74 protein-coding genes and 1 pseudogene (1 of these 75 cut by a window edge) are annotated in these 81,365 nt (G+C 71.2%); 27 read left to right on the top strand and 48 right to left on the bottom strand.

The features are described from left to right. The 7 genes in view from HQ603_RS07495 to HQ603_RS07525 are tightly spaced (at most 15 nt apart) and all read right to left on the bottom strand, a layout consistent with a single transcriptional unit that may run on beyond the window. Positions 1-819 carry the 5' portion of an FAD-dependent oxidoreductase gene (locus HQ603_RS07495; RefSeq protein ID WP_222683902.1) on the bottom strand. It extends 567 nt beyond the left edge of the window, so the window shows 819 of its 1,386 coding nt (coding positions 1-819); its start codon is at positions 817-819; the stop codon falls past the left edge of the window. Then, on the bottom strand, positions 816-1,448 hold the full coding sequence (locus HQ603_RS07500) for a hydantoin racemase (protein WP_222683903.1): 633 nt from the start codon (positions 1,446-1,448) through the stop codon (positions 816-818). Before HQ603_RS07500 ends, HQ603_RS07495 begins: the two co-directional genes overlap by 4 nt. A gap of 15 nt (positions 1,449-1,463) precedes the next feature. Then, a complete protein-coding gene (locus HQ603_RS07505) occupies positions 1,464-2,168 on the bottom strand; it encodes an ABC transporter ATP-binding protein (protein WP_222683904.1) in 705 nt (234 codons plus the stop codon). Further along, positions 2,165-2,884: an ABC transporter ATP-binding protein gene (locus HQ603_RS07510; RefSeq protein ID WP_174552301.1), complete on the bottom strand. Its 720-nt coding sequence runs from the start codon at positions 2,882-2,884 to the stop codon at positions 2,165-2,167. Before HQ603_RS07510 ends, HQ603_RS07505 begins: the two co-directional genes overlap by 4 nt. Then, positions 2,881-3,927, bottom strand: a complete 1,047-nt coding sequence (locus HQ603_RS07515) for a branched-chain amino acid ABC transporter permease (protein ID WP_222683905.1) — start codon at positions 3,925-3,927, stop codon at positions 2,881-2,883. The genes HQ603_RS07510 and HQ603_RS07515 overlap by 4 nt, the downstream gene beginning before the upstream one ends. Then, the gene (locus HQ603_RS07520) at positions 3,924-4,913 is read right to left on the bottom strand and encodes a branched-chain amino acid ABC transporter permease (RefSeq protein WP_222683906.1); all 990 of its coding nucleotides are present in this window, start codon (positions 4,911-4,913) and stop codon (positions 3,924-3,926) included. The genes HQ603_RS07515 and HQ603_RS07520 overlap by 4 nt, the downstream gene beginning before the upstream one ends. After that, complete coding sequence (locus HQ603_RS07525; RefSeq protein ID WP_222683907.1) at positions 4,910-6,130, bottom strand: ABC transporter substrate-binding protein; 1,221 nt, start codon at positions 6,128-6,130, stop codon at positions 4,910-4,912. Before HQ603_RS07525 ends, HQ603_RS07520 begins: the two co-directional genes overlap by 4 nt. Positions 6,131-6,417: 287 nt before the next feature. Between HQ603_RS07525 and HQ603_RS07530 the strand changes: the two genes are divergently transcribed. Both HQ603_RS07530 and HQ603_RS07535 read left to right on the top strand, forming a co-directional pair. Then, positions 6,418-7,209: an IclR family transcriptional regulator gene (locus HQ603_RS07530; protein ID WP_222683908.1), complete on the top strand. Its 792-nt coding sequence runs from the start codon at positions 6,418-6,420 to the stop codon at positions 7,207-7,209. Next, a complete protein-coding gene (locus tag HQ603_RS07535) occupies positions 7,206-8,039 on the top strand; it encodes an HpcH/HpaI aldolase/citrate lyase family protein (RefSeq protein ID WP_222683909.1) in 834 nt (277 codons plus the stop codon). Before HQ603_RS07530 ends, HQ603_RS07535 begins: the two co-directional genes overlap by 4 nt. Before the next feature lie 19 nt (positions 8,040-8,058). On the opposite strand, the gene HQ603_RS07540 is transcribed toward HQ603_RS07535, so the two are convergent. Beyond that, positions 8,059-9,474 carry an MmgE/PrpD family protein gene (locus HQ603_RS07540; protein ID WP_222683910.1) on the bottom strand — a complete coding sequence of 472 codons (1,416 nt, stop codon included), beginning with the start codon at positions 9,472-9,474 and terminating at the stop codon, positions 8,059-8,061. Beyond that, positions 9,471-10,283, bottom strand: a complete 813-nt coding sequence (locus HQ603_RS07545; protein ID WP_222683911.1) for a cyclase family protein — start codon at positions 10,281-10,283, stop codon at positions 9,471-9,473. The genes HQ603_RS07540 and HQ603_RS07545 overlap by 4 nt, the downstream gene beginning before the upstream one ends. Positions 10,284-10,427: 144 nt before the next feature. Here HQ603_RS07545 and HQ603_RS07550 point away from each other — a divergent pair, with 144 nt between their 5' ends. Together HQ603_RS07550 and HQ603_RS18865 are read left to right on the top strand one after the other, a co-directional pair. Continuing rightward, positions 10,428-11,777 (top strand): MmgE/PrpD family protein, encoded by a 1,350-nt coding sequence (locus HQ603_RS07550; protein ID WP_222683912.1) that lies wholly within the window; start codon positions 10,428-10,430, stop codon positions 11,775-11,777. A gap of 178 nt (positions 11,778-11,955) precedes the next feature. Then, the gene (locus HQ603_RS18865) at positions 11,956-12,540 is read left to right on the top strand and encodes an excalibur calcium-binding domain-containing protein (RefSeq protein WP_261773504.1); all 585 of its coding nucleotides are present in this window, start codon (positions 11,956-11,958) and stop codon (positions 12,538-12,540) included. A gap of 95 nt (positions 12,541-12,635) precedes the next feature. On the opposite strand, the gene HQ603_RS07560 is transcribed toward HQ603_RS18865, so the two are convergent. Both HQ603_RS07560 and HQ603_RS07565 read right to left on the bottom strand, forming a co-directional pair. Then, a complete protein-coding gene (locus tag HQ603_RS07560) occupies positions 12,636-13,745 on the bottom strand; it encodes a hypothetical protein (protein WP_222683913.1) in 1,110 nt (369 codons plus the stop codon). Positions 13,746-13,910: 165 nt separating this feature from the next. Beyond that, positions 13,911-14,348 carry an EVE domain-containing protein gene (locus tag HQ603_RS07565; protein ID WP_222683914.1) on the bottom strand — a complete coding sequence of 146 codons (438 nt, stop codon included), beginning with the start codon at positions 14,346-14,348 and terminating at the stop codon, positions 13,911-13,913. A gap of 97 nt (positions 14,349-14,445) precedes the next feature. On the opposite strand from HQ603_RS07565, the gene HQ603_RS07570 reads away from it, so the two are divergent. Next, entirely contained in the window at positions 14,446-14,925 is a 480-nt protein-coding gene (locus HQ603_RS07570) for a hypothetical protein (RefSeq protein ID WP_222683915.1), read from the top strand. A 13-nt stretch (positions 14,926-14,938) separates the two neighbouring features. Here HQ603_RS07570 and HQ603_RS07575 read toward each other — a convergent pair whose 3' ends face one another. The 5 genes from HQ603_RS07575 to HQ603_RS07595 all read right to left on the bottom strand — a co-directional run bounded on the left by HQ603_RS07575 (position 14,939) and on the right by HQ603_RS07595 (position 17,935). Then, positions 14,939-15,178 carry a hypothetical protein gene (locus tag HQ603_RS07575; protein ID WP_222683916.1) on the bottom strand — a complete coding sequence of 80 codons (240 nt, stop codon included), beginning with the start codon at positions 15,176-15,178 and terminating at the stop codon, positions 14,939-14,941. After that, positions 15,175-16,440: a WXG100-like domain-containing protein gene (locus tag HQ603_RS07580; protein ID WP_222683917.1), complete on the bottom strand. Its 1,266-nt coding sequence runs from the start codon at positions 16,438-16,440 to the stop codon at positions 15,175-15,177. Before HQ603_RS07580 ends, HQ603_RS07575 begins: the two co-directional genes overlap by 4 nt. After that, positions 16,440-16,733, bottom strand: coding sequence for a WXG100 family type VII secretion target (locus HQ603_RS07585; RefSeq protein WP_068144191.1), 294 nt, complete (start codon positions 16,731-16,733; stop codon positions 16,440-16,442). The genes HQ603_RS07580 and HQ603_RS07585 overlap by 1 nt, the downstream gene beginning before the upstream one ends. Further along, positions 16,730-17,023, bottom strand: coding sequence for a WXG100 family type VII secretion target (locus tag HQ603_RS07590; RefSeq protein WP_222683918.1), 294 nt, complete (start codon positions 17,021-17,023; stop codon positions 16,730-16,732). The genes HQ603_RS07585 and HQ603_RS07590 overlap by 4 nt, the downstream gene beginning before the upstream one ends. Before the next feature lie 201 nt (positions 17,024-17,224). Continuing rightward, positions 17,225-17,935: a CsbD family protein gene (locus HQ603_RS07595; RefSeq protein WP_222683919.1), complete on the bottom strand. Its 711-nt coding sequence runs from the start codon at positions 17,933-17,935 to the stop codon at positions 17,225-17,227. A gap of 174 nt (positions 17,936-18,109) precedes the next feature. On the opposite strand from HQ603_RS07595, the gene HQ603_RS07600 reads away from it, so the two are divergent. After that, entirely contained in the window at positions 18,110-19,210 is a 1,101-nt protein-coding gene (locus HQ603_RS07600; protein ID WP_222683920.1) for a hypothetical protein, read from the top strand. Positions 19,211-19,344: 134 nt separating this feature from the next. Here the strand turns inward: HQ603_RS07600 and HQ603_RS07605 are convergent, their stop codons facing one another. Genes HQ603_RS07605 through HQ603_RS07625 form a run of 5 tightly spaced genes read right to left on the bottom strand, consistent with a single transcriptional unit; the run spans position 19,345 to position 24,338 of the window. Continuing rightward, positions 19,345-20,703, bottom strand: coding sequence for an ABC transporter substrate-binding protein (locus tag HQ603_RS07605; RefSeq protein WP_222683921.1), 1,359 nt, complete (start codon positions 20,701-20,703; stop codon positions 19,345-19,347). Continuing rightward, positions 20,700-21,857 carry a branched-chain amino acid ABC transporter permease gene (locus tag HQ603_RS07610; RefSeq protein ID WP_222683922.1) on the bottom strand — a complete coding sequence of 386 codons (1,158 nt, stop codon included), beginning with the start codon at positions 21,855-21,857 and terminating at the stop codon, positions 20,700-20,702. Before HQ603_RS07610 ends, HQ603_RS07605 begins: the two co-directional genes overlap by 4 nt. A gap of 1 nt (position 21,858) precedes the next feature. Beyond that, complete coding sequence (locus HQ603_RS07615) at positions 21,859-22,776, bottom strand: branched-chain amino acid ABC transporter permease (RefSeq protein WP_245810997.1); 918 nt, start codon at positions 22,774-22,776, stop codon at positions 21,859-21,861. A gap of 25 nt (positions 22,777-22,801) precedes the next feature. Next, positions 22,802-23,545, bottom strand: coding sequence for an ABC transporter ATP-binding protein (locus HQ603_RS07620; protein WP_308126404.1), 744 nt, complete (start codon positions 23,543-23,545; stop codon positions 22,802-22,804). Beyond that, entirely contained in the window at positions 23,535-24,338 is an 804-nt protein-coding gene (locus HQ603_RS07625; protein ID WP_308126405.1) for an ABC transporter ATP-binding protein, read from the bottom strand. The genes HQ603_RS07620 and HQ603_RS07625 overlap by 11 nt, the downstream gene beginning before the upstream one ends. 150 nt (positions 24,339-24,488) lie before the next feature. On the opposite strand from HQ603_RS07625, the gene HQ603_RS07630 reads away from it, so the two are divergent. From HQ603_RS07630 to HQ603_RS07645, 4 genes are all read left to right on the top strand, one after another. Then, positions 24,489-25,823, top strand: a complete 1,335-nt coding sequence (locus HQ603_RS07630) for a PucR family transcriptional regulator (RefSeq protein ID WP_261773506.1) — start codon at positions 24,489-24,491, stop codon at positions 25,821-25,823. 84 nt (positions 25,824-25,907) lie between these two features. Continuing rightward, positions 25,908-27,332: a hypothetical protein gene (locus tag HQ603_RS07635; RefSeq protein WP_222683923.1), complete on the top strand. Its 1,425-nt coding sequence runs from the start codon at positions 25,908-25,910 to the stop codon at positions 27,330-27,332. Continuing rightward, positions 27,329-28,063, top strand: a complete 735-nt coding sequence (locus HQ603_RS07640; RefSeq protein WP_222683924.1) for an ESX secretion-associated protein EspG — start codon at positions 27,329-27,331, stop codon at positions 28,061-28,063. Before HQ603_RS07635 ends, HQ603_RS07640 begins: the two co-directional genes overlap by 4 nt. Before the next feature lie 77 nt (positions 28,064-28,140). Next, positions 28,141-28,680: a hypothetical protein gene (locus HQ603_RS07645; protein ID WP_222677531.1), complete on the top strand. Its 540-nt coding sequence runs from the start codon at positions 28,141-28,143 to the stop codon at positions 28,678-28,680. 7 nt (positions 28,681-28,687) lie between these two features. Here HQ603_RS07645 and HQ603_RS07650 read toward each other — a convergent pair whose 3' ends face one another. Further along, the gene (locus tag HQ603_RS07650) at positions 28,688-29,416 is read right to left on the bottom strand and encodes a siderophore-interacting protein (protein ID WP_308126406.1); all 729 of its coding nucleotides are present in this window, start codon (positions 29,414-29,416) and stop codon (positions 28,688-28,690) included. A 16-nt stretch (positions 29,417-29,432) separates the two neighbouring features. After that, entirely contained in the window at positions 29,433-30,257 is an 825-nt protein-coding gene (locus HQ603_RS07655; protein WP_222683925.1) for an HAD family hydrolase, read from the bottom strand. A gap of 26 nt (positions 30,258-30,283) precedes the next feature. Here HQ603_RS07655 and HQ603_RS07660 point away from each other — a divergent pair, with 26 nt between their 5' ends. Next, positions 30,284-31,159, top strand: coding sequence for an aldo/keto reductase (locus tag HQ603_RS07660; RefSeq protein WP_222683926.1), 876 nt, complete (start codon positions 30,284-30,286; stop codon positions 31,157-31,159). Positions 31,160-31,206: 47 nt separating this feature from the next. Here HQ603_RS07660 and HQ603_RS07665 read toward each other — a convergent pair whose 3' ends face one another. The 6 genes from HQ603_RS07665 to HQ603_RS07690 form a co-directional block, all read right to left on the bottom strand. After that, positions 31,207-31,854, bottom strand: a complete 648-nt coding sequence (locus tag HQ603_RS07665; protein WP_222683927.1) for an SDR family oxidoreductase — start codon at positions 31,852-31,854, stop codon at positions 31,207-31,209. 143 nt (positions 31,855-31,997) lie between these two features. Continuing rightward, a complete protein-coding gene (locus HQ603_RS07670; protein WP_222683928.1) occupies positions 31,998-33,260 on the bottom strand; it encodes an ABC transporter permease in 1,263 nt (420 codons plus the stop codon). Beyond that, complete coding sequence (locus HQ603_RS07675; protein WP_308126407.1) at positions 33,257-34,477, bottom strand: ABC transporter permease; 1,221 nt, start codon at positions 34,475-34,477, stop codon at positions 33,257-33,259. Before HQ603_RS07675 ends, HQ603_RS07670 begins: the two co-directional genes overlap by 4 nt. After that, on the bottom strand, positions 34,474-36,054 hold the full coding sequence (locus HQ603_RS07680) for an ABC transporter ATP-binding protein (RefSeq protein ID WP_222683929.1): 1,581 nt from the start codon (positions 36,052-36,054) through the stop codon (positions 34,474-34,476). Before HQ603_RS07680 ends, HQ603_RS07675 begins: the two co-directional genes overlap by 4 nt. Before the next feature lie 11 nt (positions 36,055-36,065). Then, on the bottom strand, positions 36,066-37,160 hold the full coding sequence (locus tag HQ603_RS07685; protein ID WP_222683930.1) for a BMP family lipoprotein: 1,095 nt from the start codon (positions 37,158-37,160) through the stop codon (positions 36,066-36,068). Between the two features lie 170 nt (positions 37,161-37,330). Further along, the gene (locus HQ603_RS07690) at positions 37,331-37,531 is read right to left on the bottom strand and encodes a cold-shock protein (RefSeq protein WP_068150067.1); all 201 of its coding nucleotides are present in this window, start codon (positions 37,529-37,531) and stop codon (positions 37,331-37,333) included. 263 nt (positions 37,532-37,794) lie between these two features. On the opposite strand from HQ603_RS07690, the gene thiM reads away from it, so the two are divergent. Further along, a complete protein-coding gene (thiM, locus tag HQ603_RS07695; protein WP_222683931.1) occupies positions 37,795-38,631 on the top strand; it encodes a hydroxyethylthiazole kinase in 837 nt (278 codons plus the stop codon). Next, positions 38,628-39,803 carry a glutaminase A gene (glsA, locus tag HQ603_RS07700; RefSeq protein ID WP_222683932.1) on the top strand — a complete coding sequence of 392 codons (1,176 nt, stop codon included), beginning with the start codon at positions 38,628-38,630 and terminating at the stop codon, positions 39,801-39,803. The genes thiM and glsA overlap by 4 nt, the downstream gene beginning before the upstream one ends. On the opposite strand, the gene HQ603_RS07705 is transcribed toward glsA, so the two are convergent. From HQ603_RS07705 to HQ603_RS07715, 3 genes are read right to left on the bottom strand one after another with little or no spacing between them, the layout of a single operon-like run. Further along, on the bottom strand, positions 39,772-40,674 hold the full coding sequence (locus HQ603_RS07705) for a pseudouridine synthase (RefSeq protein WP_222683933.1): 903 nt from the start codon (positions 40,672-40,674) through the stop codon (positions 39,772-39,774). The two genes, glsA and HQ603_RS07705, sit on opposite strands and share 32 nt — an antisense overlap. Continuing rightward, entirely contained in the window at positions 40,659-41,507 is an 849-nt protein-coding gene (trhO, locus tag HQ603_RS07710; RefSeq protein WP_222683934.1) for an oxygen-dependent tRNA uridine(34) hydroxylase TrhO, read from the bottom strand. Before trhO ends, HQ603_RS07705 begins: the two co-directional genes overlap by 16 nt. 25 nt (positions 41,508-41,532) lie before the next feature. After that, the gene (locus HQ603_RS07715; RefSeq protein WP_222683935.1) at positions 41,533-43,167 is read right to left on the bottom strand and encodes an alkaline phosphatase D family protein; all 1,635 of its coding nucleotides are present in this window, start codon (positions 43,165-43,167) and stop codon (positions 41,533-41,535) included. A gap of 150 nt (positions 43,168-43,317) precedes the next feature. Between HQ603_RS07715 and HQ603_RS07720 the strand changes: the two genes are divergently transcribed. Together HQ603_RS07720 and HQ603_RS07725 are read left to right on the top strand one after the other, a co-directional pair. After that, entirely contained in the window at positions 43,318-43,941 is a 624-nt protein-coding gene (locus HQ603_RS07720; RefSeq protein ID WP_222683936.1) for a hypothetical protein, read from the top strand. Positions 43,942-43,981: 40 nt separating this feature from the next. After that, complete coding sequence (locus HQ603_RS07725) at positions 43,982-45,010, top strand: NADPH:quinone reductase (protein ID WP_222683937.1); 1,029 nt, start codon at positions 43,982-43,984, stop codon at positions 45,008-45,010. Between the two features lie 44 nt (positions 45,011-45,054). Here HQ603_RS07725 and HQ603_RS07730 read toward each other — a convergent pair whose 3' ends face one another. From HQ603_RS07730 to HQ603_RS07760, 7 genes are all read right to left on the bottom strand, one after another. Further along, positions 45,055-45,585: a hypothetical protein gene (locus HQ603_RS07730; protein WP_222683938.1), complete on the bottom strand. Its 531-nt coding sequence runs from the start codon at positions 45,583-45,585 to the stop codon at positions 45,055-45,057. Between the two features lie 85 nt (positions 45,586-45,670). Then, on the bottom strand, positions 45,671-46,177 hold the full coding sequence (locus HQ603_RS07735) for a mycothiol transferase (RefSeq protein WP_222683939.1): 507 nt from the start codon (positions 46,175-46,177) through the stop codon (positions 45,671-45,673). 76 nt (positions 46,178-46,253) lie between these two features. Then, entirely contained in the window at positions 46,254-47,762 is a 1,509-nt protein-coding gene (locus tag HQ603_RS07740; protein ID WP_222683940.1) for a signal peptidase I, read from the bottom strand. Beyond that, positions 47,755-48,303 (bottom strand): SipW-dependent-type signal peptide-containing protein, encoded by a 549-nt coding sequence (locus tag HQ603_RS07745; protein ID WP_222683941.1) that lies wholly within the window; start codon positions 48,301-48,303, stop codon positions 47,755-47,757. Before HQ603_RS07745 ends, HQ603_RS07740 begins: the two co-directional genes overlap by 8 nt. Beyond that, on the bottom strand, positions 48,300-48,887 hold the full coding sequence (locus HQ603_RS07750) for a signal peptidase I (RefSeq protein ID WP_222683942.1): 588 nt from the start codon (positions 48,885-48,887) through the stop codon (positions 48,300-48,302). The genes HQ603_RS07745 and HQ603_RS07750 overlap by 4 nt, the downstream gene beginning before the upstream one ends. After that, complete coding sequence (locus tag HQ603_RS07755; RefSeq protein WP_222683943.1) at positions 48,884-49,450, bottom strand: hypothetical protein; 567 nt, start codon at positions 49,448-49,450, stop codon at positions 48,884-48,886. The genes HQ603_RS07750 and HQ603_RS07755 overlap by 4 nt, the downstream gene beginning before the upstream one ends. Before the next feature lie 67 nt (positions 49,451-49,517). Continuing rightward, a complete protein-coding gene (locus HQ603_RS07760; RefSeq protein WP_222683944.1) occupies positions 49,518-50,066 on the bottom strand; it encodes an alternate-type signal peptide domain-containing protein in 549 nt (182 codons plus the stop codon). Between the two features lie 219 nt (positions 50,067-50,285). Between HQ603_RS07760 and HQ603_RS07765 the strand changes: the two genes are divergently transcribed. Both HQ603_RS07765 and HQ603_RS07770 read left to right on the top strand, forming a co-directional pair. Continuing rightward, complete coding sequence (locus HQ603_RS07765) at positions 50,286-51,110, top strand: TspO/MBR family protein (protein ID WP_261773508.1); 825 nt, start codon at positions 50,286-50,288, stop codon at positions 51,108-51,110. A gap of 41 nt (positions 51,111-51,151) precedes the next feature. Then, positions 51,152-52,708, top strand: a complete 1,557-nt coding sequence (locus tag HQ603_RS07770; RefSeq protein ID WP_222683997.1) for an aldehyde dehydrogenase (NADP(+)) — start codon at positions 51,152-51,154, stop codon at positions 52,706-52,708. Positions 52,709-52,781: 73 nt separating this feature from the next. Here HQ603_RS07770 and HQ603_RS07775 read toward each other — a convergent pair whose 3' ends face one another. Both HQ603_RS07775 and HQ603_RS07780 read right to left on the bottom strand, forming a co-directional pair. Then, positions 52,782-53,918 carry an acyl-CoA dehydrogenase family protein gene (locus HQ603_RS07775; protein WP_222683945.1) on the bottom strand — a complete coding sequence of 379 codons (1,137 nt, stop codon included), beginning with the start codon at positions 53,916-53,918 and terminating at the stop codon, positions 52,782-52,784. 22 nt (positions 53,919-53,940) lie between these two features. Continuing rightward, a complete protein-coding gene (locus HQ603_RS07780; RefSeq protein ID WP_222683946.1) occupies positions 53,941-55,116 on the bottom strand; it encodes an acyl-CoA dehydrogenase family protein in 1,176 nt (391 codons plus the stop codon). Between the two features lie 135 nt (positions 55,117-55,251). Between HQ603_RS07780 and HQ603_RS07785 the strand changes: the two genes are divergently transcribed. The 4 genes from HQ603_RS07785 to HQ603_RS07800 all read left to right on the top strand — a co-directional run bounded on the left by HQ603_RS07785 (position 55,252) and on the right by HQ603_RS07800 (position 61,969). Next, positions 55,252-55,854, top strand: a complete 603-nt coding sequence (locus HQ603_RS07785; protein ID WP_222683947.1) for a histidine phosphatase family protein — start codon at positions 55,252-55,254, stop codon at positions 55,852-55,854. Positions 55,855-55,940: 86 nt separating this feature from the next. Then, positions 55,941-57,497 (top strand): S1C family serine protease, encoded by a 1,557-nt coding sequence (locus HQ603_RS07790; RefSeq protein ID WP_222683948.1) that lies wholly within the window; start codon positions 55,941-55,943, stop codon positions 57,495-57,497. Between the two features lie 75 nt (positions 57,498-57,572). Beyond that, positions 57,573-60,473: a BTAD domain-containing putative transcriptional regulator gene (locus tag HQ603_RS07795; protein ID WP_222683949.1), complete on the top strand. Its 2,901-nt coding sequence runs from the start codon at positions 57,573-57,575 to the stop codon at positions 60,471-60,473. A gap of 218 nt (positions 60,474-60,691) precedes the next feature. Then, positions 60,692-61,969: an MFS transporter gene (locus HQ603_RS07800; RefSeq protein WP_222683998.1), complete on the top strand. Its 1,278-nt coding sequence runs from the start codon at positions 60,692-60,694 to the stop codon at positions 61,967-61,969. Between the two features lies 1 nt (position 61,970). Here HQ603_RS07800 and HQ603_RS07805 read toward each other — a convergent pair whose 3' ends face one another. Next, positions 61,971-63,737 carry a DEAD/DEAH box helicase gene (locus HQ603_RS07805; RefSeq protein WP_222683950.1) on the bottom strand — a complete coding sequence of 589 codons (1,767 nt, stop codon included), beginning with the start codon at positions 63,735-63,737 and terminating at the stop codon, positions 61,971-61,973. A gap of 158 nt (positions 63,738-63,895) precedes the next feature. On the opposite strand from HQ603_RS07805, the gene HQ603_RS07810 reads away from it, so the two are divergent. Together HQ603_RS07810 and HQ603_RS07815 are read left to right on the top strand one after the other, a co-directional pair. Beyond that, on the top strand, positions 63,896-65,683 hold the full coding sequence (locus HQ603_RS07810) for an AMP-dependent synthetase/ligase (protein ID WP_222683951.1): 1,788 nt from the start codon (positions 63,896-63,898) through the stop codon (positions 65,681-65,683). 62 nt (positions 65,684-65,745) lie between these two features. Continuing rightward, positions 65,746-67,317, top strand: coding sequence for a molybdopterin-dependent oxidoreductase (locus HQ603_RS07815; protein WP_222683952.1), 1,572 nt, complete (start codon positions 65,746-65,748; stop codon positions 67,315-67,317). An 85-nt stretch (positions 67,318-67,402) separates the two neighbouring features. On the opposite strand, the gene HQ603_RS07820 is transcribed toward HQ603_RS07815, so the two are convergent. Beyond that, on the bottom strand, positions 67,403-68,035 hold the full coding sequence (locus tag HQ603_RS07820; protein ID WP_222683953.1) for an alpha/beta hydrolase: 633 nt from the start codon (positions 68,033-68,035) through the stop codon (positions 67,403-67,405). Between the two features lie 104 nt (positions 68,036-68,139). On the opposite strand from HQ603_RS07820, the gene HQ603_RS07825 reads away from it, so the two are divergent. Together HQ603_RS07825 and HQ603_RS07830 are read left to right on the top strand one after the other, a co-directional pair. After that, positions 68,140-69,129, top strand: coding sequence for an alpha/beta hydrolase (locus HQ603_RS07825; RefSeq protein ID WP_222683954.1), 990 nt, complete (start codon positions 68,140-68,142; stop codon positions 69,127-69,129). Between the two features lie 26 nt (positions 69,130-69,155). Further along, positions 69,156-72,602 carry a TM0106 family RecB-like putative nuclease gene (locus HQ603_RS07830; protein ID WP_222683955.1) on the top strand — a complete coding sequence of 1,149 codons (3,447 nt, stop codon included), beginning with the start codon at positions 69,156-69,158 and terminating at the stop codon, positions 72,600-72,602. Here the strand turns inward: HQ603_RS07830 and HQ603_RS07835 are convergent. Both HQ603_RS07835 and HQ603_RS07840 read right to left on the bottom strand, forming a co-directional pair. Continuing rightward, entirely contained in the window at positions 72,572-73,705 is a 1,134-nt protein-coding gene (locus HQ603_RS07835) for an amino acid deaminase/aldolase (protein WP_222683999.1), read from the bottom strand. The genes HQ603_RS07830 and HQ603_RS07835 overlap by 31 nt on opposite strands. Positions 73,706-73,710: 5 nt before the next feature. Beyond that, complete coding sequence (locus tag HQ603_RS07840; RefSeq protein ID WP_222683956.1) at positions 73,711-74,334, bottom strand: TetR/AcrR family transcriptional regulator; 624 nt, start codon at positions 74,332-74,334, stop codon at positions 73,711-73,713. Positions 74,335-74,386: 52 nt separating this feature from the next. On the opposite strand from HQ603_RS07840, the gene HQ603_RS07845 reads away from it, so the two are divergent. Beyond that, complete coding sequence (locus HQ603_RS07845; protein WP_222683957.1) at positions 74,387-75,682, top strand: D-arabinono-1,4-lactone oxidase; 1,296 nt, start codon at positions 74,387-74,389, stop codon at positions 75,680-75,682. Between the two features lie 24 nt (positions 75,683-75,706). On the opposite strand, the gene HQ603_RS07850 is transcribed toward HQ603_RS07845, so the two are convergent. From HQ603_RS07850 to HQ603_RS07860, 3 genes are all read right to left on the bottom strand, one after another. Then, the gene (locus HQ603_RS07850; RefSeq protein ID WP_222683958.1) at positions 75,707-77,737 is read right to left on the bottom strand and encodes a DUF222 domain-containing protein; all 2,031 of its coding nucleotides are present in this window, start codon (positions 77,735-77,737) and stop codon (positions 75,707-75,709) included. 115 nt (positions 77,738-77,852) lie between these two features. Continuing rightward, positions 77,853-79,772, bottom strand: a complete 1,920-nt coding sequence (locus HQ603_RS07855) for an MDR family MFS transporter (RefSeq protein ID WP_371831023.1) — start codon at positions 79,770-79,772, stop codon at positions 77,853-77,855. A gap of 134 nt (positions 79,773-79,906) precedes the next feature. Beyond that, on the bottom strand, positions 79,907-80,386 hold the full coding sequence (locus HQ603_RS07860; protein WP_222683960.1) for a MarR family winged helix-turn-helix transcriptional regulator: 480 nt from the start codon (positions 80,384-80,386) through the stop codon (positions 79,907-79,909). Between the two features lie 200 nt (positions 80,387-80,586). Here HQ603_RS07860 and HQ603_RS07865 point away from each other — a divergent pair. Next, positions 80,587-81,365, top strand: a pseudogene (locus HQ603_RS07865) (hypothetical protein); the annotation flags it as partial.

The raw sequence follows: 81,365 nt of genomic DNA on the forward strand, positions 1-81,365 counted from the left end.
ACCCGTGGTGTCGAGTACGACGCCGCCGTGCATCACCGTCGCCCAGCCGACCAGCGTCGCCGCCTTCTTCGACAGGGCCGCGTGTCCCTGATAGGCGTCGAGGAACCTGGCCTCGGCACCGAGGCGCGTGCCGATGGCGAGCCCGTCACCCGTCGAGTACTCGCTGCCGTGATAGAACGCCGACGCGATCTCGGGGGCGTGCTCGGCGACGGCCGACCGGTCCGCCCCGTACCCGTTGGTGGCCAACAGGACTGCCGGCGTCGGGATCTCGTCGGTGGTGCCGTCGGGCAGCGTCACGACGACGGCACTCACGCGCCCGTCCTCGGTCCGCACGTCCGTCACCCGCGCGGGGGCGTAGACGTCGATGTTCGGGTGCTCGGCGACGGCGCGCGTCAGGTGATCGAGCAGCACGCTGCCGTGCCGGCCCTCGACGGTGTGGCAGCGCAGCGCCGAATGACCGGGGTACGCGAAATCGGTGACCAGCGACAGCGGGATGTCGAGGTGATCGGCCATCCACTCCACGAGAGGCGCACTGACGTCGGCGAGTGCCGTCGCCAGCCCGACGTCGGCGGTGCCCTTGGTCTTGCGCACGACGTCGTCGACGAACCGCGACGGGGAGTCCTCGACGCCCGCCGCACGCTGCCAGCGCGACCCCGCGCCGGGGATCATCGCCGTCGACATCGCGGTGTTGTTGCCGCGCTTGGCATGTTCGCTCGCCTCGACCACCACGACGTCGAGACCCCGCTCCGCCGCGCGGAGCGCCCCGACGAGGCCACCGCCCGCACCGGCGACCACCAGGTCCGGGCCGTGCTCGCTCACGCCGCGACCTCGAGGTCGGCCCGCAGGGCCAGCAGGCGCAGCGCGGTGGCCGTGGGATCGACCACGACGGGATCGGTGCGCCGCTCGGCGAGGTCCACCGCCGAGCAGGCGTTGATGGCGACGGAGGACGTCAGGGACGGCGCGTAGCGAGCGACGGCCGCGGTCCAGGCGTGCGAGTCCGCGATGTCGTCGAAGGACAGGTTCATGACCGTCGTCGGCTCGGCGGCGATGCCGTAGCCGGCCAGGCGGCGATCGAGTTCCGCGGCGATGGCGTCGTTGCGCGCCAACGCCCCGACGCGGTGTCCCTGCGAGGCGTAGAACGACGCCGTCAGCCGCGTCAGCCCGTACAGCGGACGCGCGAAGTCCCCGGCCTGCTCGGCGCAGGGATCGAGAACACAGTCCGGCAGGAAGCCGTCGTACCCGGCGGGGTCGGCCGCCGCGAAGGCGGCCGCGACGGCGTCCTCCGACGCCCGGACATCGCCCTCGGTGTCGAGGGCACGCGGGGCGTCGGGACCGAGGTCGTGCAGATCGACGACGAGCCCGGTGGGACTCAGGGCGTCGTACCGCGCCTGCCGACGGGCCAGTTCGGCGTCGTCGACGTGGACGGGGGTGAAAGCGAGCAAACGCACGAGGGGCTCCTGTGGTCAGATACCGAGATACGCGGACTTGACGCGATCGTCGTGGGCGAGTTCGGTTCCGGTGCCCGTGAGCACGATCGACCCGCTCTCGATGACGTACGCGCGGTCGGAGATGGCCAGGGCCTGCGCGGCGTTCTGTTCGACGATGAGAACGGTGACCCCGTCGTCGCGAATGCGCACGATGGCCTCGAGCACCTCGGCGGCGAGCTTGGGCGCGAGGCCCACCGACGGCTCGTCGAGCGTGAGCACGCGAGGCTGGGACATCATGGCCCGACCGATGGCGAGCATCTGCTGCTGGCCGCCGGACATGGTGTCCGCCCGCTGGTTCCGCCGCTCCGCGAGGATCGGGAAGAGCTCGTACACGCGCTCGAGCGACTCCTTGGTGGAACCACGCTTGCGGGTGTAGGCACCCATCTCGAGGTTCTCGGAGACGGGCAGGCTGCCGAACAGCGCACGGTCCTGGGCGACGTGCACCAGGCCCGATCGCACGATGCGATCGGCCCGCCGACCGCAGATGTCCTCGCCGTCCAGCATCACCCGACCACGATGCGGCGCCACGAGTCCCGAGAGCGCCCGCAGCGTCGTCGTCTTGCCGGCGCCGTTGGCCCCGATGAGCGAAACGATCTCGTTCTTCTCGAGGTGCATGGTGACCCCGTGCAGGATCTCGAGCCGGCGGTAACCGGCGTGCAGATCGTCGATCTCGAGCATCATGCGGTCTCCTCACCCAGGTAGGCCTCGACGACGCGCGGATCCTCGACGACGGTGCGCGGGTCACCGGAGGTGAGCACGGCACCCTCGTGCATGACGACGAGTCGTTCGGACAGCGCCATCACGGCCGCCATGATGTGCTCGACGAAGAGCACGGTCTGTCCCGCGGTGTGCAGGGAGCGGAGCAGGTCGATCATCGGAGCACGTTCGGCGGGAACGAGCCCCGCGAGAACCTCGTCGAGCAGCACGACGCGCGGCTCCATCGCGAGGGCGCGGGCGAGTTCGAGTCGCTTGAGACCGGCCGTGGACATCGTCGAGACGACCCCACCCACCTGATCGGACAGTTGCACCCGATCGAGCACCTCGAGCGCGTGCCGGCGGGCGTCCTTGCGCGACTTCCGCACGGACAGCGCGGCGATGGTGACGTTCTCGAGCACGGTCATCGACTCGAACGGCCGCATCAGCTGGAACGTGCGGACCAGGCCGGCGCGCGCGGTGCGGTCGGCCGGCCAGCCCGTGATGTCCGTGCCGTCGAAGATCACCCGTCCCGACGTGGGCGGCTGCTCGCCGGACAGCAGCGAGAACAGCGTGGTCTTGCCGGCGCCGTTGGGGCCGATGATGCCGAGGAACTCCCGATCGGCGACGTCGAGGTCGACGTCGCGGACCGCGTGCAGTCCGGAGAAGGACTTGCTGAGCCCTTCGACGCTGAGGACGCTCACTTGCGCCACCTCTCTCGCACGGTGCCGAAGATGCCCTTCGGCAGGAAGATCACGATGAGGATCAGGATCACGGAGTACACCGCGACATCGAGACCGATGGAGCCCTGCAGGAATTCGAGGAACGCCGGCGGGCGGCGGAGGATCTCGTTGATCACCTCGGACAGCGGACCGATGACGGCCGCGCCGAGCACCGGGCCCCAGATGGTGCCGATGCCACCGATGACGGCGGGCACGATGGCCTCGACCGAGACCGCCGAGCCGAAGGCCTGTTCCGGGCCGACGAAGAAGTAGTACTGCACGTAGTACACCCCGGCGACGGCGGTGAGGGCGCAGCTGGCGGCGACGGCGATGAGCCGGTACTTCATGGTGTCGATGCCCAACGACGCTGCGGCCGTAGCGTCGTCGCGAATCGCCTGGACGTACTGACCTGCCCGCGACCGGACGTAGAAGATGGTGCCGAGGACGGCCAGCGCGAGGATGACCAGCGGGATCCACAGGTAGTTGGCGCTGCCCTTCTCGAACTGCAGCATCGACCACGAATCCCGCGGCAGGATGGGCACATTGAAGCCCTCGGTCTTGTTGAAGACCTCGAGGTTCTGCACGAGCAGCAGGAACATCTGGGCGAACGCGAAGGTGGCGAGGGCGAAGTACGAGCCGGCCAGGCGGTACCGCAGACACAGGTACGCGATGGTGGTCCCGACGGCCGCGGAGACGACGGCGGCGACGATCATCGACAGCCAGGGCGAGATGCCGTGCTCGACCAGCAGATAGGCCCCCGTGTAGGCGCCGATGCCGAAGAACGCGGCGTGACCGAAGCTGAACATGCCGCCGAAGCCACTCATGATGTTCCAGCCGACGGCCATGATCGCGAAGATCAGCGTCCGGACGGCCACGGTCTGCGCCTGCTCGCCGAGCAGGAACGGCAGCATCGCGACGACCACGAAACCGATGACGAGCGTGAGCAACTGGCGGGTCAGCCAGGTGTCCTTCAGTCGCGGGTCCGCCGTGGTGGCCGACGCCGCGGTGGGTGCGGTGGTGGTCATCGACGTCCTCCGTACAGACCTTCGGGCTTGAGGAACAGCACCATCACGAACACTGCGAAGACCAGGATCAGCGATCCGGTACCCGGCAGGTAGAGCGCACCGACCGTCTGCACCAGGCCGATGACCAACCCGCCGACCATCGCGCCGACGATGCTGCCGAGACCGCCGAGCACGACGATGACGAACGCGAGGATGGTGAACTGCTCACCGACCGAGGGGGTCAGCGAGGTGAAGGGGGTCATCAGTCCGCCGGCCACGGCGACGCAGGCGGCGCCGATACCGAAGGTCAGGGCGTAGACACGGCCGATGTCGACCCCGACGAGCTTGGCGCCCTCCGAGTTCGACGCCACGGCGCGGATGGACAGTCCCAGCTTGGTGCGGTCGAGCACGGCCTTCAGGGCGACGGCCACGACGGCGGCACCGAGGAACGCGATCACACGCGGCCAGGACGCGACCGTGCCGAGGATGGAGAGCGAGCCGTCGACCGGCGCCGCAACACCTTTCGGCCGACCACCGAACACCATGAGCAGGACGTTGATGATGAGCAGGGACAACCCGAGGGTGACCAGCAGTGGCCCCTCGTGACTGCCGCCGATGGTGAGCTTGGTCAGCAACGTCGCCTGGACGATCATGCCGAACAGGAACATCACCGGGACGGCGAGGATCGTGGCCACGTAGACCGGCAGACCGGCCGTCGACAACGCGTAGACGATGTACATCGCCAGCGTCAGCATGGCGCCCTGCGCGAAGTTCACGATGCCGAGCACGCCGAAGATCAGCGTCAAGCCGACCGAGATCAGCGCGTAGACGCCGCCGAGCAGCAGGCCGGAGACGATGGCCTGGCCGACCAGGCCCTGATCCTTGCCGCCGACGAAGAACACGACGGCGAGGATCACCACGACGGCGCCGGCCACCGGAATGCCGGGGTCGAGCTTGCGGCGCGACGCCGTCGTCGCGGTATCGGTGTCCGCCGCGGCGACGGTCACTGTCCGCCGCCGGTGGGGAACTGGATCTGCTCCTGCGCGAACTCCTCCGGGAAGACCTGGGTGACCGCACCGTCGCGCACCTGCATGACGATGACGGCGGCGTTGCTGTTCTGGCCGGTCTCGTCGAACGTGATGGGGCCGGAGAACGCGAGCAGCGGCTCGTCGATCGAGACGCCGGAGATGGCCTCCCGCAATGCTTCCGGATCAGCGTCGGCGCCGTCCTCGAGGCCGGCGGCGATCACCTCGACCGCCTGGTAGGACAGCATGGCCGCGGTCTCCATCGGACGACCGAACTTCTCCTGGAAGCGCGACCGGATGTCGGTGACCCGATCGTCGGTGGCGTCGAAGTGGTAGTTGGCCGACAGCACGCCCTCACCGGCGGGACCGGCCGCGCCGGGGAACGAGCTGTCGTCGAAGGCGCCGTTGGCAATGCCGTAGAGCCCCTTGACGTTCACATTCAACTGCTGCACGGCGTTGGCGATGAGCAGGCCGTCCGGGTAGTAGCCCGTGGCGACGATGACGTCGGGGTTGGAGACGGCTGCCTCGCGCACCTGGGTGGTGGCGTCGGAGAAGTTCGTGGCCGGGTAGGTGATCTCCTGCACCGAGGAGATGCCCTGGTTCGCGGCTTCCTTCTCGAAGGCGTCGAAGACGCTGTCGCCGAACGACCCTTCGATGTGGAGGTAGGAGACGCGGTCGATGGCCTGACCGGTCTGCTCCTCGATGGCGGCCAGCGCCTTGGCGCCGTCCGTTCCCATCGACGACGCGTTGGGCTGGATGCGGAACGTGTACTGGTAACCCTGGTCGAGGATCTTGTCGTCGACGGCGACGTCGATGACCAGCGGCACGCGGGAGCGCTCGGCGACCGAGGCGACGTTCTGCGTGACGTCGGACTGGTAGGTGCCGACCAACGCGACCGCGCCGTCGTCGATCAGGCGTTGCGCTTCGCTCTGTCCCACTTCGGCTTTGCCCTGGCTGTCACCGGAGACCAGCTCGAGGGTGCGTCCGTCGAGCGAGGAGATGCCGCCCGCCGCGTTGATGTCCTCGACGGCCATCGCGGCGCCGTCGTTCATCAGTCCGCCCACGCCGGCGAGCGCGCCGGTGGTGGGGTGCACGGAGCCGATCTTGATCGGTCCCGATCCGTCCGACCCGGACGACGATCCGCACGCGGCGGTGCCGACGAGGGCGACCGCTGCCACAACGCCTACGACTTTTCTCATGATGGGATCTGCCTTCCGCGCCCGGATGGGGGCGTCGAGTCCGAGGTGACCGACAGGCCATGCGACTGGCTCTGTGTTCCGCTCAGCGCACCACGTGATGGTGACCACTGCGCTCTGCGATCGAGTATTGCACGCGCTTTGGGGCGAGAACAGGTCTTTTCATGACTTTCTTGTTACGAGTATGGTTCGCTCAGCGGAACGCAGGTCACTGGCCGTCGGCAGCGCGTGCGTCGCGCCTGCCACGGGATGCCGCGCCTGCAGCGCCCGACTGTGGAAGGTTTGAAATCATGCCCGTCTCTCCCCCGATCGCGACCACCGAGCCGTCCGCCGGTACCGAATCGGCCGATCGAGTCGCCGACGTGTTGATCGCCTTCGCGCAGTCGGACACGCCGCTCGGCGTCTCCGAACTCGCCCGTCGGCTGTCGCTGAGCAAGGCCGTCGTGCACCGCATTCTGCAGTCGCTCTCCTCTCGAGCACTCGTCCAGCCGGTCCACGGCGACACCACCTATTCCCTCGGGCCCGCCGCCATCGGCCTGGGCACCAAGGCCTGGAGCCAACTCGACGTGCGCACCGTGGCCGCGCCGGTCCTGCGCCTCCTGCGCGACCGCACGCGCGAGACCGCCACCCTGTCGGTGCTGGTCGGTCACCGACGTGTCTATCTCGACCAGTACGAGAGCCCGCAGGAGGTCAAGATGGTGGTCGAGATCGGACCGCAGTACCCGCTGCACTCGGGCGCGTCGAGTCGCGCGATCCTCGCCTTCCTGCCCGAGCACTTCGTCGTCGAGGCGACCCAGGAACTGCGGGTCGCTCGGCCCGACGCCGACCTCGACGCGTTCCTGGCCTCCCTCGACGAGATCCGCGCCCTGGGTTACGGCACCTCGATCAACGAGCGCAACACCGGCGCCGCGTCCATCGCCGCTCCGTTCTTCGACTCGGCCGGCCACGTGATCGGCTCGGTCAGCTCGTCCGGCCCGGCGTTCCGCTACTCCTCCACCGCCGACGACGATCACGCCGCCCACGCCGCGCTGGTCGTGTCGGCGGCCGAGGACCTCACGCGCGGACTGGCAGGCCCGGCGTGATCGACGCGCGCTCGTTCCTCTACGTCCCGGCGGTCAAGCCGGCCCTGTTCGACAAGGCCGCGAGCGGACCCGCCGACGCGATCATCCTCGATCTCGAGGATGCGGTTCCCCTGCAGCACAAGGACACCGCGCGCCGTGACGTGGCGGCGTGGCTCGACGGCCGCACCGACGACTCGACGGCACAAGTCTGGGTCCGCGTGAGCCCCGACTTCCTCGACGCCGACCTCGACGTCGCGGTGCATCCGTCGGTCACCGGCATCGTCGTCGCGAAGTGTTCGCAGGACACGCTGGAACGCACGGTCGACGAGATCACCGACCGCGGTACCGACACCCTCGTGGTGGGGCTCATCGAAACCGCCGCCACGCTGCGCGCACTGGACCGGGTCGCGGCGGTACCGCGGGTGGCCACCTTCGGCATCGGGGAGGTCGATCTGCTCGCCGACCTGCGCATCACGCGCAGCTCGGGGACACGGCACGTCGTCGACGCGCTACGTCTCGACGTCGTGATCGGCTGTGCGGCCGCGGGTCTCGCGGCACCCATCGCCCCCACGTCGACGAACTTCCGCGACCTCGACGAGTTCGCCCGCACCACAGCGGCGTTCGTCGAGCTCGGCTTCCGCGCGCGCACCGCGGTGCACCCCGGCCAGGTGTCGGTGATCAACGACGCGCTCACCCCGACCGACGAGCAACTCGCCGGCGCCCGGCGCCTGGTGGATCTCTTCGACCGTGCGGCGGGCGGGCCGACCGTGGACGACGACGGCCGCTTCGTCGACGAGGCCGTGGTGCGCGGGGCGAGGGAACTCCTCGCCCGCGCGCACCTGCCGGCCTGACGGGGCGCGCCTCAGCGCCTCAGCGCCCCACGATCGTCCGCAACGGCGCGAGCAGCGTCCCGGCGTCGTCCAACTCGCCGAGGGCGCGGCAGCGCTCCGCGAACTGCGTCGCCGTGTCCGCATCGAGCAGTGAGCCCACGTTCGCGGTGAACTTCGCCGTCACCTCGTCGAAGGACAGCGGACGCTCGGGGCCGCCGCGCGTGGTGAGCACCTCCTCGACGACGGTCGAGCCGTCCTGCAGCGTCGCGGTGAGAATCGCGGGGAACTGGTACGGAAAGATGCTGTCGCAGGTGCTGTTCGGGACGACGTCGACCTTCGCCATGATGGACCGACGCTCCGGGGAGGTGGCCTTCTCGTCCGAGTAGTCGTCGAACGACGCGCCGAGTCCCCCACCGCCCAGCAGACCGACGGCCACCGCGTAGGGCCCGGAGAACTGCGCCATGTAGCCCGTCTCGGGGGCGCGCTTGACCTCGATGGGCTCGCCGATCGTGCGCAGATTGGCGGCCGGGACACCGAGCTCGAGGTGCGTGATGTCGTCGGGGCCGAGTCCCCGCGCACGCAACGCGGCGGCGGCGTCGACGGCCGCGTGGGTGAAATGGTTGGCCGGGTAGGGCTTGACGAACAACGACGGCGCGGCCCAGGTCTCGCCCAGGCCCGCGGTGATCTCCTCGGCCCGCGGCGCATCGTGCAGCCACGCCTGGAAGAAACCGAACCGGCCCTCCAGCACGGTCGGCGGCCCGGTGAGGCCGTGGCGTGCGAGGCCCGCCGCGGACACCGCAGCGTGCGCGGCCCACCCACAGTGCAGCCGTTTGACGGTGCCGCCCGTGCGGTTGGCCTCGATGATGCCGGCAGCCATCGACGCGGCGATGCCCAGCGTGTCGACGATCCGGTCGGCGTCCGCTCCCGCGATCACGGCGGCGGCGACCGCGCCGCCCATGGCCCCGCAGATCGACGTCGCGTGCTGGCCGTGCTCGAAGAAGACGGAGTTACGGGTGGCCGGATCGAACCCGGCCATACCCAGCCGCACGCACACCTCGAGCCCGAGGGCGATGCCGCGCACCAGGTCTCGGCCGTTCGCGCCGTGCTGCTGCGCGGCGGCCAGCGCCGCCGGAATCACGCTCGCGCTCGGGTGGAGCACGGAGGGCAGATGGGTGTCGTCGAAATCGAGGGAGTGCGCGAGAACGCCGTTGACGAACGCCGCCAACGCCGGCGACAGGTTCTCCGGCACGCCGACGGCGGACGCCACCGGCGTCCCGCCTTCCTCCCGCGCCCAGGCGACCGCCGCCGCGCTCGTGTCGAGTTGCGTGGCGGCGACGGCGATGCCGAGGGTGTCGAGCACGCGGACTCCCACGCTGTCGACGACGTCGGTCGGCAGGTCGTCGTACGACGTGCGGTCGGCGAACCGGGCGAGGGCGTAGGCGAGCGTGTCGGTCATGCGGACACCACCGCGAGCGGACGCACGGGAGAGCCGGTGGCGCCGAAGATGTTGAGCGGCACCAGGACGAACGTGAATTCGTGGATCGCCTCGGCGGCCAACTGCTCGAGGTCGAGGGCCTCGATGATGTAGATCCCGCTCTCGACCAACAGGACGCGGTGGGCCGGGAGCAGGCCGTGCCCCTTGCCGGGCGCCAGTCGCTCGAACGCGATCGTGTCCGCGCCCGCAGCGTGAATGCGGCGCTCGGCCAACCAGGTCGCACCGGCCTCGCTCACCCCGGGCACACCCGACGGACCGCCCACGTAGGGCTGGCCCTGCTCGAACAGCTGCGACCATCCACTGCGGATCAACACGACGTCGCCCGGTTCGATGGCGACGCCCTGCCGAGCCACCGTCGCGTCCAGGTCGGCGACCGTGATCTCGTACCCGCCGTCGAGCCGCTCCACCCCGAGGGTCGCCGGAACGTCCAGCAGCACACCGCGACACACCATCGGAGCGATCGTGTGTACGCCGTGCTCGACGTACTTGCCGCCGATGCAGGAGTCGGTCGCGTCGGCGTCGCCGTGCAGCCGCCCGTCCTGGGAGACGTGCGCCAGCGCGTCGATGTGGGTGCCGACGTGCGTTCCGGTGGTGATCATGTCGTTCGCGGCGCTGCCGCCGTCGGCGCGCACCATGTCGCCGTGGCGTCGCGGCAGGGTGTGCCAGAACTGGGGATGATTCGGCGACTGCGGCATGCCAACGCGCAACTGGCGTCCGAGATCGACGTGCCGCACTCCCGCCGTGACCGCCTCGAGAAGTCTGTCCGCCATGCCCGTCTCCTGTGTGTCGTTCCGCTGAGCGAACTGCGTATGCGTTGTCCATGCGTTCGCGTCGGTGTCGCGTCGACGCTAGCAGGAATGCAGTGCGCCTGTCGGGTGGTTGACCACGGTTGATCGGCGGCGTTCACTGCATTCATGACCCACAGCGAGACGTTTCGCTCAGCGGAACGTAGTCGACAAGCCGTCGACCGATTGGTCGCGGACGCCCTGACCGCCGCCGAGGCCCGCGGGCCGTCCCGCGTCGAGACCGTGCTCGTCGACCTCTGGGGAGTCGGCCTCGCCGGCTCTCGCACGAGCGAGGTCGCCGCCCTGATGGCCTCCCGTCGTCGTGACTCGGGGCCGTGGCGCACCGTCGGGGGCGCCGCCACCGGAGATGCCGACACCGTTGCGCTGCTCGACGCCGTGGCGTCGTGCTGCTTCGAACTCGACGAGGGCAACAAGTACGCCGCCGGCCACCCCGCCGCGCACGTCGTCCCCGCCGCCGTCGCCGCCGCGCGTCTCGCCGACGGACCGGTCACGGGCGCCGCGTTCCTCACCGCCGTCGTCGCGGGCTACGAGGTGGCCACCCGGTTCGGCCACGCCCTCGCCCGCGACCCGCGCTGGCACACCCACGGCCACTGGGGCGCCACCGGTGCCGCCATGGCCGCCGCCGTGGTGTGGGGTCTGAGCGCCGAGCGCACGGCCGCCGCGGTGGACGCGTCGACCTCCCTCGTCTCGATCGCGCCGTGGGAGGTGGTGCTGCAGGGGCACTTCGGCCGAAACCTGTGGATGGGCACCGCCGTTCGCTCCGGCCTCGACGCCGCACGCCTGGCGGAGGCCGGACTGGTGGACAACGTCGGCATCGCGTCGTCCACGCTCGGCGGGGTGGTGGGGACACTGCACGCCGACCGCCTCGCCGTCGAACCGGGCGTGCTCTCCGTCGACCGGGGCTACGCCAAACGGCACGCCAGCTGTTCCTACACCCACGCCGCCGTCGACGTCGTCCAGCACCTCCGCCGCGAGCACGAGCTGTCCGCCGACGACGTCACCGCGGTCCGGGTGCGCATCCACGGACTGGCCGAGCCGCTGTTCGGGCGCACCCCGACGACCCGTCTGCAGGCCATGTTCTCGCTGCCCGTCGTCGTCGCCGCAGCGCTGGTCGCCGACGAGATCGGCGTGGACACCCTCGATCCCGACGGTGCGACGTTCGCTCGCGCGACGGCGGTGGTGGACCGGGTCGAGGTCGAGGTGGCCGACCACCTGACCGCGCTGCTCCCCGACCGCCGGGCCGTCGAGGTGGAATTGACGGTGCGGTCCGGGGAGGTGCTGGCCGCCGGCGCACCCAACCCCGTCGGCGACAGCGACCACTTCCCGCTCGACCGAGACGCCGTCGTCGCCAAGATCGCCGGGCTGGTCGGGGTCGCCGATGCGAGACGGGTCGTCGAGGTGGTGGACGGGTTGGCCGGGGCCGCGGACGTGGTGGAGGCGCTACAGGGGTTGCCGTGACGCTCCCTGCGGTGAGCAGGGTGTGCGGCTGGACGGGCTCCGTAGCGGAATCCCGTCTGCGCGCGCACCGAGACGCGCGTTCTGCTCGGGGCCGCGTGCCGCCCCGTGCGGTCCGTAACACTCGCCCCGTTCTGCGCGACGTGTGCTGTGACCTGTCACGCCCGTAGTCGGAGATTCGATGCCCAGCTCGTACCCGCCCCCGTTCCAGCCGCCCGTCGTCGCCACGACGAAGAAGAAGAAGAGCCGGAAGGGTCGGATCGGCATCGCCGCCGGCGTTCTGGTCGGCCTGTCCGCGGTCGGCATGGCCATGGGCGGTGAGACCGAGCCCGTGGCCGCGAGCACCGAGACACCCATCACGACGACGGTTGCGCCGACCACCGCCGCACCGACCACCACCCGCACCACGACCGCGCCGACCACCACTCGGGCCACCACGACCGCGCCGACCACCACCACCGTCGCGCCCACCACCGAGACCGTGACCGTCTACGCCCCGCCGCCGACTGTCCAGACGCCGTACGTGGATCCGGACGTCGACCGCGCCTACGTTCCCGCTCCGGTTCCCGCGCCGGTGCCGTTCGTGGCGCCGGCCCCTGGGCCCGCGCCCTACGTCGCGCCCGCTCAGGCTCCGGCGGAGGAGTCGGCCTACTACAAGAACTGCTCGGCGGCCCGGGCCGCGGGCGCAGCGCCCGTCCACGCCGGCGATCCCGGATACGGCTCCCACCTGGACCGCGACGGCGACGGGGTGGGCTGCGAGAGCTGACCCCCCGGCTGCGCTGCGCAGCGCACCCGGATCTGCGCAGGTTGCAACACGCGCGGATCGAGGCGCGCTGCGCGCCGGGCGAGGGGCGGGGCGGCTCAGGGGACGGACTGCAACACCGCCACGGCGGGCTTGGCCGAGCCGTCGTTCCGGTAGACCCCGAAGTAGTTCTCCTTGTCGGGGTTCACGGTGGTGAGGGGGGCGCGGTCGGTGGTCTCGTAGAAGAAGATCGGGCCGGCCCAGGTGTAGGAGAGGCGGAGGTCCACCGCCTGCCGATAGGCGGTGGCCTGGGCCTGCTCGGTGAGGCTGGGGTCGCCCGCGGTGGCGGCACCGGCCTCGGTCATGACGATGAGCTTCCCGGCGTCGCCGTTCTCGGTCATGATCGTGCGCGCGCTCTTCTGGTAGATCGTGCCGTCGGGGTTCCCGAAGTCCACGCTCATCTGCGACCAGGCGTTCCAGTCGGCGACGTCGTTCGGTAGAGCAGGTGCCGTGTAGGGGTGCCAGCCGAGGGCGTCGAACGAGCCGCCCGCCCCCAGGTCGTACATCTGATCGAGGTAGGTCAGGGGTGCGACCGCATGCCCCTCGGGCGACTGCCCGGTGGTCCCCCACGGCGACAGTCCCGCCGCGACGACGGTGATGGGGTACGGCGTCGCTGCCTTCATGGCCGGATACGCCGCACGCAGGAGGTCGACGTATCCCTGAACGTTGGGCTTGCCGGTGAGCGGATCCGCCCAGAACATCCAGAGATTGGGCTCGTTCCACACCTCGTACGCCCGCACCCCCTGCGGCGAGTAACGAGCGACGGTCGTGGCGGCGAACCGCGCGTAAGCGGCGGGATCCGTCGGCGGGGTGCTGCCGTTCGTCGTGGTGCGGGCCCAGGGCGGCGTCTTCTGGATCAACAGCAGGATGTTCAGTCCACGGGCGCGCGCCGCGGCCACGGCACCGTCGGGCCCCGCCCAGTTGTAGGTGGACGGGCCACCGTCCTGCACCCACCACCAGTCGATCTCGATCCGCACCCACGCGGCGCCGGTGCCGGCGATCCGCGCGGCCTGCGCCTGCTGCACCGTCGACGACGCCCGGAAATCGATGCCGTTGAGCCCGATGCCCTGACGCCCGACGTAGGAACTGGCGGCGGACGCCGGCGTCACGTTCAGCGACACGACGATCACCGCCACCAGGAGGAGGACGCGGACGAGGGCCGTGCGCACAGCCCTTGCCGTTCCGACCGAATCGAGATTTCCGGCTGTGCCGGCACTTCCGTACATGGTGACTCCCACCGACAAGGGGATGCGTAGCCGTCCCCGACCACACCAGGAGTCACAGCAGTAACATACGTCACATAAAACACAGGAGTACCAACCGAACGGTACTGGCTACCGGCCCATCAGCGGGACCAGCGCCGCCCACTCCCGACGCGTGAGATACGACGGGTTGGCCTGCTGCGGCGAGCGCAGCACTTCCATGCGGGCCAGGTCGGAGGTGGCGCGGCACTCCTCGGCGGTGACCGTGCGCGCCGGCACGGCAATCCGCGTCGGCACGTGCCACCGGCGATCCGCAGGGTCGGTCCGGTCGTGGGGCGAGCCGGTCACCTCCCCCACGCCGTGAACCCCACGCCCCGGTCCGCGACCACCGCCGGCGGTCACCCACAGCACGACGGCATCGCCGGGCTCCATCAGGGCCGTCCGGTAGTTCGGCGCGATGCACCACTCCCCGCCGAGATCGCCGGCGGCGATCATCGCCGCCACGTCCGTCAGACGCGGGTTGACCGTGATCACCCAGGCACCCAGGTCTGCGCGCGACACTGTCGCCACCGGCGCGTCCTCCCGTCTCGAGATGTGAGATCGACGTAACATTCCGTTCGAACTTGGGTATAAGTCAGCGTCCGAAACCCCGCACGGAAGACTCGACATGCCTTCTCACCGCCGCCCGACCAGCATCCGTCGCCGCGCGGCGTGGGCTGCCGCCGGCATCGCGGCCGTCGGAGTGTCCGCGGTGGTCGGGCCGTCCCTGCTCGACACACCCCAGTCTGCCGTGGCCTCGACGGACGTCGCCGCCGCCCCCGTCCCGGCGGGCACCCCGGCCGCCGTCACGCGGCCGGTCGTCGACATCGCGGCACCGAGCTCGGTGTCCGTCTCGGATCCGGACACCACCCTGACCCAGGTGCTGACGTCCGTCGGCTACCCCGCCGACCCCGACACCCTCGGCTTCATCGACCGAACCGCATCGGACATCTGCCGCGACCTCGCCGTGGGACGGGCCGGCGTCGACGTGCTCGCGGACGTCTCCGCTCGCACCGCCCCACGCGGATGGGACGACGCCCAGTCGGACGGCCTGGTCTACATCGGCGTCGCCGCCGAGTGCTCGGCCTACGCGCACCTGCTTCCCTGACCGCCCGGGACGGTCATTCCCCCAGCTGGGCGACGCCGTCCCATCCGGCCGGTGGTGACGTCGTCGACCGCCAGGGCGCGCCTGCGGCCACCCACCGGCGCCGCCAGTCGTCGTCGGAGACGCCGTGATCGTCGTCGGTGACACCGAATTCGAACCCGCAGGACGGGCAGATCTCGTAGGACGGGCCGGCGTCCGTCCGCGGCGGTTCGGTCAGACCCGGATACCGGCACACCGGGCAGACGTAGGTGGTCATCGGGGCACTCCTGGTTGACGGTCCCAGTACGCAGCGCCGGACCCCGGTCGGAACAGGGTCTTGACGGTGCCGTCGGGAGCATAGGCGGCGAAGGTGTTGCTCGCGGGGTCGTACATGCGCACGGTGCCGTCCGGACCGACCTTGACCAGATGCGACGGGTCGTCACGGAACCGGGCGGCGAGCTCGGCGTAGTCCTGCGCGGAGCGGGCGCCGACGTCGGCGCCGTGCCGCGCGAAGTGGTCGTCGAGCGCGCGCGACGACGACCATCCCGGCGCCGCGGGCGGCGCGTCCCGCGGAACGACGTCGTCCCAGCGCACCGGGACGCGAGTGGTCACCTCCTCCACGTCGTCGACGACGCGATCGAGGGTGGCCATCGCCGTCTCGTTGCGACGCATCCTCGCGAAGGCCCCGAGCGCGGCCACCACCGCGCGGACCCGCGACGCGGTGCGGGCGAACCGGCCGGCCGCCACCGCCGCACCCGCGGCTGCGGACAGCCCGGCCGAGACGAACGCCAACCCGATCCCGACGGCGACGGCCGCCGCCTCCTCGATCGCGAACTGCTCGATCAGGTCGCGGATCTGCGCCCGCGTGTCCGCGAGCCGGTCCGCGAAATCGCGACACAGGGCCGCGAGACCCGAGCACGCCCCGGCCGCCGCCTCGACCGCATTGAGAACACGACGCACGTCGTCCTGCATGGCGTCGATCTCGGGACTCGTCGACACGCGCAGCCCGTCGGCGACACCCAGCAGACGGCTCCGGACGTCGAGCAACTCGCGGCCGACCACGATCCAGGCCTCGGACGCCGCCCGCAACCGATCGGTGTCGCCGTTCGGACACGGCACACCCACCGCGTCGGCGATCTCGATCGCGCCCTGCAGCCCGGGTCCCGAGTCCCCCACGGCGCTCGGCAGCAGCACGTCCTCGAGCGTGGTCGGCGTCCCGGCCGACAGGTCCGGCGGCGGCCCGGACGCCGCGATCGAGTCCGCCGTCGCGTGATTGACGGCGGACTGCTCGATCAGCACACCCAGGGACGACAGCGCCGACACCACGGTGCGCAGCGCACCCGACACCGCGGCGACGTCCTCGTCGTACGCCGTGCCCCACCGCCGACCGGCCTCGTCGCTACCGGCCATTCCGCCCCAGTCCGCCGCGCGGCGCTGCTGCGCGCGCACCGCGGTCGCCACCGTGTCCGCCTCGCCGTACAGCGCGCGGGCGGCCGCGGTCAACGCGTCGGGTGCGAGATCGACGACGATCGGCGCCATCAGCGGGGCCCGAACATGCGCACGTTCGCCGCGACCGCAGCGGAATAGGCGGCATGGGCGGAGTGCGCCGCCTCGGCCATCGCGGCGAGACCATCGGCCATTTCCCGCGCCCCGGCCGCGGCCGCGTCGTGTGACCGACGGTGCGCGGCCGCTGCCTCGCCGGTCCACACCACCTCGAGGTCGGCCACGCGCGCGTCGAGGTCGGCGCGGTGCCGATCCGTCGTGACCGCCACGGCCCGCAGCCGCGTGACGACCTCCAGGAGTGGATCGAGCTCCACCCGGAACGCGGTCACGTCAGCGCCAGCCGGGTCGCGGCGACGGCGTCCTCGTGCGCGTAGCCCGCGGCGGCGGTCTCGAGCGCGCGGGCCTGCTCACCGAGCGCGGCGACGACGCGTCGACCGCCCGCGTCCACCCGGTCCCACCCTGCGGCGAACGCCGCCGCGGCGGCGCCGTGCCACCCGGCCGTCCCCGACCGGACGATCGCGGCCACGTCCGCGAGTTCCGACCCCAGCAGGTCCGCCGCGCTCGCGATCGCCCTGCTGGTGGCCCGAACGCCCTCCACCTCGACGTCGATGCGTTCCATCTCGCTCCCCCCGGTCGATGTTGCTGTCCGGTGGGTTGGACGACAACGCCGGTCGAACGGTTCCGTTCACGACGAAGCGGGGCGAGCACATCGGGTGGGATGTGCTCGCCCCGCTTCTCGTACGGTGCTCTCTCGGCGACCCGACGCGGCCCCCTCGCCCTCGCGGTTCCCGCGTCGGTCGTCGTGTCGAGAGGAGGATGGTCAGCGCTTGCGCGCCTGCTTCACCGTCTCGGCCAGATCGTGGCCGAAGCCCTGTGCGTTCTTGCGCGCCTTCTTCAGACGACGCTCGGCGACCCGGCGCGGGTCGTTGCGTCGGCGACGGACCACGACGAGCGCGACGACCGCGCCCACGACGGCGGCGATGACCGGGGCGCTGACCGCGCCGGCCTTGGCGACGTCCTTGGCATCGGCGTCGAAGTTCTTCACCGCGCCGGCGACCTCGTCGGCCGCGTGCTTGGCCTTGCCGGCCACCTGCGACGCCGCGTCCTGGGCGGTGTCGGCAGCCTTCTTGACGGCGTCGGGAGCATCGGACTGCTTGACCTTGTCAGCAGCGTCGGACACGGTCTTCTCCGCCTTGTCCGCGGCGTCCGAGGCCGTGTCCTTCGCCTTGTCCGCGGCGTCGGCAGCCTTGTCCTGCGCCGCGCTCGCGGCCTGGTCCGCCTTCTTCTCGGCCTTGTCCGCGACGTCGCCCGCCTTGTCGGCGAGGTCCTCGGCCTTGTCCTGTGCGGCGCCGGCCGCATCCTTCGCGGCGTCGCCTGCCTTCTGCGCGGCCTGCTTGCCGTCGGCCTTGCTCTGCTGCGCCGCACCCTCGGTGCGCAGGCTGTCGTCGCCGGTGGCCTCGCCGACCTTCTTCTTCGCGGCGCCCGCGGCCTCCTCGGCCTTGCTCTGTGCCTTGTCGACGAAATCAGCCATGGTTCGCTCCTTTCGGCGCCGCCCGGTCCGGGCGCGCTCGGTGTCTGAGGTCAGTCGTACGAAGAACGCGGAAGCGCACGCCGTCGTCACATGATCTACGTCACACCCGCGCCGGTGCGCAGGGGGTCTCCACCGGTCCGTCGGCGTCGCCGGCTGCCCGTAAGGTCGTCACCCATGGGTGCACAGCGACCGTTGTCCCGCGGGCAGAAGCGCGCCGCCAAGTCCGCCGCCCGCCGCCGCAAACGCGGCGGCGCGCCGACACCGTCGACCATCGACAAGGCGCTCGGGCGGTTCTCCGACTGGCTCGACCAGGCCGAGGAGCCGGACTCGGATCCGCGGGCCACCGTGCGGGTGATCGAGTCCCTGCTCCGCGAGCTGGACCGGGTGCGGCCGCAGTTCTCGGCGACGGGGTGGGTTCCGGACGACGCCCACCTGGTGCTCGACGCCGCGGAATCGGTGCTGGCGCAGGACACGGACGAGGCCGACGACGCCGCACTGCACCTGGTGTTCTCGGCGCTCACCTATCTGGCGTTCCTCGACGAGTCCGACCTCTGGAGCGGCACCGACGCCGACTTCGAGCACTGCATGGACGACCTGACGTCCTTCGTCGACTCCATGCCCGACACCCTCACCGCCGACGACGTGGAACTACCGGACGTGCCGGCCGAGGAGGAAGCGGCGGCCCTGGCGGACCTGCCGATGATCCCGCGGTGGGATGCGCTGATCGAGTGGTCGCGCAGCGGCGACGCCGTCAACGCGGCGACGGTGGGCGCGGCCCTGCGGGTGACCGTGCCGACCTCGACGTTCCAGGGACCCGCGGACGTTCCCGAGATCGCCGACCTTTGGTCCGGGGCTCTGCTCGGCGGCCTGGTCACGGCCGCGAACGGCGTGGCCGCCCCGGGACCGCAGGCCGACGCGTTCACCGCGCGCGACGTGCCGGCGTTGCGGGCCGCCGTGGCGGGGTACGTGAGCTCGACACTCTCCGCCGGGTCGGAGGTGGACGTCTCGGCGTCCGTCGCCGCGTCGTTCGTGGCCCAGACCGTGCTGGCCGCCATGACACCGGATCCGCCGGAGGGCAACCTCGACGAGGACTACGGCAGCCTCGAGGGCGAGGACCGCCGGACCGCCGAACTGGTGACCGCGCACCTGAAGTCCCTCGTCGACGACGGCCTGCTGGTCGACGGCGAGGTGGTGCTGGTGCCGCCGCAGCTGCAACACGCCGTGCGTGACGGGGTGGCGGAGGCCGACGTGTTCGGCAATCGTGACCTCGACTGAGTTCGCCCGACCCCGCCTGATCCCGCCCGACCCCGCCTGATCCCGCCTGATCCCGCCCGATCCCGGGCGGGCCGCCGAGTTCGGCGGCCCGGCGTCGAGACACCGGGCCGCCGCCACCTCAGCCCGCCACCACCTCAGCCCGCCGGCGGGGTGTCCGGAATCCCGCTCTCCGGCGGTGTCGCTCGCTCGCCGGTGTACTCCTCGACGGGGGCGTCACCGATGTCGGTCACGAGTACCGGCGTCAGGTTCTCCGGCACACCGTTCCGGATGCGGTAGACGTTGGCCCCGGAGATGCCGAGATGGCTCTCGGGCGAATAGCGGAAGGGCGCGAGCTGCGGCCCCTCGAACGCCGCGCCGTCCGATTGCAGTGCGCTGACGATCGATTCGCGGGTCGGGTTCTCCCCGGCGGCCTGCAACGCCTGCACGAACGCGTAGGCGTGACTCATGCCGTAGATGCGGTAGTTCGTCAGCGGCTCGTCCGCTCCGTTCTGCTCCCACACGCGCTGCCAGAGCTGGGTCCAGGGACTCTCCGCGTCGTCGGTGCCGTCGATGTACTGCAGCGACAGGATGTTCTCCAGCGACGACGCGCCGTCGGTCACCGCTCCCTGCGAGAAGCGGCCCAGCAGGGAGCCGACGAGATCGACGTCGGACCCGATCGAGGAGTAGAACCACTCCGGCGTGTAGTTCAGACGACGCGAGACCAGCTGGCTCAGCGCCGTGTACGACGGCACGTTGAACCCGAGCACCAGGTCCGCACCGGATGCCTGCAATTGGGCGATCTGCGGTGCGACGTCGGTGTTGCCGGACGTGTAGCGCGCGACGCCGACGATCCGGTCTCCGAGGTACTGGCGGACGGCCTCCTCGCTGTCGCGGCCCAGATCGTCGTCCTGGAGGAAGAGACCGACCTTCGCGTCGGGGCGGTTCTCGAGGACCCAGTCCCCGATGATCTTGCCCTCGACCTGGTAGTCCGGCTGCCATCCGAAGGTGTTGGGGTACTTCTCCGGATCGTTGCCCCACATGATCGCGCCCGACGAGACGAAGAGGTCCGGGACGCCCTCCTCGTTGAGGAAGTCGATCACCGCGCTGTGCGTCGCCGTGCCGAGTCCACCCACCATCGCGAACACCTCGTCCTGGAGGACGAGTTCGTTGACCACCTGCGTCGTCGTGGTCGGGTCGTAGGAATCGTCACGCACCACGTACTCGATCTGCCGACCGTTCACCCCGCCGGCGGCGTTGACGAAGTCGAAGTACGCCTTGGCGCCGGTGGGGATCTCGCTGTAGCCCGGTGCCGCCACGCCGGTCAGCGGATAGTGGGCGCCGATCTTGACCGTCGTGTCGGTGATCCCGACGGTGGACCCTTCCGACGAGGTCTCGCCCTCCTCGCGGCCGCCGGCGCCGCAGGACACGGCCATCAGTGCGGCCGCCGCGAGTGCCGTGGACCGCAGGGCCCAGCGCCGCGGACCCGTTCTCCTCGGTTGCGTCTCGTGTGTCATCGCGTCCCTTCCTTCTCGGGGTCGTTCGGGGCGTGCGGATCGGGGCCGGTCCGCGTGGCTCTGCTCAGCCGGTAGCGCAGGTAGCGCGTCCGCACGGTGCCGACCAGCCCGAGCGGAGCGAAGAGGATCACCAGGACGGTGAAGATGCCCGTGACCAGGGGCGCCAGTTCGGCCGCCTGCAAGCTGGTCAGTCCACCGTCGAGGCCGAGGTTGGTGACCACGGGCGGGATGTACGTCAACAGCGCCGCGCCGAGCAGCGCACCGCTGAGGGTGCCCAGCCCGCCGATGACCACCGCCGAGAGCAACGTCAGCGACAGCACCAGCGTGAACCCACTGGGCGCCGCGATCCTCGACGCCATGGCCATCACCGCCCCGGCCGCACCGGCGCACGCGGCACTGACGACGAACGCCAGAATCCTGCTGCGCGCCAGGTCGATTCCCGCGATCTCCGCCGCGACGTCGTCGTCACGCACCGCGCGCCACTGGCGCCCGACGCGGCCGACCGAGAGGTTGGCGAGGACGACGAACACGACGACGAGCAGGAACCACGACACGTAGGCGAGGAACTTGGTGGAGGTGAGCTCGTTCCCGGTGACGAAGTACGCGATGTCGTCGAGCGCGCGCGGCACGTCCGGGGACGGCACGATCAGTCCCTGTTCCCCGCCGAGATACTCCGAGAAGTACAGCGCGAGACCGGGAACCGCCACCGCCAGAGCGAGGGTCGCGCCCGCGAGATACGGCCCGTGCAGCCGGGCCGCGGCCAGACCGACGACGACGCCGACCACGCCGGCGGTGACGGTCGCCGCCAGCAGCACCAGGGGAACGGACCATCCGGATGCGTTCGCGCGCAACATCAGTGCGGCGGTGTAGGCGCCGATGGCCATGAACGCCCCGTGGCCGAGAGACAACTGCCCGTTGAGTCCGGTGAGCACGGTCAGCCCGCCGGCCGCCACCGCCAGGTAGGCGACGGACGTCAGTTGGCTCTGGCGGAAGGTGCTCACGCTCTCGAGGACGAGGACGATCACGACGACGGCCAGCAGGGCCCCGAGCAGGTGCCGGCGCACCGGGGTGGCGACGAGGCGACCGAGGCGTCCGAAGCGGCCGGTCTCCGCCGTCGAGGTCGACGGCGGGCGGGATCGGGTGGGTGCGGTCATGTCAGACCCTCCTGGCCGAGGCGGCGGCGAACAATCCGTTGGGGCGCACCAGCAGAACGACGATGAGGATCACCAGGGCCGCGAACGACACCAGGTCCTGGCCGACGTACCCGCTGACCGCGGACAGCCCGACCCCCATGAGCAGTCCCCCGACGACCGCGCCGACGGGACTGTCGAGACCTCCGAGCACGGCCGCGACGAAGCCGAAGACGACCACCGAATCCATGTAACCGGGGTGGACCAGCGACCCGCCCGCGATGAGCAGTCCGGCCACCGATCCCACGGCCGCGGCCAGGGCCCAGCCGAGGGTCAGCATGCGACCCACCCGCACCCCGAGCAGACGCGACACCTCCTGACTGAATGCGCTGGCGCGCATGGTCAGACCGAGGTCGGTGAAGCGGAACAGGGCCACCAACGCGGCGAGCACCACCAGGACCGCGACGACGGTGTAGACGTCGTTCCCCGTCAGCGCGACGTCGACGGACCCGATGCGTTGTCCGTCGAGCCCGAACGGCGCCGGGAACGAACGGAACTGGTTGCCGAAGACCAACGCCGCCACGGCGTGGATCACGATGAACAGCCCGAGGGTGAGGATCACCGGATTGATGTGCGACGCACTGTCGACGTACCGAATGATCAGGCGCTCGACGAGTGCGCCCAGGATCAGGCCGGACAGGAGCGCCACGCCGAACCCGATCCAGTAGGAGTAGCCGGCGTCGATGACGGTCAGGGCGACGTAGGTGGTGATCATCGCCATCGGCGCCTGCGCGAAGTTGACGATGCGGGTGGACCGCCAGATGAGCACCAACGCGAGGGCGAACGCGGCGTAGATCATCCCGTTGGTGATGCCGTTGATGACGATGGTGAGGAGTTGCTGCACCGCTTGGCCTTTCGAGATCGGGAGGGCCGTCGTGGCCATGAGGTCCGGAGTGCGCTCGCGGGGATCAGAAGCCGAGATAGGCGTGTCGCAGTTCCTCGTCGCCCTGCAGATCCGCGGCCGGACCCTCGCGCACGACGCGCCCCAGCGAGAGCACGACCGCGTGCTCGGCGATCGACAGGGCACTGCGGGCGTTCTGCTCCACCAGCACCACCGTGAGCCCGTCCGCGTCGACGGCCTCGCGCAGTTGCCGGAAGATCTGGGCGACCACGCGGGGAGCCAATCCCAGGGACGGCTCGTCGAGCAGCAGCACCGACGGGGTGGCCAGGAGAGCCCGCGCGATCACGAGCATCTGCCGCTCGCCGCCCGAGAGCGTGTGGGCGGTCGCCTGCCGTCGCTGGGCGAGCGGCGGGAACATGTCCCAGACGCGGCTCATGTCCATCCGCGGCCGAGAGGTGTTGCGGCCCAACAGTCCCAGGCGAAGGTTCTCCTCGACCGTGAGCTCGACGATCACGCCGCGGCCCTCGGGGACGTGGGACAGTCCGCGGCGGGACATGCTCTCCGCCCCGGCGCCGACCAGGTCGTGGTCGCCCATCGTGATGCTGCCGGAGACCGGGCTCTGCACCGCGGATACGGTGCGCAGCAGCGTGGTCTTGCCGGCGCCGTTGGCCCCGAGCACCGCCGTCACGGCGCCGGCGGGAACGGTCATCGACACCGCGTCCAACGCCGTCACCGCGCCGTACCGCACGGTGAGATCGCGGATCGTCAGCGCCGCCGTGTCCGTTGCCGCACTTCCCCTGTCACTCTTCACGGTCCACCTCGTCTCCCAGGTACGCGGCGAGCACCGCGGGGTCCCGACGCACCCGGTCGGGAGTCCCGCGGGCGATGACCTTGCCGAAATCGAGCACCACCAGGTGGTCGCAGACGCTCATGACCAGATCCATGTGGTGCTCGACCAGCAGAATGGACATGCGCGTGGTCAACGACCGCATCGTCTCGGCGAGGTCGTCCATTTCCGCGTCGGACAGTCCCGACGCGGGTTCGTCGAGCAGCAGCAGAGTCGGTTCCGACACGAGAGCGCGAGCGAGCGCGACCTTCTTGCGGACCGCGTACGGCAGGCTGGGCGGATACCGCGACGCATGACCGTCGATGCCGAGCTCGACGAGCACGGCCAGTGCGCGATCCCGGAGCGCCGCGGTGTCCCGGCCCGCCGATCGCAGCCCCAGGAGGGCGCTCACGACCCCGGTGGTGGAGAGGTGGTCCGCGCCGACCATGACGTTGTCCAGGACGGTCATGCGGTCGAACAGCCCGAGGCCCTGCAGGGTGCGGCTCATGCCCAGTCGAGGTAGATCCTTCGGCCGGAGGCGCGCGATCGACTCGCCGCTGCGGACCACCGAGCCCGCCTGCGGCCGCACCAGCCCGCAGGCCACGTTGAACAGCGTGGTCTTGCCGGCGCCGTTGGGCCCGATCACGCCGAGGATCTCGCCCGAGCCGACCGAAAGACCGACGTCGGACAGGGCCGTGATGCCGCCGAACTCGACCGTGACGTCGGTCAGGGCGAACACGGATTCGGTCGTGATGGGTGACGGTTCGGTCAGCGGCACAGTGGTCCACCTCACAGTTCGGGTGGCACTCACTATGGACGCTGCGCACAGTCCTGGATATGGGCGGAGCGCACAAATCTGATGGGTTCCGGGGCACTGTTTTCGGTCATTTCACCCCGTTCTCCGGGCGCGGTGCGCAAAGCTCTGCTCATGGGCTCGCCGTCGCACGGCCCGGCGACACCGCCGTACGGACCCGCCGGACCCCCGTCCGGCCGAGGTGACGTCGGCCGTGCCCGCGCCCGCACGACGGGGGTGCTCGCGCGCCTGTCGCCGGCGGAACGCGACGCGGTGCGTCGGGCCTGGGCGACCCTGCTCCCCGAGTCCGACGCCCTCGCGGACTCCATCACCCTGGCCCTGTTCGAGCAGGACCCGGAGTACATGGCGGCCGGCTCGGACATCCCGTCGATCGTGCGCTCCAGCACGCGCGAACACATCCGGCTCGGGCTGCGTCGGCTGAGCGGCATGCCGGATTCACCCGAGGCGACGACGGACGTGTGGCGACGGACGGGGCGCGAGCGCGCACGCCAGGGCATCCCGATGGAGCTGGTGCTCAAGGCCTACACCCTGGGGTCCCGGACGCTGTGGGAGGAGTTGGCCGCCGCGGTGGCCGAGAAGCCGTCGTTGCTCGAGGCGCGGCTGCTTCTGGTTGCGGGACAACGTCTCTGGCAGGCGCTCGACACCCAGAACACCATTCTGGTGGACGCGTACCGGCGCGAGACCGCGCGCATGCAGCAGCGCGACCTGTCGAAGATCCTCTCGGTGCTCGACGGTCTGCGCGACGGCCGCGGCGCGGACCCGCAGTTCGCCGCCGACGCCCGAGCGACGTTGGGGCTCGGCACATCCCAGGCGATCGCCTGCGCCGTCGGCGCGGTGTCGGACCTGGGCGAGCCCCCGCTGGCCGCACCCGAGGACACGGTCGACGCCGTGACCACGTCGTCCTTCTGGCACGTCCGCGACGGGGTGCAGTTCGGCCTCCTCGGCCTCGGGCCGGGCGGCGCATCCGCCGTGGCGGACGCCGTGGCTCCCCGCGCGACCGGCGCGGTGGGCATCGCGGCGTCGGCGGACGGGCTGGCGTCGTTCGCCTCCGCGTATCGCACCGCGGCCCGCGCCGCCGCGACCGTCGCGGCCGGAGACCGCCTCGCCGTCGTCGCCACCGACCGATTGCCCGCCATCGTCGTCTCCGCGGACGACGAGATCGCCGAGCTGATCGAAGGGCACGCGTTCGGCGACCTGCTGCACCAACCTGCGGCCACGCGGGACACGCTGCTGCGCACGCTAGCGCACGTCCTGGTGGCGGACGGCTCCCCCACCAATGCGGCCAAACTGCTCTACTGCCACCGCAACACCGTCATCTACCGGATGCGGCAGGTGGAGGACCTGACCGGCCGCAGTACGGCCGATCCCGACGACCGACTGATCCTGACCCTGGCCCTGGTGCGGTCGGGCCACTGGGCGGATGCGGTGGGAGCGGCCGAGTCGCGCTGAATGGAACCGCGCGGACCCGCGCTGCGTCGAACCTCCGCAGGGGATCGGTGACCCCGTCACCGCGGACAGCCGGAGGGGATACGCATGAGCGGCATGGACACGCTCGGGGTACTGGTGGACACGGCTCGGGACGTCGGGGCGCACGCGATCGACCGGGCGAGGGTCGCCCTGCACGATCTGGTGACCGGTGACGACAGCGAGCGCCTCGCCGCCGGGGAACGCGCCCTCGCCCGATACCGGGACCTCGCGGGCAGCGTCACCGGGCCGTCGGGTGCCCCCGGCGGTGTGGTGCCCGAGGCCTTCGAGGCCATGTCGCACCCCGCCATCTGGGGACACGCCGCGGAGCTGACGCCGGCGATGCTCGACGCGGGGGCGGAGACCTGGCGCATGGCACACGAGCGCCTCGCCGCGGCGGTGACCACGCTGTGGCGCGACCTCGAGGCCGTCCTCGGCTCCGACTGGGAGGGCATGGCGGCCGACGCCGCCCTCGCGGCGGTGGCGGCCTACCGCGATCGATCGCTGAACTCGGTGGACCTGATGGGCGTGGTGTCCGCCGAACTCGACGTGGCTCGTCACGGCCTGGCCGCCACCCGGGAGAGCGTGCCGCCTCCGCAGTCCTTCACGCCCTCCGACTTCGCCCGCGTCGCCGTCACCACGCTGTCCCTGAACCCGATGGCGTCGGCGCACAGCGTGACCGCACTCTTCGCCGAGGAGGAGGAACGACGCGCCGAGGCCGTCGCGGTGATGAAAAGCGTGTACGTCCCGACGGTCCTGCGGGCCGACAGTTCCGTCCCCGCCCTGCCGCCACCGGTCGACCCGGCACCGGGCAGCACCGTCGAGGGCGGTGGTGGCAGCGGCGGTACCGGCGGTCCGAGCGCCGAGACGGCGTTCGGCGCGGGGTCGGCCGTCACACCCGTCGGGACCGCGCCGGCCTTCGCCGACACGGTCGCCGCGTCGGCCGCCGCACCCGAAGCGCCCGGCGGCGCTGCGGCCGGGGACCGCGCGGCCGCCGTGTCTCCCGCGGGGGCGGGCTCCGGCGCCCCACCCGCGGGCTCGGCTGCGGGCACGGCGCCCGGTGGCGTGACGTCGGCCGGGTCGTCGGCGTGGGGGCCGGCGTCGTCGGCGCCCGCGTCGGCCGGATCCGCGCGGGCAGGGACGTCGGGATCCGGGACGTCTCGCGGCGCGGCACGGTCGGGCTCCGGCGGGGCCGGTCGCGGTGGATCGGGCGGCGCGCCGGGACACGCTCGCGGTCCGGCCGACGGGGCGGGGACGCGGATACTCGGGGAGCGCGCCGTCGCGCCCGCCGGGTCGCTCGGGTCGGCGGCGTCCGGAACCGGCGGCGGCGCGGTCGCTCGGGGCGGGATGATGGGCCCGGCCGCGATGATGCCCGGCCGCGGCGGAGGCGACGACAGCGAGCATCGCCCGGCCGCCCGCTACCTCGTCACCGCGGACAACGGCGATGCGCTGGTGGGAGATCTGCCGCTGGTCGCCCCGCCGGTCATCGGATGACGGCCGCGGAGCTGTCCCCGGTGGCCGTCGAGGTGCTCGCGGGAGTACTCGGGTGCGCGGGTCCGCCGTTCCCGATCGCGGTCGCCGGACACGGCACGGTCGCGGACGCGGACGCGCATGCTCTCGCCGCCGAACGACGCCGGGCGGTACGCACCCTGAGTGGGTCCGACGTCGTCGCCGCGGCGGCCACGGTGAACCCCGCCGCCCTGCACGTCACGGTCTGCGGCGTCCACGTCGACGGGACACGGGTGCGCGTCCGGGCTGCCCTGACGTCGGGACCGACCGACACCCACGACACGGCCGTGACGATGGTGCAGCACCCGGACGGCGTCGTCACCCTGGACACGATGGCCACCGCGGGGCTGCCGGACGCTCTCGCGGCGGTGATCGGCGGCGCCGCGGGCGACCTGCCCGCCGGGACGGCCGCGCGTGCGGACGTCGAGGCACCTCGATCGGTCGTGCGGCACACGGACGACGAGGTCGCGCGCGTCCGTGCGGTGCTGGACCGGCCGCGCACCGGCGTCGGCGACGTCGTCGTCGGGCAGCTGGGGCCCGAGGCGGACGGACCGCTGGTGGCCACCGACGGGTTCCGGTGGATCGACACCGACCGCGGTCGCTACCTGGTCACCACGACCGAGGCCAGGGTGTCGGTGCGGCCGGCGGGCCGCGCCGGCGCGGCTGCGGCCCTCGCGCACCTGCTGGTGGTCTCCACCGCGTCGGCGTCGGTGTGATGACCGCGTCCGACCGGGTACGCGGCTAGGGTTGGCCCGGCAGGACAGTCGGGTCGGGCGAGGAAGGGACGGGGCGGATGAGCGATCGGTACCGCGACGAGTACCAGGGCGGCTACCAGGGCGGGTACGACGACCGCACGCGCGCCTACGGCCGTCAGGACCCCTATGCCGCGCCGAGCCCCGGTCCGAAGCCGGGGTCGGGCCTGAAGTTCGACGTCGGTCCGTTCGTGGGCGGAGTGGTCGCCACCGCGATCACCACGTTCCTCGCCGGGTGGGTGGCCACGGCGATCGTGCAGGCCGTCTACAACCGCACCGACACGCGCGTCTTCTGGATGTACGGGCTGTCGGATCCGTGGATCGCGGGCATCTACGGTGCCCTCGCCGCGGTCCTGGCCGGTGCGTTCATGCTCCTGCTGTTCCAGGCCGTACCGTCCCCGAACACGTTCTTCTCGTGGATCGCGGGTCTGATCGTGGTGGCCGTGATCGTGCTTCCGTTCCTCGCGGCCGGGGCGATCACCGCGGCGATCGGGGCGGCGATCGTCAACGGGTTGATGGGCTTCGTCATCGTGGCTCTGCTGTCGACCACCGCGGCCAAGACGTACCACGGCCGACCCTGAGCACCGGTCAGGCGATCCAGTAACCCTGCGCCTTGAGCGCTCCTCGCGGAATGCCGTACTCGGACTTCAGGACCGACGCGACCGCGCGGGTGGTCACGGTGTCGCACGCGACCCAGGCGGCGTGATCGGAGGCGTCGAACACCCCGGCCCGCACCGCCTCCACCATCGAGGCACCGCCGTCGCGCCGCGGGATGCGCTGGACGGTGGTCGCGGGCGTCGCGGCGAGCGGCAGGTCGTGATCCGACTCGTCGACGGTCTCGAGCCAGAGGGTGACCGGGAGCGTGTCCGGCAGCGCGGCGAGCAGGGACCGGATCGCCGGCACCGACGCCGAGTCGCCGGCGACGAGGTAGCCCGCGGGCAGCGGGTCGGGCACGGCGTACTTCGATCCCTGGAACGTCGCGTCGAGGGCGTCGCCGGGACGGGCGCGCCGCGCCCAGTCGGACGCCGCCCCCGCGTGCAGGGCGAACTCGAGCGTGCACTCGTCGGCGCCCGGATCGGGATCGACGACGGTGTAGGCGCGGTGGTGCAGCGTCGACGACCCGTCGTCGGTGGGAAACCAGCACCGCAGCCACATGGTCGGGTGGTAGGTCTTGCGGCCGAACAGCCCGCCCGCGTTCACCCGCACGCGCCGGTAGTGCGGCGTGACGTCCTCGGTGTGCAGGACGGTCAGGCGGACGTCGGCCCCGCCCATCAGCTTGAGAACCGTGCCCTGCCAGCCCTTCGTCTGTGTGCTCACGAGAGGTGAGGGTAGCCTAAGTCGGACCGGTGCGGGTGAGCTCCTCCAGGTAGACCGCCACCCCGTCGTCGTCGTTGCTCGGCACGATGCGGTCCGCGATCGCCCGCACCTCGGCGATGGCGTTCTCCGGCACCACGGCGGTGCCGGCCCACGCCAGCATCTCCAGATCGTTGCGCGCATCGCCCGCCGCTGCCACGTCGACCGCGTCGATCCCCCGCTCCCGGCAGAGCGCGGCGAGAGCGGTCGCCTTGGAGACACCCCGCGCGGCCATCTCGACGTACGGGGCACCCGAATGCGTCACGGCCAGATCGAGCCCCGCGTCGGCCGCCGCCCGGTAGAGATCGACGCTCGCCGTCTCGGGATGTCGCGCGACGATCTTGACCACGTCCTCGTCGAGGACGGGGAAACGCTCGTCGGCCAGGACCATCGACTCGGGCTCCCGGTGATGGTCGGAGAACACGCACAGGGCGGCGTAGCCGGGCTCCGCGACGAACGTCGTCGGACCCACGGCGGCGAACACGGTGCCGGGAACCGCGCGTCGTACCGCGTCCATCGCCGCGGCCCCCACCACGGCGTCGAGTCCGATCGTGCTGCGCACGACCGGCGTTCCGTCCGCGAGGTCGATCAGCACGGCCCCGTTGGCGCACAACGCAATTCCGCGGAAACCGCACGTCGCGGCGAACTCGTGGACGGAGTGCCGTGCCCGCGCCGTCGCCCACACCACCTCGATACCCGCGTCGCCGGCGGCGCGGAGGGCCGCGGCGGTGCGCGGCGAGACGGTGCGATCCGAGCGCAGGAGAGTGCCGTCGAGGTCCGTCGCGAAGAGCTTCACACCGGCCACTCTTCCAGGTGGCTACCGTGGGGGGCATGACCACTCCGACGATCACCTTGAACTCCGGAACGTCGATCCCCACTCTGGGATTGGGCGTCTGGCAGGCCACGAACGACGAGACCGAGAAGGCGGTGCGGTACGCGATCGACGAGGCCGGGTACCGGCACATCGACACCGCCGCCGCGTACGGCAACGAGGAGGGCGTGGGCCGCGCGCTCGCGGCGTCGTCGGTGCCGCGGGAGGACGTCTTCGTGACGACCAAGCTGTGGAACTCCGACCAGGGATACGACTCGGCACTGGCGGCGTTCGACGAGAGCCTGCGCAAGCTGGGCCTGGACTACGTCGACCTGTACCTCATCCACTGGCCGCTGCAGAACGACGAGCGACTGCTGCGCACGTGGGACGCGTTCGAGAAGATCTCCGAGTCCGGCCGGGCGAAGGCCGTGGGCGTCTGCAACTTCGAGCCGCGCCACCTCGGTCTGTTGGTCGATCGCGGCGGGCTGCTGCCCGCCGTCGACCAGGTGGAGCTGCATCCGCGGTTGGCGCAGAAGGAGATTCGGCACGTCGCGGGCGATCACGGCATCACCGTCGAGTCGTGGAGCCCGCTCGGCGGCACCAGCAACTCGGGGTGGGGCCGCGACTCGAAGCCGAACACGCTGCTCACGGACGAGACGCTCACCGACATCGGCGCGGCGTACGGCAAGTCGGCCGCGCAGGTGATGATCCGGTGGCACCTGCAGAACGGCCTGGTGGTGATCCCCAAGTCGGTGCACGAGGAGCGGATCGCGCAGAACATCGACGTCTTCGACTTCGAGCTGTCCGATCAGGACCTGCAGCGCATCGACGCCCTCGACACCGGGGAGCGGGTGGGGGCGCACCCGAACGACCTGAACATCGGCGCACCGGACTGACGACCCCCCGTGCGCCGCAGGTACATGCCTGCGGCGCACGCCCGGCGTCAGGCCAGCGCGTCGGCGATGGGAGTGTCGCCCTGGTCGAACTCGATCATGCGGCGCGACGTCGACGGCGTCTCCAGCGCGGCGGCGAGGACAGCGGCGACGTCGTCGCGGCTGACGGTCTCCCCCGTCGCGCCCTGCTCCTTGGTGCGGATGGAGCCGGTGCCGGCGTCGTCGGTCAGGCTCGACGGAGCGACGATGGTCCAGTCGAGGTCGCTGTTCTTCAGGTGCTGGTCGGCCTCGGCCTTCGCTTCGGCGTACGCGTAGAACGAGTTGTCCGGTTCCACACCGTGGTCGGGTCCGGCGCCGAAGTAGGACACCAGCAGGAACCGGGACACCCCGGCCGACTGCGCGGCGTCGACGGTGCGGATGGCCGCGTCGCGGTCGACGGCGTAGGTGCGGTCGGGGTTGCCGCCGCCCGCGCCGGCCGCGAAGACGACGGCGTCGTGCTCGGCGATGGTGCCGGCGATCTGCACCGTGGTCTGGTTCTCGACGTCCGCGACGACGGCGGTGGCACCGACCTTCTCGATGTCCGGCGTCTGGTCGGGGTTGCGGATCAGCGAGGACACCTCGTGGCCGCTCTCGGTGAGCAGCTTCGCGAGCTTCAGCGCGATCTTTCCGTGGCCGCCGACGATGGCGATGCGAGACATGGTGTTCCCTTCGAGTGCGCGTCGAGCGGGGTGCGAGGCCCCGCTCCTACCAGCGCTCGGGATGCCCGGAGCGCAGGCGACCACAAACATCGTGCGGGAGCGACCACGAACATCGTGCGGGAGCGACCACGAAGATCGAGCGACTAGCGGTAGGGCTTGCCCGCCGCGGCCGGCCCGCGCACCTTCCCCACCAACCCGGCGACGGCGAGGATCGTGACCACGTACGGCAGCATCAGCATGAACTCGCTGGGCACGGGTGAGCCGATGATGCCGAGCACGTTCTGCAGGTTGGACGCGAAGCCGAAGAGCAGGGCCGCGAGGGTGGCGCGCACCGGGTCCCAGCGCCCGAAGATGACGGCGGCGAGGGCGATGTAGCCGGCGCCGGCGGTCATCTCCTTGCCGAACGCTCCGACCGAGCCGAGCGTGAAGTACGCCCCGCCCAGCCCCGCGATCGCACCGGCGAGGCAGACGTTCCAGAACCGGGTGCGGCGCACGTCGATCCCCACCGAATCCGCGGCCCGCGGGTGTTCGCCCACGGCGCGCAGCCGCAGACCCCACCGGGTCTTGAACAGGCCGACGAAGACCGCGATCACGGCGACGAACATGACGTACTCGATGACGGTCTGGCGGAACAGCAGCGGTCCCAGGACGGGAATCTGGGACAACACCGGAATCTCGAGCCGGGGGAACCGCGGCGGGGAGTTCAGCGTGGCGCCGCTGGGCACCAGGACCTTCGAGTACAGGAAGCTTGTGAGGCCGACCACCAGCACGTTGAGCACCACGCCCACGATGATCTGGTCGACGAAGTACCGGATGGCGAACACCGCCAGCACGCTGCCGACCAGCGCGCCCGCGATCAGGGCCGACGCCAGGCCGAGGTAGGCGGACCCGGTGACCGACGCGACGACCGCACTGACGAACGCGCCGCCGAGCAGCTGGCCCTCGATCGCGATGTTGACGACGCCGACGCGCTCGGAGATCACGCCGCCGAGGGCGCCGAAGATGAGGGGCGTGCTCAGGGCGACGGTGCCGAGGAGCAGGCCCGGCACCGGGATGGTCTCCCCCGCCGCGGACCACGTGAGGAAGGTGAGGACGAACGCGACGGCGAACACCACCGTGACCGCGAGCGGGGTGTGTCGCCCGGCGCGCGTGAGCGCCGCGGCGAGAGCCGTCAGCGCGAACAGCACCACGACGAGGACGATGCACGTGGCCCGCGCGGGCACGCCGACGTCGGGCAGCGCCACGACGTCACCGTCGGAGGCGAGGCGGAAGGTACTGGTGCCGCCCTCTCCCCGCAGGCCGAACAGCAGGAGGGCGAGCACGGAGACGACGCCGAAGACGATCGGCAGCTTCCAGGACACGCCCGGCCGCACCTCCGGGGCGCGCTCGGCGACGACCGTGCTCATCGGGCTGCCGCCTTCGTTCGGGATTCGGGTAATCGGAAGACGGCCCGCACCAGGGGCGGAGCGGCGATGAACAGCACGATCACCGACTGCACCACCAGGACGATGTCGACGGGGATGGACTCCGCGGCCTGCATGGCGAAGCCGCCCGCCTTGAACGCGCCGAACAGGATGCCCGCGGCGAACACGCCCCACGGACGGGAGCGTCCGAGCAACGCCACGGTGATCGCGTCGAACCCGATGCCGGCGTCGATGTCCGCGGTGAAGCCCGTGGTCACCGTGCCGAGCACCTGCGCGACGCCGGCGAGTCCGACGAGGGCACCCGACAGCACCATGGCCCACACGTAGGTGCGCTCGACCCGGATGCCGGCGACGCGCGCGGCCGCGGCGTTCTCGCCGACCACCCGGAACCGGTAGCCGACGGCGGAGCGCTCCATGAGCCACCACACCGCCGCCGTGACGACCACGACCAGCACGAAACCCCAGTGCAGCGAGTACCGCGATCCGAACAGCGCGGGCAGGACCGCGGTGTCGGCCATGGCGGGCGTCTTGGGGTTGTTCGACCCCGGCGCCTGCAGAGCTCCGGGCGTCCGCAGCAGATAGGAGATGAGGTAGAACGCGACGTAGTTGAGCATGATCGTGACGATCACCTCGTGCGCACCGGTGCGGGCGCGGAGCAGACCGGCGATGCCGCCCCACAGCGCGCCGCCCACCACGCCCGCGACGATCGCGGCGATCAGGTGGACCACCGGCGGCAGGTCGTAGGTGAAGCCGACGTACCCGGCGCACGCGGCGGCGATCAGCATCTGACCGCGGCCGCCGATGTTGAACATGCCGACCCGGAAGGCCAGGGCCACACCGAGACCCGCCGCGATGAGCGGCGTCGCGAAGGTGAGGGTCTCGGTCAGCGGACGGATGCCGTCGACAAACCGCGGACGGCGGAAGTTGTAGACGCTGCCCTGGAACAGGGACGAGTACGCGCCGAACACCGCGTCCCAGATCGCCGACAGGGTGTCGGTCGGCCGGGAGAAGAAGTAGCCCGACGCGGTGCGGACCTCGGGATCGGTGACGGCGATGAGCACCGCCCCGACCACCAGCGCCATGACGACGGACAGGAACGAGAGCAGCACGCTGCCGGTCGCGATGCGGCGCAGCAGCGACTCGGTCTCGGTGGCCGCGGGCGGTGTCGATCCGGTGGGCGCGGTGTCGGTGGTGGTCACGCCGACGTCTCCCCTCGACCTGCTGGAGCAGTATCGGCCGTTCCACCGGCCACGGCAGCAGCGTCGGCGGGTCCACCGGCCATGAGAATTCCCAACTCCTCACGGGAGGCGTCGCCGGGCACGATGCCGACGATCCTCCCTCGGTACATCACGGCGATGCGGTCGGCGAGCGCCGCGACCTCGTCGAGTTCGGACGACACCACGACGACGGGCGTACCCGCGTCGCGCGTCGCGACGATGCGCTTGTGCACGAACTCGATGGAGCCGACGTCGATGCCGCGCGTCGGCTGCGAGGCGATGAGCAGGCGCAACTCGCGGCCGAGTTCGCGCGCCAGCACCACCTTCTGCTGATTACCGCCGGACAGGCGACCGACCGGCGTGTCGACGTCGGGCGTCCGGACGTCGAACTCCGCGACCTTCTCGGTGGCGAATCGGCGCAGGAACGACCGCACGACGCCGCCCCGACGGGTGAACGGTTCCCCGTGGGACCGGTCGAGCATGAGGTTCTCGGCCACGGAGAACTCGGCGACCAGGCCGTCGTGCGACCGGTCCTCCGGGACGAACCCGACGCCGGCGTCGAGCACCTCGCGCACCGACCGTCCGACCAGCTCGCGCCCGTCGAGTTCGACGCTGCCGGTGACCGGGGGACGCAGGCCCAGCAGTGCCTCGGTGAGCTCGGTCTGACCGTTGCCCTGCACACCCGCGATGGCGAGGATCTCACCGGCGCGCACCTCGAAGGACACCGCGTCGACGACCGGGCCCGTGGGTCCGAGCACGGTGAGGTCACGCACCACCAGCGCCGGATCGCCGAACTGCCCGTCCTGCTTGCCGACTCGCAACTGCACGTCGCGGCCGACCATCAACGACGCCAACTCGCCGTCGGTGGCGGTGGGCTGCGCCTCGCCGACCACCGAGCCGAGCCGGATCACGGTGATGCGGTCCGCGACCGCGCGCACCTCGCGCAGCTTGTGCGTGATGAACACGATGGCGGTGCCCGCGTCCGCGAGCTGGCGCATGATGACCATCAGCTCGTCGGTCTCCTGCGGCGTGAGGACGGCCGTGGGCTCGTCGAAGATGAGGATGTCGGCGTCGCGGGAGAGCGCCTTGATGATCTCGACGCGCTGCTGCACCCCGACCGGCAGATCGCCGACGATCGCGTCCGGATCGACGTCGAAGCCGAACCGGCCCGACACCTCGCGCACCAGGGCCCGCGCGGCGTCGAGGTCGAGCCGCCCGCCGACGGACGTCTTCTCGTTCCCCAGCACGATGTTCTCGGCGACGCTGAAGACCGGGATGAGCATGAAGTGCTGGTGCACCATGCCGATCCCGGCGGTCATCGCGGCGCCGGGTCCGGCGAAGGCCTGCGGGACACCGTCGAGCAGGATCTCGCCCTCCTCCGCCCGGTACAGGCCGGAGAGGACGTTCATCAGGGTCGACTTGCCGGCCCCGTTCTCCCCGAGGAGGCAGTGGATCTGCCCCGCCTCCACGGTGAGATCGATGGAGTCGTTGGCCACCAGCGACCCGAATCGCTTGGTGATACCGCGAAGTTCGAGCTTGGGCGGCTGCGGAGACGTCATGGACCGGTGGGTCAGTTGGGCGACGAGGGCGAGACGACCTCGATGGACCCGTCGACGATGCCCGCGCGGATGGCGTCCAGCTCACCCTGCAGCGCCGGATCGACCCGCGACTCGTAGTCGTGGAACGGCGCGATGCCCACACCGTCGTTCTCGAGGGTGCCCACGTACGGGGTGTTGTCGAACGAACCGTCGGCCGCGGTGGTGACGACCTCCTCGGTACTGGTGGCCAGTCCCTTGGTGACGGAGGTCAGCACCAGATCGGCGACCGTGGGGTCGGAGACGTACACGTCGGCGTCCGCACCGATCAGGGCGACGGGCCGGTTGGTGTCGCGGATGGCCTGCGCCGCCGACTGGTAGATCGGACCACCGACGGGGAAGATCACGTCCGCGTTCTGGTCGATGAGACCCTGAGCGGTGTTCTTGGCGACCTCGTTGGCCTCGAATCCGCCGGTGAACGAGCCGTTCTGCGCGGCGACGTCCCAGCCGATGACCCGCACGTCACGGTTCTTCTGCTCGTTGAAGTACTGGACACCGTCGGCGAAGCCGTCCATGAAGATGGTGACCGTGGGGAACTGCGAGCCACCGAAGGTGCCGACGACGCCCGTGGTGCTGAAGCTGGCCGCGGCGTAACCGGCGAGGAAGGCGGACTGCGCCATGTCGTAGGTCAGAGGCTTGACGTTGTCCAGCTCGATCGAGTTGTCGTCGACGATGGCGAAGTTCACGTCGGGGTTCTGCTCCGCGGCCTGCTTCGTGGCGTCGGCGAGCGCGAATCCGACCGTGACGATCAGGCCGCAGCCCTGGTCGACGAGGTTGTTGAGGTTGGGGGTGTAGTCGGTGGGCGAGTTGGACTGCACCGTGATGGGCTCGAGCCCGGCGTCCTCGCTCGCCTTCTGCAGGCCCTCGAAGCTCAGCTGATTGAACGAGCGATCGTCGAAGCCGCCGGAGTCCGACACCATGCATGGCGTGAAGTCGCCCGAGGCGGATCCGCCGTTGCCGCTCTCCTCCGGCGCCGCGCCACAGGCGGCGGCGAGCAGCGAGAGTGCGGACACTCCGGCCAGTGCGGGCACCCGCGACCGGGCGGAGAGAGTGGACAGGGTCTTCGGCACGGGAGTACTCCGTTTCGGACGGGGAGCCGGCGCCGGGATGGTGCCCGCGCCGGGAGGCTGTGAAGGAACATTAACCCGAGCCACCGACGTCCGCCGCGCACCTGCCCGAAAAAGACCGACGGGGTCGTCCACCGCAGTGCGGTGGACGACCCCGTCGGGGTGATGCGAGATCAGAGAGCGCGAACGCTGCTGGCCTGCGGGCCCTTGGGTCCGGTGGTGACCTCGAACTCGACGCGCTGGTTCTCGTCGAGGCTCTTGAAGCCGCTGCCCTGGATCTCGGAGAAGTGAACGAAGACGTCCGGGCCGTCTTCCTGAGCGATGAAGCCGAAGCCCTTTTCGGCGTTGAACCACTTGACGGTTCCCTGAGTCATGATGAGCTCCCTACAGCTGACGTACATCGGGTACCGCACTGTGCGATACCCGGGCCGGCTCTTCAAGCGGGGCGAGACTCCGAGAACCTCGGATGAGGCTCCAGGACGACGACCACGCTCGCAACGACAAGTTCCCAGCGAGCGTGCGGATACACGAACACACAAAAACTACGACCATTCAGCTACCGACGAGACTACCGCACTACCCCGCACCACCGCCATCCGGCCCGCGTGAGCCACCCGACGTCGGGTACACCGGGGACATGAGTTCCGCTCCGATCACTCCCGACGCCGTGGCCGACGCACTCGTCGCGCTCCGCGAGCGTGCGCCGCTGGTACACGCCGTCACCAACTACGTCACCGCCGGCTTCACCGCCAACGTGCTGCTCGCGGCCGGGGCGAGCGCCGCGATGGTCGACAACCGAGACGAGGCAGCACTTTTCGCGGGTGTCGCCGACGCCGTCCTCATCAATCTGGGCACCCCGCACGACACGGCCGACGTCTATCACGCGGCCGCTCGGGGTGCGCAGGAGGCGGGCACCCCGTGGGTGCTCGATCCCATCGGTGCGGGCGGTCTGCCCTGGCGCGGCGCGCTCGCGGCGGAGCTGCTGCAGTACCGACCGGCGGCCGTGCGCGGCAACGCATCCGAGATCATCGGGCTTCACGGCCTCACCGGGGACGACGGGCCCGGCGGACGAGGCGGACAAGGACGCGGCGTGGACTCCTCCGACGATCCGGCCGACGCCGTCCCCGCTGCCGTCGGCCTGCTGGAGTGGGCAGGGGCCGTGTCCGCCTCCGGCGCCGTGGACCACGTCGTCTCCCCCGCCGGAACCACCCGCATCACCGGCGGTTCCGTCCTGCTCACCCGCGTCACCGGCACCGGATGCTCGCTCGGAGCGCTGGTCGCGGCCTACTGCGCGGCGGCGCCGGACGTCGGACTCGCCGTCGCCGCGGCCCACACGCACGTGACGGTAGCGGCCGACGTCGCCGCCGAGCGGGCGTCGTCACCCGGCAGTTTCGCGGTCGCGTATCTCGATGCGCTGCACGAGGTCTCGCCGGACGAGGTCCGTCGTCGGGCGCGTCTGGAGCACGACGCGTGAGAAGCCCGATCACCGACTACCTGCGGGACGTCGTCGCGTCCTGCGCGGAGGACGACGACGAGTCGCCGCTGTCCGTCGCCGTCGTCACCGTCGAGGGCACGCGGTACGGCGCGGGCGACACCGAGGTGACCTTCCCCATCCAGTCCATCTCGAAGGCGTTGACCTACGCGCTGGCGCTGGGCGACCACGGGCTGGACGCGGTCCACGACAGGATCGACGTCGAACCGTCCGGCGATGCCTTCAACGAGATCTCGCTCGAGGCGGAAACGGGCCGACCACGCAACGCGATGATCAACGCCGGTGCCATCGCCGCCCATTCGCTGGTCCACGGGGCCGACACCGCGGAGCGTGCCGACCGGATCCTGGCGCTGCACTCGGCCTTCGTCGGGCGGGAGCTCGCCGTGGACGAGAGCGTGGTCGACGACGAGATGGCCGGGGCGCACCGCAATCTCGCGTTGGCGCACATGCTCGCGTCGGTGGGTGTGCTGGCGTGCGATCCACACGAGGTGGTCGAGGGCTACGCCCGGCAGTGCAGCATCGACGTGACCAGTGTCGACCTCGCGGTCCTCGCGGCGACCATGGCCAACGGCGGGGTGCACCCCGACAGCGGGGAGCGCGTCGCGCCGAGTGCCGTGATGCGCCAGGTGCTCTCGACGATGACGACGTGCGGGATGTACGACGGCACCGGTGACTGGATCGCCACCGTCGGGATTCCCGCGAAGAGCGGCGTGTCCGGCGCCGTCATCGGGGTGCTGCCGGGACAACTCGGCATCGCCGTGCACTCACCCGGCCTGGACGACCGCGGCAACAGCATCCGCGGAGTGCGTGTCTTCGAACGCCTCTCGCGCGACATGGATCTGCACATGATGGACATCGCCCCGTCCGGACACTCGGCCGTGCGCGCGACGCGGACCGACGGTGCCGGCACCACCTACGAGTTGCAGGGCGACATCCGCTTCGTGGGCGCCGAGAACATCATGAGCCGGGTGCTCGACGACTCGACGGACGGCGGCGACCCCGTCACGTTCGACCTCGAGCCGGCCCGTGCCATCAACGGGGCCGCGATTCGCCTGCTCACCGAGTTGATCGACCGGCTGCGGGGCGACGGGCGCGACGTCCACGTCGAGGATCCGAACGGACTCATGGACCACCGGTCGGCGGACGCCGGCTGACGAACTCCCGCCGCTGCCCGGTGAGTGGATCGTCGAACTCCAGTCCGCGGGCGACGAGCTGCAGCGGCGTCGAGAAGTCGTCCGCGGGCACGGAGACGAACTCCGGGTAGAAGGGATCGCCCACGATGGGAATTCCCAACGACGACAGGTGGATGCGGAGCTGGTGGGTGCGACCGGTCCGTGGGCGCAGCCGGTAACGGGCGTGCTCGCCCCGCCGGTCGAGCAGGTCGATCCGGGTTTCGCTGTTCGGCTCGCCCGGCACCTCGACGGCCGTCATCACCCCGTGCTCCTTGAGGATGCGCGACCGCAGGGTGCGGGGAAACTCCAGCGCGGGGTCGTACCCCGCGAGCGCCTCGTACTCCTTGACGGCGCCGCCGCCGGGGACGAAGAGATCCTGGTACGCACGCCGGAATCGCGGTGCGGTGGTGAAGAGCAGCACCCCGGCCGTCGCTCGGTCCAGCCGATGCGCGGGGGTGAGGTCGGGGTCGTCCAGCATCCGCCGCAGCCGCACCGTCGCCGTCTCGGTGACGTGCCGTCCCCGCGGGATGGTCGCGAGGAAGTGCGGCTTGTCCACCACGACGATCGCCTCGTCGCGGTGCAGGATCTCGAGGTCGAACGGCACTGGCACCTCGGGCACCGGGGTGCGGTGGAACCAGACGAATGCGCCGGGGCGATAGGCACTCTCGGGCGTCCAGGGGCGGCCCCGCTCGTCCACCACCTCGCCCGCCGCCATGCGGTCGGCCCACGGTTCGGGCGGCTCGAGGGCGGCGAGGTAGTCGAGCGTGGTGGGCGGGTGCGCCCCGTGCGGCAACCGAATCCGCAACGGCGGCAGGCCGTCGCGGAACGGCAGCGGCGTCACGCCGGCGCGCACTCGGTGCAGCGCAACGTCAGGGAGCGACCGGTCCCGTCGTCGAGATCGACGTACCGCGACGTCGGATGCCCACAGCCCGAACAGGTTCCGATGACCGCCGGGTCCGGCGAGAACGCGACCGTCCGCCGCTCGTCGAACACGAACAGCGATCCCCGCCACAGCCCGTCGTCGCCGAATCTCTCGCCGTAGCGCACGATGCCGCCGTCGAGTTGATAGACCTCCTCGAATCCGCGCTCGCGCATGAGGGCCGAGAGCACCTCGCACCGCACCCCGCCCGTGCAGTACGTGACGACGGGGGTCGACCGCAGATGGTCGTAGACCCCGGCGTCGAGTTGGGCGACGAAGTCGCGCGTCGTCTCCACGTCCGGCACCACCGCACCGTCGAATCGGCCGACGGCCGCCTCGAAGGCGTTGCGGCCGTCGAAGAACACGACGTCGTCGCCGCGCTCGGCGACCAACGCGTGGACCTCGTCGGGCGTGAGCGGCGTGCCGCCGCCGACCACCCCGTCCGCGGTGACCTGCACCCGATCGGGCACGCCGAACGTGACGATCTCGGGGCGGACCTTGACGCTCAGCTTGGGAAAGTCGTCGCCGTGTCCGTCGGACCACTTGACGTCCGCCGCGGCGAACGGGGAGTACTCGCGGGTGCCGCGGACGTAGCGCTTGACCGCGCGCACGTCTCCCCCGACGGTGGCGTTGATGCCGTGCGGGGAGACGACGATGCGCCCCGTCAGACCGTGCGACGACGCGAGCGTGTGCTGCCACAGCCGGATCGCCTCCGGGTCCGGCAGCGGCGTGAACACGTAGAACAGCACGATCTTGGGGGTTGCCACGGACGGCCAGGATACCGGCCGGCGCTCAGCCCAACGGTGCGGCCGGCGACACGGCCTGCGTTCCGCTGGGCACCCGGTAGCCCGCCCCGACGTAGGCGGCGGTGTTCGAGTCCTCCTTGGCCACGAGGTACCAGTGGTCCATCTGCACCGCCGCGGGCGTGACCTCGAGGACGCCGAACCCGTGGGTGTCGAGGTCGACGTACTTCACGTGGTGGTTCAGTCCGCGGAACGCGCCCTCGGCGACGCGGCCGACCGTGTGTTCCGGCACGCGCAGGAAATCGTCGATGTTGGCCGACGTCACGGAGGTGACCACCAGTTCCGTCGCCACGGTCCCCGCACCGGGGTAGTTCGCGGCGTCGACCGGAATGTCGCACGCCCAGGACGAGTGGATGTCACCGGTGACGAAGACGGTGTTGTCGACGCCGTTCGTCCGCAGCGCGTCGAGCAGGCGCGCCCGGTCGGCGGTGTAGCCGTCCCACGGATCGGCGTTGTACGACACCCCGCCCGCCGGGAGGCCGAGCAGTTGCGTGACGGCGCGGGTGGTCTCCGGCTCGAGAGGCGGGATCAACGTGGGGGTGATCATCACCGGGTTGCCGATGACGCGCCACTGCGTCGAGGACGTCACGAGGGAGTCGGTGAGCCAGGCCATCTGCCCGGCGCCGGTGATGGTGCGGTTCGGCGAATCCACCGCGGCGCCCTGGAACGGCAGCACCTGCTGCGACCGGTAGGTGCGCAGATCCAGCATCGACAGTTCCAGAAGCGTGCCGAAGCGCAGGCGGCGGTACAGGTGGCGGTTGTCGGGCGTCCCGGCCGCGCGCACCGGCATCCATTCGTAGTACGCCCGAACGGAATTCGCCTTGCGGGTGGCCCAGTCGCCCTCCGTGGCCGGCTGGTGGTTCTGCGCGCCGGTGTCGTACGCGTCGTTGGCCGACTCGTGGTCGTCCCACGTGCAGATCCACGGCACACCGAGATGCGCGGCCTGCAGATCGGGGTCGGTCTTGTACTGGCCGTGGCGGATTCGGTAATCGGCGAGGGTGACGATCTCGTGCACCGGGTCGTGCACGCGCACCACCCCGTTCTTGCCCTCGAAGCCGCCGGTCTCGTACTCGTAGATGTAGTCGCCGAGATGCACGATCGCGTCGAGGTCGGAGCGGGCCGCGAGGTGGCGGTAGGCGCCGAAGTAGCCCGACTCCCAGTTCGAGCACGACACCACACCGAAGCGCAGGCGGGCGACCTCTGCGGACGTGGCCGGCGCCGTGCGCGTCGTCCCCGTCGGCGAGGACTGCCCGGCCGCGGCGAAGCCGTAGTGGTACGACGTCGCGGGCGCCAGACCCGTGACGTCGACCTTCACGGTGTGGTCGGTGTCGGCGGACGTCGTGACGGACCCCGAGCGCACCACGTCCGTCAGGGCGGCGTCGCGGGCGACGACCCAGGAGACGACGACGGCCGGACCCCGGCCGGAGCCCGGCACCGCGTCCGGCGTCGGCGTGACGCGGGTCCAGAGGATCACCGCGTCGGGCAGCGGATCGCCGGAGGCCACCCCGTGCCGGAATACCCCGGCCGGATCGGCCGCCGCGGCCCGCGCGGTGAGCACGGACGCGGCCCCCACTCCGGCGGCGACGGCGGTGGACTCGAGGAAGCGGCGGCGGGTCACGGGCACGCAAGCAAGTTCAGGGCACGAACGCCCCGCGGTCAAGTGAACTCGTGGATTCGCTGCAAGCCGGTTCCCAGTGGATTCCCGGGTGGCCGCGGCACGGTACGCGCATCGGCAGAACCGCCCGACCGATTCCCCGGACCCGAAGGACCGACCATGACCGCGTCGTACCGCACCGTCACCCCCACCCGCCTCGCCGTCCGCGGCACCGACGTCGCACCCGCGTCGACCGTCCGCACCACCGGCGCCCTGCTGGCCGTCGGCACCGTCGCCTGGGCCGTCGGCATGGCGATCGCCGGCGCGCACGAGGGGTTCGGATGGCAGTCGCTGCTCGGCGGCGCCACCGCCCTGCTGTTCCAGGCCGGCATCGCACGCCTGCTGCTCCTGCAGTATCGCACCGGCGCCATGGGCGACGGGCCCCTCGCCCGTGGCGTCTATCGCCTGCAGTTCCTGTTCCTCGCGGGGGCGGTGGTGTCGACGCTGCTGGACGCGTTCTGGCTGCTGCACGGCACACCCGTGTGGATGGCGTTCGACCTCTGTTGGCCGTTGTCCATGGCGACGATGGTCGGCATCGGTATCCGCGTGGCCATCGCCGGCCGCTGGACCGGCAGCATCCGGTGGACGACGCTGTGGGCGCAGTCCTGGTTCGTCACCTCGATTCCGGTGGTCCTGATCGTGCGCGACGCCGGTCTGTGGGTCGCCTCCGCCCAGCTGATCTCCGGGTACGCCCTGCTCGGTCTGCTCCTCGCCCGCCACGAGACGGTGCGGACGGGCGCCTAGGCAGGAACACCAGCGGGGGTCGCGGTGGTTGGGACCGGACATGAAGGCAATCGTCTACACCGAAACCGGTGACCCGTCCGTCCTGACCGCCGTCGACCGCCCGGTCGCCGACCCCGGTACCGGCGAGGTGCGTGTGCGCCTCGCCGTCGCCGGGGTCAACCCGACGGACTGGAAATCCCGCACCGGCGCCGGCCCCGGACAGAAGCCCGCGTTCGACGAGGTGGTCCCCGGCCAGGACGGCGCCGGCGTGGTCGACGCCGTGGGGCCCGAGGTGGCCGGCCTCGGCGTCGGTGACCGCGTCTGGCTTCTCCTCGCGCAGCACCAGCGCCCCACCGGAACCGCCGCCGAGTACACCGTGGTCCCGTCCGACCGGGTGGTGCGCCTTCCCGACGACGTCTCCTTCGACCTGGGCGCCTCGCTGGGCGTCCCGGCCGTCACCGCCCACCGCGCGCTGACCGTCGCCGAGGACGGCCCCGACCGGCTGCACCCCGGCGCGCTGTCCGGGAAGACCGTGTTGGTCGCCGGCGGCGCCGGTGCCGTCGGCCACGCGGCGATCCAGCTGGCGCGCTGGGCGGGCGGCACCGTGATCACCACCGTCAGCGGACCCGAGAAGGGCGCGCTGGCGACGGCCGCGGGCGCCCACCACGTGGTGAACTACCGCACCGAGGACGCCGCGAGCCGCATCCGCGAGATCGCGCCGGACGGGGTCGACCTGATCGTCGAGGTCGCACCCGCCCAGAACGCCGAACTGAACGTGGCCGTCGCCGCGCCGCGGGCATCGATCGCGATCTACGCGAACAACGGCGGCGACGCAGTCACCCTCGACATCCGTCCCAGCATGGTCGGCAACCTGCGCTACCAGTTCGTGCTGCTCTACACCGTCGGCACCGCGGCCCTCGAGGCGGCGAAGCACGACGTCGCGAATGCCGTTGCGGCGGGCGCACTCCCGGTGGGCGAGGAGCACGGTCTGCCGCTCCACCGCTTCCCGCTGGACCGCACCGCCGACGCCCACGCCGCGGTCGAGAACGGCGCGACCGGCAAGGTGCTCGTCGACATCGCGTCGATCTGACGGCGTCCCGTTCGACACCTGACCGGTCCACGTGACCGGTGCGGTCAGGCCCACTCCACGGACTCGGCGGACGCGACGTCGTTCAGCACCGCGGTGACGACCGGTGCGAGCGGCGTCCGCACCCGCTCGGCCAGCACCACCGCCACGGCCGACGAGACCCGCAGGGCCACCTCCGGCACCAGCCGGTCGACGGGCGTGACCGTCGGCGCGTCCGCGGGGTCCTGACTGCCGGTCTCCGCCGAGTCGGCATCGTGCCGCACCGGCTCCGGGTGGATTCCCAGCGTGCCGAGCACGACTGCGACGACGTCGGTCGGGTCGAGGCTCGGATCACGCTGGGCCACCTGCCGCACCAGACCGGAGACGTCGTCGGCATCGACACCGTCCGCGAACGCGGCTTCGAGCAGCATCCGGAGCATGCCCGCGAACACGTCCTCGACGCGGACGGGCATCGCCACCAGCGCCGCGACCGCAGGGTCGGTGTCCTCGGGGTCCCGCGCGATCGCCGTGGTCAGCCGGAGCACGGCGTCGGCGAGGTCGTGGGCAGCGGGCGGCCAGGACGCGGGCCAGGTGGTCATGAGGAGGGTCCCTTCGTGGTGGGCCGGGCGGCCCACCCGGGCCGCGAGGGCCACACCCTCGCACGGCCCACCGACAGCGGCCCGCCTACCGGCGTTCCAGGACCCCGCGCACGTAGGCCGCCTGTCCGGCGTGCTGCAGATCGTCCGACAGCACGCTCACCAAGCGAACGGCGAGCGTGACCGGAGGGTCCCAGTTCTCGTCGACGACGCGGTCGAGATCCTCGGCGGACACCCCGCGGAGGTAGTCGACGGTGCGGTCGTGGACCGCGTCGACGTACTCGAGCAGCAGGTCGGCGGGGGCCACGACCGCAGCGACGTCGTCGCTCGACTGGCCGTACCCGATGTCGCCGTCGTCGAACGGGAGGCCGAACCGGGCGGCGAAGCCCGCCGAGGTATGGACCTGCTCGGACCCCGCGACGCCCGCGATGTGATCGTCCTGCACGCGGGCGAGATGCCAGACCAGCCACGCGATGGTGTTGGCCTCCGGATCCAGCCGCGCGGTGAAGGCGTCGTCGCTCACCCCGTCGAGGGTGGCGTGCACCGTCTCCTTCACCCGCTCGAATCCGTCGATCAGGACACCTCTGTGGTCCACCGCTGACTCCTCTCACCGATGCGCGCTCGCGCATGCTCCTCGTCGGGAGTGCCCGAGCGGCGGCGCGCTCACACGCCTACAGCAGCGCCCGGATGTCGGCGGGGAGCGACTCGGTGGACGCCGGACTCGCAGTCGCCGTGCCGCTGCCCACCACGATGCGGGTGACACCGGCGTCCGACAGCACATAGAGATCACCCGTCGACGACCACACGACGCCGGTGCCGTAGCGGGCGCTGGTGGTGACGGGCCGGGTGAGCAGCGTCGCTCCCGACGCGTCGGTGACCGTCAACGTGCCGCCGGAGACCGAGGCCGTGGCGCCCCCGCTGGACGACGAGCCCCCCTCGGCGACGAACGCACTCGCCGGCGGCGGTGGCAGGGTCGTGCTGGTGGGCGGTGTCGAGGTGGTCGGCTGGGTCGGAGCCGCGCTCGCGGAGGACGACGGGCCGGGCGTGGCCGCGCCGGGAGACGTCGACGCGGTGGTCGGCGTAGGCGTCGTGGTGGGCGGGGCGGTGGTCGAGGGTCCGGACGGCGCGGTCGAGGTCGGACCGGACAGCGCCTGCGCTCCGAAGGACCGCACCGGGGCACTCGAGACGCCCCCGGCACCGGGTGTTTTGCAGGTCAGGCCGGTCACCGCGCCGTACGTCACGGTCTGCGAGACGGCGGACCCCGACGTCCACGTTCCGAGGACGGTGACGACGTCCACGACACGATCGCCGGACAGGAACAATCCGCCGAGAAAGGACCTGTTCAAGTCGAACGTGACCGGATCCGTGGTCGACGGCACCACCTGTGCCGTGCTCCCGCGGAGTCCGAGCCGGTACTCCGGGGTCGCGCCGGGGATGCTCACCCGGGGGAACGTCAGCCTGACCGTATTGGAGCTCACGGGGTCGCACCGCAGCGTGGCGGGCGGAGACAACGTCACCGCCGCCACCTGGACCGACACCTGCGCGCTGTCCGACAACGCCGCGACCGTACCGTCGGTGCGGCCGACGGACGGCACGACGATCACGGCGACCAACGCCGCCCCCGCGGTCGCCGCAACACGATGTCGCCCACGGGAACTGCTCGGCGCCGGCACGTCCGGCCGCACGATCAGCACTACCAGTCCGACGGCGAGCAGGGCGCCGACGACCCACGCGACGGGCGTCGCCAACCACGATGCGGCGTAGCCGAGTACGGGAACATGGCCGACGACGCGGTCGATGTCGGCGACCACGTACGGGTCGGCGTCGGGGGCGTCGTTCGCGTCCCCTCGCAGGATCAGCGTGGCGGTCTCGCCGTGGACGGAGTCGATTCGCTCGACGCGGTGGGTGATGCGTGAGCCGTCGGTGCGCAGCACGCTCACCACGTCTCCCTCGGCCACCTCCGACGCTGGTACGTCACGGGCGACGGCGAGGGACCCCGTGGGAATCGCCGGTTCCATGGAGCCGGAGCGAAACACCAAGGGCGTCAGCGAGAACAGTGTCACGCACAGCGCGAAGGTCAGCGACAGCGCGCCGAGCACCGCGATGACCGACAGGGCGCGGTCGAGGGGCCGCGGCAGCGGACGGGATGCGTCGACGTCCGTCGGTTCCGACTCAGGCACTGCCCACCCCCGTCGCGGTGAAGGTCAGTGTCGCCGTGCCGGTCTGCCCCTGCGCCGTGGTGGGTGCACTCGACGAGAGCGTCAGCTGGACGCACAACGGATCGGACGCGGAGCCAGTGGAGCTCGCGGGGCTGGCGATTCGCCGTGTCGTGCCCGTGACCACGGCCGTTCCGGGGCACGTGCCGTCGGCGGCCACCGTCGCGCCGGGGCGGACGGTGACGGCGAGGTTCGCGCCGAGCGTTCCGGTCACGGCCGCGGCGGTGGTGTAGTCGACGGCGATCGTGCCGACGTTGCGCACGGTGACGATGGTCGCGCGAGACTGGCCGGGCACCAGCGTGTTCGGGGTCAGAGAGACGGTCGTCGGAGTCGGGGTGCCCTCGGTGTCGTTGACCCTGATGTCGACGTTGCCCGTGACGAAGTTGCCGGAGGTCGTGGTCGTCGAGGTCGACCACGCGGCCAGCGTGCCCACCGATCCGAGGCCGAGCACGGTGCCGAGGGCGAGGACGGCCCGCAGCCGGACGGAGGACCGCGCCGAGATCACGCGGACCCGCCCGACGTGCGGCGGCCGCGGAACGCTCCCGCGAACTGGGCGAGAGCGTAGACGCCCAGGGCACCGGCGGCGATCGCCACGACGGTGGTGCGGGTGCTGCCGGTCAGCCATGTGTTCACATGTCCCAGATAGGGAATCGAGTACCACACCGCGCCGCGGATCTGACCGGGTTGCACGGCGGGCTCGTCCGGCTGGGGGTTGTTGTCGCCCTGCGTGACGAAGACGCGGTCGCCGTCCCGGTCCAGCCCGGTCGAGATGATCCGGTGCGTGACGACGTCAGGTTCCCCGGACCGGATCTGGTACGTGATCGCCTGACCGACGCCGTACGTCTCGGCCGGCCGCACCACGACCAGCGTGCCGGGCGGGTAGGTCGGCTTCATCGACTGGGTGAGAATCGTGTACGGCTGCGCCCCGGCCAGTTTCGGCACCACGACGGCCGCGGAGACCACCGCGAGTACCGCCAACAGGAGAACCCACGATAGCACGGTGCGGACCCACCACCACGCGCCGGTGTCCGTGTCGATGTTCCGACCCGCGTCCGGGTCGGTGTGCGGCCGAGCATGTTTCGGGGTCATCGCACCTGCTCCACGGCGAAGGCGAAGCGGTGCTGGTAGGTCACCGACGCTGTCGTGGGCACCCCGGTGAGAGTCGTTCGGACGCACCACGTCTGGCTGGCACCACGGTCGAGCCGCTGCCAGATACCCACCACGCCCTGGGTGGGCGCGGTCGCGGTGAACGTGGGAAACGCCGACCCCATTCCGGTCGTGGCGGTGCACGCCGCCGCATCGGTCACCACGGCGCCGGCCAGCGACACCGTGACGCCTCCCGTGGTCCCCGCCGACGTCACCGTCGGTCCTCCGTTCGTCAGTCGGAACCGCAGCGGCGCGGTCCCGGTGTTGGTGATCGTCAGGGGCGCCTGCACCGCCTGGTTCACGAGCACCGGGTTCTTGGCCAACGCGGTGAACGTGTACGTGCTTCCGCTGCCCGCACCGGTGGACAACCCCAGCGAACCGGCGCGCAGGGTGGTGCCGGGCACCGCTTCGCTGTCGCGCCACAACGCACCGGTGGTCTGCACCGACGCGAACGTCAACCCGGCGGCGGCCAGCACGGCCGCCGCCGTCCACACCCTGCGGGACACGGTGATTCACCTCGTCTCGGGACGGATGCGTCCCGCGTCGTCGAGCCGGACCAGGCAGACCGGACCTCTAGGTTCGGGCCGACTGCTGCAGGTTGATCCGAAATCCGGACAGGTTGACCGTGTCGTTGGTGCCCACCTGACCCGGCGTGGTCTCGACGAACGTGACCCGCGCGACCACGTCTACGACGCGGCCGTTGTCCGCCTCGGTGATCTGGTTGCCGGCCAACGGCGTTCCGTTGTACGTCGTGGTGAGAGTGACCGGGGTGTTCGCCTCGTTCAGGTCCCCGTTTCGCGTCACGCTGTTGGGGTCCGCCGTGAGAACGGCGCGCAGGTTCTCGCCGTCGGCGCTCACCCGGTACGACGCGCGGTACTCGAGAACGTCCCCCGGCACCATGCGGAAAGTGGCGGGGTCGACGGGTCCGGCGGTGGTCACCGACCCCGGCGAGACGTCGGTCCACACACCCTTCGCCACCGGCGCGATGTCCAGTTCGCCGGCGGTGATGGTGCCGCCCTGCACCGCCTCGTTGTCGCTCCACAGTGCGAAGCTGCCCGCCCCGCCGAGGAGCAGGACTCCGGCTGCGCCGGCGGCGAGTGCGCCCTTGGTGGTTCTGTTCATGTCGTCGTCTCTCCTGTCGTGTCGCCCCGACCCCGACAATTTATTCGCCATTGATGTACCCATTCGTTAACAACGAATCGCCATTCGCGCCATTGTTGGACGAAGTCAGAACACCGCGGTTTTCGGTCGCGGCAATTCGGGCACTCCGAAGGTCACCGAACGACACGAAGGTCACCGAACGACACGAAGGTCACCGAACGACACGACCCCGGAGACGCCATGACCACGAAGACCACCCACGCCGGACGATCGGTCACCGCGCCGGACAGGCCCGGTGTGATCCTGGTGATCGTCAGCGCCCTGATCGCCGTGCTCGGCGGCTTCCTCGGTTCCGGCGCCGTGGTCGGGACACCCATCGCGGAGGCCGCCGGCGGCGCGCTCAGCGCCACCGCGACGCTCGTGGCTCCGGCCGGTCCGGCGTTCTCGATCTGGTCCGTGATCTACGCGGGACTGCTCGCCTACGCGGTGTGGCAAGCGCTCCCGGCGCAGCAACGATCGGCACGACAGCGAGTCCTGCGGCGTCCGATCGCAGCCACCATGATCCTCAACGCCGCGTGGATCCTGGTGGTTCAGTGGGGCCAGGTGTTCCTCAGCGTGGTGGTCATCGTCGCTCTGCTGGCCTCGCTGGCCGTGGTGTTCGCACTCCTGATCCGGCATCCCGGCGAGCGAACCTCCACCGCGGCGACCGCCGTCGACACCGTGGTGACCGACGGGACGTTCGGCCTCTACCTCGGCTGGGTGAGCATCGCGACCGTCGCCAACACCAGTGCGTGGCTCGCGTCGATCGGCTGGACGGGAGGCGCCACCCTGTGGGCCTTCGTCGTGCTCGTCGTCGCCGCGCTCGTCGGACTGTTCCTCGCCCGTGTGTCGGGCGGTCGGATCGCCCAGGCCCTGTCGCTGTCCTGGGGACTGGCGTGGGTGGCGCAGGGGCGACTGGCCGGGGAGAACGTCGACACGGTGGTCGGATGGACGGCGGCCCTCGCGGCCGCGGTGGTGCTGGTGGGCACGCTCGCCCTGCGCGTCACCGCGCGACAGCGTCGCTGACCGTGGACGCCGACGCCCTGACCGCGCCCCTGGCCGGCGTGATGACCGTCGCCGGCGCGACCCGACGCGGCGCCGGCGAGACCGTCCACGGACGCAACCCCGCCACGGGCGAGACGTTGTCCCCCGCCTACCGCTACGGCAGCGCGGCCGACGTGGCCGACGCCTGCGCGGCCGCGGAGGACGCTGTCGACCTCGTTCGCGCCACCCCGACGGATCGTCGCGCACGGTTCCTGGAGGCCGTCGCCGAGCACCTCGAGGCCCTCGGCGAGACGGTGATCGACCGGGCGGCCGCCGAATCCGGCCTGCCCGTCGTGCGCCTCACCGGCGAGCTGGGCCGCACCACCGGGCAACTCCGGCTGTTCGCCGATGTGGTGCGCGAGGGCAGCTGGGCCGACGCCCATCTCGATCCGGCTCTGCCCCACCGCACTCCGCTCCCCCGACCCGACATCCGCCGCCGAGCCGTTCCGCTCGGCCCCGTGGCGGTGTTCGGGGCGAGCAACTTTCCGCTCGCGTTCTCGGTGGCCGGCGGCGACACCGCCTCCGCGCTCGCCGCCGGATGTCCGGTCGTCGTCAAGGCGCACGACGCCCACCCGGGCACGTCGGAATACGTCGCCCGCGCCGTCGTCGCCGCCGCGGACGCGACCGACATGCCTCCGGGCGTGTTCTCCCTGCTCTACGGCGACGGCCCCGGGCTCGGCACGGCGCTGGCCACGGATCCGCGCATCGCGGCCGTCGGCTTCACCGGATCACGTTCCGCTGGAACGGCTCTGATGCGCGCGGCGGCCGGGCGCAAGGTCCCGATTCCGGTCTACGCGGAGATGAGCGCGGTCAACCCCGTGTTCCTGCTCCCGGGCGCACTGACAGCACGAGGGGCGGAGCTCGGCCGCGCCTTCGTGGACTCCCTCACCCTCGGGGTCGGGCAGTTCTGCACCAACCCGGGGATAGTGGTGGCCGAGAACGGGCCCGGGCTCGACGCCTTCCTCGCCGCCGCGGCCGACGCGATCGCGGCCACCGAACCGGCCCCGATGCTGACGTCGGCCATCGCACGGAACTACGCCGCCGGAGTGGAGGCCCTGACGACGGTCGCCACCGAGATCGCCCGCGGCCCGGCGACCGACGCGCCGAACGCCGGACGCGCGGCGCTGTTCGCCGTCGACGCCGGCACCTTCCTCTCGGAATCAACGCTCCACGACGAGGTGTTCGGCGCGTCGGCCCTGGTGGTGCGGTGTGCTGATGCGACCGAGACGGAGCGGGTGGCCCGCGCGCTGGAGGGCCAGCTGACGGCCACCGTCCATGCCGACGACAGCGACCTGCCGACGGCCGGGCGATTGCTCGGCATTCTCGAACGCACGGCCGGTCGCATCCTGTTCGACGGGTGGCCGACGGGCGTCGAGGTCGGCCACGCGATGGTGCACGGCGGCCCGTATCCGGCGACATCGGACGGCCGCTCGACGTCCGTGGGCGCCCGAGCGATGGACCGATTCCTGCGCCCCGTCGCCTACCAGAACGTGCCCGCTGAACTGCTGCCGAGCGCGATCGCCGACGGCAATCCCGACGGCATCGTGCGTCGCGTCGACGGCCGGTTCACGCGCGACTGACGCGGCACGCCCCGAACGCACGAGCGGCCGGCGACCCCCGTGGGGATCGCCGGCCGACGTCGTGACGCAGGTGTCAGGACACCCCGAGCATCTCGTGGTCCTTGACCACGCCGGTGATGACCCGGAGGTGATCGTCGACCCCACCGAGGGTGTGCTCGATGGCCGTGAGCCGCGAGAAGTAGTGCCCGACAGGGTATTCGTCGGTGACGCCGATACCGCCGTGCAGCTGGATCGACTCCTGGCCGATCTGCCGGGCGGACCGACCGATCTGCAGCTTCGCGCGGGAGGCCACCACGGGGTCCGCCGTGCCGTCGGCCAGCGACATGGTGGCGTAGAGCGCCATGCTGCGGGCCAGCTCGAGCTGGACGTACATGTCCGCCGCGCGGAACGTCAGCGCCTGGAACTTCGACAGCGGCACCCCGAACTGCTTGCGCTGCTTGAGGTACTCGGTGGTCAGACGGAGCGATTCCTCCATGGCCCCGAGCGCCTCGGCGGCCAGGGCGGCCTGCGCGCGGACGTTCGACGCGACGATCGCGGCGGTGGCGTCGCCACCGTCACCGAGCGGCTCGGCCGCGGCCTCGGTGAACACGATCGAGGCGCCGCGCAGTCCGTCGTGCGTCCGGTACGGCGTGCGCGCCACCCCGTCGGCGTCGGCGTCGGCGTCGACGAGGAACAGGCCCACCCCGCCGGACGGCAGCGCCGCGCTGACGACCAGGTGATCGGCCGAACCACCGTGCAGCACGGGGTTCTTGGTGCCGGAGAGGGTGAACGAGCCACCCGACTCGGTCGCGGTGGTGGTCACCTCGGCGGCCGGCCAGCGACGACCGGGCTCGGTGTGGGCGAAGGCCAGCAGGGTCTGCCCCTCGGCGACCGAGGGCAGGATCCGCTGACGCTGCTCGGTGGAGCCGACGTCGGAGATCAGGCCACCGGGGATCAGCACCCCGTCGAGCAGCGGCTCGGGAGCGAGGCGTCGACCGATCTCGGTCATCACCGCGAACGTCTCCACGGGGCCGGCGCCCATGCCGCCGTCGTCCTCGGCGAAGCTGAGGCCGAGCAGCCCGAGTTCGGCGAACTGCTTCCAGACCGACTCGGTCCAGCCGCGCTCGCTCTCGACGGCGGCCTTGCGCTTCTCGTTGTCGTAGCTGCGGCTCAGAACCTCACGGACGGTGTCCCGCAACAGCTTCTGTTCGTCGTCCAGTTCGAATTGCATGTGACAGTCTCCTGCGTGAGGTCTAGAGGCCGAGGATGCCGGAGGCGATGATGGTGCGCTGCACCTCGTTCGAGCCGCCGTAGATGGAGGTCTTGCGGAAGTTCAGGTACGTCGGGGTGGCGCGCTGCGCCCACACCGGCGTCGGGATGTCCTCGCCCGCCTCGAAGGGCAGCGAATCCGGGCCCGCGACGTCGGTGAGGATCTCGGTGGCGAGCTGCTGCAGCTCGCTACCGCGCAACTTGAGCACGGACGACGCCGGGTTCTCCTTGCCGTCGACGTAGCTCGACACGATGCGCAGCTGCGTGAGTTCCAGTGCGAGAACCTGGTTCTCGATCTCCGCGAACCGCGCGGCGAACACGGGGTCGTCGAGCAGGGTGCCGTCTCCGACCGCGGTCTGCGCGGCGAGTTCCTTGGCGCGGGCCAGCTTGGTCTTGGTGAAACCGAGCCGGGTGATGCCGGTGCGCTCGTTGCTGAGCAGGAACTTGGCGTAGGTCCAGCCCGCGTTCTCCTCGCCGACCAGGTTCTCGGCGGGCACGCGCACGTTCTCGAACCAGACCTCGTTGACCTCGTGTCCGCCGTCGATCAGCTTGATCGGGCGCACCGTGATGCCGGGGGTCTTCAGGTCGACCAGGATGAAGGAGATGCCGGCCTGCTTCTTGGGCGCATCGGGGTTGGTGCGCGCGAGGACGAAGATCCAGTCGGCGTACTGCCCGAGCGTCGTCCACGTCTTCTGACCGTTGATGACGTACTCGTCCCCGTCGCGGATGGCGACGGTGCGCAGCGAGGCGAGGTCCGACCCGGCTTCCGGCTCGGAGAATCCCTGGCACCACCAGATGTCCAGGTTCTGCGTCGGCGGCAGGAACTTCTGCTTCTGCTCCTCGCTGCCGAACGTCGCGATCACGGGCCCGACCATCGAGATGTTGAAGGCGAGCGGCTCCGGCACCGAGGCGAGCTGGAGCTCGTCGAGCCAGATGTGGTGCTGCATGGGGGTCCAGTCCTTGCCGCCCCACTCGAGCGGCCAGTGCGGGCTGGCCATTCCGTGCTTGTTGAGGATCTGCAGCGTGGTGACCATGTCCTCGCGGGACAGTTCCTCGCCGGCAGCGTTCCGCTCGCGGATGTCGGCCGGGATCTCCGTGCGGAAGAAGTTCCGCATCTCGTCGCGGAACGCGGCTTCGTCCTCGGTGAGTGCCAGGTTCATGGGTGACCTTTCACAGTCGGCATGTCGTCTGCTCTGCACCGTACTCCCCGGTAACTCCGGGGCGAAGGGGCGGTGACCAGGCAACCCGCCGGTCCGTCCGGACGCTCGGTCCGCCCCCGATACGCTGGGCCGACCATGCCCGAGACCGCGACCGCCGATTCGACCTCGGACCACGTCACGGTCGCCCTGGTCCGCCACGGCGAAACCGACTGGAACCTCGAGGGGCGGCTGCAGGGCTCGTCGGACATCCCGCTGAACGACGAGGGACGACGGCAGGCGCGCGACGCGGGCATCACGCTGTCCGCCGGAACCTGGGACGTGCTGGTGAGTTCGCCGCTGGTGCGCGCGGCGGAGACGGCGGACATCATCGGCCACGTCGTCGGGCTGACGCGCTCGGCGGATCACGACGATCTGGTGGAACGTCGGTTCGGCCACGCCGAGGGGCTCACCGGCTACGAGGCGTGGGCGTACTGGCCGGACGGCCGCTACCCGGGCGGCGAGAGCCGTGCCGACCTGGCCGCGCGGGGTCGACGACGGCTGGATCTGCTCGCCGAGGAGCACCGCGGGCGGTCCGTGATCGCCGTGGCCCACGGCGGCGTCATCCGCGCGATCCTCGAGACGATCATCGGCCATCCGCCGCCGCGGATCTCCAACGCGGGCATCTCCGTCGTCGAGACGGACGGGGGCGGGTGGAGGGTGCGGACGATCGATTCGGTTCCGGTGCGCCGCCGGCGGTAGCCGGCTCGTCGATACGGCCGGCGGTTCTAGACCCCGGGAAGTCGATTCCAAGCGATCTCCAAGTGGGGCCGTGCACGGTCTGCGCCATGACCACACCACGCACCGCCGCCGCGCTGGCCGCCCTCGCCGTCACCACCCTCGCCCTGTCCGCCTGTTCGTTCTCCGTCGGTACCGGGTCCGGGGACGGGGCGGTGTCGTTCGACCGCCTGCAGGAGGCCACGATCCAGCTCGAGGCCCGCGGCTCGTTCGTCTCGCCCGAGGAGGGCGGGTACGAGTCGGCCGGCCGCGGCTCGGGCGTCATCCTGTCCGCGGACGGCTACGCCCTGACCAACAACCACGTCGTCACCGGGGCCGGCACGCTCGACGTGTGGCGCGGCGGCGATCAGTCGACGACGCTGTCGGCCCGCATCGTCGCCTCGTCGGAGTGCATGGACCTGGCGGTGGTGAAGCTCGACGCGGCGGATCTGCCGTTCGTCGGGTTCCACGAGGGGGCCATCGACGTCGCCGACGAGGTCTACGCGGCGGGCTACCCGCTGGGCGATCCGACGTTCACGATGACCAAGGGCATCGTCTCCAAGGCGGACACTCCGGCGGACACCCCGTGGGCGTCGCTGGATCACGTGATCGAGCACGACGCGAAGATCCGGAGCGGCAATTCCGGTGGGCCGCTGGTCGATCCGGAGGGTCGCCTGGTCGGCGTGAACTACGCCGGGAGCGACACCAACGACACCAACCTCGCCATCCACCGCGACGACGTGCGGAAGATCGTCGAGAAGTTGCGGGCCGGGGAGAACGTGCTGAGCATCGGCATCAACGGCGAGGCGCTGGTCGACGAGTCGGGCGAGGGCGCCGGCATCTGGGTGAACTCGGTCGCGTCCGGGTCCGCCGCCGACAAGACCGGCATCCGTCCCGGCGACATCCTCACGTCGATGGAGGGGGTGACCCTGGGCACCGACGGGACGTTGAAGGAGTACTGCGACGTCCTGCAGACCCACGGGACGGACTCGGCGTTGGCCGTCGAGGTCTACCGGCCGGACGAGGGCACCTACCTGCGCGGCCGGGTGAACGGCACGCCGCTCGAGGAGACCACCACCATCTCGAGCAGCGTGGGCACGGCGACCGGAGCCGCGGGCGCCGCCGGCGCGGCGACGACGGTCGACACCACCGGATTCACCACCGTGACCGACGATTCCGGCGTGGTCACCGTCGACGTCCCCGCCGAGTGGAACCAGGTGGACGGCACCCAGTTCGAGGACGACCGCGGCAACCGGTACTACGGCGTCGAGGCGTCGAGCGATCTGGCGACCTACCAGGGCGGCTGGGGCGCCGTCGGCGCCTCGGTGCTCGCGTCGGACACCGCGGTGACCACGTCGTCCCCGGACGATCTGCTGACCTGGGCCGGGAAGTCCCTGCCCGAGTCCGGCTGCACGTCGACGGGCCGCCGGCCCTACTCCGACGCGCTGCACACCGGCACGTTCGAGGTGTGGGAGAACTGCGGCCCGGAGAAGGCGAAGTACATGCTGGTCGGGGCCGCTGCCGACAGCGGTGAGTACCTGGTGCTCGTCGCGGTGCAGGCCAACTCCGCCGAGGACGTCGCCGCGGCGGACCGCGTGGTCAACTCGTTCGCGGTGGACATGACCTGACCTGCGGTTCCCCGGACACGAACCGGGGACCACGGTTCGACTGGCGCCGCGCCGGAAGAGTTCTACTATTCCGGCGTGGCGCCCGTTTCCGTCTCCGGCACTCCCCCGGTTCTGGTGCGGGTCCTCGGCGCCATGACCGCGGAGGTCGACGGCGTTCCGGTGGCCCTCGGCGGCCCCCGCCCCCGCGCCGTGCTCGCCCGCCTCGCCGTCGCCGACGGCCGCATGGTGACCGACGACGCGATCATCGAGGACGTGTGGGGCGACGACGCCCCGCGCACCGCCCTGCTGACGCTGCAGGGCTACGTCTCGTCGCTGCGCAAGGCACTGGACCCGGCGACGGCGCGCACCGGACTCGGCGCCCGCGTCGTCGTCCGCGACGGACCCGGCTACGCACTGCGCCTGCCGCCCGAGGGCCTGGACGCAGCCGTCTTCACGACCCTGGCCGCCGAGGCCCGGAGCGCGCTGGGCCGTGGAGAGGCCGAGGCGGCGGCCCGGCTGCTCGACGACGCGCTCGCGCTGTGGCGCGGTCCGGCCTACGTGGACTGCCTCGATCGGGACTTCGCGTCACCCGAGATCGCCCGGCTGACCGCACTACGGCACGGCGCCACCGAGGATCGGACCGCCGCCGCCCTGGCCCTCGGCGACCACGCCCGCGCCGTGGCGATGGCCGAGGCCCACACGCGCGAGCACCCCCTGCGGGAGCGGGGGTGGGCGTTGTGGGCGGCGGCCCTCTACCGATCGGGACGTCAGGGCGACGCGTCCGCCGCGCTGCTCGCCGCGCGGCGCACGCTGGCCGACGAGCTGGGCGCCGATCCGGGTCCCGAGCTGCTCGCCCTCCAGGACGCCGTCCTGCGTCGGGACGACGCCGGTGTCGCCGCCGTCCTGCCGGCCCCGGCCGCGGCGCCGCTCGCGCGTCGGCAGCGGCGCGTTCCGGTGCCCCTGACCCCGACCGTCGGCCGGGAGGACGACGTCCGGGCGGTCGCCGACGCGCTGCGCGACCACCGTTCCGTGACGCTGACCGGGCCGGGCGGGATGGGCAAGACGCGCCTCGCCCTCGAGGTGGCGGGGCGACGCGACGACCCGGACGGGCCGTGGTTCGTCGAACTCGCCGGGCTGCCCGTGCGTTCGGCCGCGGGCGGAGCGGAGTCGACCGCAGCGGAGGCGGACCCGGCCGGCGCCGTCGCCACCGCACTGGGCGTGACCAGCGGGCGCGGCGTGGACGCGTTGGTCGCGGTGCTCGCCGACCGCCGGGCCCTGCTGGTGTTCGACAACTGCGAGCACGTCGTCGATTCCGTGGCGCTGCTGGTGACGGAGATCCTGCGCTCGTGCCCCGGCATGTCCGTGCTGGCGACCAGTCGGGTCAGCCTGGGAACGCCGGGCGAATTCGTCCACGAGACACCGCCTCTCGCCACCGCCGACGACGGACCCGCGGTGGAGCTGTTCCTCGCCCGCGCCTCCGACGCGACCGGTGGCGCGGCGGCCACCGAGGACGACCGGCTCGCCGCCGCGCGGCTCTGCGAGGGGCTGGACGGGATGCCGTTGGCCATCGAACTCGCTGCGGCGCAGGCCCGTACGCTGTCGGTCCGGCAGCTGCTCGACCACCTGGACGACCGACTCGCCGTGCTGCGGGGCGGCTCGCGCGCGAATCCCCGGCACGCCACGATGGCCGCGGCGGTCGAGTGGTCCTACCGCTCCCTCACCGACGGCGAGAAGCTGCTGTTCACCGAGCTCGGCATCTTCGAGGGTGGATTCGATCTGGACGCGGTCACCGCCGTGGTCGACCGGCGCGGCGCGGTGCTCGATCTCGCTCCGCTGGTGGAGAAGTCGTTGATCAAGGCCCTCGGCGGTCACCCCCGCCGGTACCGCATGCTCGAGACCCTGCGCAGCTACGCCGCCTCGGTGCGGGACGACGATGTCACCGCGCGGGTCCGGCGTCGGCACGTGCAGTGGGTGACCGACCTCGCCGACACCGCGTACCTCGAACTGCGCGGCCCGCGTGCGGCGCAGTGGATGGACCGCCTGGACCGGGAGATGCCGAACGTGCGGGCGGCCTTCGAGCACTGCGCGGACGACCTCGAGACCCACCTGCACATCGCGGGCGGCCTCTACTGGTTCTGGTACCGCCGGGGCAACGTCGCGGAGGGCCTGCGCTACCTCGAACCGGCGATGAAGGCCCGCGATCTGCCCGCCGCGGTGACGGCACGCGCCGTCGCCGGGCTCACCATCACCCGCTATCTGGCCGGGGACATCGCCGGGCTCATGGAGTCGTTCGGCCGCCTCGCCGAGATCGAGCCCGCGACCGTCGGGGATCCGGTGCCCCGCACCGACGCCCTGGTGGCGCTGGCGTACTTCGAGGCGGGGGCCGGACTGGTCGAGCCCGCCCTGGCGCACGCCGCCGAGGCCGTCGCGCTGGCCGAAGATCTCGGGGTGCCGTCGTCCGCCGCCGAGGCGACGATGAGCGCCGGCACGGCGTGGTTCCGGGCGGGCGACCTCGATCGGGCCCACGAGTTCCTCCGCCGCGCCGTCGACGTGGCGGCGACGTCGGGGTACCGCTGGTGCGAGGCGTCGTCGCTGTGGTTGGACGCCAAGGTCTCCCTCGCCGAACACGACGACGCCGGCGCCGTGGCGTCGCTGCTGCGGATGCTCGACGCGTGCGAGGAGGCCGCGGACACGACGTCGACGATGGTGGGGCTCATGACCCTGGCGTACGCCCTGGTCCGCCGCGGCCACGTCGAGGACGCGGCGCTGTTGCGCGCCGTCGTCGACCTCCGGAGCGAGTCCATCGGATACTGGCCCGCGGCGATGGATCCGGTCGATCTCGGTCCCTACGTCGCCGAACTGACGGCGTCGATCCCCGCCGACACGGCCGCCGCCGCGACCGCCGCCGCCCGCGCTGCGGCGGACACGAGGGCGGGCAGCGCGGGCACGAACGGGGAATCGAACCTCGTCGAGGCCGTTCTGCAGCGCTGCAGGTGAGAGCGTCGGCGCTCGGGCGTGCGGGTCACGATGGCGTAACGAAGGCGACCCCTGCTGCTCTCGATGCCACGATTCCGACCCCGGTTGGGTAGGCACGGTGGGTGACTTCTCCGGAAACGACCCCTGACCGAAGTCCTCGACCGGGCGGTCCCGACCACCCCGGCAGTCCCCACGACCCACCCGCCGGCGTGCTGCGCCGCGCCATCGGCGCGTCCGCGATGGGCAACGCCACCGAGTGGTTCGACTACGGCGTCTACGCCTACACCGCCACCTACATCTCCCGCGCGTTCTTCCCCGAGGACCTCGAGTCCGCGACCCTGTTCACCCTCGGCATCTTCGCGATCTCGTTCCTGGTGCGCCCCCTCGGCGGCCTGGTGTGGGGTCCGCTGGGCGACCGCCTCGGCCGCAAACACGTGCTGGCGCTGACCATCGTGCTCATGGGCACCGCCACGTTCCTCATCGGCGTGATCCCGAGTTACGCGTCGATCGGCTTCTGGGCGCCCGTGCTGCTGGTGATCCTGCGCATGATCCAGGGCTTCTCCACCGGCGGCGAGTACGGCGGCGCGGCGACGTTCATGGCCGAGTACTCCCCCGACCGCAAGCGCGGATTCTTCGGCAGCTTCCTGGAATTCGGCACGCTCGGCGGATTCTCGCTGGGCGCCCTCGTCGTCCTCGCCGTCGATCTCGCGTCGACCGACGCGTTCATGGACACGTGGGGATGGCGACTGCCGTTCTTCGTCGCCGGCCCGCTGGCCCTGATCGGCCTCTACATGCGCTCCAAGCTCGAGGACACGCCCGTGTTCCGCGAACTGGAGGAGTCGAACGAGGTCGAGCACGAGACCCGGACGCAGTTCCGCGAGCTGATCGCGCAGTACTGGCGACCGATCCTCACCCTCATGGGCCTGGTGGTGGCGCTCAACGTCTGCAACTACACCCTGCTGAGCTACATGCCGACGTACCTGGAGCAGCGCATCGGGTTGACCAGCACGTCGTCGCTGTTCCTGGTGGTGATCGGTCAGCTCGCCATGATGGCGGTGATCCCGTTCGCCGGGGCGCTGTCCGACAAGGTCGGCCGCAAGCCGCTCTGGCTGGTCTCGATGGTCGGCCTGTTCGTCTTCGCCATCCCGATGTACCTGCTGATGAGCGTGAACTTCGCCTGGGCGATCGTCGCGTTCACCGTGCTCGGGCTGCTGTACGTGCTGCAGCTGTCGACCATCTCGGCGACGTTCCCGGCCATGTTCCCCACCCACGTGCGGTTCGCCGGCTTCGCCATCGCCTACAACGTGTCGACGTCGCTCTTCGGCGGCACGGCCCCCGCCGCCAACGAGTGGTTGGTCGAGCGCACGGGCAACGACCTGGTGCCCGCGTTCTACATGATGGGCGCGTGCGTCGTCGGGCTGATCGCCCTGCTCTTCGTCGCCGAGACGGCGGGCGCGTCGCTGCGCGGCCGCGCCGTCCCGGGAGTGGACACCGACGCCCACCCCACCGCCCGCTAGGTCACCGCCGACGCGGACCCGTGTCCCGCTGCAGCTGAATCAACTGCCCGCTGATCCTGGTGCGGCGCAACGCTTCCAGCGTTTCGTCCGCCAGGTCGGCGGGCAGTTCGACCAGGCTGTGGTCGGGGCGAATGCTGATGTGCCCGAAGTCGCTGCGGCGCAGACCGCCCTCGTTGGCGATGGCGCCGACGATCGCGCCGGGCACCACCTTGTGCCGCTTGCCGACGCTGATGCGGTAGACCGCCATGTCCTGATCGGTCCGGCGCGACTTGCGCACCGGCGGCGCGCCTCGGTCGTCGAACGTCCGCTCGGGGCGTTCGCGCTTCTCCCGCGGCGCCGGGGGCGGCTCGGGCGCCATGAGGAACGCCTCGCCGTCGCGGGACTGCGTGGCCAGCGCCGCGGCGATGTCGGCCAACGGCACATCGTGCTCGCGCTCGTAGTCCTCGATGAGACGACGGAACAGATGCAGGGACGGCGACTGCAGCGACGTCGTGATCGAGTCGGCGAACTTGGCGACGCGCTGCGCGTTGACGTCGTCGACGCTCGGCAGCTGCATCTCGGTGATCGGCTGGCGCGTGGCCTTCTCGATCGCCCGGAGCAGGTGGCGCTCGCGCGGCGCGACGAAGAGCAGCGCCTGGCCCGTGCGGCCGGCGCGGCCGGTGCGGCCGATGCGGTGGACGTACGACTCGGTGTCGTGCGGGATGTCGTAGTTGACGACGTGCGAGATGCGGTCGACGTCGAGCCCGCGCGCGGCGACGTCGGTGGCGACGAGTACGTCGAGGGCGCCGCTCTTGAGCTGGCCGATGGTCCGCTCGCGCTGCGCCTGCACGATGTCGCCGTTGATCGCGGCCGCCGAGAACCCGCGCGCCCGCAGCTTCTCGGCGAGGTCCTCCGTCGCCTGCTTGGTGCGGACGAAGATGATCATCGACTCGAAGTCCTCGACCTCGAAGATGCGCGTGAGGGCGTCGAGCTTGCGCTGGTGCGCCACCTGCACGTACCGCTGCGTGATGTTCGGCGCGGTGGAGGTCGCGGTCTTCACCGTGATCTCGACCGGATCGTGCATGTACTGCTTGCTCATCTTGCGGATCGAGCTCGGCATGGTGGCCGAGAACAGCGCGACCTGCTTGTACTCCGGGGTGTCGGCGAGGATGCGCTCGACGTCCTCCTGGAAGCCCATCTTGAGCATCTCGTCGGCCTCGTCGAGCACCAGGTACTCGAGGTGCGAGAGGTCCAGCGCGCCCTTCTCCAGGTGGTCGATGACGCGGCCCGGGGTGCCGACGATGATCTGCGCGCCTCGCCGCAGACCGGACAGCTGCACGCCGTACGCCTGGCCGCCGTAGATCGGCAGGATGTGCAGGCCCGGGATCTTGGCGGCGTACTTGCCGAACGCCTCGGCCACCTGCAGCGCCAGCTCGCGCGTCGGGGCGAGGACGAGCGCCTGCGGAACGCGGTTGGCGACGTCGAGACGCGAGAGGATGGGGACCGCGAACGCCGCCGTCTTGCCCGTGCCGGTCTGCGCGAGTCCGACGACGTCCTTGCCCGCCATCAACGGCGGGATGGTGGCCGCCTGGATGGGCGACGGACTCTCGTAGCCGACGTCGGAGAGGGCCGCGAGGACGCGATCGTCGATGCCGAGATCGGCGAACGTCTGCTCGGGGGCCGCGTCGGGGGAGGTCTCGCCGGACGTCTCCCGGGCAGCCTCGGGGGGAGTCTCGGACGCGGTCGACGCCGGGCGATCGCCGGTGGATTCACCGTCGGAAGTGCTCATGTGCACCAGAGTCTAGTCCCGATCGACCGACGTCGCCCCCACCCGGCAGCGCGTCGGCCGGATTCGGACAAACGGGATAGCGGGGGAACCCCCCGCTTCCGTCGCACCTGTGATCCAATACACAGCACATCTGGTGCTACTGGAAGGTAATCACGACCGTGCGCGAATATTCCGTCCCCGCGTCCTACACCGTTCCCGACGACGTCTCCATGGCCGACAGCGTCTTCAGGTACGCGCAGGACACCCCGAGCTGGGTTCCGTTCCAGCGCCGGAGCGGCTCCGCGTTCGTCGACGTCACCGCCGCGCAGTTCGCGGACGAGGTCGCCGCCGTGGCGAAGGGCCTCATGGCGTCCGGCATCGAGTTCGGCGACCGCGTCGCCATTCTGTCGGCGACCCGGTACGAGTGGGTCGTCCTGGACTACGCCGTCTGGACCGCCGGCGCCTGCACCGTGTCGATCTACGAGACCTCGGCCGCCGATCAGGCGTCGTGGATTCTCGAGGACTCGGCGACCAAGCTGCTGATCGTCGAGACCAACGATCACCGTGAGCGCGTCAAGGAGGTCACCGAGCAGGCCGAGGCGCTGCGCGAGACGCTGGTGATCGACGGCGGCGCGCTGGACGAGCTGGTCACCCGCGGCCGATCGGTCTCCGACGAGGATCTGCACGCCCGCCGCACGCAGGTGGGGGCGTCGTCCGCCGCCACCCTGATCTACACCTCCGGCACCACGGGCCGCCCGAAGGGTGTGCAGCTCACCCACGGCAACTTCTACGCCGAGACCTCGGCGACGCAGGTGGCCCTGCACGATCAGATGACCGAGGGCAAGCGCACCCTGCTGTTCCTGCCGATGGCGCACGTGTTCGCCCGCGCCGTGTCGTTCGGCGCCTTCGAGGCGAAGGTGACCGTCGCCCACACCGCGGACACGACGACACTCGTGGAGCAGTTCGCCGAGTTCCAGCCGGACTTCATTCTCTCGGTGCCGCGCGTGTTCGAGAAGGTCTACAACTCGGCCAAGCAGAAGGCGCACGACGGCGGCAAGGGCAAGATCTTCGACCAGGCCGCCGACGTGGCGATCGAGTGGAGCAAGGCTCAGGACACGGGCGGCGCCGGGCTGGTCCTCAAGGCCAAGCACGCCCTGTTCGACAAGCTGGTCTACTCCAAGCTCCGTGCGGCGCTGGGCGGGAAGTGCCAGAGCGCGCTGTCCGGCGGCGGACCCCTCGGCGCCCGCCTCGGACACTTCTTCCGCGGCATCGGCGTGCCGGTCCGCGAGGGCTACGGGCTGACCGAGACCAGCGCAGCCGTCACCGTCAATACCACCGACAAGCAGCGCATCGGCTCGGTGGGCCGCCCGCTCGAGGGCCATGCCGTGCAGATCGCCGAGGACGGCGAGGTGCTGGTCAAGGGACCCGTCGTGTTCTCCGGGTACTGGCACAACGACAAGGCCACCGAGGAGTCCATCCGCGACGGCTGGTTCCACACCGGCGACCTCGGCTCGCTCGACGAGGAGGGCTTCCTGTCGATCACCGGCCGCAAGAAGGAGATCATCGTGACCGCCGGCGGCAAGAACGTCGCCCCCGCCGGACTCGAGGACTCCATCCGCTCGCACCCGCTGGTCAGCCAGTGCCTGGTGGTGGGCGACGCCAAGCCGTTCATCGGCGCGCTGATCACCCTCGACCCGGAGGCCCTGCCGGGCTGGTTGGAGCGGCACGGACTGGACAAGGACACCCCGGCGTCCGAGCTGACCACCAACAGCGATCTGGTCGCGGAGATCGACGAGGCGGTCGCGGCGGCCAACTCCAAGGTCTCCAATGCCGAGCAGATCAAGAAGTACACGATCCTGCCCGGCGACTTCACCATCGAATCCGGTGAACTCACCCCGACGATGAAGCTCAAGCGCAACGTCATTCTCGAATCGCACGCCAAGGAAGTCTCCGATATCTACGGCTGACCCCGGATGGGCCTCGGGGCCGTTCCGCCAAGCCGTTCCACGAACGGCCCCGAATACCGCACATGACCACCTCGCCCACCGTCGACACCCCGCCGGACGACGCCCGCACCCGCATCCACCCGTTCTCCCGGATGCTCGCGGGCGTGATTTCCGCCGGTGTGGTGCTGGCAGTGGGCGAAGTGCTGTCGCTGGCCTTCTCCCCCGCGTCGTCACCGTTCCTCGCCGTCGGATCGACGACGGTGGACCGCACCCCCGCGTGGGCACGCGAGTTCGCGATCGACACCTTCGGCACCAACGACAAGGTGGCGCTCTTCGTCGGCATGAGCGTGCTGATCGTCGTGATCTCCGCGCTCGCCGGGCTGCTCGAACGGCCCGCGCGACCGATCGGATCGGTGATCCTCGCCGTCCTCGGCGCGGTAGGCGTGTTCGCCGTGACCCAGCGCCCCACCGCCGACACCACCGACGTGATTCCCACCGTGGTCGGGGTGATCGTCGGCATCGTGGTGCTGCGCCTGCTGACGCGCGCACTGGTGCCGCCGCCGGGTCGCCCCGACGGCGCCATGCCGCGTCGGCGGTTCCTCGTCCTCGCCGGCGCTGCGGCGGCCGTGGCCGTGGCGGCCGGTGCCGTGGGCCGCTACGTCGGGGAGCGGGCCGCCGGACTCGCCGAGGACATGCGGAACTTCCGCATTCCGACGGTGCCCGCCGGAAACGCCGCCCTCGCCATTCCTGCCGGCACGGACATCGGCGTCGACGGCGCCACGCCGTTCGTCACCCCGAACGACACGTTCTATCGCATCGACACCGCTCTGTCGGTGCCGCAGTTGACCACCGAGGAATGGCAGTTGCGGATCCACGGAATGGTCGATCGGGAGATCACGCTCTCGTGGGACGACCTGATGGCCCGCACGCCGATGGAGCGCGTCATCACGCTGACGTGTGTGTCCAACGAGGTCGGGGGGCCGCTCGCCGGCAACGCCACCTGGGTCGGATTCCCCATCGCGGACATCCTCGAGGAGGCCGGCGTCCAGGCCGACGCCGACATGCTGCTCTCCACCTCCGTCGACGGCATGACCATCGGCACCCCCGTCGAGGCGCTGCGCGACGGCCGCGACGCCATGCTGGCGGTGTCGATGAACGGACAGCCGCTCCCCCTCGAACACGGCTACCCGGTGCGCCAGGTGGTGCCCGGCCTGTACGGCTACGTCTCCGCCACCAAGTGGGTGGTCGACTGGGAGCTCACGCGCTTCGACCGCGCGCAGGCGTACTGGACCGAGCGCGGCTGGGGTGAGCGCGGACCGATCAAGACGGCGTCGCGCATCGACGTGCCCGCGGCGTTCGCCCCAGTGTCCGCCGGCCGCGTCCGCGTCGCCGGCACGGCGTGGGCGCAGCAGGTCGGCATCGAGCGCGTCGAGGTCCGCGTCGACAACGGGCCCTGGCAGGAAGCCACCCTGGCCGAGCAGTACTCCGTGGACACGTGGCGGCAGTGGTTCTGGGACTGGGACGCCACGACCGGCAACCACAACATCCAGGTGCGGGCGACGGACCGGTCCGGCGCCACGCAGACCGAGGAGCGCACCCCGCCGATCCCGGGTGGGTCCACCGGCTGGCACACCCGCACGATCATCGTCAGCTGACGAACGCTGCCGCGTCGACTGTCTCAGGCGACGAACGCTGCCGCGTCGACTGTCTCAGGCGACGAACGCTGCCGCGTCGACTGTCTCAGGCGACGAACGCTGCCGCGTCGTCGGTGACGACGCGGTGGACCTTCTCGTGCAACAGGTCGTGGCCCGCGTCGTCGTACTCGCGCAGCGTCACCGATGTGCCGCGCACGAGGTCGCGGACGCCGTCGATCGGCACCATGCGGTCGTCGACGCCGTGCATCGCCAGCGTGGGGACACGCGCGGCCCGGATCAGCTCGTCGCGCGTGACCAGGCGACTCGGCACGGCGACCAGCACCGCCGCGGTGACCCCGCTGTCGACCCCGCTGTCGACCCCGCTGTCGACCCCGCCCCCGCCGGCCAGCATCCGCACCGCCGTCGCCGAGCCCAGCGAATGCCCCATCACCGCGACGCCGCCGGCGGACTCGCGAACCAGGTCGACGAGCAGACGCGCGTTCTCGGCCAGGGCGTCGAGGTACGACGCGTCGTCCCCGATCTCGCCCTCGGACAGTCCGTGGCCGATGTGGTCGGGTGCGACGACATCGATTCCGTGCGCGGCCATGGCCGCGCCGAATCGGTGGTACTGGCCCGTGTGCTGACCGCGCCCGTGCAGGAACACCAGGTGCGCGCGGGGCTCGTCGGCCGGCCACCGCCGATAGTGGACGCGACCGCGGGATCCCTCGACGAACGGCATGACGCCCATTGTGACGGTTCCCGGGTGGGGCCCGTGACTGTGCTGTGACGGCATCGACGCACGACCGACTCCGCCCGCACCGGAACGTCTGAGACGATCGGACCATGAAGTACGTTTCGCGGCTGCGCCGCCGGGTCGTCACCGAAGTCACCGCCGCCGTCGCCACCGCCCTCGCGCTCTCCGTCGCCGTCGTCCCCACCGCGGCGGCGCAGGACGGCCCCCGCGTCGTCGGCGTGCGTGACCTGTCGCCGACCCATTCGGTGGTGGACGTGTTCTCGCCCGCCATGAACAAGGTGATCTCCAACGACGTGCTGCGGCCCCGCGGCGGAGGGGCCGCCCCGACGCTGTATCTGCTGAACGGCGCACTCGGCAACGAGGACGGTGTGGGGTGGATCAACAACTCCGGCGCGGTCGGGTTCTTCGCCGACAAGGCCGTCAATGTGGTGCTCCCCATCGGCGGACGGCTGTCCTTCTACACCGACTGGCTGGCCGACGACGCGCTGATCGGTCGGAACAAGTGGCAGACCTACCTCACTGCGGAGCTGCCCGCGGTGATGGACCGCCACCTCGGCACCACCCGTCGTAACGCCGTCGCCGGGGTCTCGATGAGCGGCGGACCCGCCCTCGATCTCGCGATCCAGGCGCCCGGTCTCTATCGCGCGGCCGCGTCCCTCAGCGGCTGCCCGGCGTCGTCGCACCCACTGGCGCAGGCCTCGATCTCGGTGATGATCGGCGGCGCGCTCACCAACCCGTTCGCCATGTGGGGCGTCCCCGGCGCGCCGGGATGGACGCAGCACGACCCGTCGCAGAACGCACACCGACTGCGCGGCACCGCGGTCTACGCGGCGTCGGCCTCGGGCATGCCCGGACCGGTGGACGACATCCCCGCGGGCAGCCTCTTCCCGGTGGGCGGCGCGGCCGTCGAGGCGATGGTGAACGTGTGCACCGGCATCTTCGCCGACGCCGTCCGCGCGGCCGGCGTGCCCGCGACGATTTCGATGCGCGATCACGGCTCGCACAGCTGGGCACTGTTCGAGGACGAACTGCGGGACGCGTGGTTCTCCACGATCGCCCCGGCGCTCGGCACCCGCTGACGGACCCTCTTACTACGCTGGCGGTCGTGTTCGTTCTCGACGACGACCTGATCCACAGTGCGGGGGACCTCGCCCTCGCCGCGCGGTGCGAGTTCGCGGTGCTCCGCACTCTCGACGCGCATCTCGGACGGCTCGACGCCGACGCGGTCGCGGGGACGGACGACGCCATGCTCGCGCGGCTGTCCCGGCTGGGTTCGCAGCACGAGGCGCGGCAGTGGGCGGCGTATCGGCGGCAGTTCGGCGACGACGCGATCGCCGTGGAGCGGCCGGGCCGGATGCGGTCGGAGCTCGCGGCCGCCGCGGCGGTCACGCTCGATGCGGCGGCGCGGCGAGCGCCGGTGATCTACCAGGGCACGTTCTTCGGCGACGGCTTTCTCGGATTCGGCGACTTCCTGGTGTACGACGAGGAGGTCGACGCGTACGAGGTGCAGGACACCAAACTGTCCCGGACCGAACGGGTTCCGTCGATCCTGCAGCTCGCGGCGTACGCGGAGGCGCTGACCGCCGCGGGTATCCCGGTGTCGGACACCGCCCGTCTCGTGCTCGGCGACGGCACGCGCACGGCCGTCCACCTTCCCGACGTCCTGCCGGTCCACCGGCGCGCGCGGGCCGAGTTGGTGGCGCTGCTCGATGAGCACCGCACCCAGTTGCTGCCCGCCGACTGGGCCGACGCGGACGTGCGGGCCTGCTTCCGGTGCGAGCACTGCGCGCCCGAGGTCGAGGCAAGCCGGGATCTGCTGCTGGTCGCCGGGATGCGGGTGTCGCAGCGGGCCGCGTTGCTCGCCTCGGACGTCACGACGATCGACGCGCTGGCCGCGTCGTCGGGCCCGGTGCCCGACCTGTCCGCCCGCAGCCTCGCGGGGCTCCGCGACCAGGCGCGCGTGCAGATCCAGCAGGAATCCGCGGGATCGCCCGTCGTCGAGTTCCACACGCCGTCGGCCCTCGGCGCGTTGCCCGCGCCCGACGAGGGCGACATCTTCTTCGACTTCGAGGGCGACCCGCTGCACACCGAGAACGGGTCCACGGACTGGGGGCTGGAGTACCTGTTCGGCGTGCTCGACACCGATCGCGCGTTCCGCCCGCTCTGGGCGCACGACCGCGACGAGGAGCGCGTGGCGTTCGTGGCGTTCGTCGACCACGTGCGGGAACGACGACGGCAGTACCCGGGCATGCACGTGTATCACTATGCGGCGTACGAGAAGTCGGCCCTGCTCCGGCTGGCGGCGCGGCACGGCGTGTACGAGGACGAGGTCGACGACCTGCTGCGCGAGCAGGTGCTGGTGGACCTCTATCCCGTGGTGCGCAGCGCGCTGCGGATCGGGGCCCGCAGCTACAGCATCAAGAAGCTCGAGCCGGCGTACATGTCGGAGGTCCGCGGCGACGTGGCCGATGCGGTCGCGTCGATCACCGAATACGCCCGGTGGCGGGACCTGCGCGATCGCGGCGAGCTCGGCGAGGCCGAGGCGGTGCTGGCGGAGATCGCGGACTACAACCGCTACGACTGCGAGTCGACTCTCGAACTGCGGAACTGGTTGCTGGCGCACGCCGCCGAGGCGGGCGTCACTCCCCGCGGGCCGATCGAGCCGGCACCACCGACCGACGACGACGACTCGCCGAACCCGGCGCGCGATGCCCTGCGCGAGTTCGCCGGACCGATCGGCGACCGCACGCCCGAACGTCAGGGTGCCGCGCTGCTCGCCGCGGCGGTGGACTACCACCGCCGGGAGGAGAAGCCGTTCTGGTGGGCGCACTTCGACCGCCTCTCGTCGCCGGTGGACGAGTGGGCGGACACCCGCGACGTCTTCGTGGTCGAGAGCGTCGAGTCGATGTCGGACTGGGCGAAGCCCACGCCCCGGCACAACGTCCGTCGAACCTCGGTGCTGCGCGGCGAGTTCGGTCCCGGCAGCGCCGTCCGCGGCGCGAAGGTCGCCGTGCTGTATGCGCCCCCGGCGCCGGAGTGGATCAAGCCCGAGCTCCGGGCCAATCCGCAGTACCGGTGGACCGCCACCGGGACCATCGTGGACGTCTCCGCGGACGGCTCCGCCGTGACGCTCGAGGAGTCGATTCCGAAGGGCGCGGACCCGCACGGCCTCGAACCCGTGGCCACCGCGCCCACGCCCGGACCCGCCACGACCACCGTGCGCGCCGCCGTCGCCGCCACGGCGGTCGAGGTCGCCGACGCGCTCCCCGACGTGCCCGAGTCGGCCGTCCTCGACCTGCTCCTACGCCGCCGCCCGCGCACCCGATCCGGTTCCCCGTTGCGCACCGACGACCCCTCCGTCGCCGGGATCACCGCCGCGCTGCTCGACCTCGATCGGTCCTACGCCGCCGTCCAGGGCCCACCCGGAACGGGCAAGACCTACACGGGATCTCGCGTCGTCGCCGCGCTCGTCCGCGACCACGGGTGGCGCGTCGGCGTCGTGGGTCAGTCGCACGCCGTCGTCGAGAACTTCCTCGACGCCGTCGTCGACGCGGGACTCGACGGGACACGCGTCCACAAGAAGCCCGCATCGGACCGGCCGCGCCGGTGGACCGCGTCGGCCAAGGACGTCGACGTCGCCGCGCTCGACGGCGGCTGCGTGGTCGGCGGTACGGCGTGGACGATGACCAACCGCAGGAACATCGAGGAGAACGCGTTCGATCTGCTGGTGATCGACGAGGCCGGCCAGTTCTGTCTGGCGAACACCGTGGCCGTCGGCCGTGCCGCGCGGAACCTCCTCCTGCTCGGCGATCCGCAGCAGCTCCCCCAGGTCAGTCAGGGCAGTCACCCCGAGCCGGTGGACGCCTCGGCCCTCGGCTGGTTGGCCGACGGAGCGGACACGCTCCCGGCGGATCTGGGCTGGTTCCTCGCCACCACCCGACGCATGCATCCCGACGTCTGCCGCGTGGTGTCCGACCTGTCCTACGACGGACGGTTGTACGCGCACGATAGCGTGAACGATCGGTCCCTCGACGGCGTCGCCCCGGGGGTGCACACGACGTTCGTCGATCACGTCGGGAACGCGACGTCGTCGCGCGAGGAGGCCGACGCGGTGGTGCGGCTCGCGCGCTCGGTGATCGGGCGGACGTGGCGGACCGGCGCCGAGTCGCGGCCGCTGGAGTCGGCCGACGTACTGGTGGTGGCCGCGTACAACGCCCAGGTGGCCGTCATTCGGGCGGCACTCGACGCCGCCGGACTCACCGAGACGGCGTGCGGCACGGTGGATCGGTTCCAGGGGCGCGAGGCCGCCGTCGTCATCGTGTCGATGGCGGCGTCGGCGCCGGAGGACGTGCCGCGCGGGATGCCGTTCCTGCTCTCGCGCAACAGGATCAACGTCGCCCTGTCGCGCGGGCAGTGGGTGTCGTACGTGGTGCGCTCACCGGCGCTGACGCACTACCTGCCCGGAACGCCCGTCGAGCTGTCGTTGCTGGGGGCGTTCATGCGGGTCAGCCCGGACCTCGTTCAGCCGAAGGTGCGTCCCTCGCCGCGGTAGGTGGGGACCGCGGTGCGGGTGCTGTTCTCCACCAGATGAACGGTGTCGAACCGCTCGCACACCTCCCCCGCCTTGGCGTGTCGGAACCAGACCCGATCACCTAGTGACGCACCGGATCCCACGATCGGGGTCTGGACCTCGCCCACACCCTCGGTGCGGAGCAGGCGACCCGGACCGACGATGCTCGGCACCCGGGAGCGGCCCGTCGGCCCGGACGCGATGTAGCCACCCGAGAAGGCCGTCGCGATCCGGGACGTGGGTGTGCGCACCACGGGCAACGCGAAGAAGAGTGCGGGAGTGGGGGTGAAGGCGTCGTAGCCGTCGAAGAGGGTGGGCGCGAAGATGCCGGACCCGGCGGTGACCTCGGTGACCGATGGGTCGGCCGCGGACACCTCGAGCGACCCCGTGCCGCCGCTGTTGACGATGCGCAGAGGGCCGACGGCGGCGCGCAGGGCGTCGACCACGGCGGCGCGGCGGTAGGCCAACTCGCCGGCGGAGCGCCGCTTCATCCATCGCACGGCCCGGCCCGAGTCCGGGAGTCCCGCGATCTGCGCCTCGTAGAACATCACGCCCTGGACAGCCATGCCCCGGCGCGACGCGTCGCGTCCGAGCCGGACGACGTCGTCCGGCGTCCGCAACGGGGAGCGTCGGACGCCGATGTGCGCGGGACCCAGGCGGAGCGAGGCGTCGACGTCGAGGCAGACCTGCGGCGGCGACGCCCACGGCCCGACCGACTCGAGCAGGTCGAGGTGAGCGGCGGAGTCGACCATCAGGGTGATGCGCTGTGCGGCAGTGGAATCGGACGCGAGCTGTGCGAGCGCGCCGCGGTCCACGGTGGGATAGCCCATCAGTACGTCGTCGTAGTCCAGCCAGAGTGCCTCGCGCAGGGACCAGGCCATGATCCCGGCGAATCCGGGGGTGGCGAGTGCACGATCCAGAACGGTCCGCACCCGAACGGATTTCGACGCCACTCGGATGGGCGTCCCGCTGGCGCGCCGCACCAGCGCGGCGAGGTTGGCGTCGACGGCGGCCAGGTCGGCGGCGAGGAGGGGCGGATCCAACTCGGCGGTGGCCGCGTTCAGGCGGTCGATGCGGGGGTCGATGGCCGTCATCGCGCCACCGCCCACGCCGCGACGCGGTCGGCCAGGGCATCGAGTTCTATCGCTGCGGAATGGGAGTCGCGATCGACGAGCCAGCGGAGCACGACGCCGTCGAGGGTGGCGAGGATCGACCGGGACATCACGGGCACGGGCACGCTCCAGGTGGTGGCGGTCGCGGCGGCGACGTCGGTCAGGAAGGGGGCGGTGGCGTCGTCCATGGCGCGGTACTGCCGTTCCGCGATGCTGCGGTGCGGTCCGGCGGCGCGGACGGCGTACGCGGTGATCTCGTAGGTCAGGATCTGCCGTTCCGGGGTGCGCTCGATCGCGTCCCACAACGCGCTCAGACCGCGGCGCACGGTGTCGCGGACGGCCGACGGCCCCTCGCCCGCGCGCGGGACCGCGTCGAGCGCGGCGCTCACCGCCTCGCCCAGTTCGGTGATCAGGACGTCCGCCATCGCCCCCACCACGGCGTCCTTGTTGGCGAAGCAGTAGTGCACGATGCCCAGCGAGACGTCGGCGCGCTCCGCGATGCCGCGGACCGTCACGGCGGCGATGCCGTGGTCGACGGCAAGGGCGAGACCGGCGTCGGCGAGTTGTCGACGTCGCTCGTCGGCGGAGAGTCGAGTGGGCACGGAGCGACCCTAGGTCTTGACTTGGACGCCTGTCCAGTATTCGATTCGACGCATGACGACATGGTCGAACTGGGCCGGCAATCAGCACTCGAACCCGCAGCACGTGGCGCATCCCCGCGACCGGGCCGACGTGTGCGACCTGCTGCGACGGGCGCCCGGTCGCGTCAAGGCCGTCGGCGCCGGGCACTCCTTCACCGGCGTCGCCGTCACCGACGGCACCCTCGTGCCGCTCGATCTGCTGACGGGGATCGAGTCGACGCGGCCGGGGCCGGGCGGCACGACGGACGTCACCGTGCGCGCGGGCACCCGCCTCCGCACGCTGTGCGCGTTGCTCGACCAGCGGGGGTTGGCGCTGACCAACATGGGCGACGTCGACGTCCAGTCGGTGGCCGGGGCGATCTCGACCGGAACCCACGGCACCGGTGCGGGATTCAGCGGGCTGGCCGGCCAGGTGGTCGGGGTCAGCCTGGTCCTCGCGGACGGGACGGAACGGACCGTGTCGGAGGGTCCGCTGTTCGAGTGCGCTCGACTCGGCCTGGGCGCGTTCGGCATCCTCACGTCGGTGACCCTGCGGTGCGTGCCGTCGTTCCTGCTGCGCGCCAAGGAGACCCCAGGACGACTCGGCGAGGCACTCGAGCGCTTCCCGCACGACGCCGCCACGATCGACCACCCCGAGTTCTACTGGTTCCCGCACACCGATCGTGTTCTTATCAAACGCAATACGCGCCTCCCGGCCGACTCCGCGACCGACCCGGTGGGTCGAGTTCGGCGGTGGTTCGACGACGAGGTGGTCGCCAACGGCGCGTTCGAGGTGATCAACCGGGTGACCAGCCGCATTCCCGCCGTGATTCCTCGGGTCAATCACGTCTCCGCGGCGGCGTGGTCGGGCCGCACGACGACCGACCGGAGTCACCGCGTCTTCGCCTCGAGTCGCCGGGTGCGATTCCGGGAGAGCGAGTATGCGATTCCCCCGGAGGCGGTGCCCACCGTGGTGCGGGAGGTCGAGTCGTGGATCGCCCGCACCGGCTTCCGTGTGACCTTCCCGATCGAGGTCCGCTGCGCCGCAGCCGACGACGTGTGGCTCTCCACCGCTCACGGGCGCCCCAGCGCATACGTGGCCGTGCACCAGTACCACCGCCGCCCGGACGACGGCTACTTCGCGGCGTTCGAGGCGATCGCGCGCGGCGTCGGCGGTCGACCGCACTGGGGCAAGCTGCACAGCCTGGGCGCCGACGAGCTGCGCCCGCTCTACCCGCGTTACGACGACGCACTCGCCGTCCGCGCGGAGGTCGACCCGACCGGGGTGTTCGACAACGACTACCTCCGGCGGGTCCTTCCCCTCGGCTGACCGGGCATGCCGGGAGTCGCCCCGTCAGAACGGTGGCGGTGCGTCGTCCGGTTCGGGTGGGGCGACGCCGTTGAGGGCGTTGCGGAGTCGGTTGCGATTGCGTTCCTGCCGTCGGCGGGCGTGTTTCTGCTCGGTGCGTGGGGCGGGGCGAGTGGGTTCGGGTTCCGGTGGGTGGTTCTTGCCGGTGGCGGGTGGGTCGCCGAAGACGATCATGTCCAGGCCCGGGTGGGTGTCGAACCCGGTGTAGGCGGGGCCGAGGACGGTGCGGCCCTCCGGGATGGTGAATGTGCGGATGACCCGGCCGGGGTTCTCGGGGTCGGGGTACTGGTCGTCGACGAAGTCGCCGAACGTTTTCAGGAGATGGTGGAACCGGCATTTGGCGCCGAGCCCGCAGGCGGAGGTCTGACCGCCGGCGGCGGGGTTGCGGTGGTCGTATTCGGTGATGTGGTCGAGGTCGCCGTCCCGGGCGGGTTTGTTGCAGCCGGGCCAGGTGCAGTACTGGTCGCGGGCGCGGATGTAGGCGTTCAGCGCCGCGGACGGCCGGTACGGGTCCGCCGGTTGGGTCGCGGGGAGTGGGGTGTCGGTGCCGTCGCCGAGGGGGCGGATGAGGGTGGCGGGGTCGGCGGCGAGGTCGCGGAGGTGGGCGCCGGAGACGATGCCGAGTCCGGCGATGTAGCCGACTCCGTCGACCAGCTCGGGCTCGCGCTCGGACTCGGAACCGGCCTTGACCGCAGCCTCATCGACCGCCGCAGCCTCAGCCGTCGGAGCAGCTTCAGCCGACGTTGCCTCATCCGTCGCAGCGCTCTCGGCTGCGACGTCGTCGGCCGCTGCCCCCTCGACCGCAGCCGCGTCGGTCGAGACCGCCTCCGCCACAACGGCATCAGCCGCCGCAGCCTCGGCTGTAGTCTCCTTGACCGCAACGGCATCGGCCGGAGTCTCCTCGACCGCAACGGCATCCGCCGGAGTCTCCTCGACCGCAACGGCATCGGCCGCAGTCTCCTCGACCACGACCTCCTCGACCGGAGCAACGTCGACCGGAGCCGCGTCGACCGCTGCCTCCTCGCTGGCGACGACCCGGTCTGCGGCAGTCGCGGTCGTGTCGCCGTCCCGAGTCTGTGCCTGCGCTGCCGGCTTTGCCGCAGCGGCGGCGGCGGGTACGGGTCCGGCGAGAGTGGTGGTGTCGGTGACGACGTGAATGACGATGCGTGCTGCGTTGGCCGCGACCTCGTCCGCATCGACCACGGTGAAGGCGCATTCGGGTCGTGCGCAGTCGCACCCGAACGGGGCGTGCTTGACGAGTGCGAACAGCGCGTCCGACGCCCGCGCGGTCTTGGTGCGACTGTCGTGCTTGCAGACTTGTGCGGCGAGGCGCTCGACGACACGGGCGACGATGGCAGCCTGTTCGGCGGACATCGTCGCCCCCACGGTCGCCATTCCGTCGAGTCCGGCCTCGGTGAAGAAGCACCGCCCCTTGAGGGCTTCGTCGCGGCGTTCGCGGACGGCGTCGGGGTCGCGGCGGTAGACCATCTGATCGCACAGATCCCGCACTCGGGCTGTCGACCACGTCCCCGGCTTGCGGAGGGCGGCGGCGATGTCGGCGTCCACCAGTCCCTGATACGGCCGGCCGTGGATGAGTTCGGTGCGGGAGACGATGGTGCGGATGAAATTGGCGGAGACGACCCCGTCGCGTAGGCATTCCGCCACCCGGGGGAGTCGGTCGCGGAGGGCGACGGCGTCGTCGAGGAGGCGTTCGGCGACGTACTGCGATACCGACAGGGTGGTGGCGAGGCGGGCGGCGCACTGGGCGTACGCATCGACGGCCCGTTCGTCGTGGTCCTCTTCGGGCACGACGAGGTCGGTGTGCAGGGCGGCGGCGTGCTGGTAGCGGCGCCACTCCAGATACCCCGCGCCCGCGGCGAGGTCGGCCAGGGCGTCGAGGTGCCCACCGACGGGCAGGTCGAACGAGGCGGACAGACCCATCGCAGCATGGTCACGCGAGGACCAGGCACCTCCCACCTGCGCATCCCCCACCGCCTCGACCCCCCGATCGCTCATGTGTTCGATTGTATCGACCCCCACCGACACGATCCAGCGAACCGACCGCAAACCGGGACAGCAGAACGCCCCGCCCATCCGACACAGGATGGGACGGGGCGTTCCGGACCGGCGATCAGTTGGTGGCGTACCGGCCGGCGTCGTCGGGAACGTGAACGTCGCCGAGAACCCGGGCGATCTGATCCTCGCTCAGTCCCAGGCGCCGCAGACGCTCGCACGCGGCGTCGAAACCGAGCATCTTGGCGTCGAGACGCTGCTGCAGGTCGGCGACCTCGGCGCGCAGCGCCTCCGCCTCCTCGAGGGCCTCGAGCGTCTCCGCGGGCTGCGGGAGAAGCAGCGAGAGCAGGCGGTCGCGGGCGTCGGTGCTCAGTCCGTCGAACGGGGCCTGTCCGGGAGCGGCCTCGTGACGTCCGGCAGGAGCAGAAACCAGAGCCTCGTCCGGCGCGGGACGCACGGTCGTGGCTGTCGGGACCGCCGCGGTTGCGGCCTCCGGCGCACCCTGGACGTCGGGCTGCACGGCGGCCGCGGAGTCCGCTTTGAGGTCGATCGTGGTGCGCAGCGGGCGGTTCGGGATGAACAGCACGGCGAGCACGGTCACCAGGGCGACTGCACCGGCGATGAGGAAGATCCGACCGGTGGCGTCACCGTACGCAGTGCGGATGACCTCGGCGACGGGCGCCGGCAGCGAACCGAAGTCGAGCGACCCACCGCCACTGGACGATCCGGCGGGCACACCGAGTGCGGCGAGACCCGACGCGGAGTTCTCCGCGACGCGGGTGGCCAGCACCGAACCCAGGACGGAGACGCCGATCGCGCCACCGAAGGTGCGGAAGAAGGCGACCGTGGACGACGCGGCACCGATGTTCTGCACCGACACCGTGTTCTGCACGGCGAGCACCAGGTTCTGCATCAGCATGCCGGTACCCAGACCGACGACGGCGATGAAGATGCCGACCAGCCACAGCTCGGTCGCGTGGTCGATGCTGCCGAGGAGGCCGAAGCCGACCACGAGGAGCACCGAACCGGTCACGATGAACGGCTTCCACTTACCGAAGCGCGAGATCAGCTGACCCGAGCCCACCGAGGACACCAGCATGCCGGCGACCAGCGGGATGGTGAGCAGGCCGGCGGCGGTCGGCGAGTAGCCCCGAGCGGTCTGGAAGTACTGCCCCAGGAACGTGGTGGCGCCGAACAGGCCGACACCGACGGCGACCGACGCGATGATCGCGAGCCCGGTGGTGCGCTCGGTGACGATCTTCAGCGGGATGATCGGGCTCTTCACGCGAGCCTCGACGATCACGGTGAGCACCAGCAGGGCCACACCCGCACCGACGTACATCGCGGTCTCGCGGGAGAGCCACTCGTAGTACCCGGCCTTGCCGGCGAACGAGACCCAGATGAGCAGGATCGAGACACCGGCGGTGAGGAGCAGCGCGCCGAGCCAGTCGATGGAGACGTCGTCCTTGCGCTCGGTGGTGATGTGCAGGGTCCGCTGCAGCAGGAACAGCGCGATGACGGCGAGCGGGATGCAGACGAAGAAGCACCAGCGCCACCCGAGCGGGCTGTCGACGATCACGCCGCCGAGGATGGGGCCGCCGGACATCGAGACGGCCATGACGGCGCCCATGTATCCGGAGTACCGGCCGCGCTCACGCGGGGAGACGATGCTGCCGATGATGGCCACGACCAGCGCGGTCAGACCGCCCATACCGATGCCCTGGACCACGCGAGCGGCGAGCAGGATCGGCACGTTGTGGGCGAACCCGGCCATGACCGACCCGGCGACGAAGATCACCAGCGAGGTCTGGACCAGCACCTTCTTGTTGAACAGGTCGGCGAGCTTGCCCCAGATGGGGGTGGACGCCGCGTTGGCGAGCAGGGCCGTCGTGATGACCCAGGCGTACGCCGTCTGCGACCCCTTCAGGTCGCCGATGATGGTGGGCAGCGCCGTCGACACGATGGTGGTGCTGAGCAGCGCGGTGAACAGTCCGGCGAGCAGGCCGACCAGCGCCTCGAGGATCTGGCGGTGGGTCATCGCCTGCGGGTCGGCGGCGGTCCGGTCGACCGTCCGGTCGACCGTCCGGTCGTCGGAGTTCCGTTCCGCTCGGGACGGCGGTGCGTCGTAGGTGGTAGCCATGAGAGTTCTCTCTTCGGTCGTATCTCGGTTAGTCAGTTGCCGGCGAGCACGCGGGCGCCGGGATGGCGGGACTGCGCGTCGACGGTGAAGGTGGTGGTCAACCGGGTGATGGACTCGAGCGCGGCGTGCGCCTCGTCCTCGTCCCAGTCCGCGAGGAGTTCGGACAGCCGCTCCACCCGTTGCGCCTTGATGCGCTCGAGGCAGGCGATCCCCCGATCGGACACCCGAACCCGGGTGGCGCGACCGTCCGCGGGATCGGGCGTCCGGACGACGTGTCCGGCGTCGGTCAGCTCGGCGAGCTGGCGACTGAGCACCGACTGACTCGTGCACATGACGCCCGCGAGTTCCGTCTGACGGCACTCACCGTGCGTCGCGAGCGTGCCGAGCACGCCGACGAGCGCGGGAGCCAGTTCCAGCCGGTCGTCGCTGCGAGCCACGGCGACCCGCAGCGCCCGGCCGAATCGGAACACTTCTTCGACCAGCGATGCAGCGGTGTCGTTGCGCACGGCCACTGCCCTCACCCCTTCCTGATGCTTACTGTCGGCAACTATATAGATAGATGCTGTAGGTAAACAACTGTCAAAGCCCGTGATTCCCGCGACGCACCCCGTCGACCCCCTCGACCCCACCGTCCGCGGATCGACGTTGTGACGTATCCAGAACGCGAGCCCCCGCCGCCTGCGACGCGTCCGCAGTACCTACGGTGAACGACGTGGCCGGGCCGACCCCTCCGCGCGGTTCGTCCGTCGACAGCAGCCCCGGCCGCACCGTGTCCGAGACGGTCCAGTTCACCGTCACCCTCGACGGCAACCATTCACCCGACGTCCCACCCGACGTCCGAGCGATGCTCGCGGACGCGCCCACCGTCGACGCGACGGGCGATCCCAATCCAGTGGCCGTCGTCGCCGTCTTCCTCGACCACGATCGACGGTCCCGGCCGGCGTCGTCCGCGGGCCCGCGCACGTCCGTCATCCGGCTCGACGCGGCCCGCCGCCTCGTCGTGGTGACGACGGATCACGCCGCGGCGGACACGGCGTCGGTCATCCGCGCCCTCACCGGCAGCCACGACCGGGGCGAGCAGGACCGACCGCCCGTCGACACGTCCCCGATCCACCTCGGTACGACGGACGTACGGGCACTGTCCGAGCGCGCCGCGCACCTCGGCGTCACCCCGGTGTCGCTGCTGCAGGCCGTGTGGGCGGTGACCCTCGGACATCCCACGACGGTGTCGACAGCCCGAAGCACGACTCCCCCGACCACCACACGACCCACCACCCAGCCCCCCGAGACCGGCGACGCCTGGCTCTCCGTCGTCGTCGACCACACCGACGCCCTGAACGCGCGGGTGGGGCACCACCGAGACCGGTCGACCGCCCACCACCGCGATCGACTGGTCGCCGCGCTGCTGGACGGCACGGTCCGCTCGGCCCTGCGCCCCGAGGCCCGTCCCGAGCCCGCGCCCCGTCCAGAACCCGCGCCCCGTCCAGAACC

The organism is Rhodococcoides corynebacterioides (genome assembly GCF_019834675.1).
GTDB classification, from domain to species: domain Bacteria; phylum Actinomycetota; class Actinomycetes; order Mycobacteriales; family Mycobacteriaceae; genus Rhodococcoides; species Rhodococcoides corynebacterioides_A.

Coding starts and splice junctions, on each gene's coding strand:
- HQ603_RS07725 (WP_222683937.1), top strand. CDS start 43,982: ATGAAGGCAATCGTCTACACCGAAACCGGTGACCCGTCCGTCCTGACC.
- HQ603_RS07820 (WP_222683953.1), bottom strand. CDS start 68,035: ATGCCGTTCGTCGAGGGATCCCGCGGTCGCGTCCACTATCGGCGGTGG.
- HQ603_RS07855 (WP_371831023.1), bottom strand. CDS start 79,772: ATGACCCACCGCCAGATCCTCGAGGCGCTGGTCGGCCTGCTCGCCGGA.
- HQ603_RS07845 (WP_222683957.1), top strand. CDS start 74,387: ATGACGACATGGTCGAACTGGGCCGGCAATCAGCACTCGAACCCGCAG.
- HQ603_RS07515 (WP_222683905.1), bottom strand. CDS start 3,927: ATGACCACCACCGCACCCACCGCGGCGTCGGCCACCACGGCGGACCCG.
- HQ603_RS07600 (WP_222683920.1), top strand. CDS start 18,110: ATGGGTGCACAGCGACCGTTGTCCCGCGGGCAGAAGCGCGCCGCCAAG.
- HQ603_RS07660 (WP_222683926.1), top strand. CDS start 30,284: ATGACCACTCCGACGATCACCTTGAACTCCGGAACGTCGATCCCCACT.
- HQ603_RS07730 (WP_222683938.1), bottom strand. CDS start 45,585: ATGACCACCTGGCCCGCGTCCTGGCCGCCCGCTGCCCACGACCTCGCC.
- HQ603_RS07640 (WP_222683924.1), top strand. CDS start 27,329: ATGACGGCCGCGGAGCTGTCCCCGGTGGCCGTCGAGGTGCTCGCGGGA.
- thiM (WP_222683931.1), top strand. CDS start 37,795: ATGAGTTCCGCTCCGATCACTCCCGACGCCGTGGCCGACGCACTCGTC.
- HQ603_RS07590 (WP_222683918.1), bottom strand. CDS start 17,023: ATGGAACGCATCGACGTCGAGGTGGAGGGCGTTCGGGCCACCAGCAGG.
- HQ603_RS07790 (WP_222683948.1), top strand. CDS start 55,941: ATGACCACACCACGCACCGCCGCCGCGCTGGCCGCCCTCGCCGTCACC.
- HQ603_RS07605 (WP_222683921.1), bottom strand. CDS start 20,703: ATGACACACGAGACGCAACCGAGGAGAACGGGTCCGCGGCGCTGGGCC.
- HQ603_RS07615 (WP_245810997.1), bottom strand. CDS start 22,776: ATGGCCACGACGGCCCTCCCGATCTCGAAAGGCCAAGCGGTGCAGCAA.
- HQ603_RS07765 (WP_261773508.1), top strand. CDS start 50,286: ATGACCACGAAGACCACCCACGCCGGACGATCGGTCACCGCGCCGGAC.
- HQ603_RS07575 (WP_222683916.1), bottom strand. CDS start 15,178: ATGACCACCTACGTCTGCCCGGTGTGCCGGTATCCGGGTCTGACCGAA.
- HQ603_RS07690 (WP_068150067.1), bottom strand. CDS start 37,531: ATGACTCAGGGAACCGTCAAGTGGTTCAACGCCGAAAAGGGCTTCGGC.
- HQ603_RS07770 (WP_222683997.1), top strand. CDS start 51,152: ATGACCGTCGCCGGCGCGACCCGACGCGGCGCCGGCGAGACCGTCCAC.
- HQ603_RS07540 (WP_222683910.1), bottom strand. CDS start 9,474: ATGACCGACACGCTCGCCTACGCCCTCGCCCGGTTCGCCGACCGCACG.
- HQ603_RS18865 (WP_261773504.1), top strand. CDS start 11,956: ATGCCCAGCTCGTACCCGCCCCCGTTCCAGCCGCCCGTCGTCGCCACG.
- HQ603_RS07505 (WP_222683904.1), bottom strand. CDS start 2,168: ATGATGCTCGAGATCGACGATCTGCACGCCGGTTACCGCCGGCTCGAG.
- HQ603_RS07780 (WP_222683946.1), bottom strand. CDS start 55,116: ATGAACCTGGCACTCACCGAGGACGAAGCCGCGTTCCGCGACGAGATG.
- HQ603_RS07825 (WP_222683954.1), top strand. CDS start 68,140: ATGAAGTACGTTTCGCGGCTGCGCCGCCGGGTCGTCACCGAAGTCACC.
- HQ603_RS07805 (WP_222683950.1), bottom strand. CDS start 63,737: ATGAGCACTTCCGACGGTGAATCCACCGGCGATCGCCCGGCGTCGACC.
- HQ603_RS07775 (WP_222683945.1), bottom strand. CDS start 53,918: ATGCAATTCGAACTGGACGACGAACAGAAGCTGTTGCGGGACACCGTC.
- HQ603_RS07785 (WP_222683947.1), top strand. CDS start 55,252: ATGCCCGAGACCGCGACCGCCGATTCGACCTCGGACCACGTCACGGTC.
- HQ603_RS07550 (WP_222683912.1), top strand. CDS start 10,428: ATGACCCACAGCGAGACGTTTCGCTCAGCGGAACGTAGTCGACAAGCC.
- HQ603_RS07800 (WP_222683998.1), top strand. CDS start 60,692: ATGGGCAACGCCACCGAGTGGTTCGACTACGGCGTCTACGCCTACACC.
- HQ603_RS07595 (WP_222683919.1), bottom strand. CDS start 17,935: ATGGCTGATTTCGTCGACAAGGCACAGAGCAAGGCCGAGGAGGCCGCG.
- HQ603_RS07630 (WP_261773506.1), top strand. CDS start 24,489: ATGGGCTCGCCGTCGCACGGCCCGGCGACACCGCCGTACGGACCCGCC.
- HQ603_RS07850 (WP_222683958.1), bottom strand. CDS start 77,737: ATGAGCGATCGGGGGGTCGAGGCGGTGGGGGATGCGCAGGTGGGAGGT.
- HQ603_RS07530 (WP_222683908.1), top strand. CDS start 6,418: ATGCCCGTCTCTCCCCCGATCGCGACCACCGAGCCGTCCGCCGGTACC.
- HQ603_RS07760 (WP_222683944.1), bottom strand. CDS start 50,066: ATGAACAGAACCACCAAGGGCGCACTCGCCGCCGGCGCAGCCGGAGTC.
- HQ603_RS07635 (WP_222683923.1), top strand. CDS start 25,908: ATGAGCGGCATGGACACGCTCGGGGTACTGGTGGACACGGCTCGGGAC.
- HQ603_RS07570 (WP_222683915.1), top strand. CDS start 14,446: ATGCCTTCTCACCGCCGCCCGACCAGCATCCGTCGCCGCGCGGCGTGG.
- HQ603_RS07680 (WP_222683929.1), bottom strand. CDS start 36,054: ATGACGTCTCCGCAGCCGCCCAAGCTCGAACTTCGCGGTATCACCAAG.
- HQ603_RS07750 (WP_222683942.1), bottom strand. CDS start 48,887: ATGACCCCGAAACATGCTCGGCCGCACACCGACCCGGACGCGGGTCGG.
- HQ603_RS07665 (WP_222683927.1), bottom strand. CDS start 31,854: ATGTCTCGCATCGCCATCGTCGGCGGCCACGGAAAGATCGCGCTGAAG.
- HQ603_RS07610 (WP_222683922.1), bottom strand. CDS start 21,857: ATGACCGCACCCACCCGATCCCGCCCGCCGTCGACCTCGACGGCGGAG.
- HQ603_RS07545 (WP_222683911.1), bottom strand. CDS start 10,283: ATGGCGGACAGACTTCTCGAGGCGGTCACGGCGGGAGTGCGGCACGTC.
- HQ603_RS07720 (WP_222683936.1), top strand. CDS start 43,318: ATGACCGCGTCGTACCGCACCGTCACCCCCACCCGCCTCGCCGTCCGC.
- HQ603_RS07670 (WP_222683928.1), bottom strand. CDS start 33,260: ATGAGCACGGTCGTCGCCGAGCGCGCCCCGGAGGTGCGGCCGGGCGTG.
- HQ603_RS07580 (WP_222683917.1), bottom strand. CDS start 16,440: ATGGCGCCGATCGTCGTCGATCTCGCACCCGACGCGTTGACCGCGGCC.
- HQ603_RS07525 (WP_222683907.1), bottom strand. CDS start 6,130: ATGAGAAAAGTCGTAGGCGTTGTGGCAGCGGTCGCCCTCGTCGGCACC.
- HQ603_RS07645 (WP_222677531.1), top strand. CDS start 28,141: ATGAGCGATCGGTACCGCGACGAGTACCAGGGCGGCTACCAGGGCGGG.
- HQ603_RS07815 (WP_222683952.1), top strand. CDS start 65,746: ATGACCACCTCGCCCACCGTCGACACCCCGCCGGACGACGCCCGCACC.